Origin of the sequence: Herbidospora cretacea (genome assembly GCF_001570605.1) — a bacterium.
Taxonomy (GTDB): Bacteria; Actinomycetota; Actinomycetes; order Streptosporangiales; family Streptosporangiaceae; genus Herbidospora; species Herbidospora cretacea.
In genome coordinates this window covers 1-113,001 of the sequence record NZ_BBXG01000012.1, presented here as the reverse complement: position 1 = coordinate 113,001, position 113,001 = coordinate 1, and the positions used below count along the sequence as shown (strand labels likewise).

Genomic DNA, 113,001 nt, shown 5'->3' with positions numbered 1-113,001 from the left:
GCCGAAGCGGTCCATCAGGGCGGCGGCGAAGGGCGCGGTCAGTCCGTAGAACATGAGGTTGACCGAGACGGCGAAGCCGATGGTGCCGCGCGACCAGCCGAACTCCTCCTGCAAAGGCGTGATCAGGACGCCGGGCGTGGCCCGGAACCCGGCCGCGCCGATGATGGCGATCAGGGCGACGCCGCCCACGATCCAGGCCCGGTGCACGCGTGCGGGCCGGGTCACCCCCCGAGTGATGGTCATGCCGGACATCCTGCCGACCAGCCCTGATACCCCACCAGTGGCCGGTAAGCCAATATGTGAAAGAATCGGGCCATGCCCCATCGGATGGCCATGCTGGTGCTCGACGACTTCGCGACCATGGACGTCGGCATCCCCGGCCAGTTCTTCCACATCGCCGAGGACGCCGACCGGCGCGCGCTCTACGACGTGCGGACCTGCACGCCCGGCGGGCTCCCGGTCCGCTGCGCGGCCGGATATTCGATCGTGCCCGACCACGACCTGTCCCTGCTGGAGTGGGCCGACACGGTGGTCGTCCCGGGCGTGCACGGCGGTGCGCCGTTCGAGGGGTCCCTCGATCCGGACGTCGCGGCGGCCCTGCGGGCCTTCCGGGGCCGGATCGTGTCGATCTGCACGGGCGCGTTCGTGCTGGCCGCCGCCGGGCTCCTCGACGGCCGCCCGGCGACCACCCACTGGCGCAACGCCGCCAGGTTCCGGCGGCTCCACCCCCGCGTGCTGCTCAACCCCGACGTGCTGTTCGTCGACGACGGCGACATCCTCACCTCGGCGGGCGTCGCGGCCGGCACCGACCTGGCGCTCCACATCATCCGGTCGGACTTCGGCACCGAGGTCGCCAACAAGGTGGCCCGCCGCTGCGTGACCGCGCCGTTCCGGGAGGGCGGCCAGGCCCAGTTCATCGAACGGCCGCTGCCGCCCGCCCAGGGCGCCTCGACCGAGTCGACCCGCGCGTGGATGCTGTCGCGGCTGGCCGAGCCGCTCGACCTCAACGCGCTGGCCGCGCACGCCCGGATGAGCGTGCGGACCTTCACCCGGCGCTTCCGCGAGGAGACCGGCCTGTCCCCCGCCCGCTGGCTGAACCGCCAGCGCGTCGAGCACGCCCGCCAGCTCCTGGAGACGACCGGCCTGCCGGTCGACCAGGTGGCCCGGCAGGCCGGGTTCGGCACCGCCGTGTCCCTGCGCCAGCACCTGCACGCCGCGGTCGGCGTCTCCCCCATCGCCTACCGGCAGACCTTCCGGCCTCAGGCCGCCCTGCGGAGCACCACCAGCGCGACGTCGTCCTCGTGATCGGGGCGCATCATCGCGTCGATCACCCGGTCGCAGTAGTCCTCAAGCGTGCCGTCGACGGCCCTCGACAGTTCCTGGAGCCGGGCCATGCCCTCCTGGAGGGTCAGGTCGCGCCGCTCCACCAGGCCGTCGGTGACCAGCACCAGCGTGTCGCCCGGGCCGAGCGTGAACCGCGCCTCGCCGGGCCGGTGGAGGCGGGCGCCGAGCAGTGGTCCGGGCATGCTCAGATATTCGGTACGTCCCCTCGATATCAGCAGCGGCGGCAGGTGCCCCGCGTTGCACATCACGATCTCGCCGGTGGCCGGGTCGAGCAGCAGCAGCGCCACCGTGGCCAGCTCGCGCGGCAGGAACCGCAGCATCAGGATGTTGACCTGCCGCAGGATCTCGTCGAGCGGATGGCCCTCGCTGGCGTAGGCGCGCACGGCGTGCCGGATCTCGGCCATCACGGTGGCGGCGTGCAGCGAGTGGCCCATCACGTCGCCGATGGCCACCAGCAGCCTGTCGCCGAGCTCGATGACCTCGTAGAAGTCGCCGCCGATCTCGGCCTTCGCGCTGGCCGGGACGTACCGGGCGGCCAGCTCCACGCCCTCGACCAGGGGCAGCGACCGGGGCAGCAGCGCGCGCTGGAGGGTCAGCGCGATCCGCCGCTCCTCGTCGATCAGCCGCAGCGCCTCGACGGCCAGCGCCACCCCCATCGAGAGCTGGCGCAGCACGTTGGCGTCGTCGTCGCCGAACGCCAGCGCCGCCTCCACCAGCACCCCGACCGGCGGGCGTCCCTGCACCCGGGCCAGCGCGACCGTCAGCTCCTTCCCGGCCACCGACGGCGCCACCACCCTGATCCAGTCGGCCCCGGGTGTGGTGCGGATCGTCGGCCCGCGCGGCACCGCGCCGGGATCCAGCAGCGGCACGTCCCCCGTGACCATCCCGTCGGGATCGCAGAGGGCGTAGCGGCTCCCCGACTCGGTCGGCGCGAACACGGTCGCCGGCCCGCCGAACATGCGGGACGCGCCGTCGGCCGCCGCCCGCAGCAGCCCGTCGAGGTCACCGGCCATGTTGATGGCCAGCGTGGTGTCCGACAGCCCGGCCAGCCGCCCGGCGAGCCGCTCGGCCCGGCGCCGGGCGCGGGCGTACCGCAGGGTCGCGTGGACCGTCGCCAGCAGCACCTCGGGCTCGACCGGCTCGATGAGGTAGGCGTCGGCGCCCCGCTCCAGGCCCTGGGTCCGGTCGCCCACCCCGACCGCCGACGCGGTCAGGTGGATCACCGGCAAGGACGCGCTGACCGGGTCGGCCTTGATCCGCTCACAGACCTCGAAGCCGTCCATGTCGGGCATGCGCACGTCGAGCAGCACCAGGTCGGGCAGCTCCTCCTTGACCCGGATCAGCGCCTCGGCGCCCGTGGCCGCCTCGACGACCGCGTAGCCCGAGTGCTGGAGCCAGCTGGAGATGACGTAGCGGTTGGCGCTGATGTCGTCGACGACGAGGATTCGTTCAGGCATCACGTTTTCCGATCTCGCCGACCGCCCGGAGCAGCTCCCCGCGGGTCAGGCGGGACTTGTCCAGCGCCACGCCGTCGATCCCGCCCGTGTCGGCCGAACTGACCACGATGACGGGGATGGCGGCGGTCTCGGGGTCGGCGCGCAGTTCCCCGATGACCTCCTCGCCGGTCACGCCCGGCATGCGCAGGTCGAGCAGGAGCAGGTCGGGGTGGACCCGCCGGACGGCGTCGAGGGCGGCGTAGCCGTCGGCGGCGTCCTCGATCTCGTCGGCGACGCCGTGCAGGAGACCCCGCATCATGGTCCGGAACGCGGGGTCGTCGTCGGCGATGACCACCCGGCCCAGGTGGATGCGGTCGAGGCGCGGGAGGCGCACCTCGAAGACCGTGCCCTCCCCCACCACGCTCCGCACCGACATCTCGCCGCCGAGGATGGCGACCAGGCTCCGGGCGTAGGGCAGGCCCAGCCCGGTTCCCGCCACCGACGTCTGCATGGGGCCTCTGACCTGGTGGAACTCCTCGAAGATCCGTTCCAGTTCGTCGGCGGGGATGCCGATGCCGGTGTCGGCGACCCGCAGCACCACGTGGTCGCCGTCGGCGTGGGCGCTGACCCTCACCTCGCCGCGCTCGGTGAACTTCAGGCCGTTGGTGAGCAGGTTGCGCAGCACGTGGGTGAGCATCACCTCGTCGGTCTGCAGGATCTCCACGTCGTCGGGGTCCTCGACGACGAGCGCGACGCCCTCGCGGGCCATCGGCCGCAGCGTCTCCCTGAGTCTGCGCAGCAGGCTCCGCAGCGAGACGTCGACGACCTCGGGTTCGAGGCGGCCCGACTCGGCCTTGGCCAGGTCGAGCAGCTCGTTGACGAGGTTGAGCAGGTCGCGGCCCGACTCGCGGATCAGTTCGGCCTGGTGGCGCTTGTCGTCGTCGAGCGGCTCGCCGAGGTCCAGCAGCATGCGGGCCAGGCCCAGGATCGAGCTGGCCGGGGCGCGCAGCTCGTGGCTGACGTTGGCCAGGAACCGGGTCTTGGCCTCGCTGGCCTCACGCAGCCGGGCCGACTTGTCCTCCAGCTCTGCGTAGAGGGCCACGACCCCCTGGTTGGTCCGTTCGAGCTCCTCGGAGAGCTGGGTGTAGAGGGCCATCACGCCCCGGTTGGTCTCCTCCAGCTCGTCGCGCTGGGCCTGGACGTCCTCCAGCGCGGCCATCAGGTCCTGGTTCTGGGCGCGCAGCTCGTCGAGCGGGCTCGTCCTGGCCAGACCGGCCAGGTGGGCGCGCAGGTCGCGGAGCCACTGGCCGGTGTAGCGCCCAGGGGGCAGCCCTTTGCTCAGGATGACGTCCTCCCCCTCGCGTGTGAGCGCGTCGACCAGCCGGGCGGCCGCCGCGAAGCCCGGGGCGGCGGGGTTGATCGGCCCGTAGCCGCGCACCCGCACCCGTAGTGAGCCGTCGATCGTGAAGGCGATCCGCGCCCCGCCCGCCTGGGTGAGCACCTCCCGGCCGACCTCGCTGAGCGCGGTCGCCAGGCGCACCTGGTCCTGCTGCTCCAGCCCCACCGCGCCGGCCACCGCGCGGGTGTGCTGCCGCAGCGTGAACACGTCGCCCTCACCCAGGACCTCCATCGACAGGAGCTCATCCGAGGTCATGACGGCATCCTGGCGACCAGCACCCCGGCGTCGTCACGACGGACCCCGAGGTCGCGCAGCAGGGCGCCGGCGATCACCAGCGACCTGCGCATGTACAGGCCCGGGTAGTCGCCGAACGTCCATCGCTGACGCAGGCCGTCGGAGTGCATGACGATCAGTGCCCCGGGGGCGAGGGGATAGTCGTACTGCCGGATGGACGCCGCCCGGTGCCCGGCGATGCCCGGGAGCGAGACCAGCCCCCGGTGGTCGCCCCGATCGACGACGGTCGCCGCGATGTTGCCGAGCCCGGCGAAGGTGAGCGTGGTCCCGTCGGCCTGGGCGACGGCCAGGGCCACGCCCCGGGTGTGGGAGATCTCGCTGTGGACCTGCTTGACCAGCTGCGCGGGCGGCCCGGCGGGGGCGTCCTCGAAGGCCCGGATCGCCGCCTGCGCCGCCGATGCGGCCAGCGGGCCGTGCCCGAGCCCGTCGCAGACCATCAGCGTGATCTTCCCTCCGTCGGTACGGCAGGCGTAGCCGTCACCGCCCACGCTCTCCCCCGGCATCGGCCGGGTGAGCCCGGCGATGTCGAGGGCGTCGGAGGGCCCGATCCGGACGGCGAAGACCGTGCCGAGCCCCGGCCGCGAGTAGACGTCGGACCAGTCGGAGAGGCGGCGGATCGCCCCCAGGCCGATGCCCAGGCCGCCCCGGCTCGACAGCCCCTCGACGGGCGGCGGCTCGAAGCCCGGCCCCGAGTCGATGGCCACGATCTCGACGTGCCCCTCGCCCCGGCGGACCGCGACCCGGCCGCTGCCCGCGTGACGCTGCACGTTGGCGGCCAGCTCGGCCGCGACGATGGCGACCTCCGCGAGCCGGGCCTCGGGCAGCCCGGCCGCCCGGCCCCGGTCGACCGCCGCACGGCGGACCGCCCCCACCGCGCTCTCCTCGGTGACGTCGAACCAGCTCTCGGTCAGCGGGCCCACTTGACCACCGTCACGGTGGTTCCGTCGCCGGGGGCGGTGTCGATCGTGAACTCGTCGACCAGCCGCCGGGCCCCGCCGAGCCCGAGGCCCATGCCGGAGCCGCTGGTGTATCCGTCGGTCAGCGCGAGCTGGAGGTCGGCGATGCCCGGCCCCTTGTCGTGGAAGATCGCCTTCACGCCCTTGCGCAGCCCGTTGAACACCTCTTCGACGACCGCGCCGCCGCCCCCGCCGTAGGTGAGGGTGTTGCGGGCCAGTTCGCTGGCCGCGGTGACGAGCTTGGTCTGGTCGACCAGCGACAGCTTCGCCGACACGGCCGCCGCGCGCACCGCCTGGCGCACCCGCACCACGTCGGCGTCGCCCGCGATCGCGAGTTCCTGGGCGCTCATGTCGCCGCGCCGCCGAGGCTCAGCAGGCGCATCCCGCGCTCCACGTTGAGGGCCGTCTTGATCCCGTCGAGCGACAGGCCCAGCTCGACGAGGGTGATCGCGACCGCCGGGCGCATGCCCACGACCACCGTCTCGGCGTCGAGGATCCGCGACAGCGCCGCGACGGTCGCCAGCATCCGGCCGGTGAACGAGTCGACGATGTCGAGCGCGGTGATGTCGATCACCACGCCGCGCGCGCCGGTCTCGACGATCCGGTCGGCCAGGTCCTCCTGAAGGGCGATGACCATGTCGTCGCGGAGGTCGACCTGGATGGAGACCAGCAGCATCGAGCCGATCTTCAGGATGGGCAGGCGCTCCATCAGAGGCCGCGCTTGGACATCTCGGCGGCGACGTCGACCCCGATGCGGCCCAGGGCCAGCATCAGGGCGTCGGCGAGCGTGGCCTTGGTCGCGATGTCGCCGAACTCGATGCCGAGGGCGACGATCGTCTGCGCGATCTGCGGGCGGATGCCGGAGATGATGCACTCGGCGCCCATCAGCCGGGCCGCCACGATCGTCTTCAGCAGGTGCTGCGCGACCTGGGTGTCGACCGCCGGCACGCCGGTGATGTCGATGATCGCGTACTCGCTGCCGGTGTCGACCAGCGTCTGCAGCAGCTTCTCCATGACGACCTGGGCGCGGGCCGAGTCGAGCGTGCCGACCAGCGGCAGGGCGACGACGCCCGGCCAGAGCTTGACCACCGGCGTGGCCAGTTCCAGGAGCTGCTCGGCCTGCTGGGCGATCACCTCCTCGCGCGCCCGCGCGTAGGTCTCGAAGGTGAACAGGCCGAGGTCGTCGATCACGTCGGAGAACGGCTGGAACTCCGCCCCCGCGCCCACGACCTCCCGCACCGCCCGCTTCAGCGTGAAGACGTTGATCGCCGTCTCACTCGGGCTGAACCCCTGCAGGGCCCGGGCCCGGGACAGGTCGACCAGCAGCGCCCGCACCTCGCCGTAGGCCGGCGACTTGGTGTCGCCCCCCTGGGAGGAGCCAACGGCCGACAGCACGGCGTCGAGGAGGTCACGGAGCTCCTTGTCGAGCTCGACCTCCGAGATCCGCCCACGCAGGGACGCCGCCACGTCGGCACGCCAACGGCGGACGAGGTCGTCCTCCGCCGCACGGCACCTCTCGATCAGGTCACCGAAGGGTTCCGAGGTCATATGCCCTCCAAGTCGTACTGGATTCGCATTATTCGCGACCCCCACCCTAGAGAAGTCGCCGGGACTGCGACATGTTTCTGAATAGAGGCTCTCCTGTGGTAGGTCTTATGCGGTTACGAACAGAGGGAGATCATGGACAACCTCCGGGTTCACGTGGCCTCGTCCGGGGCCTACGCCGTGATCACCGTGGCCGGGGACGTCGACGCCACCACCACCGGGCAGCTGCACGAGGCGGTCGTCCGGGCCAGGGAGATCTCGGCCCACCTGGTGTTCGACCTGGCCGAGATGACTTTCATGGACAGCGCCGGCATCCGGGTGCTTCTCGACGCCTTCCACCATACGCAGACCGAAGGTGGCAGCATCGCACTGAGCGGGCCCCGGCCGTCGCCACGGAAGGTGATGGAACTGGTCGGCCTCGCCGACCACATTCCTATCTACGACTCGCCCGCTGAGGCTGTCGCCGGCGGCCCGGCCTGATCCTGGCGTTCTGCTCGGCCTCGCGGGCCTTCCGCCGGCGCCTGCCGACCAGCCAGCCGGCCCCCAGCACGGCCAGCCCCAGCGGGGTCCTGGCCAGCCATCGCGTGAAGATGAGTTGCACGATTCGCTTCATGCCGGATGTCTCTGCCCTGGATAACCGCAGGTAGACCTGCCGCCTGGAAGGCCCGCCGATACGCCGAGGGCGAGGTCTTCATCGCGCGGGCGAAGTGGTGGCGGAAGGTCACCGGGCTGTCGAAGCCGCAGACCGTGGCGACCTCCTCGACCGGGGTCGCGGTCCCCTCCAGGAGCGGGAGACTGGCGGCGATCCGCTGCGCGATGACCCATTTGAGCGGACTCATACCCGACTTCCGGGCGAAGTGGCGGAGGAACGACCGTTCCGACATGGCCGCCCGGCGGGCCATCTCACGCACCGTGATCGGTGTGGCCAGCCGCGTCAACGCCCATTCCATCGCCCGGCCGACGGCGTCCTCCTCGGTGGGGGTGACCGGCGTCTCGATGAACTGGGCCTGACCGCCCGCCCGGTGGGGCGCGATCACGAGGCGGCGGGCGACGGTGTTGGCGACCGTGGGCCCGTGGTCGCTCCTGACCACGTGGAGCAGCAGGTCGAGCCCCGCCGCGCTGCCCGCGCTGGTCAGGACGTCGCCGTGGTCGACGTACAGGACGTCGGGGGTGACGGTCACCTCCGGGAAGCGGGCGGCGAGCAGAGGGGCGTACCGCCAGTGGGTGGTCGCGGTCCGGCCGTCGAGCAGCCCGGTGGCGGCCACCGCGAAGGCCCCCGAGCAGATCGAGACGATCCGCGCGCCGTTGGCGTGCGCGCTTCTCATGGCCTCGACCACAGCCGGCGAGACCGGGCTCCGGACGTCGCGGACGCCCGGGATGACGATCGTGTCCGCCTCGGCGAAGGCGTCGAGACCGCGGGACGGGGTCATGGTGAACCCGCCGACCACGTCGAGCGGCCCGGCGGCCTCGGCGCAGACGGTCAGGTCGTACCACTCGACGCCGTCGGGCCGCGCGACCCGGAAGATCTCGACGACACAGCCGAGCTCGAACGGGGCCATGCCCTCGAAGGCCAGGGCGGCGACACGGTGCGGCATGGCGGAATCTTAGCGGAACAGGTCGTTTCCGCCACTCCTGCTGCCTTTCGCCTTGGGCCAGGCTGGGGGCATGTCAGCGATCCTGCGGCACCCCGCCGCCACCCCCGCCACCGCCCTCGCCCACTTCACGGCCCGTCTGGCCGTCGAGACCGACGTGTCCGACGTCGCCCGCGACCTCGCCGCCGGCGTCCCCGGGGTCGTCGTCGTCGACGTGCGGAGCCGGGAGAGCTGGGACCAGGGGCACGTGCCCGGCGCCGTCCACATCCCCGTCAGCGAGATCGACGGCACGACGCTGCCGTTCGACGTCGTCGTGGTCGTGTACTGCTGGGGGCCCGGGTGCAACGGGGCCCACCAGGGAGGGGCGGCTTTCGCCCGGCTCGGGTACCGGGTCAAGGAGATGATCGGCGGGTTCGAGTACTGGGCCCGGGAGGGGCTGCCTGTCGAACTCGGCGACGGGACGCTGGCGCGGCGGGAGGTGGACGCGTTGACCGGGCCTACGTGTCTGGTTCCTGGGGCCTGACCTGCTCGTCAGCGTTGCCCAGGGTTCGGTGAGGGGCGCATGGGGGTCGTGGCGTCTCCGGCGGCTCTTGGCCAGGTCTGATGGTGACCATCGTCGGGGTCCTGCGGTTGGCGCTCGCGGAGCAGTGCTGCGATGTCGGTCTTGGAGGCTTTCCACGGGCTCTCGCTCGGGGTGGTGGCCGGTGGGACCCGCGGGAGTGCGGCACCGGCCCCGCGGGGCTCTTCGGGCCTTCCGGTCTGCGGGGTGGGGGCCCAGCGGCGGTGCCCCTCGCGGGTTTGCCGGGCCGGCGTCCGCTGGGCACGGGTGGAGCATGCGGGTCGGGACTTGGGATGGGCCCGGCTTGAGGGCGACCGGGAGTCCCGGTGGCGAGGTTTCCCCGTCACGGGCACCCCTCTTCGTCCGATAGACTTCTCTCACACCTTCGGGGCTATAGCGCAGCTGGTAGCGCACCTCCATGGCATGGAGGGGGTCTGGGGTTCGAGTCCCCATAGCTCCACTGGTGAATGGATGGCCCGTGGTTGTCGCCCCTTTGGGGCGCCTGCCACGGGCCATTCACCATTTCTGCCACACGGGGGGACGACCCCCCGAACCCCCCGATACGAGAGGGCTTTCGCCCCCTCGCGCTCCCCCTGGCCGCTCTGCGGCCCTGCGTCGCTGTCGCTCCGGTCCTGGCGAAGGGCTCCGCCCCTCGCGCACCCTGGTAAGGCCTCGCTATCGCTCGGGATGCTCTCGCTTCGCTCGACTCTTCATGTGGGTGGGACGACGGGATACGAGGCTCTGTGAACGAGCAGGGACGCGAGTGTGCCATGGCCGTTCCGCTGGGCTATCTCAACTGCGGTGAGTCCTTCACGTGTGATCGCGGTGATGTCCGCACCGGCATCGAGGAGCGCACCGGCCGAGCCCTCGTATCCATAAGCCGAGGCGAAATGAAGCGGCGTCCAGCCAGCGGAGTCACGGGCGTGACGTCTGCGCCCAGTTCAAGGAGCACGAGAAGCATGTCTGGTAGCTCTCGGCCTGCTACGACGTTGTGAAGCAGCGACGGGACATCGAGGGTGGCCCCAAATTCGGCCAGGATTCGAAGAACGCCAATCCGACCGAAGCGGACGGCGAGTTCCACGAGAGGTGTCCCGTCGTCCACGACATTGGGATCAGCGCCGCTGAGAAGCATGGCGCGGAGCCCCGCCGTGTCGCCGTCGAAGACGACCCACCCCAGAGATTCGTCATCCACCGGATAAGTATCGCCGCCGGGCCCTTGAGGCCTCAGCGTTGGGCGGCACGAGGGACATGATAAGAGCGCGGGTGTCGCGAGCCGGTCACGGTCGTCATCGACGAGACTTTCGCTGTGGTGGATGGTGCAGGGGTCGGTGCGGGCTAGCCGAGGCCGCCGCAGAGCCACGACCAGGGATTGCGGTAGGAATCGATGAACTCGACAATGAACGGGCTCTGGCCGGCGTCGGGATCCCCGAAGTAAAGGGAGATCATCACGTCGTGCTGGGCCCCTGCGATTTTGGCCTTGCCGTAGTAGTCGCGGATTTCCTGCGGCGGCAAAGATGTCACCAGCGTGATCCTCACCCGATATTCACAATAGTCCCCGCTTCCCCCCCACATTTGGGGGCCGGAAGTCACGTCATGCCTGCGGTGTAACTCGCGTGTATCCGGTGGATTCGGGTAGCTGATCGCCCGTTGGTACAAGGCGTCGAGACGGGCGTCGTCGTGCCAGACAGGGATCATGATCAAGAAGAATAAGCCGGCCAGTGGCACCAGGGCGGCCGTCAGGCACCCCCACCTTCGTTTCATGATGGTGAACCGTAATGCTTCCGATCAAGGTCGGCGGCGGTTACCGCCGAACGTGAACTGGTCGTGCGCATGCGACCGGCAAGGAGCGATCGTAAGCGTTCGAGGCTCTTCGATCTCGGTGGCGTCGCGGCGTTGGTCGTCAGGTGATGCCTGCTGCCGATTTCACCAGGTGGGTGCAGGCCCTGCTCTCCCTTCGAGAGCGCCCCGGCAAATGACCCTTGGTGCATGCTGTGTCAGTCCGGTGAAGTGTGTCGGCTGTGTAGGTGTCGCGGGACAAGCGCGAGTTGCTGTCCTGACGTTCCAGCCCCGGTTGTGGCGGGGTGATGTCGATCGAAGAGGGCTGCCGGGTTCGAGTAAACGAGCGCTAGCTCCACTGGTGAATGAATGGCCCGTGGTTGTCGCCCCTTTGGGGCGCCTGCCACGGGCCATTCACCATTTCTGCCACACGGGGGGACAACCCCCCGAACCCCCGATACGAGAGGGATTCGCCCCCTCGCGCTCCTCCTGGCCGCTTCGCGTCTGGCAGGACCGGCTTTCTTGGAGATGGCAGGCGCTTCTGATCGCCTGTGGCGGCGTACAGCATCGAGCTCTTCTTTTCCGAGGCCGGTCCACTGGGGCGCGCGGAGCCGAACAGGGAGCCACCTCACGTGGACCAGGACTTCTTGCTGAGAACCATGTTCATCGTTTCGGCTCCCGCGGTGATCACGGGCTTGAGTCGGGACGCGGGCGACGGGATCGCGTCCACTCATGATCGAGACGAACTGTTAGCAAAAGATGTGATCGGAGGCACGATCTCTGTCGTGTGAATCTTCGGGTGAGCTCCCCCTTTCCACATTGGGTAATTCGACGTACTCCGTCGGTTACGGCACCGCTGTACTCCTGGCGTGACAACCGTCGCACTCACCAGGAAGGGAAAATCGTGACAATCAAGAACGGTCTCCGGGCGCTGGCCATGGGAGCTCTGCTCGCCCTCCCCCTCGCGGCCGTCAGCGCCACGCCCGCGATGGCCGCAACCAATGTGGTGGCGTCCGGCGGGCAGTTGTTCGTCAGCGCGGGGTTCGCCGGCGACGACATCTCCATCAACGTCGAAGACGGTTTCCTCGTCGTCAGGAACTTTAACGACGCCATTTTCGCGGGCAGCGTCACCTGTACGAACGTCGACCCCCGCACGGTCCGGTGCGCCGGCGCGGGCATCACCAAGATGCTGGTGCGCACCAACCCGGGGGCCGACACGGTGCGGAACAACACCGCTCTCCCGACCCAGGCCTTCCTCGGGCCGGACGGCGATCTCTACTACGGCGGCTCGGCCCGGGACCTCGTCTCGGGTGAGGGCGGCAACGACCTCATGGACGGCAACGGGGGCAACGACGTCCTGATGGGTGACGAGGGCGGATTCGACCAGGTCTTCGGCGGTCCGGGGACCGATTTGTGCACGGCCGAGCAGGAGACCACCTGCGAGGGCGACGCGTAACACCGAAGGTTCCCCAGGCTGCAGGCCGATCTCGTCGCAGCCCCGGTGTCCGCGCGACCCGACCTGCAGCGGGACGTGTTTCGGCCCGGGTCAGACGCCGTCATTCATGAGGCATCTCGATCCGGCTGATCGAGTTCGAATAGCTGAGCGTCAGCTCCACGGGTAATGGGAGGCCCGTGGTTGGGCTCCTTCGGAGCACCTTCCACGGGCCATTTCCCGTTTGCCGACACGGGAGGGACCACCCTCGAACCCCGGTACAAGAGACTTTCGCCCCCTCGCGCTCCCTGAAGGGCCGCTTCTCGCCCGACCCAGCTGACGGGGTTGAGTGGGGAGCGGTTTCTTGGTGATGCACTGAGATCAATACCTGGATGGCGGCTTGGATTTTGAGATAGAGCATCGAGCTGTTGCTGGGTCATTCGTTCGTGGACTTCATCCTCCTGTAAATCCCTGAGGAATGCGGCATGCGATGGGGCGTTGTTTGTCTCGGAGCGCAAGGTGTAGTGCCGTAGACTCCGGCGGTGAACGCCGACGACGTCTGGCCGTTGTGCGTCCTTGCCGGTAGGAGAGCGCATGCAGGACCCTTCGGACACGACCGAACTCGCTGAGTCCGAGAAAAACGGTCAGAGCGATGCGACCGGATTACCTGTTTCGCACGGTCCGACATCCGATTCGGACATCGATTCATCGACGGTCTTGGCGGAGGTCCTCCCGGGGATTGCCGTGCTCTTCGGTGATGTCCCCGTGGAACTCAAACCCGGCCTGATCGACTTCGGGCTCGTGCCGGTCGCCGACCGTGAACAGATCTCCGCACTTCTCGCCTCGATCGGCAACGCGGCGACCGTGGTCGGTCACTTCGGCACCGCGATTGCCGGCGCGCAGGGAATTTACAAGCTCAGTGACACGACGATGGCCCTGCTGAAGGCGGGCGGAACGCTCGCCGTCAAGGACGGCGCGAACCTCGGAGCGGTGATGGCCTCGGGGCGCATCGTCGGTCAGGCCCGCCTCATTCCCATCGCTTCTATGAGCGCGGTGCAGACCCTGTCCGCGATCGGACCGGCGCTGGCCATGGTCGCCCTTCAGATGCAGTTGAATGAGATCACAGGCCTCGTCCGGACCAATATCGCGCTGACGACCCAGGTGCTCACGGATATCCGCCACGGGCAGTGGGCCGAGCTGACGGCGCTGGTCGCCACCGTTGACGATGTGGTCGACCAGGCGGGAGCTGTCGAGTCGGTCCCGACGTCCCTATGGGATACCGTCGCGGGCAAGAAGGCGGACCTGCGCAAGCAGATCGACCTCTACCGCCTGAACGTCGGGGGACACATCCGGCAGATCCACGGGCTCGGCTCGCGTGGGCGCCGTGAGTATCTTGAGACGAACGCCGAGGCGATCGTCTTCGACAGCAACGCGCTTCTGTTGTCCATCAAGGCCTGGATCGGTTATCAGGCGCTCCACGCCGCGCGGGCGAGGGCAGCCGGAACCGAGGACGCCGGGGAGGCTCGGCTCGTCGAGGACATCGCGCGCCGCACCGGCAAGGAGCTCGAATCCATTCGAGCCGAGACGGCGAGCCTCGTCGACTCGCTGACGCGCGAGTTACGCATCATCGTCGAGCTTCCCGGCCGCGCCACTTTGCCACTGCCGGGAAAGCGGAAGGACGCGAATTCGGCTCGGCAGACCTCTGCGCTCGTCCTCGCGGCGATCGAGCCCCTTGCCGACGCGCTCAATCCACCGGCCCCTCCGCTCGAGGCTCCGGACGTCGTCTGCGCATCCGACTCGCTGGCTCTGGAACCGTACCTGCGCATTCTGCAGTGGTTTCTCGAGGACGGTGAGACCCTGCGTGTCCTGGGTTTCCCCGATGAGCCCGATGCTCCCGACACCATTTCGGCGATCTTCGGCGGAGTGAAAGGGATATGGGCGACGGCGGCCAAGACATTGGTCGCCGTCACAGATCGCCGCATCATAACGGGCCAGACGAACGCCTTTCTCGAGCAGGGCGAGATCAGTCAGGTCATCCCGATCGACCGGGTGCGATACGTCCGGGTCGCGACCTCACCGGACAGCAGCACCCGCGCGGCGATCGACCTCATCACCCGCGACGAGAACATCCAATGGCTCTTCTCTACTGACATCGACAGCGCTCGAATCGACGCGTTCGCCGCCGTGCTCGCCGAGTCGATGGCGATCCCGGATGTCGAACGTCATGAGCTGCTACGACGGGGACACGCTCTCACCGATGCGGGAAACGGCGAGGATTCTTCAGACGCGGCTGAAATCGTCGCCACGGCCTGAAATCCGGTCAGGCCCAAACTGGCCTGTCACAAACGGCGGGGCGTGAGTGCCAGACGCACACAGGTCGGGGGACGCTGAACGTGTTCGCGGTGACGTTCCACGATGGCGCTGCGCCCCTGGCTTATGAGGGAAGCCATGATGGCCACCATGGCAGTACGCAATCACCCGGAGTGCCCTTGGTGGCCATGTCGTAAACGATCATGGCCACAGGGCCGGCGAAAGAGCTGTGAACGGTGAGAGCGAGGAGAATGGCGGTCGGCCATAAACGTCCGGCCAGTTTTGGCAGTCGGGTGGGCACGTGGAACGACTGCGCGGCAAGCGCCGACGCCACCGAGACGATCGGAAAGATCACGAATCGGCTCAGGGACCAAACGGCGTCGGCGAAGCTCTGACCGGCGTTCAGGTCTCCCCGGCAGTAATACTCCGCCCGCCCGACCAGGTAGATGTCAAGCAAGGTCCCGAACGTCGCGCACGCAATGGCGATGATCGCGGAGATTCCGCATCCGAATGTCCAGTGGTGGAGTGCCTGTGGCGCTCTCCGCTCCGTCACGGAGCCATCGAAGCAGACCTCTGTGCAGGGGATACGCCACCTTTGCTCGTATTCGGTGCAAAGCGCCTCCCTGCCATCGACGCGAGCGATCAGGCCGTCAAGACCTCGCCTTGCGGCTCCACGGTTGTCCTTGGCCACGAACGTCAGACGAGCCGACTCCAATCCGCTCAACGATCCTGGAGATCAGTAGGGCGGAGGACCCAGGACTTGCGGGCCGATTTGTCGCTGGAATCCCACAAGCCGCTGACGTCCATCAACCGAGAAGGCTGATGGGAAGCCGGACCGATGATGACGCGACAACGGCCTGTTGCCGCTCCCGATCGAGGTGAGGCGGCCACTGGAAAAGCGGTGTCGGCCGTTTGGCCGTCAGTTGTCGCGTAACCCGCCAAAGGACACCGGCCGTCCATGGAGAGGTCGCATCCTCTACCTCTGGAGCAACACCGTGTCCCACCTGTCCCGCCCCATGGCCGTCTTGGCCTGTGCCGCCCTGCTCGCTCCCCTGGCCGCCGTCGCTCCGGCCACGGCCGCCGCGCGGCCCAAGCCGGTCCCGGCGGCCGCGATCACCGTGAAGATCAAGAAGGTCGTCGACGGTGACACCGTCGACATCATCCACAAGGGCCGGACGCTGCGGGTGGAACTGCTGGAGATCGACGCTCCCGAGCGTCCCGCCTGCTGGTCCAAGGCGGCGGCCGCTCGGACGGCGGCGCTGCTGGTCGTCGGCAAGGGCGCTTATGTCCTGCGGGACAAGGCCGCCAAGGACGCCCAGGGCCGCCATCTGTTCTACGTGTGGAACGCGGCGGGGACGTTCGTCAACCGGAGCCTGGTGCGGGGCGGATACGCCAAGGCGGTGCTGGTCAAGCCCAACGACAAGTACATCAAGGCCATGCGCGCCGATCAGGCCAAGGCGAAGGCCGAGCGGCTGCGTGTCTGGTCGGGCACGTGCGACTCCGGGACCACCGCCCCCAAGCCGTCGCCGACCCCCTCGCCCACGCCCACGCGCGGCAGCACGCCCAAGCCCGACCCGACGTCCTCGTCGACCCCCTCGCCGACGCCTTCGGGCGGCGGCGGCACCGACCCGCGGTTCGACACGTGCGCCAAGGCCAACGCCGCCGGGTACGGCCCCTACTACAAGGGCACCGACCCCGAGTACGCGTGGTACCAGGACCGCGACAACGACGGTGTCGTCTGCGAACGCTGAGCACGGGTTAGGGACGGCTTGTGCCGCTCGCTCTGGCGCCGGTCTCGGCGGCCCCTCGGAGCGGCGGCGTCGCGCGGGTGAAGCGGGCGGCCAGAGCGCGCAGGTGGTCGACCAGTTCCGGGGGTTCGGACACGTCGAAGTCGACATCGAGCAGGCCCAGGTGGACCGCCAGCGTGTGAACGGTGTCCGCGCCCGTGTCCAGCACGCACGTGTGCTCGTCGATCGCCTCGACGACCCCGACGGCCGGGTTGATCCGTTCGGTCACCACGTCAGCGGGGGCGTGGACGACCACGCGGGCGCGGTGGCGCCACGCCGCGGCGGAGACGCCTCGGGCCACGTAGGCGGCGGCGCCGCCCTCGGGTGGGTCGCGGGGCGGGAAGCGGGGGCCGGTGGGGGTGCGCGGGGTGATGCGGTCGGCCCGGAAGGTGCGCCAGTCGTCGCGGTCGACGTCCCAGGCGACGAGGTACCAGCGGCGGCCCCACGACACGATTCGACAGGGTTCGACGGCGCGCGGCGCGCTCGATCCGTCGTGGGCGCGGTAGTCGAACCTCAGCCGCTCGCGGTTGCGGCAGGCGGTGGCGAGGGTGGACAGCACGGCGGCGTCGACGGTCGGGCCGGGGCGGTCGGCGGGCACGGGTTCGGTGGAGGAACGCAGCGCGTCGACGCGGTGCCGCAGGCGGGACGGGAGCACCTGTTCCAGTTTGGTGAGGGCGCGGGCGGAGGTCTCCTCGATGCCGGCGATCGAGCCGCCGACGGCGGTGCGCAGCCCGACTGCGACGGCGACGGCCTCCTCGTCGTCGAGGAGCAGGGGAGGCATGGCGGTGCCCGCGCCGAGGCGGTAGCCGCCGTCGGTGCCCCGGCTCGCGTGGACGGGATAGCCGAGGTCACGCAGGCGCCGAGGTTTCCAGCATGGACGCCACATTGCCACCACTTCCGGACAGAGGCTGACCGGAAGCCCCCGTAGCGTGGGGGTCATGAGCGAAGAGATCACCCCCTTCCTGATCGACGTCCCTCAGGCCGAGCTCGACGATCTCCACCGCCGGCTGGACGCCACCCGCTGGCCGGACCAGATCCCCGGCACCGGCTGGGACTACGGGGTGCCGGTGGCGTACACGAAGAAGCTGGCCGGCCACTGGCGGCACGGCTACGACTGGCGCGCGTGGGAGGCGAGGCTGAACGCCCACCCGCAGTTCACCACCGAGATCGACGGGCAGAACATCCACTTCTTCCACGTCCGCTCCCCGCATGAGGACGCGCTGCCGCTGCTGCTGACCCACGGCTGGCCGGGTTCCGTCGTGGAGTTCCTGGACGTGATCGGGCCGCTCACCGACCCCCCGGCCGGTGAGCAGGCCTTCCACCTGGTGATCCCGTCGCTGCCGGGGTTCGGGTTCTCCGGCCCGACCCGGGAGCGGGGCTGGAACCGGTTCCGCACGGCGAGGGCGTGGGCCGAGCTGATGCGGCGGCTGGGCTACGACCGCTACGGCACGGGCGGCAACGACGCCGGGTCGATGGTCGCGCCGGAGCAGGGCCGGATCGACCCCGGCCACGTGGTCGGCGTGCACGTCACGCAGATCTACTCGTTCCCGTCGGGCGACCCGGCGGAGTTCGAGCGGATCACCCCGGAGGACCAGGAGGCGCTCAAGGTCCTCTCGTGGTTCCGCGACAACAAGATGTCGTTCAACATCCTGCACTCGCAGCAGCCGCAGACCCTCTCCTACGCCATCACCGACTCCCCCGCCGGTCTGCTCGGCTGGCACGCCCAGCTCATGGGAGAGGATCTCGACCCCGACTTCGTCCTCACCAACGTCATGCTCTACTGGCTGACCGGCACCGCCACCTCGGCCACCCGCTTCTACTACGAGGACGCCCGAGCCGAGGCCCCGGCCGGGCCGACCACGGCGCCGATCGGGGTGGCGATGTTCAAGGGCGACTTCGTGTCGATGCGCACCTTCGCCGAGCGCGACCACAAGGACATCCGGTCGTGGCACTCCTACGAGGAGCCCGCCGGTCACTACGCGGCGCACCTGGCGCCGGACCTGCTCGTCCAGGATCTCCGGGGTTTCTTCCGGGGGCTCCGCTAGTTCTGGATCTCCAGGGGGCCCTCGTCGAAGACGGTGATGTCGGTGACGATCGGGATGGGGTGGGGCCAGTCGACGTTGACCACGAAGGTCACGCCCAGGTTGGCGTCCCAGGGCGGGCCGTGGGGGGCGATGTTGGAGACCGTCACGTTGGCGGAGCCGATGAACCGCTGATGGTTGGCGTCGGCGAAGCCGCCGTGGGCGTCGGGGTCGGACTCGGGGATGTACTCGCTGGCGGCGACGTGCACGATCGAGTTGGCGTTGATCGCCCCCCAGTTGAAGTTGAGCGGGACCCGTCCCTTGAGCGGCCCCCAGTACTTGCGGACGTGCTGCGGCATGGTCTGTTCCCTCCGTCGGCGCTGTGGCACCAAGACTCGCGGGAACCCGCCTTCTTCACATGAGCAGGCCCCTACTCATGTGTGAGGCGGTCGAGCCACTCCTCCAGCAGACCCCGCTCGCCCTCGCTCAGGGCGGTCTGCTCGGGCAGCGCGGCGCGCAGGGCGCGGGCGGCGCCGGCCGGTCCGGCCTCCTGGGTCGCCGGTTCGCGGGTGGTGACGGCGGTGAGCATCGCCTCGCGGAGGGTGGTCAGCAGGGCCGGATCGCGCCGGTCCTCGGGCAGGGACAGCCAGGTCAGCACGGCCCCGCGCGCGGTGGCGTGGATGATCGCGGCGGCGAGGTGCTCGTCCACGCGGAGCCAGCCGGCGGCGGCCAGGCGGCGGATGCGGCCCATCAGGACCTCCATGCCCGCCGTGAACGCCGGGGAGGCCGGCCTGGCGGGGTCGGCGTACATCAGCACGTACAGCGCGGGGTTGGCCAGGCCGAACTCGACGGCCAGGTCCCAGCCCGCTTCCAGGTCGTCGACGGGGCCGTGCGGGCCGGGGTCGAGGTTCTTGCCCGCCAGGAAGGTGGCGAAGCCGTGCTCGGCGACCGCCTCGAGCAGGCCTTCCTTGTCGCCGAAGAGGCGGTAGATGGCCGGCGGCTGGAGACCGGCCGCCACGGCGACGGCGCGCGTGGTGACCGCGTCGCGGCCCTCGCGCGTCAGCAGCTCGATCGTGGCCTCGATGACGCGCCGGCGGGTCTGCTCCTGGTCGCGAGGTGACATGTATCGACGTTACCAGTCCTCTGGTTCCACCGATAATTTCCAGTGTTAACATCAATCTGTTTCCACTGGAATCACATGGAGGAACCATGATCATCGTCACCGGAGCGACCGGTCTGCTCGGACGCCGGATCGTCGAGCGGCTGCTGACCCGCGTCCCGGCGAGCCACCTCGGGGTCAGCGTCCGCGACCCCAAGAAGGCGCGGGACCTCGCCGACCAGGGGGTCCGGGTGCGGCAGGGCGACTTCACCGACCCCGGCGGGCTCGCCCACGCCTTCGAGGGCGCCACCCAGGTGCTCGTCGTCTCCGTCGACGCGATGGGCGAACCGGCCGTGCGGCAGCACCGGGCCGCCATCGACGGGGCCGTGGCGGCGGGGGCCCGCCGGGTCCTCTACACCAGCCACATGGGGGCCGGCGCGTCGTCCCGCTTCCAGGCCTGCCGCGACCACGCCGCGACCGAAGACGCGCTGCGCGCCTGCGGGGTGCCGTTCACCTCACTGCGCAACGGGTTCTACGCCAGTAGCGCGGTGCGGTTCCTCGATCCGGTCCTGGCCACCGGCGGGGAGATCGCCCTGCCCGCCGACGGGCCGGTGAGCTGGACCGCCCACGACGACCTCGCCGAGGCGGCCGCCGCGATCCTGGCCGACGAGGGCCGCTTCGAGGGGCCCACCCCGCCGCTCACCGCGACCGAGGCGCTCACCCTCGGCGACGTCGCCGAGCTCGCCACCCGGGTCGCCGGCCGCGCCGTCACCAGGACCGCCGCCTCCGACGAGGAGTTCCGGGCGGGGCTGGTCGGCCATGGCGTCCCCGCCGAGACGGCGGCCCAGTTGCTGGGCGTCTTCGCCGCGAGCAGGGCCGGCGAGTTCGCCGCCGTCGACCCCGCCCTGACCGCCCTTCTCGGCCGCCCACCCGTCTCCATGGAGACGGTTCTGCGGGAGCACCTGCCCTGACCTGCGGCCCTATTCATGTTGACGAGGTTTGACGCCTTTGGCACCATGATGGCCGCCGACTACGTCGGCATCTCGGAGACCAGGAGACCAGACATGGTGGCTGACGACGACATCTCCGGCTGAGACCGGAAAGCCATGAGCCGCAGGCAGGCGTACGCCGCCGTGGCCATGTCGTCGTTCCACCCTTTCCCCGTCTCCGCCGGGCGTCTTCCGCACGCCCTCCTCACCCATGAGGTCTCTCGCCATGTCCGACGCGTTCGTCGTCTGCTCCAACCTGTCCTTCTCCTGGCCCGACGACACCCCGGTGTTCCAGGAGCTCTCGTTCACCGTCCCGGCCGGCCGGACCGGCCTGGTGGCCCCCAACGGCGCGGGCAAGAGCACCCTGCTCAGGCTGATCGCCGGCGCGCTCCGACCCTCCACCGGCTCCGTCACGGTGGAGGGGGTGCTCGGCTACCTGCCCCAGACGCTGCCCCTCGCCCGCGACCTGACCGTGGCGGAGGTCCTCGGGATCGCCGAGGTCGTCAGGGCGCTGGACGCCATCGAGTCCGGTGACGCGAGCGAGGAGCACTTCACCACGATCGGAACCGACTGGGACATCGAGGAGCGCACCCGCGCCCAGCTCGACCGGCTGGGCCTGGGCGAGGTCACCCTCGACCGGCCGCTGCGCACCCTCAGCGGCGGTCAGGTCGTCTCGCTCGGCCTGGCCGCCGAGCTGCTGAAACGGCCCGACGTCCTGCTGCTCGACGAACCGACCAACAACCTCGACCTCGACGCCCGCCACCGGCTCTACGAGGCGCTCGACGACTGGACCGGCTGCCTGCTGCTGGTCAGCCACGACCGGGCGCTGCTCGACCGCATGGACCGGATCGCCGAACTCGACCGGGGCGAGGTCCGGTTCCACGGCGGGAACTTCACCGCGTACGAGGAGGCCGTGCGCGCCGCGCGGGAGGTCGCCGAGAAGAACGTCCGCAACGCCGAACAGGAGGTCAAGCGGGAGAAGCGCGAGCTGCAGCAGGCCCGCGAGCGGGCCGAGCGCCGGGCCGGCAACGCCGCCCGCAACCTCAAGAGCGCCGGCCTGCCGAAGATCTTCGCCGGGACGATGAAGCGCAACGCCCAGGAGTCGGCGGGGAGGGCCCACGAGACCCACACCGCCCGGGTCGGTCAGGCCAAGGCCCGGCTGGACGAGGCGGGCCGCGCCCTGCGCGACGAGCAGAGGATCACCCTGGAGCTGCCCGGCACCCACGTCCCGGCCGGGCGCACGGTGTTCCTCGGCACGGGGATGCGGGTCAGCTACGGCGACCGCGCGCTCTTCGCCGGGGAGGGCGCCGACCTGACGATCCGGGGCCCCGAGCGGATCGCCCTCACCGGCCCCAACGGCGCCGGCAAGTCCACCCTGCTGCGGGTGATCGGCGGCGAGCTGGAACCGGACGGCGGCGAGATCAGAAGGGCCGACGGCCGGGTCGCCTACCTGTCGCAACGGCTCGACCTGCTGGACCTGGACCAGACCGTGGCCGACAACCTGGCCGCGTACGCGCCCGGGATGCCCCAGGCGCAGCGGATGAACCTGCTCGCCCGCTTCCTGTTCCGCGGCTCCCGCATCCATCTCCCGGTCGGCGCGCTGTCGGGCGGCGAGCGCCTGCGCGCCACCCTGGCCTGCGTCCTGTACGCCGAACCCGCGCCCCAGCTCCTGCTGCTGGACGAACCCACCAACAACCTCGACCTGGTCAGCGTCGCCCAATTGGAGAGCGCGCTCAGCGCCTATGAAGGCGCGTTCGTGGTGGTCAGCCACGACGAACGGTTCCTCACCGAGATCGGGGTGGACCGCAGGCTGCGGCTCTCCGACGGCGTGCTGCACGAGTCCGCGTCGTAGCGCGCACGTCACATGTCCCTCTCAGCTCTGCTCGCGAACGATCTCATCCGCGCATTCGGCGGTCGACGGGTCCTCGACGGCGTCTCCCTCACCGCCGCCCCCGGGCACCGGATCGGCCTGATCGGCGAGAACGGCGCCGGGAAGTCCACCCTGCTCCGGCTGCTCGCCGGGGTGGACGAACCCGACGCCGGGACCGTCGTCCGGCCCCCGGACCTCGGTTTCCTGCGCCAGGAGATGCCCTTCGACGCCGCGTCGACCGTCGCCGACGTGCTCGACGACGCCCTGCGCGAGGCCCGCGCGGACCTCGCCGAACTCGACCGGCTCACCCGGGCGCTCGCCGACACCCCGGAGGACTCCCCCGGGCATGCCGACCTGCTCGCCGAGTACGGCGAGCGGCTCGACCACGCCCAGGAGCACGCGGCCTGGGACGCCGACCGGCGGGCCGGGATCGTCCTGGCCGGGCTCGGCCTCGGGACGGTGCGGCACGACCGCGCGCTCGGGACGCTGTCCGGCGGCCAGCGCAGCCGCCTCGCCCTGGCCGCGCTGCTGGTGAGGCGGCCCGCGGCGCTGCTGCTCGACGAGCCCACCAATCACCTCGACGACACGGCGGCGGCCTTCGTCGAGGAGCAGCTGCGCGGCCTGCCCGGGGTCGTCGTGGTGGCCAGCCACGACCGGGCGTTCCTCGACGCCGTCTGCACCGACCTGATCGACCTCGACCCGGCGGTGGACGGCCCCGTCCGGTACGGCGGGAACTACACCGCCTACCAGGCGGGGAAGCGGGCGGAGCGGCGGCGCTGGGAGCGGCGCTTCGCCGAGGAGCAGCAGGAACTCGCCGATCTGCGCCGCTCGGCCTCGGTGACCGCCCACCAGGTCGCGCCGGGCCGCCTCAGGAGCGACAACGAGAAGATGGGCTACGGCCACACCAGCGGCCGGGTGCAGAACCAGATCTCGCGGCGGGCGCGCGACGCCGCCCGGCGGCTGGCGGAACTGGAGCGCGACCAGGTGCCCGAACCGCCGGAACCGCTGCGGTTCCGGGCCGCCGCGCTCGCCTCCGCGTCCACCGGCGGGATCGCGCTGTCGCTGCGGGACGTCCGCGTGCCCGGCAGGCTCACGCTCGACCGCCTCGACGTGCGGGCCGCCGACCGGCTGCTGGTCACCGGCCCGAACGGCGCGGGGAAGTCGACCCTCCTGGCCGTGCTGGCCGGGCGGCTGGACGCCTCCGGCGACATCCGGCGGCGTCCGGGGCTGACGGTCGGGCTGCTGGCCCAGGACACCGTGTTCGACCGGCCGGACCGCACCGCGCGGCAGGTCTACGAAGGGGCGCTCGGACCGGAGCGCGCGGCGGCCGTCCCGTTGGGTTCCCTCGGCCTGCTCGGCCCGCCGGACCTGGGCAGACGGGTCGGGGAGCTGTCGGTCGGGCAGCGCAGGCGGCTGGCCCTGGCGCTGCTGGTGGCCGACCCGCCCGAGGTGCTGCTGCTCGACGAACCCACCAACCACCTGTCGCCCCGGCTCTGCGACGAGTTGGAGGAGGCCTTGGGCGCCGGCCCCGGCGCGATCGTGGTCGCCAGCCACGACCGGTGGCTCCGCTCCCGGTGGACGGGCCGCGAGGTCCGGCTGTGAGCGCACTGAGCGTCCCTCAGCGTGATCACAGCGGTCACGGCACGGAGGGCTATCCGCAGGAGGGTGTCCTCGGCATCCCGGCGGGCGCCATGTATCTCGGGGTGCCGGCGCTGCTCGCCGTCCTCGGCGGGATCCTGTCACTCGGTCTGACCAGCCGCCTGCCGATCTTCCTCGCGTGGATGGTCGCGCTGCCGGTCGCCGGGTGGTCGTACTACCGGCGCACCCGGGGGGCCGGTTGACGCCCCTGGTGCGAGAGGGCTTTCGCCCCCTCGCGCTCCCCCGTCAGACCCGGGGGCGGGAGCGTTGCGCTGAGGTCACGCGTACAGGAAGTAGTAGCGGTAGCGGCCCTCCCACTCGCACGAGTAGTCGTTCCACCAGTCCTGGTTGACGCCCTGGGTTCCGACGCGCTCGCAGTCCGAGTGTTCCCTGAAGACGCCGGCCAGCCGGTCGGCGTGCGCCGGGGCGGCGCCGATCGTGAGCGTCGTTCCGAGAACCACGGCGGCCGAGACGAGAACAGCGCGTGCCTTTCGCATTCGTCCTCCTGTGCCTGTGGAGATCATGACTGGCGGACATTATCACCAACTGCGGGCAAGGAAAATTGTCACGTGGTCAGGTGGTTGAAAGTTTCATTCTCGGACGCAGCCGGATGCAGGTGTTCGCCGTAATTCACCGTCAGTAAAACCGGCATCACTTTCCGGCGGCTGTCCAATTCTCGCCACGGCGGCCCCCGAAAGGCCTCCCAGGCGCGTATCCGGCCGCCTGTGCGGGCCATGCATGCTCTGTGCTCCTTCGCGCCCTGTGTGGTGCCGAAAGCCCGATTCGGACCCCTTTTCCTGTTCGGTTAAATGGATGTAAACAACCCTTTGACCTTCGCGACTTACGTGTCATATCGTCGCCCCGCCCATACCGATGTGAGCCGCGACACTGGCGCAGAACGTTGTTCTCGCAGGGCGACCGGCCGGGGAAGCGGCGATCATCCGACCGACCGGAGTCGCACAATGCAAGCTCGAATCCGTATGGCCACGGTTGTCGGCACGGTGATGACCGTGCTGGCCGCCGTCGGCGTGTCCATGGCCGTCGCGCCACCGGCTCACGCCGCGGTGATCAGTGACATCGCCTACGCGTCCGCACAACCGGCCGGCAGCAGGGGGCACCTGCTGGACCTCCATCTGCCGTCCACCGGCATGACGCCCCGGCCGCTGATCATCTGGCACAGCGGCTCGGCCTGGACCAGCGACGACAGCAAGGCCGGCGCCGCCGAGATCGCGGCCGTCTTCAACCCGCTGGGCTTCGCGGTGGCCGGGGTCAACGTCCGCAACAGCTCCCAGGCGATCTTCCCGGCCCAGGTGCACGACATCAAGGCGGCCATCCGCTGGCTGCGCGCCAACGCCGCCACCTACCAGCTCGACCCGAACCGCTTCGCGATGGCGGGCGACTCGTCGGGCGCCTGGCTGACCCAGATGGCCGTCTTCTCCGGCGGCGTCGCGGCCCTGGAGGGCACCGTCGGCACGACCGGCGTCTCCAGCGCCGTCCACACCGGGCTCGCCTTCTACTCGCCGACCGACTTCCTGCAGATGAACTCGCAGAACCTGCCCACCGGGGGGCTCGACCACAACTCGCCCGCCTCCCCGGAGTCCCTGCTGGTCGGCTGCCCGATCCAGACCTGCCCGACGGCGGTGGCCGCGGCCAACCCGATGACCTACGTCGACTCCGGCGACCCGCCGCTGCTGTTCCTGCACGGCCAGGCCGACTTCCTGGTGCCGCACGGCCAGAGCGTCCTGCTCTACAACCGGATCAAGGCGCAGTGCGGCAACGCCACGTTCGTCTCGGTCCCGGCGGCCGACCACATGATGGTCCAGATCATGGACCCCGCCCAGTACGGCAACGAGACCGTGAAGACCACCGCCAACTGCGGCGAGACCGTCAGCACCGGCACGCTGCACCCCAGCTGGGCCAACTTCACGACCTGGATCCGCAGCGGGCTCAAGCTCGGCAACGCCTGCGAGGTCACCTACGCCACCGGCACCTGGACCGGCGCCTTCAACGGCACCGCGACCATCAGGAACACCGGCACGACCCCGATCCAGAACTGGACCCTCCAGTGGACGTGGGGCGGCAACCAGCAGATCACCAGCGCCTGGAACGCCACGGTGACCCAGACCGGCGCCGCGGTGACCGCCCGTGACGCCGGCCACAACTCCTACATCGGCCCGGGGTCCAGCCAGAGCTTCGGCTTCTCGGCGACCGCCACCGGGTCGAACGCCATTCCGGCCCAGTTCAAGCTGAACAACATCGTCTGCACGCGAGTGCCGTAGGGCGCCCGCCGGGCCCGCGCCGAATGGCGTGGGCCCGGCATCCTTTTACTTTCGAAAAAAGCCGAGAGCAAGGAAGCGTTTCCCTTAACTCGACACGTTCCGTTGAATGTCGATCACGGAATGTCGCGTACCGAACTTATTGCTTACCGGACAGTACGCCCCTATTGTTTGCCCCGGGCGGCTCGCCAGCCTATTTACCGTTGTTTCGTTGACCCGCCGGTATCCCTCGATATCCCGGGGTCCGAAATTTATCGGATGAGCCGCTTTTTCACTGTCCTGAAGCCTGTTGAGTTAGGGGACGTGTGCGTACATCCAACATGTTCGTCAGGAGTCTCGGTGTTTACGTTCCGGAAAGTGTGAGCGTCGAGCACGCGGTCCGAGAGGGCTGGTACCCGGCCGAGGAGGCCGAGAAATTCCGGCAGATCGGCGCGGCGGTCGCGGGCGACATGCCCGCGCCCGAGATGGCGCGGCTCGCGGTCCTGGACGCCTACGACCGCTGGAAGGAGTCGTCCCCGCGCGACCTCGACCTGCTGCTCTACCCGTCGGTGTGGCACCAGGGCCCGAACGGCTGGCAGCCGCAGCACTACCTGCAGCAGCACCTCATGGGCGGCGCCGTGCCGGCGTTCGAGATCCGGAGCGGCTGCGTCGGGATGATCAGCTCGCTGGAGCTGGCGGCGAGCTACTTGCAGGCCGTTCCCGAGCGGCAGACGGCGATGGTCGTCTCCTCCGACAACCACGGCACCCCGCTGGTGGACCGCTGGCGGATGACCCCCGGCGCGCTGATCGGCGACGCCGCCGCCGCGCTCCTGCTCGGCAAGGACTTCGGCATGGCCGAACTCCTGTCGGTGAACGCGACGGTGATCCCCGAGGCCGACGCCGTCAACGACGGCGGCTACCCGCTGTTCCCCCCGGACGCCACCGTCGGCGTGGGGCTGAGCTTCGGCGACCGGCACGAGGAGTTCCGCCAGAAGCTGCTCAAGAAGCAGGGCACCGGGATCCACCTGACGATCCAGAAGACGATGATGCAGCAGGTCGAGAAGACCCTCGACGAGGCCGGCATCGCCCTGTCCGACATCACGAAGGTGGCGCTGCCGCACGGCCGCCGCGAGGACCTCGACGGCCAGATGTCCTGGCTCGGCATCGACGAGGACCAGACGACCTGGGACTACGGCAGGCGCGTGGGCCACTGCGGCGCGGTCGACCAGTTCATCGCCTTCGAGCACCTGCTCGCCACCGGCGGCCTGGTGGAGGGCGACCACCTGCTCATGGTCGGCTTCGGCTCCGGCACGTCCTGCGCCGCGGCGGTCTTCCGGGTCCTGTCCACCTCTCCCGTCACGACTGGGGCACGCGCATGACCGAGCTCACCCAGAAGCTGGTCGACTTCATCCAGGAGAACCTCGTCCAGGACGGCGACGACATCACCGTCGACGAGACGACCCCGCTGCTCACGTCGGGTCTGCTCGACTCGCTGCGGACGGCCCGGCTGCTGAACTTCCTCCGCAAGGACGTCGGCGTCCCGGTCCCGGCCGCCAAGCTCGAATCCGAGAACTTCCAGGACGTCACGACCATCGTGGCGCTGGTCAGAGAACTCGAATCCGTCTGATGCGCTACGCGGACACGTACATCAGCGGCGTGGGGGCCTTCGTCCCCCGGACGGTCGTCAGCGTCGAGAAGGCCGTGGCCAAGGGCTGGTACCCGGCCGAGGAGGCCGACCTGCACAACCTCGCCGGGGCGGTGGTGGCCGGTGACCTGCCGGCTCCCGAGATGGCCCTGCACGCCGCGCGCAGCGCGCTCAAGCGCAGCGGCCAAGCCCCCGGGGACCTCGACCTCCTCCTGTACGCCTCCACCTGGCACCAGGGACCCGACGGCTGGCCCCCGCACTCCTACCTGCAGCGTCACCTGGTGGGCGGGGACGTGCTGGCCACCGAGATCCGGCAGGGCTGCAACGGCGTCTTCATCGGCCTGGAGCTCGCGGCCGGCCACCTGGACGCCGCGCCCGGCCGCCGGGCCGCCCTGCTGGTCGCCGCCGACAACTACGGCACCCCGCTGATGGACCGGTGGCGGATGGGCCCCGGCTACATCGGCGGCGACGCCGCCAGCGCGCTCGTGCTCTCCAAGGAGACCGGCTTCGCGCGCCTGACGTCGGTCTGCACGACGACGGTGACCGAGGCGGAGGAGCTCCACCGGGGCAGCGAGCCGCTGTTCCCGCCGGGTGTCACGGTCGGGCGCAAGATGAGCTTCGCGGCCAGGAACGAGCAGTTCCGGCAGCAGGTCACGTCCAAGGGCGAGGCCACCGCGGCGCTGTTCAAGATCCAGCGGGCGCTGATGGAGGTCGTCGAGCGCGCGCTCGACGAGAGCGGGATCGACGCCGCCGACCTCACCCGGGTGGCGTTCATGAACTACTCCGAGGAGATCGTCGAGCAGCGCTGCATGGCCATGCTCGACCTGCCCATGTCCCGTTCCACCTGGGACTACGGCCGCACCATCGGCCACTGCGGGGCCAGCGACCAGGTGCTCTCGCTCGACCACCTGCTCACCACCGGGGAGCTGGGCCCCGGCGACCACATGCTGATGCTGGGCACCGGGCCGGGAGTGACCGTCTCCTGCGCCGTGATCCAAATGATCGACAGGCCTCAATGGGTCTGAACCGAAGGGAACGAACGCAGATGGCCGAACCAGTCGCCGTGATCGGGATCGGATGCCGCCTGCCCGGGGACGTCCACTCGCCGGACGAGTTCTGGGACCTGCTGAACGCCGGCCGGAACACCACCCGGCCGCTGCCCGCCGAGCGCTGGCGCCGGGACGAGAACCGCAGCCCCGAATACGCCGCCGCGCTGCGCGACGCCGTGCGGCACGGCAGCTTCCTGGACGACATCGAGGGCTTCGACGCGGAGTTCTTCGGCGTCTCCCCCCGCGAGGCCGAACTGATGGACCCCCAGCAGCGGATCCTGATGGAGACCGCCTGGGAGGCCCTGGAGCACGCCGGCCTGCCGCCGCACTCGCTGGCCGGCACCGACGCCGGGGTGTTCGTCGGCATCTGCACCGGCGACTACGGCGCCCGCCTCCTGGAGGACCTGCCCCAGATCGAGGCCTGGACCGGCATCGGCGCCGCGACCTGCGCCGTCGCCAACCGCATCTCCTACTCCCTGGACCTGCGCGGCCCCAGCATGGCGATCGACACCGCCTGCTCGGCGTCGCTGGTCGCGCTCCACCTGGCCGCCCAGAGCCTGCGCCTCGGCGAGAACGACGTCGCCCTCGCGGGCGGGGTGAACCTGCTGGTCACCCCCGGCCAGACCCTCACGCTCGGCACCGCCGGGGCGCTGGCCCCCGACGGCCGGTCGAAGTCGTTCGACGCGTCGGCCGACGGCTACGGCCGCGGCGAGGGCGTCGGCGTGGTCGTGCTCAAGCGCCTGTCGGACGCGCAGCGCGACGGCGACCGGATCCTCGCGCTCGTCATCGGCAGCGCCGTCAACCAGGACGGCCACACCCAGGGCATCATGGCGCCGTGCGGCGAGGCCCAGGCCCACGTGATGACCCGGGCGTGCCGGCAGGCGGGCGTCGACCCGTCGACCGTCGACTACATCGAGGCCCACGGCACCGGCACCCGCCTCGGCGACCCGCTGGAGGCCGGGGCCCTCTCCTCCGTGTACGGGATCGGGCGCTCCCCCGCCGACCCGTGCCTCATCGGCTCGGTCAAGTCGAACATCGGTCACCTCGAAGGCGCCGCCGGCATCTCCGGCGTGATCAAGGCCGTGCTCGCCCTCCACCGGGACGCGATCCCGCCGAGCGTGCTGACCAGCCTGAACCCCGCCATCGAATGGGAGACCTCGGGCCTGCGGGTGGTGACCGAACGTACCGAATGGCCCGAACGCGACCACCCCCGCCGCGCGGGCGTCTCCAGCTTCGGGTACGGCGGCACGGTCGCCCACATCGTGCTGGAGCAGGCCCCGCCGGCCCCCGAGACGTCCCGGCCCGGGACGGCCGGGGAGCTCTTCCCGCTGTCGGCCGCCTCGGAGCAGGCGCTCCGGCAGTACGCCGGGAAGCTCGCCGACGCCCTCGGCGACGGCCTCGACCCGGCCTCGGCCGGGCACACCCTCGCCCTGCGGCGCACCCATCTGCCCCGCCGCGCCGTCGTGATCGGATCGGACGCGGGCGAGCTGGTGGCGGGCCTGCGCAGGCTCGCCGACGACGTGCCCGGCGAGGCGATCCTCACCGGTGACGTGCTGCCCGACCTGGGCCCCGGGCCGGTCTGGGTGTTCTCCGGGCAGGGCTGCCAATGGCGCGGGATGGGGCGGGAGCTGCTCGCCGTGCCGGAGTTCGCCTCCCTCGTCGACGAGGTCGAGCCGATCTTCCAGGAGGAGATCGGCTTCTCCCCCCGGCAGGTCCTGACCGACGGCGATCTCGACAGCATCGACCGCGTCCAGACCATGATCTTCGTGATGCAGCTCGGCCTCGCGCGGCTCTGGAACTCCTACGGCGTCACGCCGAAGGCCGTCATCGGCCACTCCGTCGGCGAGATCGCGGCGGCGGTGACCGCGGGCGCGATGAGCGTCGCCGACGGCGCACGGCTGATCTGCCGCCGCTCCGTGCTGCTGCGCCAGGCGGAGGGCAAGGGGGCCATGGTCATGGTCGACCTGTCCTTCGAGGAGGCGGCCGACCGGCTGGCCGGCCGCACCGACCTGGTCGCCGCGATCTCGTCGGCGCCCGGCTCCACGGTGCTGTCCGGCGACGTCGCCGCCGTCGAGGAGGTCGTCGACGACTGGCCGGGCGAGGGCATCGTGGCCCGCCGGGTGGCCTCGGACGTCGCCTTCCACAGCCCTCAGATGGAACCCTTGGCGGTCGAGCTGGCCGCCCGGACCGCCGGCCTCACCTTCGGCGCGCCGCGGATCCCGATGTACTCGACCGCGCTGCCCGACCCCCGCTCGACCTCCGTCCTGGACGGCGCGTACTGGGCCGCCAACCTGCGCGACCCGGTGCGGCTGGCCGCGGCGACGACCGCCGCCGCGCAGGACGGCCACCGCGTGTTCCTGGAGATCGGCTCCCACCCCGTGGTCGCCCACTCGGTGACCGAGACGCTGTCGGAGGCCGGTTTCGAGGACGTCTTCGTCGGCACGTCGCTCCGCCGCAACCAGCCCGAACTGGCGACCTTCCTGGTCGCAGTGGGCACGGCGCACTGTCACGGCGTCGACGTCGACTGGAGCCGCCTCCAGCCGTCCGGCGACCTGGCCGACCTGCCGCCGTACGCGTGGCAGCACCGCCGCCACTGGCGCGAGTCGTACCTGGAGAACGACAACCGGGGCCACGACGTCGGCTCCTTCACCCTGCTCGGCGCCGGCACCAGCCTCGCGGGCAGCAGGACGCGGGTCTGGCGGACCAGCGTCGAGGACGCCAACCGCCCCTACCCGGGCAGCCACACCCTCAACGGCATCGAGATCGTCCCGGCCGCCGTGCTGGTCAACACCTTCCTGCACGCCGCCGAGGACGAGGACGTCACCCTCACCGACGTCGAGATGATGCACCCCCTGATGACGGCCGAACGCCGCCAGATCCAGGTCGTGCACGAACCCCCGGTCGTCCGGCTCGCCGCCCGCACCCCCGCCGCACCGGACGAGCCCGAACCGGCCTGGCTGGTGCACGTCACCGCGAACGTGGCCGCCCCCGGGCAGGCCAAACCCGACGTCCTCCCCGCCGCCGACGGCCTCGTGGAGATCGATCCCGGCTACGTCCACCAGCGCCTGGCCGCCGTCGGCGTCCCGTCGACGGGCTTCGACTGGACGATCGGCACCCTGCTGGCCGGCGACGGCGCCCTGCGCGCCACGGTCCGCACCGGCGACGCGTCGAGCTGGGCCCCCGCTCTGGACGCGGTCATGTCCGTCGCCCCGTGCGTCTTCCCCGGAGACCCGGTGCTGCGCATGGTCGTCCACATCGACGAGATGGTCCTGACCGGCGCCCCGCCCACCACAGTGATCATCGACGCGGCCGTGGACCCCGCCGCCGACGACACCGCCCGGGCCACCCTGGCCGATGTCGACGGCCGGGTCGTCGGCCACCTCACGGGCCTGCGCTACCCGGTCATCGACGCCCCCCTCCAGGCGGAGGACGACCTCGCGGGCCCGGCGGAGTCCTTCACCGGCCTGTCCCCCGAGGACCTGCGCGAACGCGTCCTGCCGGAGATCCGCGCGGAGATCGCGGCCGTCATGAGACTGGCCCCGGACGACCTGTCGATCCGGCGCCCCCTGGTCGAACAGGGCCTCGACTCGGTCATGACCGTCATGGTCCGCCGACGCCTGGAGAAACGCTTCGGCTGCCGCCTCCCGGCGACCCTGCTGTGGCAGCAGCCCACCATCTCCGCCATCGCCGACCGCCTGGTCGAACTCCTCCTCACAGCGACCCCGGCCGCCAAACCGGAACCCACCCCCGACCCCATGCCCGCCTTCGGCGGCTGACCCCTCGCACGAGCGGCCCGAGGAGCAGACCTCCTCGGGCCGTTCCTTTCTGCCGGAATCCTCAGCTGGCCGGCCGCGTCAGCGATCGGCTGAGTTCCAGCAGGTCGGCCAGCCGGAGGACCCGGCCATCGCCTCCCGGCAAGGGGACGTGGAGCGGGTCCGTCCATCGGGCCGGGATCGCGGACTGGCCGTGGACGGCTCCGGCCAGGGCGCCGGTGACGGCGGCGAGGGTGTCGGTGTCACCGCCCAGGTCGATCGCGGCGCGGACGGCCTCCTCGTAGCCGCCGGTGGTGCGCAACGCCCACAGCGCCGAGCCGAGACAGGGCCAGACCGCGCCGTTGAACTCCGTCGCCTCGGCCGGATGCCACGTGGGAGAGGTGACCCTGGCGTATCGCTCGCGATGGTCGGCGTGGACGGCGGCGAGAGTGTGCGGGAGTTCCTTCAGCGGGTCCGCGCCGGTCAGGGCGGCGCGCAGCAGGTCGTGGAAGATCGCGGTGCCCTCGCCGGCCGCCGGGTCGCCGTGGGTGAGGGCCGAGATGCGACGGGCCGCGTCCATCGTGGCGTGGCGGCCCTGCGGGGCGAAGTAGACCGCCGCCGTGGTCGCCCGCATGAGGGAACCGTTGCCCGCCGCATGATGAGTCGATCGGTAATGGGCCTCGGCGGCCTGGTTCCAGGGCAGCCCTCGGGTCAGGACGTCTTCGGTCTGCAAGCCGATGTCCTTCGGGTCGTCGGCCGCCCAGCGCTGGAAGCGGGCGAAGACGTCCTGCGGGTCGAGGCCGCCCCGCTCCAGCAGCGACTCGGCGACGTGGACGGCCATCTGGGTGTCGTCGGTCGCCTCGCCGGGATCCCAGCCGCCGCCTCCGCGCATCTCGTTCTCGACCCCGGAGACGGGAAAGCGAGCGGAGAACGCACCCGCCGGGCCGAACTCGAACGGCGCTCCGAGGGCGTCGCCCACCGCCGAACCGACGACCGCTCCGGCGACACGCTCCCTGCTGTCCATTCCCGCACGTTATCCGGCAGTTCTGCACGGCACCTCCCCACCATTCCGGGAACCGCCGACCGTCGCGACAAATCGAATAAGGCGTGAGGTTTCTCGTCGCGCAGCTCTTCCGGTTCGCGTGGGCTGAGGTCAGGGCGTGCGCTTTCGCGGGGGCGCTGTTCGGGGGGCTCGCCGTTTCCGCCGTCGCGCCGTTGCCGGTGCCGCGTTATGACGCGCTGCTCGTGTACGCGGTCACGCTCACCGTCGTCTTCCGGGTGCTGCGCTGGGAGACGGAGACGGGAACCATCGCCGGGTTTCACCTGGTGGGGCTCGTCTTCGAGATCGTCAAGGTGCGGCTCGGGTCGTGGAGTTACCCCGAAGAGGCCTACACCAAGGTTCTCGGCGTCCCCCTCTACAGCGGGTTCCTCTACGCCGCCGTGGGCGGCTATGTGTGCGCCGCCTGGCGGATTCTCGCGTTGCGGGTGGTGAATTACCGGGCGGTGCCGCTGACCTTCGTCGCGGTGGCCGTCTACGTCAATTTCGTCACCCATCATTGGTGGGTCGATCTCCGGGTTCCGCTGGCGATTCTGCTGGTGATCGTCACCTGGGGAACCACGGTCCACTTCACCGTCGGTGTGCACCGCCATCGGATGCCGTTGAGCCTGGGATTCTTTCTCACCGGGTTCTTTCTCTGGCTGGCGGAGAACATCGCCACCTATTTCGGGGCCTGGGTCTATCCCCACCAGCGGGAGGCGTGGCGGCTCGTCCACGCCGACAAGATCGGGGCCTGGGCGCTGCTGGTCAGCGTCACCTTCGTCATCGTCGCCGCCGTGAAGGGGCGTCAGCGCCTGGTGTAGTGGAGTTCCACGCGATTCTTCGTGTAGCTGGACAGCGGCCCGCTCGCCAGGACGCGGATCACCTTGCCGTCCATGTCCACCTGCACGAACTCGTGTTTCTTCCCGGACGTCCGCCCGATGATCAGATGGCTGGAGTCCCACCAGCCGAACACGCCGTGGTAGCTCGTGGGAACGCGGCCGACCTCCTCGCCCGTCTTGACGGACCAGATGCAGATGCCGCCGTCGGGACAGCCGGTGAGGAAGCGATCCCCCGATGGGGAGAAGGTGTTCTCCTCCCCGGCCAGCGGGCCCTTGCCGGTGAGGGTGCGCCGCAGTTTCCCGTCCGGAGAAAGGAAGCGGATGCTCTTCTTGTCGTAGGCGACGATCTGTTTCGCGTCGGGGGTCCAGATGAAACGGGCGTCCTTATACGACTTGGGCATCGCCACATATCGGGTTCCGCCGCTGCCGGCGTCGATCGTCAGGTAGCCCTTCACTTCGGCTTTCGTCTCGCCTTTCCGTACGAAGGCCAGCTGGACGACCTTCCGGCTGTCCGGCGACCAGCTGAAATAGCCGCCGGCGAGTTTGCCGCAGAGACCGGACACCGGGATGTGGCGGGTGGCTCCGGTCCGGCGATTGATCAGGTCGAAACTCGAGCAGCCCTTTCCGTCCACGAAAGCGCTGGCGGCCATCGCGCGTCTGCCGTCCGGGGAGACCGCGACCCGCCAATGGCGGGGTTTCCGCTGGAACGAGTTGCTCCCGTTCCCCCGCAGGTATGCCTTCGCGGTCTTCTTGTACTGGTGGTAAGAGGTGACCACGAGACGGTCGGACGGCTTCTCGTACACGGTGACGCCGGTGTCCGGGAGGACGAGGGTCAGCGCCAGCGCTAAGTTGATCAACACGCCGGGAGGATAGAAGGCGCGCCTCTTCCGGGTGAAGCACGGGCCGGTAACGGGCCTACCGCCGGGTGAACTCCAGTTCCAGGCCGTCGGCGTCGTAGCTCTTCTTCGGCACGTCCGCGAGGACCCGGGTCACCTTTCCCTTCAGGGTCATCACGACGAACTCCTTCACCTTGTCGCCGCGCACCCGCGACACGATCAGGTGGTCGTCGTCCCACCAGTCGTGCACGGTCATGCCGCCCTTGGGCACCGGGACGACCCCGGCCGCCTTGCCCGTCTTGACCGACCAGAGGCAGACGTCGAAATCAGGGCAGGCGGTGACGAACCGGTCGCCCTTCGGTGAGAACGTGTGTTCCGCAGCCAGGAGGGGGCCCTTGCCCTTGAGGGTGCGCTTGAGTTTTCCGTCCGGGGAGACGAAGCGGATGGTCTTGCCGTCGGAGGCGAGGAGCTGTTTCCCGTCGGGGGCCCACATGTAGCGGAAGTCGTTCCACGACTTCGGCATCTTCACGAAAGTGGCCTTGGCGGTGTCGGCGTCGATCGTCAGGAAACCCGACCGCTGCCCCTCCTCGATGAAAACGAGCTGGGCGATCTTCTCGCTGTCGGACGACCAGCCGAACCAGCCGCCGTGATACGGCGCGCAGATGCCCGGGAAGTCGAGTGAGCGGATGGAGCCGACCTGGTGGCCGTAGATCTGGAAGGTCTCGCAGTCCCGCTCGTCCAGCAGGTTGTTGACGGCCATCACGCGCATGCCGTCAGGGGAGACCGCGACCCGCCACTTGTCGGCCTGCTCCTTGAACGTGTCGGTCCCGGGGGCGCGGAGGAAGGCGTTCGGGCGCTTCTTGCCCCGGTAGTACGAGGTCACGACCTTGAGGTCCGACGACCGTTCGTAGACGGTCACCTCGGTTCCGGGGAGGTGGATCTCGGTGACCTTCCCGATGGGGAACGGGACCGCCGCCATCGCGATCACCAGCGCGCTGATCAACACGTCCGGAGACTAGAAGCACCGCCGTGATCAGGTGAAGCACGGAACGGTAACTAGCGCAGCCGGGCCTTCAGCGCGGCCACGTCTTCGGCGTCCATGCCCGCCCCCAGGAGGTACTTCTCGGCGTCGCCCGCCCAGGTCTCAGGTGTTGTGACAGCCCTCCCACGCCAGATGGGGCACGATGGGTCCTTTCAGGTAGAAGGGCATTGGTGAACATAAACCGACATTTACCTGACTTGCAGCATTGACCTTCCCGACACGCCCAGTCAACGCCGTTGTCGCAGGTCGGCCGCATGAAATGTCAATTTAACGCGGATATATCTTGACTTGTGAGCGCCGAGGGCCTATCACTTGGTGGGCAGAAGTCGGCGATCTCCCTTATGGCGGCATGATGACAACTGAATCCGGTCCGGCTCAGAGTCGCGACGAATACCGGGCCATGCAGGCCGAGGCGTTCAACCGCATCGGATCCCGGTACGACGACGCGTTCCCCCACAAGGAGGGGCAGATAGCCGCCGGGGAGTGGCTGATCAAGCAGCTCCAACCAGGGGCCCGCGTCCTCGACGTCGGGTGCGGCACCGGAGAGCCGACCGCCAAGCAGTTCGCCGACGCGGGCTGCGAGGTCACCGGGATCGACATCTCGCCCGTCATGCTCGACCTGGCCCGCAAGAACGTGCCCGAGGGGACCTTCCTGGAGCGGGACGTCGTCGGCATCGACTCCTCGCTCGGCCGGTTCGACGCCGTGGTGGCCTTCTTCTCGCTGCTCATGCTGCCCCGGGCCGACATCGCCACGGCGCTCCAGCGGATCCACGACGTGATCGTGCCCGGCGGGCTGCTGGCGCTCAGCATGGTCGAGATCGACCTCGACGACGTGCCGTTCCAGTTCCTCGGCGCGCCCGTGCGGGTCACCGGCTATCTCCGCGAGGACCTGCGGGCGCTCGTCGAGGAGACCGGGTTCACCGTGGTCGTCGAGACCGACATCTCCTACGCCCCGGCCACCACGCAGGCGCCGCCGGAGATCCAGCTGTTCCTCAACTGCCGGCGTAACCAGTTCTGAAGTGATCGACACCGAGGGTCTGGCTTTTCTCGGTGACACGGCCCGGGCGATCGGCGACTGCCTCGATCCGGAGCAGGTCGCGCGCCTGCTCTGCGAGGCGGCGGTGCCCCGGCTGGCCGACGCCGCCTCCGTCTACCTCGACGGCGGGGCCGTGCACCGGCTCGACCCGCGGGGGCGGCTGCCCTCGCGCTGGTCGGGCGATCTCGCGGCCACGGTCCCCGAGCTGGTGGGCGGGCGGCTGCTGACCGTGCCGCTGCGGGCCTACGGCGAGGCCGTGGGGTGCGCGGTGCTCGCCCGGGACCGTGAACGCGACGAGTTCGACCAGGACGACGTCCTGATCGCCGGGCAGCTCGCGGTGCCGGCGGCGCTGACGATCTTCCACGGACGGCTCCATCGCCAGCAACTGGAGACGCTGGAGATCCTGCAACGCGGGATCCGGCCCGGGCAGCCTCCCTCTCTGCCCGGTCTGGAGATCGCGTTCCGCTACCAGCCCGCCGCCGCGCGGGTCGGCGGCGACTGGTTCGACGTGATCCCGCTGCCGGGGTCCCGGGTGGCGCTGGTCGTCGGCGACGTCATGGGCCACGGCCTGGACGCGGCAGCGATCATGGGTCAGTTGCGCATAGCCGTACAGACACTGGCTTCTCTGGATCTCCCGGCCGAGCAGGTGCTCCAGTCGCTCGACGAGATGGCTCAGCGGCTGGCCGCCCAGACGATCACCACCTGCGTCTACTGTGTGTACGACCCCGTCCTGCGCCGCTGCACGATCGCCAGCGCCGGCCACCTGCCCCCGATCCTGGTGAGCGCCGACGGCAAGGCAGAGGTGCTGGCGCCGCCCGCGGGCACCCCGATCGGGCTCGGCCGCAACGCCTTCGAGACGGTCGAGATCGCGGCCGACGACGACAGCATGCTCGTCCTCTACACCGACGGCCTGGTCGAGGAGCGCGGCGAGGACATCGGCGTCGGCGTCGAACGCCTGCGGCGCGGCCTGTCCGGGGTGCGGCCGATCGAGGAGGTCTGCGACGGCGTGGTCCCGGACGCGCCCATGCGCGACGACGTGACGATGCTGGCGATCCGCTTCACCGGCATCCCCAGCGAGAACGTCGCCCAGTGGCTGCTGGAGCCGCTCGCCCAGGCCCCCTCCCGGGCGCGGACGCTGGTCCGGCGCACGCTCGCGGCGTGGGGCCTGCACACCATGATCCACACGGCCGAGCTGCTCGTCTCCGAGCTGGTCACCAACGCGGTGCGGGTGACGCCCCGCCCGATCACGGTACGGCTGCTGCGCACCGACAGCCTGCTCTGCGAGGTCAGCGACGACGACCACCGCCTGCCGCGCCTGCGCGAGCCCGGCGGCCACGACGAGGACGGGCGCGGCCTGTTCCTGGTGAACCACCTTGCCGAAAGGTGGGGCACGAGCCGGGTGGCGGGAGGTAAGACGGTCTGGTTCAGCCTGCCGGTGAAAGCGGCCGAAAGAGGGGGTTCGTGAAGCGCCTGGCGAAGCTCGTCCACGACGACAACCTGGATCTCTACGCGCTGGCACTGGTCGCGCTGGTGTTCACCGCGCTGGGGGTGGTCGGCCTGGCGGAGACCTCGGCGCTGATCTCGGCCACGCTGGCGCTCCTGGCGTTCCTGGCGTTCTCGCAGATCAAGTCACGCCGCCAGGTCGCCGGGGTGGTCGCCGAGCGCGGCGTCCTACGCGAGGACTTCCCGCCCGACCTGGCCGCCCGCCGGGCGCGGGCCCGCGACTACCTGTTCATCGGGCGGTCGATGGCCCGGACGTCCAACACGATGCGCGGCGAACTCCGCGAGATGCTGGAGAGGGGGGCGCGCATCCGGGTGATGATGGTCGACCCCGAGAGCGAACCGGCCATCGCGGCGGCGGCCCTGTACAGCTTCAGCGGCTCCGACCCCGCGCTGCTGGCCGGGCGCATCCGGGGCGTCCTGGCCGAACTCGACCATCTGCGCTCGCTGACCGGCGGGAACCTGGAGATCCGGCTGACCGGGTTCGTCCCCGCGATGGGCCTCCAGATCGTGGACGGCGCGTACATCTGCGCGCAGCGCTTCGAATACCACCCACCGGCCGAGAGCGGCCCGATCCTCGCGCTGGAGCCGCGCGACGGTGTCTGGTTCCACCGCTTCGCCGCCGAGGCCGAACGCATGTGGGCCGACGGCACCCCGTGGCCCGGCCAGTCGGCGCTCGGGAACTAGTGCTGATTCCCCATGCGGTCTGAGTACGGGAGCCCTGCCCTCCCCTGCCCCGACAGAAGATCCTTTGGGGCATGAAATGGTGGATTTTCCTGGTTTCTCTGACGTTCGCGATATTCGCCGCCTGGCTGACCTTCCGCACCGGCGTGGCCCCCAGCACCGTCCTGGCCGTCGGGATCGGCGCGATCAGCCTGATCTGGCTCCTGATCCTGCTGACCGTGCCGTGGAACCTGTACTTCTCGGCCCGCCGGGTCGTCCACGAAACCCAGCTGTCGCGGGAGCGCGGCATCGAGGTGCCGCAGGCCCGGGAGGACGAGGCCCGGGGCATCGCGAAGCGGATGCTGCGCCTGGCGGTGCTCGGCCATGTGGTCTCGGCGGCGGTGATCGCGGTGATCACGTACTTCTCGGGTGAGTACGTCGGCTACTACTTCGCCGGCTTCTACCTGCTGGCCACCCTGTTCCGGCCGACGGGGGCCTACCTGACGCACCTGAAGGAGCGTGTGGGCACCCTCATGGAGGAGTTGCACTACCCGCGACAGGACGTGGCCACCCTGCGCACCGACGTGAAGAACCTGACCGACGCCAGGACGGCCATCGAGGAGTCGCTCGCGGAGCTGACCGAGGACCTCCGGCGGGCCCGCGACGAACTGGCGGCGGCCCGGTCGGCGCTGGAGGACGCCGACCACGACCTGAACCGCCGGATCACCCTGATGACCAGGAAGTTCGACGAGACGGTCGACGGCCTGAGCGACAACCAGGAGCTCATCACCGGTCTGAAGGCGTTCCTCCGGCTGGTGCGGACCGCCTAACCGCCGCTCCGCCGGCGCACGATCTCCGCGATCCAGACGGGCGCGAACGGCGACGTGCACCCCGGCGGGGTCGGATAGTCCTTCAGCACTTCGAGGCGCTCCCCGATGTCGACGGCGCGGGCCCGGTGTTCGGCGTGGTCGATGCCGATCTGCGCCAGGCAGTGGTTCATCGACCACTGGAGACGGTCGGGAGCGCCCTTCATCTCGGCCTCGATGACGTCGAGCAGCGCCGGCAGGTCGAGGACCTCGGGCTTCTTCGTCACCTTCTCGGTGGTGAGCGCCCAGCCGGCGCTCGCGACCACCGGATCGGGGTCGGCCGTCCAGGCCCGGCGCAGGTCGTCGGCGTGGGGGCTCTTCTTCACCACGTAGTTCACGAACCAGTCGTGGACCTTGGGCGCGCGGGTCTGGCGCACCATGGCGTCGAGCTCGCCGACCCCGAACGCCTTCGGGCGGCAGACCAGCGTCGCGAGGAGTCTCGCGGCGGTGTCGCCGGTGGCCCAGAGGTCGCGGGCGAGGTCGTGCCGGGTCTTCAGCCGCTTGGCGACGGCGCGTAGTTTGCCGAGGTTCACGCCGTGGTCGTCGCCGTGGCGTTCGTTGACCTCGCGCGTTCTCGGATCTTCGAGTGCGGCCAGCTCGGCCAGGATCTCGGCGACCATCCCCGAAGGATAGTCACCGCACGGCGGGCATCGCGCGCAGCTCCCGTCCCTGCAGCGACCCCAGCAGCCACCCCTTCTCGTACGGCACCACGTTGGCCGGGGCCGGGTCGATGCCGGACAGCCGCCGTTCGATGCGGCCCTGTGGGCTCAGCACCAGGATCGAGCCGGAAGGCGGGTTCTCCTCGTCGGCCAGGAGGCTCGCGGGCAGCCGGGCCGCCAGTCGCCGGGTCCAGGTTCCCGGCAGGATCCGGTCGTCGAGGAGGGGGACGCGGTCGTACACGGGGAGCAGGAGGGTCCCGCCGGGCAACCCGGTGAGGCCGTCGCCGATGCCGGGGACGTGGTCGAGGAAGGTCGTGAGCGTCCCGTCGGTCAGGGAGTACCTCCTCACCCGGTAGCGGGTCGACTCGACCACCAGCAGGGACCTCTGGTCTTCGGTCACCACGACGCCGTTGGGGAAGTACAGGTCCCGGGCCAGGGTCGTGGTCGTCCGCGAGGTGGGGTCGTAGCGGAGGAGCCTTCCTCGGGGGCGGCCCTCCAGGAAGTCGTACACGGAGAAGGCGGAGCCCTCCAGGGTCGAGTTGTTCAGCCGGCTGTTGGAGTCGGTGAAGTAGACCGTCCCGTCGTCGGCCACAGCCAGGTCGTTGGCGAAGCGGATCCTCTCGCCGTCGGCGGTGTCGGTGAGCAGGGTCACGGTGCCGTCGGGGGCGACGGACTGCAGGCCCACGCCGTGGTTGGCTATCAGCAGATCGCCGTGCGCGTCGAAGGCCAGGCCCAGTGGCCGCCCGCCCGCCTGGGCGAACAGCTCGGGCTCGGGGGCCAGGCGGACGACGCGCCCGTCGATGAGTCCGGTGTAGACGCGTCCGGACGCGTCGACGGCCATGTCCTCCGGGCCGGGCAGCGCGCCGATCGGGGTGACCCCGGCGGCGGGGACGTCCTCGGCCACGGGGGCAGGCGGGCCCGGGTCCCAGGCGAAGGGGTCGACGGGCGGGCGGAGGAGCACGAGGAAGGCGGCGACCAGCAGCGCCGCCACGGCGGCCACGGCGAGGGCCGGTCTCTTGAGACGTTTCACGCCGCCGAGTCTGCGGCCGTGCTCACGATCCCAGAAGCGTGGCTGTACGCACCCATGGTGCGGCTGGCCTCACCCGTTCAGGTAGCGGAGCACCGCCAGGACCCGACGGTGGTCGTCGGGATGGGCGGGCAGGGTGAGCTTGGCGAAGATGCCCGAGCAGTGCTTCTCGACGGTCCGTTCGGCGATGCCGAGGCGGGTCGCGATGGCCTGGTTGGTGCGGCCCTCCGCCATCAGCGACAGCACGCTCCGCTCGCGTTCGCTGAGGCCGTGGAGGGGGTCGTCGCGCCGGTCGCGGCGGCCGACGAGCTGGTCGATGACGACGGGATCGAACGCCGCCCCGCCGCCGCCGACCTGCCGGACCGCCGCGGCCAGCTCGGCCAGGTCGGCCACCCGGTCCTTGAGCAGGTAGCCGACGCCCCGCGCGCCGCCGTCGAGCAGTTCGATCGTGTAGGTGAGGCGGACGTACTGGGAGAGCACCAGCACCCCCGTACCGGGATGGAGCCTGCGGATCTCCCCCGCCGCCCGCAGCCCCTCGTCGGTCCGGGTCGGCGGGAGCCGGATGTCCACGACGGCGACGGCGGGGCGGTGCTCGTCCACGGCCCTGAGCAGCGCGGCGGCGTCCTCGACCGCTGCGACGACGGTGAACCCGGCCTCGGCGAGCAGCCGGACCAGCCCTTCACGCAGCAGCGCGCTGTCCTCGGCGATGACTATCCGCACGGCAGCACCGCCTTCACGACGGTTCCGCGCTCCCCGGTGACGCTGAGGGTCCCGCCGCAGACGGCGACGCGGTCGGACAGCCCGCGCAGCCCGCTGCCCCGCGACGCGTCCGCGCCGCCGGTCCCGTCGTCGCGGATCTCGACGGACAGCACCCCGTCACCCGTCACCACCTCGACGACCGCCTCCCCGGCCCGCGCGTGTTTCGTCACGTTGGCCAGCGCCTCGGCGACGACGTAGTAGGCCACCGTCTCGACCTGCGGCGACAGCTCCCCGACGACCACGGTCACCCGGACCGGCACCGGCGACAGCGCCGCCAGCTCCCTGACCGCGCCGTCGAGCCCGCGTTCGGTGAGCACCGGCGGATGGATGCCCTGCGTCAGCGCCCGCAGGTCGCCGAGCACCGCGAGCAGGGCGCCGCGCGCCTCCCTGATCAGCGGTACGGGGTCCCGCGAGGCCTCCGCCAGCGACAACGTCATCGGGATCGACAGCAGCCGCTGCTGCACCCCGTCGTGGAGGTCCCGCTCGATCCGCCGCCGCTCGGCCTCGGTCGCCTCGCCGACCTGCCGGACGCGGTCCCGCAACTCGGCGGCGAGCCGTTCGTTCGACAGCGCCAGCCCCGCCGCGGCGCACGCCGCCTCGATCAGCTCGGGCTCCTCCAGCAGGACGGGGTCGTGGACGAGCACCGCCAGCCGCTCCCCCGCCCGGTCGACCCGCGTGGCCCCGGTATCCGGCACGTCGATCGCCCGTCCGTCGAGGCCGACGTAGCGGCCGGACACCCAGTAGCCCACCCGCAGACCGGGATCCCGGAGCAGCGCCGCCAGCTCGGCCTCGATCCCCCCGGCCGGGACGTCCCCCAGCCGGACCACGAGGTCCGTGATCCGGCGGCGGGGCAGCCCGGCCAGATAGCCGAGCGGCACGAGGCCGAGGGCGGCCTGCGTCAGGTCGGCCGCCAGCGGATCGGCCGCGACCGGCTTCAACCCCAGCACCACCACGACCGCGACCAGCCCCGACAGCGTGACCGGGTTGAACACCCGCCGCCGCGCCGCCGCGCTCCCCCGCCACCGGAGCACCTGCGCCGCGATCACCGCCGTCCCGCCCGTCGCCAGCCCGGCGAGCGGCGACGCCACCGCGAGGGGCAGCGCCGCGTAGACGACGCCGACGCCCACCCGCTGCGCCGCGCTCTCCGCGCGCCCGGTCGGAAAGGTGATCAGCCAGTGCCCCAGCACCGCGGCCCAGGCGCTGGAGGCCACCGGGACGGCCGGCCCCAGCTTGGCGAACAGCCACAGCACGCCGGCACAGGCCAGCAGCGGCCCGGCGCGATAGCGGGGCTGGACGCGCCACCCGACGACCCCGGCGACGAGATATCCGGCCCCGACGAGCAGGGCCGACTCTAATCCACCCACGCCCAGAGTCTAGAAGTCGTCAGCCCGGCCTGACGTGGATCGCCTCCCGTGGACAGCACTCCGCGACCTCCCGCGCCAGGTCGACCTCGCCCGGTTCGGCGAGCTCGCCCGCGCGCGCGACCGCGAGCCGGTCGGGCCCGAGGGTGAACAGCTCGGGCGCGGTCGCCGAACAGAGCCCCGTGCCGTAGCAGAGGGCCCGGTCGACCTCCACCCGCCAGGCCGTCACAGGACGACCGGCAGGGCGCGGTAGTCGTTGAGCGCCCAGACCTCGTGCCGGCGGATCTCGTCCCGGGGGATCGCCAGCCGCAGGCCGGGGAACCGCCCGATCAGCGTGGCCAGGGCCATCTCACTGATCAGCCGGGCCGCGGCGGCGCCGAGACAGTTGTGGATGCCGTGGCCGAGCCCGAGGTGGCGCGCTCCGGTGCGGCCGAGGTCGAGCCGGTGGGGGTCGGGGAAGACCTCGGGGTCGCGGTTGGCCGAGGCGACCATGACCATGACCGGCTCCCCGGCCGCGATCTCCTGGCCGCCCACCCGCACGTCCTCGGTGGGGAACCGCCAGGGCACCGACGCGACCGGCGACTCGTAGCGGAGCAGTTCCTCGATGCCCGGTCCGGCCAGCACGCCCGGGTCGTCGGCGACCGTCTTGAGCTGGTCGGGATGGTCGAGGAGGGCGAGCATCGCGTTGGTGATGAACATCTTGGTCGTCCCGACCCCCGCGATGATCATGATGATGACCAGCGCGTCGAGCTCGTCCTGGGTGATCCGGCCCTCCTCGTCGGCGGCCCGGATGAAGGCCGAGGTGAGGTCGTCGCCGGGCTGGGCCCGCTTGAGGGCGACGAGTTCGCGCCCGTAGGCGATGATGCGCTCCCGCGCGCCGGGGATGCGCGGGAAGTCCGCCGGGTCGGTCGAGATGAGCAGGTCGACGTCGCGGGCGAGCTGCTCCCGCCGTTCCAGCGTGAACCCGAGCCGCGTCGAGATCACCTCCGACGGGATCAGCGCGGCGAACTCGGCGACCAGATCGCGCTCCTGCCCCGGCGCCCAGCCGTCGACGGTCATCTCGATGACGCGGCGGATGTCCTCCCGCCATCGGTCGACGTTGCGAGGGGTGAACGCGGCCATGGCGCAGCGGCGCACTTTCGTGTGCTGCGGCGGGTCGAGCCCGGGAATGGTCTGCGCCAGCACGGTGCCCGCGCTGATGGACAGCCCGGACGCCTGGAATTCGGGACTGCCGCGCCATTCGGCCGTGCTGAACCGGGTGTCGCCGAGGATCGCCAACGCGTCGTCATACCTGGTCACGACCCACATGGGGACGTTCCCCACCGGAAAGACATAGGGGTGGACGGGTGAATTCACCCGCAGCCAGTCGAGTGCCGTATAGGGATCGCGGAAATAGTCAGGGCCGAATAACTCGAACGGAACGACCGTATTCGCCATGCGCGGATTTCCTCCCGCAGAATGAGATCGCCCGCATCGTACCTTCGCGTTTTCCGCGCGAACAGCGGCCTTTTCAGCCGCCGCGGGCGGCACCGCGCAGCAGCAGGGTGGTCACCACGCTGCACACCCCGGTCAGCGCGATCGCGCCCCCGACGGGGAGGACCTCCGCGGCCACCCCGAAGACCAGGGGCCCGACCCCCTGGATGGACATGGTGGCCGTGGTGAGCAGCGCGAACCCCTGCCCCTGCAACTCGGCGGGCACCGCCACCAGAAAACGCCGCTGCAGCCCGAGCAGATACGCCGACCCCGTCCCGGTGACCACGTAGACGGCGGCGACCCCGGCGTAGGGCAGGTCCACCACCAGCGCGATCGTCGGCGCGCCCATGACCAGCAGCAGCGGCACGACGAGCCGCTCCCGGGCAGCCGGCCCGAACGCCCGCCCGACCACCACGTCGCCGACGAGCATCCCGGCCGACGTCGCCGCCAGCAGGAACCCGGTCTGCGCCGGCCCGAAGCCCCGGTACGCGGCGTACGGGATGACCAGACTCCCCGCCGCCGCCAGGTAGGCGGCGGGCAGGCACTGCACCATGATCAGCTTGACCACCCCGGGCGCGGCCACGAGCGCCGCGTTGCCCCGCAGCGTCCCGCGCACGATCGACCCGCCCGAACGGGCCACCTCGGTACGCGCCAGGAACACCCGGCTGATCACCATCGCGAGCAGGTGCGCCCCGGCGGTGACCAGCATGGTCCGCTCCACACCCAGCCCCGCGACCAGCGCCCCACCGGCCGCCATCCCCACCAGCTGCGCCGACACCGCCACGATGTAGTTCAGCGACCGCCCGAGCACGTAGACGTCACCCGAGAGGACCCCCGCCATCACCCGGCCGGCCGCCCCGGTGATGACCGGCGTCAGAGCGGCGACGGCCGCGACGAGGAGCAGACTCACCCCGACCGGCAGACGCCCGAACGCCAGCAGCAGCCCGACCGCACACTGCAGCGCGTAGCCGGAGGTGATCAGGGTCCGCGGCGAGAACCGGTCGGCCATCGCCGCGAGGAACAGCCCGCCCGCCGCCTGCGGCAGGAACCCGATCGTGAACGCCAGCGCCGTCAGCAGCGGGGAGCCGGTCTGGTCGTACACGAGCACGGCCAGCGCGACCGACCGCAGCGTGTCCGACATGACCCCGAGCAGCCGCGCCGCGAACAGGGCCCGGAACTGACCGACCGCGAAGACCTGGCCGTAGGTGGCCTTGGCCGTGAACATGTCGGTCATGAAGGGGGCGCTCCCATGGGAGAAAGGTGGCGACATGTGTCACCCTGGGCGGCTGCGCCCGCATCGTACCTTTCGCCTTTTCACCCCGACCACGCGTTTTCCCCGGTGACGGAGAATTGGAAACACCCGAACTCGACCGCCCTGACGTGCACGACGGCGGCCTCCCTCAGCAGCTCCCGCGCGACACTTTCGGGATCCCCTTCAGCCGGAACCAACCGCCCCCCGAGGATGTGACCGCGCTCGTCATAGGCCCTCAGCACCCGCGCCACCCCTCTGTGCGCCGCCGGCCAGCCGCCGCTCCCGGGGCCGGAGCAGGGCTCGGCGTGCACGAAGACCGGCCCCTCCTCGTCGTAGGGCCCGGGGTCGCGGGCCCAGCGCCTGAGTGGCGCGTAGGTGAGCAGCGCGACGCGTTCGCCGGGCCGCGCCTTGGTCAGGCAGCAGCGCAGAGGGCTGCCGCCCTCTGCGTCGACGCCGAACCGGGGAGCGTGGCCCGCGTCGTCGGTGCCGAGCAGCGCTGTGACGGTCGCCGGAGGAATCGGCTCGATGGTGATGTCCATGGCGTCATCGTGGCGGCGTACAGGAAGAGGACCCTGGCGGCGATCGGACGGCGCATGCCCATCGGGACCGGCTACGTGACCGGCCCGGAATGAGACAGCCGTTCTTCCCGAGGTCGCCAACCCGGCCGGAAAAGGCGAGGGCCCCGCACATCAGTGCAGAGCCCGACCAGCCGATTCACCCTTAACAGTGGGCCAGCTCGGTCATCGCGTTCTTGGTGTCACTAGCGATCTTGATCCCTCGGCCGAGCTCCTTGATGACCGCCTCCAACAGGCCGACTGCTTCGATCGTCGCGGCGTCCACTTGGGCGCCGGAGCGGATTCGGGCGTTAATCGCGAGGGACGCCATTATGGGTCGATGGGTGAAACATTCACTGATGAGGGCCAGGAAATTGTCGCCCTCGGACGATCGGAGCTGCTCGGCCTCACGCGCGGAGACGCTCGCGTACACCCAGACGCTGCCGGCCATCAACACGCCTTCGAGGCATTCGAAGACGTAGAGGTTTCCGGCCTGCCGGATGAGCCCGAGAGTGGGCATGTCGTAGCGGTCGAAGACCTCTATGGATTCTGTGCTGGGAGTCGGCAGCCACGGTCGCTCGCCGATCCCCAACTGGATCAGGTCGCTCACAGTTGGCCTTCCTTCCAGTCGGGAGGCTCGAAGCATCCCTCGAACCTCTCCATGTCATCCTGAGTCCACGTGCCCTGCAAGTCCAGGGGCATTACCGAAACGTGGAAAGGGTTGGCGCGGGTAGGGGTGGCCCACACCCTGAATCCGGCCGCCCGCAGGTCAGCCACCTTCGCATGCCTCGCACCCTCTCCCGGCATCGCTCCTACATGCCTAGGCCGCCGACGTTGGATCATGAGTGCGACTTTGTCCACGTCCAGACGTCCTCTGATCAGCGAAAGTTCTTGCGGGTCCTCGCCGATACTAGGACGACACTTGAACGGTTTGCCGTCGATCGGACTATGGATCGTGCCGTACTGGCAGACCCACTCCTCGTCTCCGAGGTCGTCGCTGTCCATGCGGTCACCTTGAGGGGTTGGCTTCGCGTAACCCCCGCGACTCTAATCACGCATGTCATTCTCCTGCACCATTACCGACCAGTATCCAGGCCACTCAGACATCAAATAGCGACAATCCGCCTCACATCACCATGAAGGGTGACTATTGAGGAAACGCACTATCAGAAGAAATGGTTCACCTTTTGGAGCTAAAAGTCCAATTAGTAACCAGATCGTGATCACGAGCACAATCAGGAAAGATGATCAGTCCCGATTTCTCGAACGTATATATTCATTTCGTATCATCACATACCGGTCATCCACATTGTCCAGATGCGGCATATCTACTCGGCAGACACCCAGCTCAACAGGTTCCGCAGCTTGGTGAGATGCCACCGACCTTGTGGAAGCCTGCAACGCCATTTCTGGGACGCCCGGTCAGTGGCAGTGCGAGCCGTGGTTCCCGCCCGGCGACGCCCCCAGGTCGTCGTCGTGGCCCGCGTCGAGCCGGGGCCACTGGGCCGTCGGGCGGCCGTTCTGCTTGAACTGGCTGCCCCGGGCGTCCCAGTGCTGCGGCCAGCCCTCCGGCGAGTCCTCCCAGAACTCCTGCCGCCCGTGAACGGTCAGGTCGAGCAGGCCGTAGGAGGGCGCCATCACCTCGTTGCCCCGCCCGGTCGTCCAGTAGGTCTCGTAGACCTTGCCGCCGTCGCGGAGGTAGGCGGCCAGGACGCCGAAGTGCCGCCCCGCGACCAGCCGGTCGACGGACTCCTCCGGGACCGAGAACCAGGGGACGGTCCAGCCCATGAAGTCGCGGTAGCGCGAGCTCTCCTCCCAGGGGCCCTGGCAGAAGGTCGCGTAGGCGACGTCGCGCGAGTGCAGGTAGGAGAGCTGGCCGATGTGGGACGTGGAGAAGGTGCACCCCTCGCACTGCTCGGCGGCGGGCTTGCCGGTGTGCCACATCTGGAAGTAGGCGATCAGCTGCGACCGGCCGCCGAAGACGTCGATCAGCGGCACCGGGCCGTCGGCGCCGATGAGCGGGGTCTGCGCGTCGACCTCGACCATCGGCAGCCGGCGGCGTTCGGCGGCCAGTGCGTCTCCGGCCCTGGTGTGGGCCTTCTCCTTGACCCGGAGTTCGTCGATCCTCGCCTGCCAGGCCTGCCGGTCGGCCACGGGCGGCAGGGACTGCTCACTTGTTCGAGTTTCGGTCATGCGACCTGTCTAGCAACATTCACGCGGCCCCGTCGACCGTCAGCTCCGGCCAGAACTCGCGGTAGCGGCCGGAGTGGAAGACGAGCGGCTCCCCCTCGGTCCGGTGGTAGCGCTCCACCGCCCCGACGAAGATGTGGTGGTCGCCGCCGTCGTGGACGCGCTCCGTCCGGCAGACGAAACTCGCCAGCGTCCCCGCGAGGATCGGCAGCGGCGCGGGCACCAGGTCAACCCCGGCGAACTTGTCGGCCGACGGCGTGGCGAAGCGCCGGGACAGGTGGTCCTGGTCGGCGGCCAGGATGTTGACGGCGAACCGCCCGGCCCGCAGGAAGAGCGGCGCGCTGGGCGCGCGGTTCGACAGGCACCAGAGGGCCAGCGGCGGGTCGAGCGAGACCGAGGTGAAGGAGTTGACCGTGACCCCGGCCCGCTCCCCGCCGGCGGTCGCCGTGGTGATCACCGCGACGCCTGTCGCGAACTGCCCGAAGGCCTCACGCAGCGGTCTCATGACGCGACCCGGCCCAGGTAGGCCTCGGCCCGCTCGGCGTCCATGAACCATTCGGCGTAGTCGGCCGGGTCGTTGAAGCCGTTGACGAACCGGTGGGCGATCTCGGGGTGCTGCCCGGCCGCGCCCAGGAGCGCGAAGTGGTGGGGTTCGGCCGGGGCCAGCAGGGCGTTGGTCCAGTCGGTGACGTGGCGGGCCTGCGTCCAGAAGCGGTCGAAGGTCTCCCGCATCCAGGCGGCGTCGAACGGCTGCGCCCCCCGCTCGACGATGGCCCGCAGGTAGGTCGCGGCGCACTTGGCGGCGTTGTTGCTGCCCTGCCCGGTGATCGGGTCGTTGAGCACCACGACGTCGGCCACGCCCAGCACCGGCGCCCCGGAGGGCAGCACCGCGACGGGACGGCGGACCGTGGGGGCGAACCGTCCGGTGAGCACCGCGTTGGCGTCGGTGAGCTCGATGCCGGCGCAGCGCTCGGCCTCCCACGGGAAGAAGGTCTCCAGGATCTGGCGGCTGCGCGCCAGATGGTCGGCAGGGTTTTGTACGTCGCCCCAGCAGTCCATCGGACCGCCGGGCACCCCCTCGAACACCATGATCTCGCAGGGCCCGGTGTGGGTGAGGGCGGGGAAGACGAAGTACTCCCCCACCCCCGGCAGCAGGTTGAAGCAGACCGCCGAGTGGCCGGGCCGGGGGGCGAGCCCGTTGACATAGGTCACCGCCAGCGCGCGCTGCGGGGTCGTGTACGGAGAACGCGCCGCGTCCCGCTCGAAGAGCGAGGCGATCGGCCCCTTCCCCGCGGCGACGAGCACCAGGTCGTACCGCGCGGCGTAGCTTTCCAGGTCCTCGGGCGTGGCGTCGTGGATGACGAGCTTGCCGCCGAGCCGTTCGAACTCGCCCAGCCAGACGGGCATCTTCACCCGCTGGTCGACCGAGCGGGCCGGCACGTCCAGCCGCGCCGCCCAGTCGAGCGCCTTGCCGCCCTCCGGGCTCGGCACGGTGAGCGCGATGCCCTCGATGGGCGGGCAGACGTCCGTCCACAGGTCGAGCCCGAGCTCGTGCTCGTGGGCCTGGGCGTTGCCGAACATGGCCTGGCCCGACATCACCCGCCCGTCGCGGATGTCCTCAGGAGTGCGGTTGGAGATCACGGTGACGTCGTAGCCGTGCTTGAGCAGCCCGATGGCCAGGTGAAGCCCGGCCTGACCGGCGCCGACGACGAGGATTTCACGCATGGTGGTGGGTCCCTTCGGTGTCAGGAGTGGAGATTGCGATCGGCGCCTGACAAGAACGGTACGGTCGGCCCGCCCGCCCGGGCCATCCGCTGAGCGCGGATCTCATCCACCTGACGCGGACCCCCGGCGCAGCGTCTCCGACGGCGGCAGCCCGTACCGTTCGCGGTACAGGGCGGCGAACCGCCCCTGGTGCAGGAACCCCCACCGGGCGGCCACCGTCGTCACCGTCACCCTGGCCGGATCGGCCGCGCCGAGCTCGTCGTGCACCCGCGCCAGCCGCACCTGCCGCAGGTAGCCCATCGGGCTGAGCCGGAAGTGCGCCCGGAACCCCTCCTGGAGGGACCGGCTGCTGACCGCCACGGCGTTGGCGATGTCAGAGGTGGTGAGCGGCAGGTGCGCGTGCTCCTCGATGAACTCCATCGCCCGCCGCACGACCTTCGGCACCGCCGCCGGCCTGGGCGTCCGCAACCGCTCCAGATAGTTGGACGGCTGCATCGTCAGCAGCAGCGTGATCAGCGCGTTCTCCAGATGGGCGATGGCCAGCGGATGCCCGGTCAGCCCGTCGTCGCGCTCGGCCTCCCGGACGAGCAGATCGGCCATGTCCCGCCAGGACCGCGTCCACCCCGTCGTCAGATCCACCCCGAGGTCGAAGACGACCGGCTCGCCGAGCCGCTCGCCGAGCATCTGCTCCAGCGACCGCTCGACGGACGCGCGCTCGAACTTGACCACCAGCTGGGGACACCCGGCGGCCCACCGCATGTCGAGATGGCGCGTCGGCGAGGGCAGCGCGGCGAGGAGCGGGTCGGAGACGATCTCGACGTCCCCCGCGCGGATGAGACTCCGCCCCGCGAGCGGGATCATGACCAGGAAGAACGTGTCGAGATCCCCGGGCTCGATGTGGACGTCGGCCCCGTAGTCGAGGTAACTGACCCGGACCGACCCGAGCTGGACGGAATTGAACCGGGCCGACAGCAGGTCCACGTCACCGGTCAGGTCGAGCCGGTGTGGACAGAACACCTTGGCGACCTCGCCGCGGACCTCGTCGAGGTCGGAACTGGCGAAGACGGCACGATTGCTCAGCAGCACACCTGATGATCGGCTCTCCGGCCCCGAACGTTCCACGGAAAAGTACACACAGCAGCACCCATTCGAGAATGCCTCCGACCTTCACGTCAGCAATTGACGGACATTAGGAATACCAATATCCCACTAAGATCACGTCCCATGCTTTCCAATACTTTATGGCGCATTATCAGAATTGGCGTGGTAGGTCTTGTTCTCGTCGCGGTAGCCGCAGGCCTGGTGGTCGGCGACGACTGGCTCTGGGTGGCCGTCAACTGGTCACCGCCGCTCTTCATGGACTTCTACGCCCCCGACGGCTTCGACCTCCTCACGACATTCGCCCTGGTCGCGGCGGGCGTCCTGAAAGCCGCGCTCCTGTGGCTGATCCTGCGCACCCCGAAAACAGGCCCCTTGGACCGCAGGGAAAAGGCGCTGCGCTTCCTTCTGTACGTGGCGGTCGCGGAGGCCCTCGTGCTCTGGTATCCCGCCTCGCTGCTCCCCGACGAGGTCTACCTGTCCTTCGGGCTGGCGCTGTGGACCGCGATCGACGTCCTCTACCTGCTCGTCATCCGCTGGCGCTCCACAGCGCTGCGCGCTGCGGCCGGCGTGATCTCCGCCGCCCTGCTCGCCGCCATGGCGGGCGACCTCCTGGACGAACTCGACCTCCTCGAACTCCACCTCAGCGCCCCCGTCCAGATGGCCCTGGTGGTGAGCGGTGCGGCCGGCATCCTCCTCACGGTCACCGGCCAGCGCCGCGACGGCCGCTGGAGCCCCGGCACCCTGATCGCCGGATATCTGGCGCTGGCCGTCTACCTCATGGTGATCCCGCTCCAGTACTTCGACGCGGCGTCCGAGAACCTGGTGATCCTGGTCCTGTGGGACGCGCTCGCGCTCGTCCACACCGTCTGGCTCGCCGCCACCGCCCGCGAGATGCCCACAGAGGAGCGCGGGCCCACCCCCTCGCCCCCACTGCGCCCAGCGGTCCGCGCCGCCGTGGCCTCGGTGGCCCTGCTGCCGGTCATCGTCGTGATCCACCCAGAACACACCCCGCACTTCACCTACAGCGGCTGGGAGTCGGACTGCTACGACCGCCCGAACTTCGGCGACCTGAAACCCGCCGAACGCGACGCCACGTTCCTCTGCCTGGCCCGGAGCGTGGACGACGGCTTCGCCCCCATGTTCCCGGAGACCGCCTCCGACCAGGAGATCCTCGCGTACGGACAGTCGCTGTGCCGGGCCGAGGACCGAGAGGAGCAGGAGTCGATCCTGGAACGAGCCGGCAGCGAACGCGCCTCTTGGGGCGTCGATCCGTGGGACCTCGTCTACATCTGCCCCGAGATCATCGGCGCCACCCGCCCCGAACTCCTCCGCTCTACGGAGGAGACGAAAGCCGCCCACAGGGCCTACGTCGCCGAACAGAACGCGAGATGCCGCGACCCCTGGCCCCGGACCAGGGGCGTCGTCCAGGCCACCGCCAACTACTCCCTGTTCGCCGACGGCGACTACGGCTACTTCGTGCACGACCCCGACGACTCCGGAGACTCGGCCGAACGGGCGACGGACGCCATCTACGACGACGGCACCCAGATCGGCGTCCACGGCAGCGCGGTCCTCGTCGGCCACCTGGAGGACGTCATCGACCTGTGCCTCACCGTCAAGGCCTTCCGCACCGCCCCGCCGAAGCGGCTCGCAGGCTGGCACCAGGTCACCGAGGTCCCCGTCATCAGCCGCACCGGCCGCCTCACCGTCCCGGAACGAGGCGAACACGGCGACGCGGGCGCCGACGCCCCCATGCCGAATCTGGCGATCGCGGGCAAGGGCCGTTACCGGGTCCGCGTGTACGTGCGCCTCACCGAAGCAGACGAGGAACACCTGGTCGTCGTGTTCCCGGGCGCATCGAGAAAGCGCCTCAAACTGAAGCACTGAGCGAAAAGGCCGCCAACCATTCGATTCGTGTACTTATGCGCACCATTGACGCGGGCCCGCCGTAGCGTTCTCGCGAACGCATCGGAAGCCACTGACCGCTCAATGACGCCACCCACGTATCACTCAGGTATGGCCCATGGCAGCCGGCCCGAAATGGCGCCGCCCACGAGTCATGATGTCCGCTCACTCGATCACCGCGCCGTGGGCGGCAGAACCACGACGGACGCTGGGCATCTTCCCGTCTTGTTGGGGTGAAGATCAGAACAGGGAGAGGCTGGGGATGAGCCGTCGCGCGGCTTCGATCAGCCGTTCGGTCGTGGCCACGGCAGCCTCGGCCTCGGCCGGCTCGACGTCATCGCCGGGATGGGTCGGATATTCGATCTCGTTACGTCGGCGGCGCAGCGCACCGAAGTCCCTGAAGACGCCACCGAACTGGGCTCGGAGCACTTCCTCCACCACATAGTGCCCACCCGTGGTGGTGGGCCGGAGGCCCTGGTGCACGAGCACCGCCGTACAGGCGTGCCGAGCCGCGTCATAGGAGAGGATGAAGGCGCTGCCGGGATCGTCCGCGATCCCCTGCGCGGTGCGCACCGTGACCTGGGCACGTTCGACCCACGCGGTGCCATCGGCGGCCGACCCGGTGACCTTCTGCAGCCGCCCCTCCGCCAGCAGGCGCTCCACCTGCGCCTCGCCCTGGCTCCAGCGCATCAGCCCTCCCCTTCGGGGAGGTGCTTGACCCAGGCGACCGGCGACTCTTTGATCTGCTGGACAAGAGGATCCGAAGACCGCGTCCAACGCTCACGGTTGAGCAGGACGGGATTGACCGGGATCCCCAGCTCTCCCTCCACCCGCTCGGCGGCCTCATACACATCAGCTCGGGGCAGCGAGCCCACGACCAGGACGTCGACGTCATTCGGCGGCGGACCCACCTCGCCGAGATACCTGCTCGCCCAGGAGCCGAAGATCGCCACCGCCTCCGTCCCAGCAAGCCCGGCGAACTCCCGCTCGACAAGAAGATGAGGACCGAAGGCCAACGTCAGCAGCTCGGTGAGTGGTCGCGCATAACGCCCAGGCACCCTGGCCCGGATCACATGAGCTCTGCCGACACTGCGCCCGTCCAGCAGGCCGGCCTCCAGCAGGCGATTGACTTCCCGCTGCATCGTGGTCAGTGGAACCCCGATCCGCTCGGCAAGCTCGGTGATCGTGAACTCGCGATCAGGCTGAAGATAGAGCAGGGTGAGCAGATCCGCTTGATGCCGCGACCGGAAGATCGGCAGCAACGGAGGACTCTTGCTACGCATAGATGAAAGATATCACCCACCTATGCGTAGCATCGGACAATCCTTGATCGCGGCGGCCACATGCCCGCCGCAGGTAATGCGAGCACGGCAAGTGGCCCAGCTACGGATGACGACTATTTGCTCAATGATTTCTCTGGATGCCGAAGCATGGTCGATGGGCTCAAAGCCAATAACGAGCGAAGCGAGATCGATCCGAGCGAAGCGAGGCCTTCCCAGGGAGCACGAGGGGCGGAGCCCTTCGTCGAACCCGGAGCGAAGCGACGCGGGGACGCGAAGCGGCCAGGGGGAGCGCGAGGGGGCGAAGCCCTCTCGTATCGGGGGGTTCGGGGGGTCGTCCCCCCGTGCGCACGAACGAGAGAGGCCCGTGGCCGATGCCCCGAAGGGGCAACAACCACGGGCCATCCCGAGCGAGTGGAGCTATGGGGATTCGAACCCCAGACCCCTTCCATGCCATCGAAGCCGGTGAGTCGATCTAGGTCGCGGCGAGTCGGACGGACAGCCTCTCACCTGCGTCAACGCTCTGATGGAGTCGCAGCGGGTCTGCGGGAGTCAGATGGTGTTGGCTCCCCGAATTGGCTCCTCCACAAGCGAGAGAAGCCTTTCCAGCAACCAGATCAAATCGACGACACCGTCGCTGGACGGAGTCAGGTGCCCCGAGGACGCTTTGCGTCTAACGCCGTCCCAACTGCGTGGTGTCAACGACACCACCCGGCACACGTGGACCTCGGCGACGAGTGGCCTCCGAGGTAAGAAAGACATTCCCGAAAGTAAGCCTTACGTGGCCGTCACCATGCGACGCGATGACAGCCAGCGAAAAATGTCAGTGCCGACATGCATCATCGAGAGATGGACAAAAAGACATCCAACGAAGATCGAGCACTTCACCCAAAGACTTTCGTCGAGCTTGCAATGGATCATCAACGTGATTACGCCGCCTACTACGTTGCAACGCACCGCAGAAGGCGCACCATTTCATGGATACTCGCAACGATATTTGCATCCTATGCACTATCGATGGTGATCCATCTTCCGCCGTCCGAGACAAGTCCAGCATGGATTCAAGTCGCTATATTCGCCGTCTCGACAGTTCTACTCCCGCTCAGCCTGGCCGCTAACGCAGCAGAAAAGGCCAAAGAATGGACTGCTAATTTTACACTATGGCTCGCAGCATGGATCTTCCCCACGATAAATACGGCATCACTATTGATCGACATACCAACAGGGCCAGCTAGCTTGCATCAAATTTCCGGAGTGCTGGCGAGCATCTCAATGATCGCCGTTCTCGCAATCGGTCTGCGAATTCCAGAAAGCCCCTTCCTGGACTGGGATACCGTATTCGAGGACTATATATCGAATGTCGGTACTGCGACAGGCGGGGCATCGGCAGAAGCGATTCTTGCCAACTACCGCGACGCAGAGTTCATGGCTGCAGCATGGCTGCGTAGGTTTGGGTATCGAGATGCGAAAGCTGTTCCACCTGGTCCTGACGGAGGTGTTGATGCACGCGCAAATCGAGCCATTGCCCAGGTAAAATTTTGGCGTGACAAGCGTGTAGGGATTGGTGATGTCCAACGTCTATCAGGAACTGCCAAACCTGGGCAGGCAGCCTATTTTTTTGCCGCCTTCGGCTACACAAAGAAAGCAGAAGAGTGGGCACGCGACCCCGAAACCAATGTGGCCCTGTTTCTAATTAGATCCGATGCAAGCCTAGTTGCAAAGAACTACCTCGCAAGGCGAGCAATCTGGAAGTCCCGCACTATGCTACCGAGCGCATTCAGAGAACCAGGTTCCTTAAGAAGCAAGATCGTCATTTCTACCGTCTCCCTGGTCGGCCTGATCTTCTTCACTTCCCTCCTCGCTTATCTATCCATTACGCAAGCCTCATTCGGAGCACTAATTTTCGCCATCGTCATGTTATTGATTTACATCTACCTATTCTTCGCCACCTTACATCGCGATATAGCTCGGCTCAGATCAGCTATTAGCCGATGGCGCACAGGAGAGGGCTGGCCAAAATGGCGAGAGATCATCCAGGTTGACCTCATCGAATATCCCGATGCCAACCTTCCTCCAGACCAGTTCTATGGTTACGACGATGCAAAACTCCGCGCCTTCTGCATTTTAGCTGACACTGTTTTGATCTTCAGAAGAACTAGTTCGGTCTTGAAAAGACGCATTCGACTGTAGTATCGCACGCCCCGACAGAGGTGGAACTTACTTTTAGCAGCACTCACTTCATGTCGAGACGGACGCGCACTCGCCTTCGGCAGTTAACTTCCGCTATGGCGCGAGCTAAAGAAGCGACCAGAGGCCGTATTTTAACAGGCCTTAGAACAGCTACCACCGACGCCATTTTTCCGACCTTCAGAAACCAACGAAGGTTAGCCACCAAAATGCCCGCTGGTTTGGACCTCACTCCAAGGTGCTTTGCCACTCCCCCTACGCACCAGCAGTGCCTTCCGCTGCGCTCAGAGAAGCTTTGAGCCCAGGTCATTGGCCGGGGTTTTTATCCGTAGATTCTTCTAGCTGCAATTCACGCTTCCGTTGCTCATCCTTCAGCTCTTCCATGTTCTGAGCAAATCGTTTGAGCACTAATGCTTCATCCTCCTCGTCGTATTCGCTAATCCGGAGCTCTACAGCTTTTAGATGTCGCTTCATCGCGTCAGCCGTCTGCTGTTGAGTCGTTCTGCGTTCACGGAACTTGAAGAATCCCGCAGCAGCTGCAGCGACACTGACGAGTCCACTTGAGATAGCAGTGATGAGGCGCACTACAGGTTGATCACCACCACCTACCGCTATGCCTGCCAGGCTCGTAGAGACTACGGAGCCAAGGATCACTATCCACTGCAGGATATTGGCATAACGCTGGTTACGTCGCGCATGGCGACTCAGCTCATCGATATCACTGGAAGCGATTAGGCGATAAATGCGAAGGGCTGAGATCGGATTAGCCTCCTCCCTCGCAGCCAAGTGGAGTTGTTCTGTCTCAAGCGTTCGAAGCGTGTGTACATTTTCGGATACTTCAGGACGGAGCTTTATAAGGTATCCAGCAGCCAAAAATGTTGAGATAGCTGCCGCAGCAAACCCTATAAGGGTAAAGGGCGTTCGATAGTTGGTCCAGATCCCAATAAACATGGCGCTGCCAAGGAACGCAGCCGCCACCAGACTTGCGATAAGCCATATCGCCTGAAGAAGTCTCGTGGTTCGAAGATTGCGCAGTGTCGACTGTTGTTGAACGATCTTACGTTCTGATTCACGCCGCTCAGCGTCGAGATCTCCTACTGTATTATTGCCAGAGCGAGCCGGCACGACATCACTCATATGCCCCCTCTTTCATTACCTCACGCGCACAGGTCCCTACATCGCTGCACTCACGAGTGCATCGCTAAAGAACCTTGGATCGTAACGCGTGCGATCACATTGTTACCTTCCGCATGAGTTGAGGTGGCTCTGCGCGAGAACATCACCCGAGTTCCTGCGCAAGGTGCGACGTGGCAGGCCGTTCGAGCGAAGCGAGGCCCTGCCAGGGAGCGCAAGGGTCGGGGCCCTTCGCCCGGGAGCAAGGCGACCCAGGGCGAAGCGATGCGAGAGGCGCGCAAGCGCACCAAGGGGAACGCGAGGGGCGCAGCCATCTCTTATCGGGGGTTCGGGCGTCGGTCCCTCCTATGGCCAAACGCGAATGGCCCGTGATAGTCGCTGGCTCGCGCGACTCACTGCGACCCCTGCGCTCTTCCCCTGCCAGCAACTTGGACTACGGCCACACAGCCCTCTTCTTTGATCTTGAGAGCTTTCGCACTGCGACATCAATGGGTTCCTGAACAGGCAAGCAGGTTGGCAACAGAACGGACAGGTCGGCATTTATCGACTGAGTCGGGATCGAATGGACCTCTTTCGCCCTGCCCGGCATGACCGTTACAGGAGTATCATCATTGATCATGTGACTGTGGCGTGAATTACGTGGGGCAGAGTTCACACCACTACTACATTTGCTTACAGGGAATCGAGATGGAAGTCAGGGGATCGGCCGTGCAACTGGACCTCAATCAGAAATGGACTCTCGCTGAGCCTATCGGCAAGGGAGGTTTTGGCCAGGTCTACGCCGCCAAGGCAACCTCGGGTCAGAGCGCGGCTGCAAAATTCATCCCCAAGGCATCAGGCGCACAGCGGGAGCTTTTGTTCGTGCAGCTCGACGGCATCCGTAACGTGGTGCCGGTGATCGACAGCGGCGACACACCCAATGCCTGGGTGATCATTATGCCGCGAGCGGAGAAGTCTCTGCGCCAATACCTAGATGAAACTGACGGCCCACTCAGCCTCGCTGAGAGTGTCGCTATTCTGTCGGATATTGCCGAGACGCTCGTCGACCTGGACGGCAAGGTGGTCCATCGCGATCTCAAGCCGGAGAATGTGTTGCTCCTGGATGGGCGGTGGTGTCTGGCGGACTTTGGGATTTCCCGTTATGCCGAGGCAACTACTGCTCTGGACACCCGGAAATACGCTATGTCGCCGCCTTACTCAGCCCCTGAACGATGGCGAAACGAACGAGCTACGATCGCAACTGACGTCTACTCATTGGGCATCATCGCCTACGAGTTGGTGTCTGGTGCGTGGCCCTTTAACGGTCCAGACATGCACGATTTTCGCGATCAGCACCTTCATGCAGATCCCCGACACTTGACCTCCCATCCGGCATCCCTAAGTGCACTAGTTGAAGAGTGTCTATATAAAGCCGCTGAAGCGCGCCCTCGGCCAAGTAATGTCCTGGCACGTCTCGCCGGAATCTCAGCGAAAGAACCTGCTGGCGGTCTCGCAAGGTTGCAGGAGGCAAACCGTGCCGAGGTTATGCGCCGTAGCGAATCAGAGCGGCAACTGTCGCAGGGTCGCACCGAAAGCGAACGGCGAAACGCACTCACCGAAGCAGCCTCCAAGAGCCTGGCTAGAATCTCCGACACCCTGAAAGAGGCGATCATCCGGGCCGCTCCATCTGCAACTGTTCGGGCCGGACATGGCGACGGATGGTCGATTACCCTGAATCAGGCCAATCTTGCGATGTCCACTATCACCAATACGGAAGCCGCGCCATGGGGATCGTGGACGCCGCCCGCTTTCGACGTTATCGCGCACGCCGCCATCGGAATCCGTCTCCCGTCGAATCGCCATGAATACGATGGCCGGAGTCATTCTCTCTGGTATTGCGACGCCCAGAATGAAGGCCAGTACCAATGGTCCGAAACAGCCTTCATGTATTCGCCTCTCATGGCGAAGCGAGGTCGCCTTGACCCCTTCATGCTAGAGCCAGGAGAAGAGTCGGCAAAAGCACTCTGGAGCGGTATGGCCGAATGGCAAGCCGCTTGGCCGTTCACACCTTTGATCGTTGGCGAACTCGATGAATTCATCGACAGATGGGCTAGCTGGTTCGCAGATGCAGCGGAGGGGCGACTAAGCCACCCCAGCCACATGCCAGAGCGAGAGCCTCAGGGAAGTTGGAGACGAAAGTAGGCGGAACTCAAACACGCAAGCCAGCCCGCGCCGTTGGCGCGGGTTTTGGTCGTAATGCCCCGATATTTTCGGTTTCCTACTCCGTGATCCGTGACGGCATGTCTTCCGGACGGGCGACGTAGGTCCCCTTCGCCGGCAAGGTGACCACCAGTCCTCGATCGCGAAGGTCCTCGACTGCGCGTCGCGCGGTCCCTAGTGCGACGCCATAGTCTGCGGCGAGATCCCTCTCTCCGGGAAGCCGCGAACCCGGCGCGAGTTCGCCAGCCTCGATCCGTGCAGCAATATGGTCAGCCACCCGCGCGTAGACGTACGTGGCGGGCCCGGGTGCATCGGGGTCATACGGCGGCACAGCACTCATACTGATCACCCTAGAACGCCCCTGAGCTGCATAGACGTGCATGACGCGGCATACCGCTATACACCGCTGTATATGCCGGTCTATGCTCTGCGGCGGGCGGTGACGAGCCCTTGGAAGGTCCGCACTTCCACCTGATCAGGCCCGTCGGCTTCTGGCGTCACCCAAGGTCGGCGGGCCGCCCGGCATGGTGACGCATGACCCCTGACCAGCTCAGAGAGCACTACCCGGAGTGGACGATCTGGGAGCTGGGAGGCATCTGGTACGCGACGGGTGCTTGCCCGGCTCAGTTCTGCAAGTGCCGCCGCACTCTGCACAGCCCCACGCTCGCCCGCCTCGCCCAAGTCCTTGCGGAAGCCCTTCAACCAGCGAGCGGGAGCAGGTGATCTCGATGAAGCTCCAACAACCCGGCGACGCTTCGACGATGCCCGTTCCCTACATCACCGCCTATTCAGGCGAGACCGACCCGTCTCCGCTGGTCTTCACCAAGAACCACCTTGGCGCGCTGCGGCTTGCCTACGAGCATGCGCGTGACGACGACAGGCGTCTCGGAGTGCTTCGCGCTCGCGCCGGTCAATCTCGTGAAGGTCGGCCCATCTGGGGATCACCGAACGTGCGCCGCCAATGGGAGTGCATGGAGAACCTTCTGTGCCAGGTCTGTGGCTGCCCTGCCACGGACGACAGATCGGGAAGGGTCCCGTGGCTCGTCACCGACGGGAATTTCCGCCGTACAGGGATCGACGGCGGCCAGACCGCCACGCCGCCGACCTGTCTTGACTGCATGCCTCTGGCGCTCTCCCTCTGCCCTCACCTTCGTGACACGCCGGCGGTCTACATGGTGGGCAAGGCCAACCCGGTGAGCGTTCTAGCTCACGTCTACACGCCCGCAGGAGACGGTTACGCGGCTTTCACCGGCGAACACAACGTTGAGCTTCCCCTGTCGGGGAGCGATCTTCTGTCGTACGCCGTCGCTCACCGACTCGTGATGTCCATGAGCGAGATCACGCCTATCTGGCGGGTCGCATAGTCCTCCGGCGGGGCCGCTTCGAGGTCACCGCTCAGGCAGCCCCGCCGGAGCACTACCTCATCAATGATCATTCGTGATCTTGAGCGCAGTGATGATCGTCTGCGCGGCCGTCTCGACATCCATCAGGTGTGTCTCAACGCAGAGATGGAACGTGTGCCCGTCGTCGTGGGTCTGGAGATCGGCAAGGGTCTCGTCCCACGCCCGCAAGCGTTCAGGGGTGTCCACGTCCCCCCGCTGACGGGAACGCTGTTCGCAGACCTCCCGGGAAACATTCAGCCGCACCCGGAACCACGTCTCCGGATCGCTCGCGCTGAGGGCCCGCACGTCCGGGATGTTCCCCATGTGGACAACGGGCGTCTCCCCACCCGTGAGCATGGCCGTGACGTCGGCCTGGTCGACGGCGTAAACGTTGCCGTATCGCCGAGTCTCGACGGCTAATCGCCCCTCCCGGCGCAACGCGTCGAGCTGCTCGCGGCTCACGGGCTGATACCCGACCGACCGGCCACCACCGATCTTGAGTTTCCTCAGGTACGTGAACCGCCCGTCGATCTGAGATAGGGCCGCCGTGATCGTGTCCTTGCCACTGGTCGGGGGCCCGTACAGGATGATCGCCCGCAGCGTCATGGGAGCAGCCGGCGCAACGTCTCGCGCGTACGGTCGGCGGTGGCTATCGCCATCCCATAGCGGTTGTCCACCGTGACATGAACCCCGGGCGGGCTGTTCTCCGTGTCGATGGAGTTGGCGTAGTCATCCCAGTTCTGAAGCTTCCAGGTGTCGCGCGGCGCGGACCGGAACTCCATGTACTCACGCATGGAATCCACGTCGCACCGCACCCAGATAACGGCAACCTCGACGCCCTTGGCCGCGCACCGGTTCTCCAGCCTCTTCAACCAAGCCTCTTGCTTGAGTTCGGAGATGAACGGCGCGGAGAGAACCGTGGAGACCCCACAGTCGAGATTGTCGTAAGCGGTCTCCATCAGACACCGATACTCCAACGGCCGGACCTCACTTAAATAAAGCTCTGAGTGCCGGTCGTTCGGATCGCCACCTAGAGAAACCAGAAGCCGTTCAGCGATTCCCCGCGTCATGGAGTCCTTGTCCAGGAACGCCCATCCGGTGATATCGCTGAGAAAGCGCGCGAACTCCGTCTTCCCCGATCCGGCATACCCGCCGACCAGGGTGAGCGTCTTCTTCTGCGAAGCCCCGATGACGAACCGCGACCCCCAGGCGTCGAGAACCCGCGCTTCGAGCACGGCCCGCATGGTCCCGTCGCCCTCGCTCACCCCGCTCGCGATGCGCTCCAGAGCTTCGGTTATGGCCCGCGCGGCCTCCTTCTGAAAGGCCGGCTCCGACACGATCCCCGGCACGTTCAGCACCGGCACGGAGCCGGACACGTCGCCAGGCTTGGCCCGGAACCCCAACGTGAACTCGTCGCTCTGATAGAGCAGCGAGTATGCGCGCCGGTAGTGGACGTGCGGGTAACTCTCCCCGCGCTCGTGCTTCCCGATGGTCTGGAAGTTGGCCGCGAGGTTCCAACTGTGCTGCTCACCGATGTTGCGCAACTGCTCGCCAGCCGCTTCGAGCGTGAGCCCGGCAGCCTCGCGATGTTCCCGCAGCTTGGACGGCTGCCACCCAGCATGCTTGACCTGCATCCGCCGGTTCCTCCTGTAGGTCACCGCTACTCGGGATGATCGGAAGTGCAGCCGCGATACTACGGCCCGACATAGGCCCGAGCCAGAGGAACGCCCAACTCGTCTAGTTCGCGTATAAAGCCACTAGACGACAAGGCTAAGAACCGGGCTAGGGATTAGTGATGGGGGTTTTCACGGGATTTCGGTGAACTTGAGGCACGCCAGAAACAAGGACTGGCGAACCTCAGGAGGTGATCCGAGAAATGACCTACGACCCCAGAGAATTCCAGGCCCGCGAATTCGTCTCCGGATTGCGCCGGCTGGCGTATTTCCTCGAAAGGAATCGCGCACTCCCCTCCCCGCTCAACGTCGACATGATCGTCTTCCCGCGAGGCGAGACCGACGAAGCACGCTGCGCGGAGGTCACCCGGATCGGTGCCGCCCTCCGGAGCGAGGTCCACCACGACCACCACGGAAGCGGACACTGCCGGACCACCAAGAGTTTCGGCGGAGTCAGCTACACGGCCGTGGCCATCTCGACCAGAGCCCGCGCCCGACACGAAGCCCTCATGTCCTACGACGGCTCGATCCACCCCACCGACGCGGACGCGTGGTGACGAGCCCGATGCGAATCCCCGGAACACGCGGCCACCGATGCCGCTGCGGAGGAGTCGCCGATCTCGGCTCCATCGTCTGCCGCAAGTGCCTCGCCCGCTACCGCTGGCGCCGCCGCAAGGCCCCCTACCCCGGAGAGGAGGACCTCCCGTGTTCCTGATCATCGCGTTCGGTGGCGCGGTCGGCCTCGTGACCGCCGTCGTGGCCGTGCTGTGCATGTCCGCCGAGATCCGCCGCGACGACCGCACCCGCGTCAGCATCCACCACGCCCCCGACTCCGCTCCCTGCGCCATGACGCGACGGGTCTCGGGACTGGTCGTCCTCGACCCGTCGCCGACAGCCCTGAGGAGGAGGTGAATCCTCTTGGTGGTCTCCGTCTCCCTGGTCCTGCTGCTTGGTGTCGCCCTGCTGATCGCGCTCCGCTACACCCGGCTCCGGCTCTGGCACGCGGCGGTGAGCGTGGCGTTCGGCTTCTGTCTCGGCAAGTCCGTGGCAACGCCCGAGTTCCAGAACGTCATGAGCACGCTCGCCAGAGTCTTCAGGCTCCTCATCGGCTGAACGTCCACATCGTCAACGCTCCCGGGGCCACGCGCCCCGGGAGGAAAGGGGGTGGTCATCACGTCGACCACACGGCCCATCCGACAGCCCGACCTTCAGGAGGTCCGCGACCACCACGCCTACCTCATCCGGCTCGCCGACCAACCGTCCGCGCGCCCCTTCGTCTCCGCTCTCCTCACCACTCCCCACGGGTCGGCCCTCGCCAGCGTCCTCATCGCTGTTCCCGACCTGTGCGACGAGATCGAGGGACTGCGCGAGGCATTGACCGCGATCCGGCTCGACCACGACAACCTGACCGCTGCCGTCCGCGCCACCCTCGCCGCCCACCGCGAGGGCGAAGACAATCCGCTCTACTACGTGCGGGACGAACTGTCGGCTCAGCGTGGCGAGATTCCATGAGGGCCCGTCACCTGTCCCGTTCCCAGGTACGCCGCATGCGCCGGTACGGCGTCGAGCCGATGTTGATGATCGACGCGAACATGCAGTTCGGGCCTCTCGCCGTCACGGTCATCGTCTCGTGGCTGTGGCGACGACGGTCTGAACTGGGCCCACTGCTGATCTCCGGACTGACCGTGCTCACGGGTGCCATCGTGCACGTCACCCGCCCGGAATGGGCTCAACCGATCATCGTCAGTACCGGCGTTGCCGTCGCCCTGGTCGCCATGCTCGGAGGTACGGCGCTTCGTCTACGCGTCAGCGAACGCGTGTACGCGGCGCTCACCGTCGCATGCGCCGGGAGCTGGATCGCGTTCGCCGCCGCGCACGGCCCATTCAATCCGCCGATGCCCGCGCTCCTGGCGGCGGGAACGCTGGTTCTGGCGTTGCCATGGTGGGTCCATCGTCGCCGACGTACCCGGGTGCGCGTTGAACGCACGTTGGCCGCGTGGCCGGAGATCTCCCACGCCATCGGCCTGACCGGTTCCCGGGTGCAATCGGCGTTCGTCGACCTGTGGGGCTACCGCGCCCGCATCGGCCTCGCCCGTGGTCAGACCGTGGAACACGCTATGGGCCGCATCCCCGAGATCGAGTCAGCGCTGGGAACCCGCCGTGGTGCCGTGCGTGTCCAGCCGATTCCCGAGCGAGCCAACCGGATGGAAATCCGGGTGATCGAGACCGACCCGCACGCCGACGCCATCGGCTGGACCGGCCCGTCCGTCACCTCGATCACCGACCCGATCGAACTGGGCGTCTTCGAAGACGGCACCCCGGTACGGGTGTCGTTCCTTCGTCGGCACGGGCTGTTCGGTGGCGTCTCCGGATCGGGCAAGAGCGGCGGACAGAACGTCCTACTCGGCAACCTCACCGCGTGTACCGACGCGATCGTGTGGGGCGTCGACCTCAAACGCGGCATGGAGCTGCTCCCGTGGGCATCCTGCCTCGACCGCATCGCCACCACTCCGCGGGAAGCCGAAGCACTGTTCCGCGATGCCGTCGCCGTCCTCGACGGCCGCGCCGAGATGCTCGCCATGCAGGGGCTACGGGTCTGGGAACCCACCCCCGATGCGCCAGCGCTCGTCATCGTCACCGACGAGTACGCCGAACTGTCCGACGAAGCGCCCATAGCGCTGGCGCACGCCGATTCAATCGCCCGACGTGGCCGCGCCCCCGCCGTGCAACTCGTCATCGCCACCCAACGCCCATCACAGAAGACCATGGGCAACAGCGCTGTGCGCTCCCAGATGGACATCAGAGTCAGCTACCGCGTCCGCGAACGCCGTGACGTCGATCTGATCCTGGGACAGGGCATGTACAAGGCCGGCTGGCACGCCGACAAGCTCGACGCCCCCGGCAAGTTCCTCATCAGCTCACCCGAGCACGACATCCCTCGCCGCGCACGCGGCTACCTCCTCGAAGACGACACCGTCCAACGCGCCGCACTACGTCACGCCGACCGACGCCCCACCCTCGATGAGGTATCGCGCCAGGCGCTCGACAACGTCCACCCCGACGAGCCACGCGAACAGCCCAACCGCAAGAGCGCCCACGACGCCGACGCGGCTCTACTGGCCGCCCTGAACGACGCTCCCGACGAGGGAATCGGATTGGCGGATCTGCTGTCAGCGACCGGCATGAGCCGCGCCACGCTCTACCGCCGTCTCGCCCAACTCGAAGACGAGGGACGCGCCCGACAGACCAGACGCGGACGCTGGCGCGCGACCGACAGTCATCACAACCCGTAATCGTCTCAACGTCTCAATGTCTCATCGTCTCGCGCGCGTCTGCACATAGGCGTGAGACAAGCGCTGAGACGAACCGGTGAGACAAGCACACACCGTAACCAAGAGAGGTGATCGCCACACGACAACCAGACACCCCCGGGCGACGATCCCGGGGAAGGGAGGTGATCCATCATCCAGGCGTACACGGTCGAACAGGTCGCCGAGATCCTCAACATCGGACGCGACAAGGTCTACGCGCTTCTCCGTACGAGGCAACTCAACAGCATCAAGATCGGGAAGCTCCGCCGCATCACCGACCAGCACCTTGCCGACTTCGTGGCCTCACTCGAAGAGATCCCATAGGAGAGTAGAGCGGTATAGAGCAGTATGCAGCGTCCTGACGCTGTGCTACGTTGCGCTACAGACCCACAGCACGCCGACCGGAGAAGAGTCCGAAGGGGCCGACGCCAGACACCTTCGGACAACTCCGCCGGCAAGTACGCACCCCAACCCGTCCCATCACCAACCGCGAGAGGAGCCCCCGTGTCGAGCGACCGAACCACGCTGCCGGCCGTGCGGGTCAGCACCGCGCTCAAAGCGAGGCTTGCCCGCTACGCCGAGTCGCAGGAACGCGACGCGTCATGGGTGATCCGGAAGGCGATCGAGGAGTACCTCACCCGTCACGAGGAGGAATGACATGTCCAAGATCATGATCGGGAAATACGAAGGGACCATCTACGAAGAAGGCACCGGCTACACCGGAGCGATCTCCCTCGGGTTCTCCGCCGACGGAAAGCGAATCCGGATCAAGCGCAAGGCCAGGACCAAGACCGAGGTCAAAGACAAGCTGATCGCGGCGGTCAAGGACCTGGAGAGCGGCGTGAGGAGCCCGGAGAACTACACCGTCCGCAACGCGGTTGAGGACTGGTTCGCCACCGGTCTCAAGAAGCAGAGCGAGAGCACGATCAGCAAGCTGAAGACCCTCGCCGGCAAGCACGTCCTTCCCCAGATCGGCAAGGCACGGATCAGCAAGCTACGGGCCGACGACGTAGACAAGTGGCTCGAAGGACTGACCGGCACCCTCGCGACGGGAACGCTGGTCGCCGTTCACTCGATCCTGAAGCGAGCCATTCGGCACGCCCAAGCGCGTGATCTCGCGTCCCGCAACGTCGCGGAACTCGTGATCACTCCCAAGGGCAGGACCGGACGCCCGAGCAAAGCGCTGACACTGCCTCAGGCGTCGGCCCTGTTATCGGCGGCGAAGACGTCGCCGCTTCACGCCTACGTAGTCGTCAGCCTGACCACGGGAATCCGTACCGAAGAAGCCCGCGCTCTCCGCTGGGATCACGTGGTGACCTGGGTCCCGCAACTCAAAGCCTGGCGACCGGTGCTTGAGGCCGGTTTCGACCACAAGCGGTTCGCCATCTACGTGTGGCGGGCCGATCGCGTCGGCGGTGACACGAAGACGCGCCGGTCACGGCGTTCGCTGGAACTGCCCAACGAGGCGGTCTCCGCTCTCCGGGAGCACCGCACCCGCCAAGCCGCTCTACAGCTCAAAGCCGGGACGCGCTGGCAAGACACCGGCCTGGTCTTCTGCACCGGCACAGGAACGGCGCTGGACGCCCACAACGTCCGCCGCTCGTTCCGCGCCATCGTCAAGAAAGCGAACCTCGAAGGTGACTGGGTTCCCCGCGAACTCCGTCACTCGTTCGTCTCGATCATGAGTGACAACGACGTACCGATCGAGACCATCGCCGATCTCGTCGGCCACGCCGGCGCACGCGTCACCGAACAGGTCTACCGCCACCAGTTGAAGCCCGTGATCACTGCGGGAGCCGGAACGATGAACAAGGTTCTCGGCAAGAAGTCCAAGTCCGCCTGAGGTGGCTCCCCGTTTGGCTCCCCGCGACCCCGAAGATCGAAAAAGGGGCTCCGGATACTCTCCGAAACCCCTGCTGACCTGCTTCGATTCTGTGGAGCTATGGGGATTCGAACCCCAGACCCCTTCCATGCCATGGAAGTGCGCTACCAGCTGCGCTATAGCCCCGCCGCACTCGCTCACCGCGAAGTGCTCCGCCAGCATAGCGGATTCCGGAACGACCGGTGAACGCGATCTCCCCGCCGGCAAATCCCCTCGCCCCCACCCCGGTCCGGCCCCTACCGTTGATCCCGGTGCCAGCATGTCAGGGGCGCACCGGCATCGCCGGACCGCGTTCCCCGTATCGCGCCGCACCTCCTTCTGGCGGTCATATGACCAAGGGTTCGATTCCCTGTGGTGACCTCCGGCGGGCCGTGTTCATGCGGTGTGCGGGCCCTGCGGGCTCCCGTCTGCGGACGGGTGCGCCCCCGCCTGACCTCCGCGCGGCCCCCGGAGGCCGTCCTGACCAAGTACCGAAAAGGGGTGTTGAAAATGGCGAAGATCACAGTGATGGAGTGGCAGCGCGTGTTGTCGTTCCGTGACGGCAGGTTCGAGCGGGTGCTGGAGCCGGGCCGTCACCGGTACAGCCCTCGACGGACGTCCCACGTCACGGTCGACGTCAGGCCCCAGCTGGTGCAGGTCCCCGGTCAGGAGGTCCTGACGCGCGACGGCGTCTCGATCCGGGTGTCGGCGACGGCGTCGTGGCGGGTGGCCGATCCGGTCGCGTACACGAACGGTGTGTCGAACCCCGTCCAGGTCCTCTACGCCTCCCTGCAGGAGGCGATCCGGGTCATGGTGTCGGGGCTCGATCTGGCCACGCTGCTGGCCGACCGGCCGTCGCCGGACATCGGGCCGGTACGCGCGGAGCTCACCCCCCTGGGCGTCGAGGTCTCCGATTTCCGGACGCGTGACCTGATGCTCCCCGGGGAGCTGCGGCGGGCCGCCATGGACGCGGTCGTGGCGCGTGAGCGGGGCAAGGCGGTGCTGGAGGAGGCCCGGGCGGAGGCGGCGGCGCTGCGTTCGCTGGCGAACACGGCGCGGCTGCTGGAGGAGCACCCGGCGCTGCTGCAACTGCGCACGCTGCAGGTGGCGGCGGAGCGGTCGACGACGCTGGTCATCGATCCCCGCACCCCGACGACACCCTGACCTACGGGAGTCCGAGCAGGCGCCGCCACCACGCCCGTGGCGGCGGCGCCGCGACGGGCGTTCCCGGCGGTGCGGGTGAGTGGGCGGCGCGCCAGTCGGCGATCGCGGCCTCCTCGTCGATGAGGGGGACGATCACGGGCGGGCCCGCCATCGGGTGGCGTACCGCCTCCTTGATCCGCTCGTTCATGTCCTCGACGAGGGCGCGGGCCTTGGCCTCGGTGGGGGCGGCGACGGCGGCGGCGCGGACCTTCTCGGCCTCGCGTCGCAGGCCCAGGCCGCCGGGGAGCGGGAACTCGAGGCCCTCCTCGTCGAGTTTGCGCTTGACCCAGCCCATCTCGTCGTCGCGGCGGCGCGGCAGGGGCTTCCCGGCGCCCGGCAGGTCGTCGAACTCGCCGCGCGCGGCGGCCTCGCGGATCTGCCGGTCGATCCAGGTCTCGAAGTTCATCCCGACGGGTTTGCGCTCGGTCACGCCGACCTCCCGGACATCAGGTTATCCGCCCGATTCGTGTCACGTCCCGGTCGGGTGATACGTCTGGAGGGTCATGACCGCACTGTCGTTCAGCGAGCACCGGAAGATCCTGCTCGGGGTGGCCTACCGCATCCTGGGCAGCGTCACCGACGCCGAAGACGTCGTCCAGGAGACGTGGCTGCGCTGGTCGCAGCTTCCCGAGGGGTACGCCGACGACGAGCGCGCCTATCTCGTGCGCATCGCCACGAACCTGGCGCTCGACCGGCTCCGCCAGGCCAAGAGCCGCCGGGAATCCTATGTCGGGCCGTGGCTGCCGGAGCTGGTCAGCACGCCCGACGTCGCCGAGGAGGCGGAGCTCGCCGACACGGTGGAGCTGGCGCTCCTGGTGGTGCTGGAGACCCTCTCGCCGCTGGAGAGGGCGGTGTTCGTGCTGAGGGAGGCGTTCGGCTACAGCCACGCCGAGATCGGCGCGATCCTGGGCCGGGACGAACCGGCGATCCGCCAGCTCGCCAAGCGCGCCCGCGACCACGTCAGGGAGCGCCGTCCGCGCTTCGACGTCGACCGGGGCGAGCGCCGCGCGATCACCGAGCGGTTCGTCAGCGCCGCCGCCGGGGGCGACCTCGACGGCCTGACCGCCCTGCTGGCCAAGGACGTCACGCTGGTCGGCGACGGCGGCGGCAAGGCCAGGGCGCCGCGCAACGTCCTGGCGGGGGCGGCGAACGTGGCGAGGTTCCTGCTCGCGATCGCCTCGGAGCGCGGCGTGAGCCGTTTCCTGAACGACCTCTCGGCCGACCTCCCCGCCGACCTCACGATCGAGATCGGCGACGTCAACGGCGGCCCGGCGGTGGTCGTCCAGGCCGACGGGCGGGTGGTGGCGGTGCTCTCGCTGGTGGTGGCCGACGGGCTGGTGGAGACCGTCTATGTCGTGGCCAATCCGGAGAAGATGTCACATCTGTGAGCCGTGACCCGTCCACGGGTGCATGACGCAGATCACCATCATCGGCGGCGGGCTCGCCGGGCTCACGGCCGCCATCGCCTGCGCGGAGGAGGGCGCGGGCGTCGTCCTCCACGAGGCCCACCAGACCCTCGGCGGCCGGGCCCGCTCGACCGCGGCGCCCTACGTCGCCAACGACGGCACCCACGTCCTCTACTCCGACGGCGCGCCGTTCCGCTGGCTCGACCGGCGCGGCCTGGCCGGGCCCCACCGGAGGCTGGGCCAGAGGGAGTTCCGGAAGTTCCGGGTCCTGTACGGCTCCCGCCTGCGCTCCAGCCCTCCGCGTCCCCTGGTCGGAGCTCTCCTGAGACGGCGTTACGAGGCCCCCGTACACGAGAGCTTCGCCGCCTGGGGCCACCGCCACCTGGGCGAGGAGGCGACCCAGGCGGTGGCCGGCCTGCTGGGTGTGGTCACCTACGAGGCCGATCCCGGCCGTCTGTCGGCCAGGTTCGTCTGGGACCGCTTCCGGCGGGTCTCCCGCCCCGCCTTCCCCGCGCCCCGCTACGTCGTCGGCGGCTGGGGCCGCATGATCGACCGCATGGCCGCGCGGGCCCGCGACCTCGGCGTGGCGATCGAGACCGGATCGAGGGTCACCGGCCTCCCCGAGGGCCCGGTGATCGTCGCCACCAGCCTGGACGCCGCCCGCTCCCTCCTCGGGGATCCCGCCCTGACCTGGGAGAGCGGCCGGGCGGCCCTGCTCGACCTGGGCGTGGACCGGCACCCGGACGACGCCTTCCTGGTCGCCGATCTCGACGAGGGCGGATTCTTGGAACGGTACTCCTCCCCCGATCCGTCGCTGGCCCCGGCCGGAAAGAGCCTGATTCAGATGCAGATGCCCCTGCGTCCCGGAGAGGGCAGGATCGCGGCGATCGCCCGGTTGGAAAGACTCGCCGATCTGGGTCTCCCCGGCTGGCGCGAGCGGGTCGCCTGGCGCAGGGAGGCCCTGGCCAACGGCCGCACCGGCGCCCTTGACCTGCCAGGACAGACCTGGCGGGACCGTCCGGCCATCGACCGGGGAGACGGGGTGTGGCTGGCCGGGGACGCCGTCGCGGCCCCCGGTCTGCTGGGCGAGGTGGCGGTCAACAGCGCCCTGGAAGCGGCCCGCCAGGCGGTCAGATCAACAAGGAAGGCGCGACTGGTGACGTAAAGGATGGGGGGCAGATTGGCCCGATCCACCTCCCATGGCCTAGGCTTGTTAAGTGGTCGCCCGAGGCGAGGTCAGGTCGCCTCGGGCGGCCACCCTTGTGTCCGGGGCCGGGCAGGCCCCCAGACCCCGCCGAGACCCCGCTAACCGCGCGACACGCGGGTCGTCATCGCCAGTTCCTCGCCGTCGAAGGCGAGGTCGACCGCGACGGCGTTGAGCTCCCCGGTGCTGGTCAGATGGGTTCCGCCACACGGGATCGAGGCCTCGGCCCCCGGCAGCAGGCAGCGCCAGGTGCGGCGGGCGGTCAGATCCTCGTCGGGACAGTCGACCCAGACGGGCGCGTCGGCCGCGATCCACTCCTTGAGCCGCTCCCGCACCTGCGAGGTCACCGCCGGCAGGTCGAGCCCGGCCGCGTCGAACCCCTTGCGCCGCAGCGACTTCCCGAGCCGGTAGACGTCGCGGCTCCCGTGGTTGAGGATCCGCGACGAGGTGATCGCGAGCTGGTCGAAGTCGGGGTGTCCCAGGCTGTCGAGCCGGGCCTCCTTGCGCCACAACGGCGCCAGCGCCTCGTTGAGCGCCAGCGCCGTCAGGTGACACGCGGTGTGGCCGGCCGAGAAGCCGTGCCGCCGGTCGGGGTCGACCCACAGTTCGACCTGGCCCTCGATGGGCTCCTCCATGATGTGGACGACCAGCCACGTCCAGCCCTCGGCCCCCCGCTTCACCGGGATCTCGTCGCCGATGTGGAGCGCGCCGCCGTCAGTCGCACCGGTCAGGCAGTCGACCACCCGGGCCCCGGCGAGCAGGCCGGTGTCGGCGGGCTGGTCGGGCCAGGCGTGGTCGAGTGGGTGGAACGGCGTCCGGGCCACGATCACTCCGTGGCCGCCCCCCAGCGGCACCCGCGCGACCACTTCCGACGACCCGGTCAGCCCGCCCCTGGGATACGTGACCTGGGTCGATGCGCGAAGGTCCATAATCTTCATTATCGGGCACGCCGTCGAGAAGCCGATCGCCGCCCGCGTACCACCCCGTGACGGCCTGCCCCGCGACCACCACGAAGAGCAGCGCGAACGGCAGCGTCCAGCCGCCGGAGAGCTGGTAGAGCAGGCCCACGACGAACGGCCCGGCCCCGGCGATGAGATATCCGGCGCTCTGCCCGAAGGCCGACAGCGCGGCGGTGGCCTCGGCGGTCCGGGTCCGCAGCCCCAGCAGCGCCAGGGCCAGCGGGAACGACCCCATGGCCAGCGACAGCACGATCGTCCACAGCACGATCGCCTGGCCGGTCATCAGACCGGCGAAGCCGACGGCGTAGATCGCGACGAACGCGAGCACGAGGGGCCGCTGGGAGCGCATCCGGGCCGCCAGCGCGGGCACCACGAGCGAGACCGGGATGCCGACCGCGGCGAAGATCGCCATGATGGTCCCGGTCTGCTCGCCGGTGAACCCGTGGTCCAGCAGGAACTGGGGGAACCAGCCGAAGATGACGTACGCGATCAGGCTCTGCGACCCGAAATACCCGGCCATGGCCAGGGCGAGCCGGTTCCTGATCAGGTCACCGGGCTTGATCCCGGCCGCCGCCCCGCGCTCGGGCTCGGTGCGCAGCAGCGCGAGCCACGGGATGACCGCCACGGCCGCCAGCGCCGCCCAGACCCCCAGGGCGATGTGCCAGTTGCCGTCGGCGGCCTTCTGGATCGGCACGGTCGCGGCGGCCGAGATCATCGTGCCGAAGGCGAGGCCGACGGAGTAGAGCGTGGTCAGCGGCCCGGGGCGGCCCGGGAAGTGGCGCTTGATCAGCGTCGGGATCAGCACGTTGCCGATCGCGCCGCCCGACAGGGCGACCGCGCTGGCCAGCAGGAACACCGGGATGCCGTCCACCATCGACCGCACCAGCAGGCCCACGCCGGTGAGCACCAGCGCGATCACCAGCAGCCGGTGTTCCCCGGCCCTTCGGGACAGGGCCGGGGTCACCGCGCCGAAGGCCGCGAAGCAGAGGACCGGCAGCGTGGTGAGCACCCCCGCGGTCACCGCGGACATGCCGAGAGAGTCCCTGACCTGGTCCAGTACAGGGCCGACACTGCTGACCGCGGTGCGCAGGTTCAGCGCGGCCAGCACGATCCCCAAGGCGACCAGCCAGGCGATCGATCCGGTACGGCTACGGCGGGCGGCGATCGCTGCCATGCCTGACTCAGTCCCCCACTCATCGAATCATCCTATGATTCGACAAAGTTTAGGACCATTTTGTCTAGTTAGGCAAACTGGGCGTAACAAAGCGGGCGGCCCGAAGGCCGCCCGCCAAGGTCAGACGACGGGCGGGGTGAGCGGGGGGCCGTCGTCGTGCCGGGGGTTGCCGTGGGCGCCGGGCATCCCGGGGGTGGCTCCGGGAGCGGGCAGGCCGGTGTCGCCCGGGAGGGTGCCGCCGGGCTCGTGCCGGTCGCCGACCGAGCCGCGCCAGCCGCCGGTCTCGCCGCCGCGCGACTCGATGAACTCCTTGAACCTGCCGAGGTCGCCCTTGACGCGCATGCGGACGATCTGCAGCGCGTCGCCCATGGTCTCGGTGAACCCCTCGGGGTCGTACTCCATCCGCAGGGTGACCCGGCACGAACCGGCGCCCAGCGTCTCGAAGGTCACCGTCCCGGACTGGCGGGGACGCTCCAGCGAGCGCCACTCGATCCGGTGGTCGGGGTTCTGCTCGGTGATCTCGGCGTCGAACTCGCGCCGGACCCCGGCGATCTCCACGACCCAGTGGGTCCGCCGGTCGTCGAGCTGCTTGACCGACTCGACGCCTTCCATGAACTCGGGGAAGGACTCGAACTGGGTCCACTGGTTGTAGGCGGCCCGGATCGGCACATCCACGTCGACCGTGTTCTCGATGGTGCTCACTGCCGTTCCTCCTGAATTGTGGGGGAACGGTCACACCTGCCCGCGTCCGCGCGTCCTGAACAACCAGACGAGCCCGACTATCGGCAGCACGAGCGGGATGAACAGATAGCCGCTCCCGTAACCCGACCAGACGGTCGCGTGCGGGAAGGCCTGCGCATCGACGACCGACAGGGTCCCGACGACCAGCACCCCGGCCAGTTCGATCAGGCATGCGACCAGCGCCAGGCGCGCGTTCCCCCTGGCCAGCGCCACCGTCAGCACGATGTAGACGACCGCTGCGAAGGCCGAGAGCGCGTAGGCCAGCGGCGCCTCGGAGAACCTCGTGGCGATCTGCACCCCGGCCCGCGCCGAGGCTGCCAGGGCGAAGACGCCGTAGACGGCGACGAGCAGCCGGCCGGGACCGGAGTTGACCCCGGTTCTCACGCCATGTTCCAGATCTGGAGCAGCCGCCCGGTCATCACCCCGGCGGTGAAGGCGCCCACGGCGATCACGGCGGGCCCCCAGCGGGTGCGCTCGGCGCGGCCCCACCACAGCGCGGCGGGCGGGATGACGATCGTGCCGAGGAGATAGCCGACGAAGGTGGCCTGCTCGGTCACCTCACCGGCCCGGGGAAGAGCGATGGCGGCCTGCACGACGAGGGCCACCTCGACCAGGACCAGCCCGGCCAGGATGACGACCCCCATGGGCCGGTTCCGGATCGCCGTGACGAGGGAGACGACGGCCAGCAGCAGGGCGGCGCCGATCACCCATCCGGAGAAGGCGGAGAACATGCCCAGCAGGGTACCGGTGGGCCAGGTCAGTCCGTGTTCCACGTCCGGCGGGCCCGGCCGTGGCCGGGCCCGCCGGTGTGCTGTGCGTTGCGGGCAGGACCCCTCGTCAGCCCTCCGCGGTCTCCCGCAGCAGCAGGTCCACCACGTCGGTGGCCTGCCCCTCCTTCGTGTACGCCATGCGCTGCCGCGCCGCCGACCCGCCCAGCCGCACGGCCTGGTGGGCCAGATCGGAGATCGTCTCCCAGTCGCCCAGCGCCTCAAGAGTGGGGCGCAGCTCGTCCAGCAGCGTGCCGACCAGCGCCGACGCCGGGCCGGGCTTGCCGGTGAGCGGCGAGATGAGGTCGCCGCTCAGACCCGAGCGGGCCGCCCGCCAGGTCGCGGCCCGCATCATCGCGGGCCGCTGGTCGAACCGGGGCGGCGCGCCGGCCTCCACGGCGTCGGTCTCCCGGACGACCAGCGCCCGGAACAGCCCGGCCAGCAGCACCATGTCGTCGACCCGGGGCACCGAGTCGCACACCCGCAGCTCCATCGTCGGCACGTGCGCCGACAGGCGGATGTCGAAGTAGACCATCCCCCGGTCGTCGATCACGCCCGAGGTGACCAGGTCGGCCACCGCCTGGTCGTATTCGGCCGCCGACCCGAACGGCCCGAGCGGCCCGGCGGTCGGCCAGCGCTGCCAGGCCAGGGCCCGGCTGCTGGCGTAGCCGCTGTCGGTCTCGAACCAGTAGGGCGAACTCGCGGAAAGGGCGAGGAGGGCGGGCAGCCAGGGCTGCACCCGCTGCGCCACCAGCACGGCCAGGTCGCGGTCGCTGATCTCGACGTGGCACTGGCCGCCGCAGATGAACTGCTCGCGGGCGATGAACTGGTAGGTGTCGAGGAGGTATTCGTAGCGTTCGTCCGGGGTGAGCTCGAAACCGTCGTCGCCGTGCAGCGGGGCGGTGCCAGAGCCGATGATGCCGAGACCGTGGGATTCCGCGTTGGCGATCAGCTGCCGCCGCAGGTCGACCAGGTTCGCGCGGAGGGCGGCGAGGTCGGGGGTAGGGGTGCTGTTGGTCTCGACGACGGCCCGCTGGAGTTCGGCCGCGAAGTTGCTGTCGGGGAGCCCGTCGAGGACGACATGGGCCTGAGGGGTCAGCCGGCGGCTGACGAGGTCGACGACGTGGAATTCCTCTTCCACGCCCAGCGCCACCAAGCGAGTCATAAGGTCTGATCTACCCATCATCCGGAGAATGAGCACGAACTAGGTCAAGCTCTCTAGCCAGGCCTGATGCAGGCCCGCGTACCGTCCCGACGCGGCGATCAGCTCGCCGGGCGGGCCGTCTTCCACCACCCGGCCGTCGTCGATCACGAGAACGCGGTCGGCGATCTCGACGGTCGACAGCCGGTGGGCGATGATCAGGGCGGTCCGGCCGGTCAGCACGGTCCGCAGGGCCCGCTGCACGAGCCGTTCGCTGGGCACGTCGAGGCTGGAGGTGGCCTCGTCGAGGATGAGCACGGCCGGGTCGGCCAGGAACACCCGGGCGAACGCGACGAGCTGCCGCTGCCCGGCCGACATGCGGGCGCCCCGTTTGCCCGCCTCGCCGTCGAGCGAGGCGACGAACCCCCGCACCCCGACCGCCGCCGCTGCCGCCTCGACCTCGGCGGTCGTCGCCGACGGCCGCCCGAACCTGATGTTGTCGGCCACGCTGCCGCCGAACAGGTAGTTCTCCTGGGTGACCATGACCACCGCCCGCCGCAGCGAAGCCTCGCCGAGGTCGCGCAGGTCGACGCCGTCGAGGGTGATCCGGCCGGTGACCGGGTCGTAGAACCGGGCGATCAGCTTGGCCAGGGTGGTCTTCCCGGCCCCGGTCGCCCCGACCACCGCGACGATCTGGCCTGCCGGGATGACCAGGTCGAGCCGGTGGAGCACCGGCACGTCGGGGTGGTAGTGGAAGCGCACGTCCTGGAACCGGACCTCTCCCCTGGCCGCCGGCAGGGCGACCGGGACGAGCGGCTCGGCCACCCCGGGGCGTTCTTCCAGCACGCCCGACAGTTTCTCCAGCGCGGCGCCCGCGGACTGCAACGTGTTGTAAAAATTGGAAATCTCCTGCATCGGCTCGTAGAACTGCCGCAGATACAGCAGGAACGCGGCCAGCACCCCGACCGTGACCTCGCCCTGGACGGCCAGCCAGCCGCCGTACAGCAGGACCGCCGCGACGGTGAGGTTGCCGAGCAGCTTCACGCCGGGCTGGAACACCGCGATCAGCCGCATGCCGGCCAGGTTCGCGGCGCGGTAGCGCTCGTCGAGCTCCTCGAAGATCTCTTGGTTGCGCGGCTCGCGGCGGAAGGTCTGCGCCGCCCGGATCCCGGTCATCGACTCCACGAAGTGGACGATCACCGCCGCGACCGCCTCCCGGCTGCGGCGGTAGGTCGTCAGGGAGGCGCGCCGGAACCACCGCGTCATCAGGAACAGCGCCGGGAACGGCGCCAGCGCCACCAGGCCGAGGTGCACGTCGAGGATCAGCAGCATCGCGGCCGTGCCGAACAGCGTCAGCACGGCGGTGATCAGCCCGTCGAAGCCGCCTTCGAGCAGTTCGGCGATGGCCTCCACGTCGGAGGTCAGCCGCGAGATCACCCGCCCCGAGGTGTACTTCTCGTGGAAGGCCGGGGAGAGCCGCTGGAAGTGCTCGAACAGCCGGCGGCGCAGCTCCAGCAGCGTCTCCTGGCCGATCTGGCCGGAGAACCGCAGGAAGGCCTGCCGGGTCAGCGCCTGGGTGACCGCCGCGCCGAGGATGGCCGCCACGATCATCGACAGGGTCCGCGTCCCGGCGGGGACGCCGGTGTCGATGCCGATCTTGACGAGATAGGGGATCGACAGGCCCGCCGCGTTCGACACCACGATCAGCGCGACGAGCAGCCCGATCGCCCTGCGGTGGGGCCGCAGCAGGTCGCCCAGCAGCCGCCGTGACCGGGCCCGGAGCAGCACGTTGGCCTCGTCGTCGAGGTCGTCGCGGTTCTCCGCCGCGACGCCGCGCCAATCGGTCAACTGAGCACCTCCTCCGCGGCCAGAAGCGCCCGGTACCCCGGCACCCCGGCCAGTAACTCCCGGTGAGTGCCGACATGGGTGATCGTGCCGCCGTCGAGGAGGGCGACCCGGTCGGCGAGCAGCACGGTGGAGGCCCGGTGGGCGACCACGATGCCGGTCGCGTCGGCCAGCACGCCGCGCAGCGCGTCCTCCACCAGCGCCTCGGTCTCGACGTCGAGCGCCGACAGCGTGTCGTCGAGCACCAGGACACGCGGCCTGCCGAGCACCGCGCGGGCCAGCGCGAGCCGCTGCCGCTGCCCGCCCGACAGAGACATGCCCTGCTCCCCGATCCGGGTGTCGAGCCCCCAGGGCAGGTCGTAGGCGAACGTGGCCTGCGCGATCTCCAGGGCCTCCCGCACGTCGGCGTCGGTGGCGTCGCGGTGACCGAGCGTCACGTTCTCCCGCACGCTCATCGAGAAGAGCGTGGCCTCCTCGAAGGCGGTCGCCACGGTCGACCGCAGCGACGGCAGCGTCAGGTCGCGCACGTCGTGGCCGTCGATGCTCACCCGCCCCGAGGTGACGTCGAGGAGCCGGGGCACGAGCGACGTGAGGGTGGTCTTGCCCGAGCCGGTCGCCCCCACGACGGCGACGGTCTCGCCGGGCCGCACCTCCAGCCACAGGTCCTGGAGCACCGGCCGGTCGGCGCCCGGGAACCGGAACCCGGCCCCCTCGAACCGCAGATGCCCGCGCGGCCGGTCGAGCACGAGCGTCCCGCCGACGATCGACGGCTCGGTGTCGAGCACTTCGAGGACCCGGTCGGCGGCGGTGATCGCCTCCTGTCCCATCGCCAGGATGAACCCGAGCGAGGACACCGGCCAGACGAGCTGCAGGACGAAGGTCGTGAACGCCACCAGCGCGCCCAGCGTCAGCGCTCCCTGCCCGACCGCCGTCGCGCCCAGCAGCAGCACCAGCGCGAGGGTGACGCTCGGCACGATCTCCAGGAACGTGAAGAACCGCGACGACAGCCGGACCTTCTCCAGCGCGGTGTCCCTGACGACGACCGCGAGGCCGTCGTACCGGGAGAAGACGTGGCCGCCCCGGCCGAACGCCTTGATGGTCCGGATCCCGAGCGCCGACTCCTCGACGTGGGTGGCCAGGTCGCCCTGGCGGTCCTGGAGGGCGCGGGAGATCACCCGGTAGCGCTTCTCGAACCGGGCCGACACCACGATGATCGGCACGGCGGCCAGCGCCACCAGCAGGCCGAGCGGCCAGTAGAGGCGCAGGAGCAGGATCGTCACCACGACGAGCTGGATGACGTTCATGACCAGGAACAGCGCGCCGAACCCGAAGAAGCGGCGGATCGTGCCGAGGTCGGTGGTGGCCCGGGAGAGGAGCTGCCCCGACTGCCACTCGTCGTGGAAGCTCATCGGCAGCCGCTGGAGATGGGCGTAGATGTCGTCGCGGAGGGCGGTCTCGACGCCGAACACCGCGATGCCCTGCAGCCAGCGGCGCAGGCAGATCATGACCGCCTCGACCACGCCCAGCGCGAGGGCGAGCAGGCCGAGGGGGGTCAGTGCGGCGAGGTCACCGGCGGCGATCGGGCCGTCGATGATCTCCTTGCCGATCAGGGGGATCGCGAGCCCGGCGGCGATGCCGACCACGGCGGCGATCCAGCTGAGGACGATGACGGAGGTGAAGGGCCGGAGATAGGACTTGAGTCGCCAGAGGGACAACAAAGCCATGTCCCAACTGTTGCCGACTCAGCCCGTTTCCAGGGGGTGACTATCGCGTGGCGTCGTCCTGGAACTCCGGTTTGTCGTCGCTGCTGACGGGCTCGGGGAGGGTGCCGGCGTTGTGCTCCACCAGCCGCCAGCCCTTGCGCCCCTCCTTGAGCACCGACCACGAGCAGTTGCCGAGCCCGCCGAGGGTGTGCCAGAGCTCCCTCGGCAGCCCGAGCACGCCGAGCATGCCCAGGCGCAGCGCGGCGCCGTGGGAGGCGACCACGAGCAGCCCGTCGTCGTCGATCTCCTCGGCCCACCGCAGGATCGCGGCCGACGCGCGGGCGGCGACCTCGACCTCGGTCTCGCCGCCCGGCGGCTCGAAGGCGGCGTATTCGGCCGGCCAGCGGGCCTTCATCACGTCACCGGTCAGGCCCTCCCACTCACCGCCGCCGCGCTCGCGCAGCTCCTTGTCGACGGTGACGGGCAGGCCGGTCAGCCGCCCGAGCGCCAGAGCGGTCTCGTGGGCCCGGCTCAGATCGCTCGACACGATCTTCGTGGGCCGGAGGGCGGCCAGCAGCGACGCGGCCCTGGCCGCCTGGGCGATCCCGGTCTCGTCGAGCGGGATGTCGGTGTGGCCCTGGAACCGGTGTTCGGCGTTCCAGGCGGTCTGGCCGTGCCGGAGGCAGACGATCCGCCGGCTCACTCCTCACCCCGCGACCGTTGGGCGGCCGCCTGGGCGACGCTCTCGGGGAGCTCGATGGGCGGGCAGTCCTTCCAGAGCCGCCCCAGCCCGTAGAAGTTGTGCTCCTCTTCGTGCTGGACGTGGACCACGATGTCGACGAAGTCGAGCAGGACCCAGCGGCCCTCCCGCTCGCCCTCGCGGCGGACGGGCTTGGCCCCGGCCTCGACGCGCAGGCGGTCTTCGATCTCGTCGACGATGGCGCGGACCTGGCGGTCGTTGGAGGCGGAGCAGACGACGAAGGCGTCGGTGATCACCAGCCGGTCGCTCACGTCGTAGGCGACGATGTCGTCGGCGAGCTTGTCGGCCGCGGCCTCGGCGGCGACCGATACGAGCTGGATCGAGCGTTCAGATGCGGTCACGATGCGGTTTGTTCCTCCATGACGGGGATTGAGATCCCAGAGTGCCCACCCGTCGGCGTGCTCTTCAAGCCTATTGCCGCCCTATCGGTAAAGACCCCGCTTGCCGATGTACTGGACGATGCCGTCGGGAACCAGGTACCAGATCGGCTGCCCCGCCCCCACCCGGTCACGGCACTCCGACGACGAGATCGACAGCGCCGGGACCTCGATCAGGCTGACCTTCCCGCTCGGCAGCCCCGGGTCCTGGAGGGTGTGACCGGGGCGGGTGCAGCCGACGAAATGGGCGATCGTGAACAGCTCCTCGACGTCCCGCCAGCCCAGGATCTGGGCCAGCGCGTCGGCGCCGGTGATGAAGTAGAGCTCGGTCTCCGGGCCGTAGGCCTCGGCGATGTCACGCAGCGTGTCGATCGTGTAGGTCGGCCCCGGCCGGTCGACGTCGACCCGGCTGACCGAGAAGCGCGGGTTCGACGCGGTCGCTATCACCGTCATCAGATAGCGGTCCTCGGGGGCCGACACCGTCCGTTCGGCCTTCTGCCACGGCCGGCCCGTCGGGACGAACACCACCTCGTCGAGGTCGAAGTGGTGCGCGACCTCGCTGGCGGCCACCAGGTGGCCGTGGTGGATGGGGTCGAACGTGCCGCCCATGATCCCAAGCCGCCTGGTCGCGGCTCCGTTTCTCATACGACGGACGATAACGTTGACGCGCGGCGGCCCAAGCACCGACGTAGCATGCCGAGCATGACCACTCCCGATCGCAGCCGTACACCGCTGCCCGGCATCAGCTCCCGCGCTTACGAACACCCCGCCGACCGGTCCGCTCTGGTGGCGATGCGGTCGCTGACCGGGTTCGACTCGGTGCTCAAGCGCACCTCCGGGCTGTTCTCAGAGCGCCGCCTGCGCCTGATGTTCCTCGCCTCGGCCGTCCGCACGTCGGAGACCCAGTTCCGGGCCCTCTACGACATGGGCCGCGACAGCGCCTACATCCTCGACCTGGCCAGGATCCCCGAGGTCTACGTCCAGCAGGACCCCAAGGTCTACGCGATGGCGATCGGCTTCGACGAGCCGTTCATCGTGGTCTCGACCGGCTGTCTCGACCTGCTCGACGACGAGGAGCTGCGCTTCGTCATCGGCCACGAGACCGCCCACATCCTGTCGGGCCACGCGGTCTACGGCACGATGCTCCAGATCCTCACCCGCCTGGCCACCCGCGTCGCCTGGATCCCGCTCGGCTACATCGGCCTGCGCGTGATCGTCGCCGCCCTCGAAGAGTGGGCCCGCAAGGCCGAGATGTCCGCCGACCGGGGCGGTCTGCTCGCCGGTCAGGACCCCGACGCCGCGCTCCGCGCCCTGATGAAGCTGGCCGGCGGCTCCCGCCTCCACGAGATGAACATCGAGGCCTTCCTCGACCAGGCCCGCGAGTACGACACCGCCGGTGACGTCCGCGACGGCCTGCTCAAGGTGCTGAACCTGCTCGGCACCACCCACCCGTTCGCCGTCACCCGGGTCGCCGAGCTCGACCGCTGGCGCCGCAGCGGCGAATACGACCACATCCTCACCGGCGACTACGCCCGCCGCACCGACGACCACAACGCCAAGCTGTCCGACGAGGTCAAGGCCGCCGCGGCGTCCTACCGCGAGTCGTGGTCGCAGTCGCAGGACCCGTTCATCGGCGTGCTGCGCGACGTCGCCGAGGGCGCGGTCAACGCCGGCGAGCGGATCTTCAACCGGTTCTCCCGGAGGGAGAACTGAAGGCAGGGTTCGCGCCGCGAGAACTGATCGCGGGCTAGAAGACCGACCCGACGATCCGGACCGCCGCGGCGCAGATGGCGACGAAGCCGCCGAGCACCGCCAGCGCGCGCAGACCCTCCCTGCGCAGCTCCGGCAGCTCGGCGCCGACCTTCTCGACCTCACGGCCGATGATCGCGCCGCAGACCACGCTGAAGACGAGCCCCGCGACCGTGACGGGCACGGCCTGGTCCCACCAGTCGGGGGCCAGGCGGCCTCCCGCGGTCGCCCACATCGCCCCGAACGCCAGCGCCCCGGCGGGCAGCCCCGGCCAGGCGACCCCGGCGATCAGCGCCCCGGAGAACGACACCGGGAACAGCCCGATCCGCAGGGCCTTGTTCATCCGCCCCGGCCGCCGTCTGCGCGTCAGCCAGTGCCCCACCCAGAGGGTCCGCGCCAGCACGACGAACACCCCGGTCACCCCGAACGTGGCGGCCGGGTAGACCACACACCCGATCACGCAGGGCACCGCCACGGCCGCCAGCACCAGCAGCGAGTTGCCGCCGGTGGGCATCGCCTCCGGCGGCTTGACCGCCCGCCTGCGCCGCGTCTGCACAGCGGCCTCCGCGCCCAGCCGCGAGTCGGCCTCCTGCTCCTTGCCGCGCTCCTTGCCGCGACGCGCCTCCACCGACACGGCGGCGGCCTCCCGGGTCCGGCGGCCGGACCCGGCGGACTCGGCGGCGTTCCCCCGGCGCGCCCCGTCGGCGTCGCCAGAGCTGGAGTCCCTGCTCCGCCGCCCGGTGTCGGCCGAGGCCGCTTCCCGGCTGTCGGCATCCTTCCCCCGACGCCCGCCATCAGCCGAGCCGCTACCACCCGGATCCCGCGCCCGGCGGCCCCCGTCCGTCGACCCGGAGCCGGTGTCCCGGCCGCCAGCGTCAGCCGGACCCGACCCACCGGCCCGCCGCCCGCCCTCAGCCGAGGCCGAGCCCGTGCCACCGGCATCCCGCGCCCGACGCCCGCCCTCAGCCGAACCAGAGCCGGTGCCACCGGCATCCCGCGTCCAACGCCCGCCCTCGGCGGCAACCGCGCCAGAACCGCTCGAATCCCGCGATCGACGCCCACCATCAGCCGGGCCGCCACCGGCATCCCGGATCCGACGCCCGCCGTCAGCCGCACCCGAGCCACCGGCATCTCGCGTCCTGCGACCGCCATCGGCGGAAGCGGAGCCAGGGCCGCCGGCATCCCGCGACCTACGGCCGCTCTCGCCCGGGATCGAGGCCGCGTCCCGGTCGCCGGCCTCGCGGGCGCGGCGGCCTCCGTCGGTGTCGCGGCCGGCCGACTCCTTGGCCGGTCTGTCCTTGGCGCCGTCCGGACCGGTGCCGCCACGTGGGCGACGGGAGGTCTCGCCGAGGCGGCGGCCGCGGGCCGGGCCGTCGGCCTCGGCTTCCTTCTCCCGTACGTCGTGCTCCTCCGCCGCCCGGGCCAGGCGGGTCATCCGGTCGGCGAGGATGGCGGCGGTGGGGCGTTTGGCCGGGTCGCGGTTGAGGGCGGCCCTGATCTGCGGCAGCAGGGCGGGCGGCACGTCCTTGAGGTCGGCCTTGCCGTGGAGGATGGCGTACATCTGCGACTCGGCCGAGCCGGCGCCGAAGGTCGGGCGGCCGGTCGCGGCGAAGGCCACGGTCGCCGCCCAGGCGTGGAGGTCGGCCGGTTCGCCGACCTGCTCGCCCGCGAAGAGTTCGGGCGCGGCGTACCCGGGCGTGCCGAGGAAGGTCCCGGTCTGGGTCATCCGGGTCGCGTCGAGGACCTGGGCGATGCCGAAGTCGATCAGCACCGGCCCCTCGTCGCCCATGAGGACGTTGGCCGGTTTCAGGTCACGATGGACGATCCCGGCCGCGTGGATGATCGCCAGAGCGGTCGCCAGGCCGCGCGCGAGGTGGATCAGCTCGACCTCGGCCAGCGGCCCGTCGCGCTTCACCGCGCTGAGCAGGGTGTCGCCCGCGATGTGCTCCATGACCAGGTAAGGCCGGTCGCCGGAGAGATCGGCGTCGAGGACCCGCGCCACGTAGGGGCTCTCCACCCGGCGCAGCGCGCGCACCTCGCGGTCGAGCCTTAATCGGGCGTCGGCGTCGCCCTCGATGGGCTCACGGAGCATCTTCAGAGCGACCTGTTCGCCCCGTTTCGTGGCCGCGAGATAGACCTCGCCCATGCCACCACGGCCCAGGCGCTCCAGGAGCGCGTATGGGCCGACCCGCCCCAGACGTCCACCCATAGGTCTGGTCACCCTAGTGGAGCGCCACGACATTTCCCCGGAGGCACGCCGGTCATCGCCGGAAGACGTACCGATCCAGCGATATCCGGCCGGGTCCGGCCACGGCCAGCATGACGGCCACCGCACCCAGAGCCGTGACGAGCTCGAACGAGCCGTCCTTCACGTGGACGAACAGGAACGCGCCCGACATCACCGCGAACAGCATGGCCCCCGCCACAGCCGTCAGCAGCCCGAGAACGAGCAGGACCCCGCCGCCGAGTTCGGCGACCGTGGCGAACCAGGCCGACATGCGCGGCGCGGGCACCCCCGCCTGGGTCATCGCCTGCGTGGTGGCGTCGATGCCGCCGCGCGCCTTGGCGTAGCCGTGCTGGATGAACGTGGTCCCGAGCGCGATCCGGCCGAAGAGGGCGGCGGCGTCGTACAGGGCGGGCCTCACCGGAGCAGGTGGTCGAGACGGGCGCCGTGCTCGCGGAGCTCGGCCGGACGGGGCGCGGAGAGCCGCCAGCGAACCAGCCCATGCCGCTCCATCGCGAGGAGCAGCCGGTCGGCCCCCGCGACGACGGCCACGATGAAGCTCAGCGTGACGAGAAGATCCATGGAACCAATGTCTCACCGACGGTCACTCAGAGTGACTGAAGTCATCGCCAAGTCATTCTCAAGAGCCTTAAGAGACCGTTTGACCATGAGCGAACCCGTTACCGTCGTCGTGGCCGGCGAGACCTACCTGTACTCCGAGGGGGTCCGCTGGGCCCTGGCCGACGCCCCCGGGATCAAGCTGCTGGCGCTGGCCGACGACGGGCCGGGCGCGCTGAGGTCGGCCGTCAAGCTCGGTCCCGACGTCCTGCTGATCGACCTGACCCTGCTGCACGAGGTCGACTACATCGCCCGGCGCTGCCCCGACGTGAAGATCATCGTGGTCAGCCAGCACGCCGACGAGCTCAGCCTGATGGCGGCCATGCGCGCGGGGGCGCGCGGTTACGTCATGACGAGCGCCCATCCCGCTGAACTGGCCGCCGCGATCCGCGCCGTGGGCGTCGGCCACCTGGTGTTCGCCTGCGAGGTGGCTGCCGGGCTGCGTGCGAAACTGACCACCCGTTCGACCCGGACGACCTTCCCCGAGCTGACCCAGCGGGAACACGAGGTGCTGGAGCACCTGGCCGACGGCCGGAGCAACGCCGAGATCGCCAAGGAGATGTGCCTGGCGCCGAAGACGGTCCGCAACCACGTCAGCAACGTGCTGACGAAGCTGGAGGCCGAGAGCCGGTTCGACGCCGCCCTGCGGGCCCGCGACGCCGGCCTCGGCACCAGGATCCTGGTGAGGGCCTAACCCCTGACGTGGCCCTCGCCCACATAGATGAACTTGGTCGAGGTCAGCTCGGGCAGGCCCATCGGCCCCCGGGCGTGGAGCTTCTGGGTGGAGATGCCGATCTCGGCGCCGAAGCCGAACTCGCCGCCGTCGGTGAACCGGGTCGAGGCGTTGACCGCGACCGCCGCCGAGTCGACCAGCGCGACGAACCGCTTGGCGGCCGTCTGCGAGTCGGTCACGATCGCGTCGGTGTGGCCCGAGCCGTAGCGGGTGATGTGGGCGACGGCGGCCTCCAGCGACGGGACCACGACTGCGGCGATGTCGTAGGAGAGGTACTCGGTGCTGAGCTCCTCCTCCGTCACCGGGACGACGGAGGGGCCGCCGATGGCCGCGACCGCCGGGTCGCCGTGGACGGTCACGCCCGCCTCGGCCAGCGCCGCGATCGCCTTGGGCACGAACTCGGCCGCGATCCCCTCGTGGACGAGCAGCGTCTCGGCCGAGTTGCAGACCGACACCCGCTGGGCCTTGGCGTTGACCAGGATCTTCAGCGCGCGGTCCTGGTCGGCGGCGGCGTCGACGTACACGTGGCAGACGCCCACGCCCGTCTCGATGACCGGCACCGACGACTCCTCGACCACGCTGTTGATCAGCGACGCGCCGCCGCGCGGGATCAGCACGTCGACCAGCCCGCGCGCCCGCATGAGCTCCTTGACCGACTCGCGGGTCAGGCCCGGCACGAGCTGGACCGCCCCGGAGGGTACCTCGGTCGGCTCCAGCGCCTCCTGCATGATCTTCACCAGCGCGACGTTCGAGGAGTAGGCGCTGGAGGACCCCCGCAGCAGCACCCCGTTGCCGCTCTTCAGGCACAGCGCGGCGGCGTCGACGGTCACGTTGGGGCGGCCCTCGTAGATGATCCCCACGACCCCGAGCGGGACCCGGACCTGCCGCAGCTCCAGGCCGTTGGGCAGCGTGGAGCCCCGGACGACCTCGCCCACCGGGTCGGGCAGCTCGGCGATCTCCCGCACCGCGTCGGCGATCTGGCTGATACGGCCTGTGTCGAGGCGCAGCCGGTCGATCATCGCCTCGGACGTGCCGTCCTGGCGGGCCTTGGCGACGTCGGCGGCGTTGGCCTCGACGATCTCCTCGGCTCGGGCGACCAGGGCGTCGGCGATGGCGCGCAGCGCGGCGTCCTTGGCCGCGCGCGGCAGCGGGGCGAGGAGCCGGGCGGCTTCCTTCGCCGCGGTGGCCACCTGCAGAAACTCACTCATGGTCGCTCCTAGAGGATGACGATGTCGTCACGGTGGATCAGTTCACGCTCGTATTCGGGGCCGAGGGAGCTGGCCAGCTCCCGCGTCGACCGGCCGAGCAGCTCGGGGATCTCGCCGGAGTCGAAGTTGACCAGCCCGCGCCCGACCAGTTCGCCGGTGGGCCCGCACAGGTCGACCGGGTCACCGGCGGCGAACTCGCCCTCGACCTTGAGGACACCGGCGGGCAGCAGCGACATCCGCCGTCCGGCCACCGCCCTCACCGCACCCTCGTCGAGGTGGAGGCGGCCCCGGCCGGTGGCGGCGTGGGCGAGCCAGAGCAGGCGGGTGCCGGGGTGGCGGCCGCCCGGGTGGAACACGGTGCCCACGTCGTCGCCCGCGAGGGCGTGGGCGGCGTGGGCGGCGGCGGTCAGCACGACGGGGATCCCGGCGCCGGTGGCGATCTTGGCGGCCTGGACCTTGGTGATCATGCCGCCGGTGCCCACCCGGCCCGAGGTGCCGAGCTCGACGCCTTCGAGGTCCTCCGGGCCGCTCACCTCGGTGATGCGGTTGGCTCCCCCGGGCCTTCTGGGGTCGCCGTCGTAGAGGGCGTCGACGTCGGAGAGCAGGACCATCGCGTCGGCGTGGGTCAGGTGGGCGACCAGGGCGGCGAGGCGGTCGTTGTCGCCGAAGCGGATCTCGTCGGTGGCCACGGTGTCGTTCTCGTTGACGACCGGGACGATGCCCAGCTCCAGCAGCCGCGCCAGGGTGCGCTGGGCGTTGCGGTGGTGGGACCGCCGCATCATGTCGTCGGCGGTGAGGAGGACCTGGCCGACGCGCAGGCCGTACCGGGCGAAGGAGCTCGTGTACCGGGCCACCAGCACGCCCTGGCCGACCGAGGCGGCGGCCTGCTGGGTGGCCAGGTCCTTCGGCCGGGCCTTGAGCCCCAGTGGGCCCAGCCCGGCCGCGATGGCGCCGGAGGAGACGAGCACGATCTGGGCGCCGGCCGAGCGGCGGGCCGCCAGGACGTCGACCAGCGCGTCGACGCGGTCGACGTCGATCATGCCCTGTGGGGTCGTCAGCGACGACGAGCCCACTTTGACGACGATCCGCCCGGCTGCGCCGATGCGCTCCCTGACCACTTTTCCCCCTAGATGCGGTTGTCGGTGCCCCGGGGGCCGGCGACCCTGGCGCCCATCGAGGGCTGCCAGTCGAAGATGTAGCCGTTCTCCATCGACCCGATGACGACCTCGGCCCCGGCGGTCGCACCGGCCTTGATCAGGGCGTCTTCGACCCCCAGCCGCTCCAGCCGGTCGGCCAGGTAGCCCACGGCCTCGTCGTTGCTGAAGTCGGTCTGCCGGATCCACCGCTCGGGCTTCTCACCGGTGATCTGGAACATGCCGTCGTTGACCCGGCGGATCGAGAACCCGGTCTCGCCGAGCTGCTTGGGCCGCAGGACCAGCCGCGTCGGCTCCTCGACCGGCCGCTCGGCGCGGGCCTGCTCGACCATCTCGGCCATGGCGTAGGAGAACGGGCGGAGCCCCTCGTGGGCGGCGGCCGAGACCTCGAAGACGCGCAGCCCGCGCTCCTCCAGGGTCGGCTTGACGATGTCGGCCAGCTCGCGCCCGTCGGGCACGTCGACCTTGTTCAGGACCACCATGCGGGGCCGGTCCTGGAGCGAGCCGTAGGCGGCCAGCTCGGCCTCGATCACCTCGAAGTCGGTCAGCGGGTCGCGGCCGGGCTCCATGGTCGCGCAGTCGAGGACGTGCACGATCGTCGAACACCGCTCGACGTGGCGCAGGAACTCGTGGCCCAGGCCCTTGCCCTCGGACGCCCCCGGGATCAGCCCCGGCACGTCGGCGACCGTGTAGATCACCTCGCCCGCCGTCACCACCCCGAGGTTGGGGATCAGCGTCGTGAAGGGGTAGTTGGCGATCTTCGGCCGGGCCGCCGACAGCGCCGCGATCAGCGACGACTTGCCCGCGTTGGGGAACCCGACGAGCGCCACGTCGGCGACCGTCTTCAGCTCCAGCACGATGTCACCCTCGTCGCCCGGCTCGCCGAGCAGCGCGAACCCGGGGGCCTTGCGCTTGGTGTTGGCCAGCGCCGCGTTGCCCAGGCCGCCGAACCCGCCCTGCGCGGCGACGTAGCGGGTGCCGACGCCGACCAGGTCGACCAGCACCTCACCGGTCTTGGCGTCCTTGACGACGGTGCCGTTGGGCACGACCAGGACCAGGTCCTCGCCGGTCGCGCCGTCACGGTTGGAGCCCGCGCCCTGCTTGCCGTTGCCCGCCTTGCGGTGGGGCCGGTGATGGTATTCCAGCAGGGTCGAGGTGTTCGGGTCGACCTCCAGGATCACGTCACCGCCCCGCCCGCCGTTGCCCCCGTCGGGGCCGCCGAGGGGCTTGAACTTCTCGCGGTGGACGGACGCGCAGCCGTTGCCGCCATCCCCCGCCTTGATGTGCAGGAGGACGTTGTCCACGAAATCCGCCACAGCGGTCAAATCCCTTCGATGAAAAACACGACAAGGCGGATCGGATGAAACCGACCCGCCTCGTCCTATTCCGGTAACTGCGGATCTACTCCGCGACCGGGATGATGCTCACCGCGCGGCGACCGCGCTTACGGCCGAACTGCACGTGACCGGCGGACAGCGCGAACAGCGTGTCGTCGCCGCCACGGCCGACGTTGTCGCCCGGGTGGAAGTGCGTGCCACGCTGGCGGACGATGATCTCGCCGGCGTTCACGAGCTGGCCACCGAAGCGCTTGACGCCGAGCCGCTGGGCGTTGGAGTCACGGCCGTTCCTGGTGGACGAGGCGCCCTTCTTGTGTGCCATGAGTCCCTACTTCCCAGAGTCGATGCCGGTGACCTTCACCTGGGTGTACCGCTGGCGGTGACCCTGGCGCTTCTTGTAACCGGTCTTGTTCTTGTACTTGAGGATGCGGATCTTGGGACCCTTGACCTCACCGAGAATCTCGGCGGTCACCGCAAAACGGGCCAGGGCGGCGGCGTCATGCGTGACATCGCCGTCGTTGACGACGAGGAGCGCCGGCAGCGTCAGCGAGGAACCGACCTCACCCGCGACCGTGTCGACCTCGATGACGTCTCCGACGGAGACCTTCTGCTGCCTGCCGCCGCAACGAACGATCGCGTACACCGCGGAACCCTTCTTGTCTACTGGATGCTGCGCCCCGACATCCGATCGCTTACAGGTAAACCGGCGAACCAGGGGGGCGCGCGAAGCCAAGCGCGCCACCAGGCGCGCCGATTGACTAGGGTACCGGGTTACGGCCCCGAGGTCGAACCGAGCGGCCCGCCGGAGATCAACTAATCCGCTGACCTTGACCTTCGTGACCGGCGCCGCGAGCGGGGCTGGTCGTCGACGGTGTCGGTCACCGATTCGCGGGAGTCGTGGGCCGCGACGGCGTTGCCGCCGGTCTCGGACTTCTCCAGCTTGTCGGCCACGGCCTTCTCGATGGCCATCTTGCCCTGCGTGCCGCGCGGCTCGGGCTTGCCCTCGACCGGTTCGGTCGAGACGATCACCCCGCGCCCGTGACAGCAGTCGCACGGCGTCGAGAACGCCTCCAGCAGCCCCTGGCCGACCCGCTTGCGGGTCATCTGCACCAGGCCCAGCGAGGTGACCTCGGCCACCTGGTGCTTGGTCCGGTCGCGCGCCAGGCACTCCAGCAGGCGGCGCAGCACCAGATCGCGGTTGCTCTCCAGCACCATGTCGATGAAGTCGATCACGATGATGCCGCCGACGTCGCGCAGCCGGAGCTGGCGGACGATCTCCTCGGCGGCCTCCAGGTTGTTCCTGGTGACCGTCTCCTCCAGGTTGCCGCCCTGGCCGGTGAACTTGCCGGTGTTGACGTCGACGACGGTCATCGCCTCGGTCCGGTCGATCACCAGCGAACCGCCCGAGGGCAGCCAGACCTTGCGCTCCATCGCCTTGGCGATCTGCTCGTCGACCCGGTAGGCGGCGAAGACGTCGACGTCCTCGTCCCACTTGGCGACGCGGTCGGCCAGGTGGGGGGCGACGTAGTCGACGTACTCCTCGACCGTCCGGGCGACCTCGTCGCCCTGCACGACCAGGTTGGCGAAGTCCTCGTTGAAGACGTCGCGGACCACCCGGACCGTCATGTCGGGCTCGGCCGACAGCAGCTCGGGCGGGCTCGCGCCCTTGGCCTTGCGCTGGATGCTCTCCCACTGCGCCGCCAGGCGCGAGACGTCGCGGGCCAGCTCCTCCTCCGAGGCCCCCTCGGCGGCGGTCCGCACGATCACGCCCGCGTTCTCGGGCATCACCTTGCGCAGGATCTGCTTGAGGCGGGTGCGCTCCTTGTCGGGGAGCTTGCGCGAGATGCCGGTCATCGAGCCGTCGGGCACGTAGACCAGGTAGCGGCCGGGGAGGCTGATCTGGGAGGTGAGGCGGGCGCCCTTGTGACCCATGGGGTCCTTGGTGACCTGCACCAGCACCGACTGGCCCGACTTCAGCGCGGCCTCGATGCGGCGCGGCTGGCCCTCCAGCCCGGCGGTGTCGAAGTTGACCTCACCGGCGTAGAGCACGGCGTTGCGGCCCTTGCCGATGTCGACGAACGCCGCCTCCATCGAGGGCAGCACGTTCTGCACCTTGCCGAGGTAGACGTTGCCGACGTAGGACTGGCTGGCCTCGCGGTCGACGTAGTGCTCGACGAGCACGCCGTCTTCCAGCACGGCGATCTGGGTGCGGCCGCCGTGCCGGCGGACGACCATCATGCGCTCGACCGACTCGCGGCGGGCCAGGAACTCCGACTCGGTGATGATCGGCGGACGGCGGCGGCCCAGCTCACGGCCTTCACGCCGGCGCTGCTTCTTGGCCTCCAGCCGCGTGGAGCCGCGGAAGCCCTGCACCTCGTCGACCGACGACGTGGTGGTGCGCCCGGCGCGGGGCGCCCGGATGCGCACGACCGTGTTGGGCGGGTCGTCGGGGACGACCGCGTCGTCCTCGCCACCACGGCGGCGACGGCGGCGGCGACGGCGCGAACCGCCCTCACCGGACTCGTCGTCCTGGTCGGAGTCGTCCTCGGCCTCCTCGGCGGCGGCCTGGGGCTCCTCCTCGGACTCCTGATCCTCGCTCTCCTCACGGCCACGGCCGCGCCCACGTCCGCCACGGCGGCGCCGGCGGCGGCGGGAACCCTCACCGGACTCCTCGTCGCCGTCGTCGTCGGACTCCTCCTCGGACTCCTCGGCGACGACCGGCTGCTCGGGCTCGGGCTGCGGCTCCGGCTGCGGCGCGGGCTGGGGGCGCGCGGGGATCGCGGCGGCGGCGTCGGGCGCCTGGAACAGCGGCTGGAAGATGGCGGCGGGCCGCTGGAAGGTGTACTGCGGCTGCTCGGCGGCGTGGAACCCGAACGGGTCGGCCAGCCGCGACGGCTGCTGGGCGCCCTCGTCGAGGTCCTCGAGGTCCTCACCGGCCGGCTCGTCGTCGAGCGGCTCCTCGGTGGGCAGCGAGATCAGCATCGCGGCCGCGACCTGCGCCTCGGCCGCGTTGAGCGCGCTGGATCGTTCCGTGGGAACCTCTTCGTCCCTCTTGCGGGTCCGGCGCCGTCTCGTCGGCTTCTCGTCCTCGTCGGAGACCGCCTCCGGCGTCTCCTCGATCTTCTTTCTGGTACGGCTCCGCCGGGCGGGCTTGACCGTCTCGGCGTCGGGCGCGGCTTCGGCAGAAGCCGCCTCGGTCTCCGGGGCGGCCTCGGCGGCCACGGGCTCCTCGACAGGGGCCTCGGGCGCGGCGGCCTCCTTGGCGGCGGCCCGGCTGCGCGTGGCGCGGCGGCGGGTGGGGCGCGCCTCCACCGGCTCGGCCTCGGCCGGCTGGGTCTGGGCGGTCTGGGTCTGGGCCTCGGCGGGCTGGGCCTCGGCTGCGGGCGCGCCGGTGGCGCTCTCGCCGGTCTCGGCGCTCGCGGCGGTCTCGCCGGTCTCGGCCGGGGCCTCGGGCTCGGCGGACCTGGTCCGGCGCCGGGTGCGCTTGGGCTTCTCGGCGGGCTCGGCGGCCTCCTGGGCGGCCTCGGGGGAACCGGCGCCTCCACCGGTGCCGAGCACGGCTCCGGCCGAGCCGTTGGCGGCCGAAGGGGCGGCCGGGGCGGGCGCGCCGAGGGCCTCCGCCGCGGAGGCCTGGATGGCCGGGGCCGGAGGGATGTCGTCAGGCTCGGGCGGCGGTCCCGCCGGGCGGCTGGCCGACCGTCTGCGGGCAGGCTTCGCCGTTGTCACCGAGGTCGTCGTGTCTGCAGTTGTCGTATCGCCGACAATGGGCTCGTTGTCGAGCATGCGGGCGCTCTCCCGTCAGCCCCCGGGCGCGTTTCCGCGCCGCGCGGGGGCTCTTCTCGTCTCTCGCGGTCCGCCCGGCCACCTTCCGGGGCCATGGCGGCAAGTCCTATTGGTCTCCACCAACCCGGTCGGCTTCGAGCGGGTCGGCGGGCTCACCGGTCGACGCGTCGAGTGGCCCCTGCGCCAGCCTGGTCACCGAAGGCGGTGACGGCGGCGCGAAGTCGGCCACGAGACGCAGACCCATGAGCACGTCGTCGGGTCGGACGGCCGGAGTTTCGTGCCGAACAACCATGCGAAGTATGACACACGACTGATTCGGCCCTCCCTCCACGTGATCGTCCTGGTCAGCGGTCAGCGACGCGACGGCTCCCCGCGCGTCGAATTTCCGCATGCCCTTCTTGGTCAGGCGCTCGACCGCCACCTCGGTGGCGGCCATGAACTCCTTGACCGCTCCCTCGGCCGCACCGGGATCCGCTCCCGGCAGGCGCACCTCCCAGACCGAACACTCCAGCCGGTCGGCCAGGCCGCCGACGCGCGCCTCGACCACGTCGAGGACGTCGAGGCCCGGCGGCAGCGAGGCGTCGAGAGCGGCGCGGAACGCCTGCGGCTCGCAGGGGCGCGTCACCGCGATCTCGAGGTATTCGGCCTCACTGGCCACCCCGGTGGGGGCGGCACCCGCGTAGGAGATCTTCGGGTGGGGACTGAACCCGGCGCTGAAGGCCACCGGGATGTCAGCCCGCCGGACCGCCCGTTCGACGGCTCGGGAGATGTCGCGGTGGCTCGTGAAGCGCAGCCGTCCCCGTTTGGCGTAGCGCACACGCAGGCGCTGCGTCACCGGAGCCGGCGGGGGTCCATCGGGAGCGTTCTTCAGCGGTCCGTGTTCCTTCCAGTCTCGTGCGTTTCACCTCGGGAAAGCCGTTCCCCGGGGCTCCTTCCTCAGGATACGACCGTGAGCGGGAGCAGTTTGCGGCCCGTGGGGCCGATCTGGATCTCCGTGCCCATGGTCGGGCAGACGCCGCAGTCGTAGCAGGGCGTCCAGCGGCAGTCCTCGACCTCGACGTCGTTGACGGCGTCCTGCCAGTCCTGCCAGAGCCATTCGCGGTCGAGGCCGGCGTCGAGGTGGTCCCACGGGAGCACCTCGTGCTCCTCGCGTTCGCGGATGGTGTACCAGTCGACGTCGACCGGTTCCCCGTCGAGCGCCTCGGCGGCGCAGGCCATCCACCGGTCGTAGGAGAAGTGCTCGCTCCAGCCGTCGAAACGGCCGCCGTCTTCCCAGACCGCCCGGATGATCTTGCCGACGCGGCGGTCCCCCCGGGACAGCAGGCCCTCCACGATCGACGGTTTGCCGTCGTGGTAGCGCATGCCGATCGCCTTGCCGTACTGCTTGTCGTTGCGCAGGTTGTTGCGGAGTTCCCTGAGCCGCCGGTCGACGGTCTCGTGGTCGCACTGGGCGGCCCACTGGAACGGGGTGTGCGGCTTGGGCACGAACCCGCCGATCGACACCGTGCAGCGGACGTCCCGCGACCCGGTGGCCTCCCGGCCGGCCTTGATGACCTTCTTGGCCAGGTCGGCGATGCCGAGGACGTCGATGTCCTCCTCGGTCGGCAGCCCGCACATGAAGTAGAGCTTCACCTGCCGCCACCCCTGGCTGTAGGCCGTGGTGACGGTGCGGATCAGGTCTTCCTCGCTGACCATCTTGTTGATGACCTTGCGCATCCGCTCGGAGCCGCCTTCGGGGGCGAAGGTGAGCCCCGACCGACGGCCGTTGCGGGAGAACTCGTTGGCGAGATCGATGTTGAACGCGTCGACCCGGGTCGACGGCAGCGAGAGCGACACGTTGGTGCCCTCGTAGCGGTCGGCCAGGCCCTTGGCGACGTCGCCGATCTCCGAGTGGTCGGCGCTCGACAGCGACAGCAGGCCGACCTCGCTGAAGCCGGACTCCTTGACGCCGTTGTCGACCATCGCGCCGATCGTGGTGATCGACCGCTCGCGCACCGGACGGGTGATCATGCCCGCCTGGCAGAACCGGCAGCCGCGGGTGCAGCCCCGGAAGATCTCCACGCTGAACCGCTCGTGGACGGTCTCGGCCAGCGGGACCAGCGGCTTCTTCGGGTAGGGCCACTCGTCGAGGTCCATCACGGTGTGCTTGAACACCCGCGAGGGAACCCCGGAACGGTTGGGCACGACCCGCTTGATCCGCCCGTCGGGCAGGTATTCGACGTCGTAGAAGCGGGGCACGTAGACCCCGCCGGTCTCGGCCAGGCGCAGCAGCACGCCGTCGCGCCCGCCGGGCTCGCCCTCGGCCTTCCACTCGCGGATCACCTCGGAGATCGCGATGGCGATCTGCTCGCCGTCGCCGAGTACGGCGGCGTCGATGAACTCCGAGATCGGCTCCGGGTTGAACGCCGAATGCCCGCCGGCCAGCACGATCGGGTCGTCGTCGCCCCGGTCGGCCGAGCTGAACGGGATGCCGGCCAGGTCGAGCGCGGTCAGCAGGTTGGTGTAGCCGAGCTCCGTCGAGAACGAGACGCCCAGCACGTCGAACGCGCGCACCGGCCGGTGGGCGTCGACGGTGAACTGCGGGACGCCCTCGGCCCGCATCAGCGCCTCCAGGTCGGGCCAGACCGCGTAGGTCCGCTCGGCCAGGGTGTCGGGGAGCTCGTTGAGGATCTCGTAGAGGATCTGGACGCCCTGGTTGGGCAGGCCGACCTCGTAGGCGTCGGGATACATCAGCGCCCAGCGAACCGTGGCCTCGTCCCAGTCCTTGACCGTCGAGTTGAGCTCACCCCCGACGTACTGGATCGGCTTCTGCACTTTGGGCAGCAAGGCTTCCAGGCGGGGAAACAGCGACTCGACAGACATGTGACCCAGGGTATAGGAGCTAGAAGGCACGCCAGGTACGGTTGTCGCCCGCCCGGAGCGAGGCCAGCCGGAAGCGCAGGACGCCAAGGGCGTCTGGATCGAGGTGGGCGTTCCTGAGCAGCGCCGTCAGGGTCTGGAGCTCCCGGGTGTCCCGGAGCACCGGATAACCCGCCCAATTCCGGATGTCGTAGCCGTAGGCCTCGACGAAACCGTCCCGCTGCGCCTCGGTCAGGCCGAACCGGACCCCGGCCATCGTCGGGGCCAGGTCGATCTCCCGAGGCCCGGCGCTCACCGAGTCCCAGTCGCACAGCAGGTAGCCCCCAGGTGCGCGGAGCAGGTTTCCCCGGTGGGCGTCACCGTGAACCAGTCCGTACGGCAGGGAGAACTCCAGCCGCTCGTAGTAGGCGTCGGAGAGCGCCGAGCACCGTTCGGTCAGCCACTCGCGCTCTTCGGGATCGATCGCGCGGGCATCCGCGATGGCGCGCCTGATGGTCCCGAACGGGTCGTAGGTCGGCAGGTCGAACGGCACCGGCGGCAGCGCGTGCAGCCGCCGGAGCAGCAGTCCGAGCGGGACGGGGCCGGGAGGCGGGCCGTCCTGCTCCTCGTAGTGCCAGAACGTCACCAACTGGCCGTCGACCGCGATGGGCTGACGGACCTCGGCGGGCCGGGTGGCCGGGAACCCCTGCGCGGCCAGCCACCGGGTGACCTTGATCGAGGTGACCAGGCGGTCGTACTTGCCGGGGGTGGTGGCGGTCGCCATGCGTACCACCAGACCCTCTTCCGGAAGGTGGTAGACGACACTGGCGAAGCTGCGCAGGAGCCGGGCGCCGGTGGAGCTCAGGCCGGCCTCGCGGCAGGCCTCGACTATGGCCGCCGGGATGCCGGCGACGAGGGGGACGGTCACGGGGAGAGCCTCCGCTGGTCGGATGCCGCCAGGGTGTGGGTGAGGCCGACGGAGCAGAAACCCTCGATCTGCCGCGCCATCCGGTCGGACACCAGCGACCTGCTGGCCGCGAGGGTGGCCCCGAGGCTGTCGATGCGGCGGTCCGGGGGCAGTTCGAGCAGGGGGGCCACGGCCTGCTCGGCGCCCTCCTGGTCGTCCTCCATGACGCAGGCGATCGCCAGGTGGGCGCGGGCCATGGCCTCACACCCGTAGGAGCGGTTCTCCCGCTCGTCGGCCGAGTAGAGCGCGATCGACTCCCCCGCCTCCTGGATGGCCCGGGGGGCGTCGCCCAGGTGGAGGTGGGTGACCGCCGCGTAGTAGTGCTGTTTGGCGGGGCGGAAGGCGAACTCCCCGCCGATCTCGTCGTGGAGCTCGTCGCGGCCGCCCCGGGCACGGGCCTCCTCGGCCCGGCGCAGCGACTCGCGGGCGTCGGCGGTCCGGCCCAGCATCGCCGCCGAACGGGCCCGGAGCATGTGGAGCCTAGCCCCGCCCGAGCCCTCGTCGAGGTGGGTGAGCGCGTCCCCGGCGTACCGGAAACTGTCCTCGTAGCGCCGGTCCCACAGGGCCACCGAGGCCTGCATCCCGCGCGACCACCCCATGAGCGACTTGTGCCCGGCGATGCGGCCGTAGGTCCACGCCGCGCGGGCGAGGGTGTCGGCGGGCAGCCGGCGGCCCATGTCCATGCTGGCGTTGGCCATCAGGCCGCACAGGGCGCCGGTCAGGAAGTAGAGGTCCTGCGCCTGCCCGGGGTGGATGCGCCGGTCGAGGGCCTTCCTGGTCTGCTCCTGCAACACCCGCATCTCGACGAACAGCGGGAGCGGCGACTCCCACACGTACCGCCGCCCCACCCAGACCACCTGGGTGCGGAGCCGTTCCAGCGCGCCCGCGCCGAGCTCGCTGTTCTCGACCTCCTCGGCGTGCTCGCTGGCCTCCCGCGCGGCGTCCTCCACCGGGTCGGCCGCGCCGGCCGCGGGGTGCGCGCGGCGGGCCTCCTCCGGCGTGTAGTCGCGGGCGAAGCCGAGCTGCACCGGACCGGTCTCGAACAGGCGGCACAGCAGGTCGGTGTACTCGCGGTCGGGCCGCGCCCCGGCCTCCCATTCCCGCCAGGAACGCTCGGACAGGCCGCGCCGCTTGACGCCGGCCCGGTCGCACATGTCGTGGAACCGCTCGATCGCCTCCTCGACGGTCCAGCCGTTGGCCAGGCGCGTGCACTTCAGGCGCGAGGTCTGCGGCGAACCGGCGTGGATCTCCTCGGCGATCTGGTGGATGATCGCCGTCGAGGGAGGCTGCCCGAGGGCTGCGAGGGTGCGGTCACGGATCGCCGAGGCGAACTGGATCGCTGAACGGTCGGCGCCGCGGGCGGAGTAGGTCATGCTCTCTCCAGGTGGGGACGATTCCACGCTAGCGTCGCGATAATCACGAATCGGTCACCGCGCGGCCTGCGAGCCGCTCTCACGGCTCGTCCGGAAAGGGCCGACCTCACCACCGTTACGGACCTGAGCCATGAACAACTGCCCGCACAGGCTGCCGGGTGTGTCGGCGAACCACACCATCGGTGGGTTCCCGGCCGCCGCGGCGGCCCACCGGCCGTTGCCGTAAACGATCCGGTATTCGGGAAAGGCCTTGCGGAGCAGGTCCAACGCGCGCATACGCTCACGCGCCTCGTCGTCCGGTGTCACGCTTCCTCCGTCTGCGGAGTCACCGCCTATTCAAGGTTCGTTCCCAGAATGTTCGCCGAGCAATGGGCGCACCAGTGAGAGCCCGCCGCACCTTCCTGCGGACGACTCTCAGGTACGGCGGCCGCTGTGGATGGCCTGCAGCATCCCCACGCTGATCATGTTGGCCAACGTGGCGGTACCGCCGTAGGAGACGAACGGGAGCGGCAGTCCCGTGATCGGCATGATGCCGATCGTCATCCCGACATTGATGAACGTCTGGAACGCGAACCAGCAGACGATCGCCGCCGCGACCAGCGCGCCGAACCGGTCGTCGCACTGCCGCGCGATCGTGATGCCCCGGACGAGCACCACCCCGAGCAGGACGACCACCGTGAGCGCCCCGAGGAAGCCGAACTCCTCGCCCGCGACGGTGAAGATGAAGTCGGTGTGCTGCTCGGGCACGAACCGGCCGGTGGTCTGCCCGCCCTCGAACAGCCCCTTGCCGTAGACCTCGCCCGAGCCGATCGCGATCAGCGACTGGGTGGCGTTGTAGCCGACGCCGCGCGGGTCGCTGGCCGGGTTCATGAACGCGGTGAACCGGGCCACCTGGTAGGGCTGCAGCAGCCCCGCGAACCACACGAACCCCGCCGCCACCACGGCGATGACCAGCACCAGGGCGATCCACCGCTTGCGGATGCCCGCGAAGATCAGCACGCTCGCGGTGATCACCGTCAGCACCATCGTGGTGCCGAGGTCGGGCTGGAGCATGACCAGCCCCATCGTCAGCCCGGCCGCCAGCAGGGCCAGCGTCACGTCGAGCGGCCTCGGCCGGTCGGTGCCCTCGGCGGGCTCCGACACCAGCATGGCCAGCAGCAGGATCAGCGCCGGTTTGGCCAGCTCGGAGGGCTGGAGTCCGAAGCCGCCGCCGAGCATGATCCACGAATGGGAGCCGTTGACGGTCGACCCGACCGGCGTGATCACCAGGGCCAGCAGGGCGAACGCGGCGGCGTAGGCGACCGGGGCGTAGGCCCGCAGCCGCCGGTAGTCGACCATCGCGACCAGGCCGCACAGGACCGCGCCGACACACAGGATGAGCAGGTGCTTCTTGAGCATGCCGGTCGGCTCGACCGCCGCCCAGGTGCGCGTGGACGACCACACCAGCAGGGTGCCGATCGTGCACAGCGCGGCCACGGCGACGAGCAGGACGCCGTCCATCCGCCAGACGACGGCGTCGGTGCCGATGGCCCGGCTGGCCAGCGACCGCTTGCGGATGCGGGTGATCGGGGCGGACATCAGCGCTTCACCGTCCCGTCGGGGCCGATCACCGGCAGGCGCTCGGCCGGATGGCCGGCGGGCAGGGCGGGCGGCTGCCCGGTCAGGCCGTAGATGCCCTCGTAGATCTGCCGCACGGCCGGGGCGGCGGCCGAACCGCCCATGCCGCCCTGGGAGACCATGACGACGACCACGAAGCGCGGGTTCTTGGTGGGCGCGAACGAGGCGAACCAGGAGGTGTCCTGCTTGCCGTAGACCTCGGCCGTACCGGTCTTGCCGCCGATGCGGACCTTGTCCATCGGGAAGCCGCCGAAGGCGCCCGCGGCCGTACCGTCGGAGGCGACCTCGCTCAGGGCGTTCCTGATGTAGTCGCGGGTCTTCTTGTCGATCGGCAGCTTGCCGATCACCGGCGGTTCGATGACCTTGGCCGAGGTGCCGTCGGGGCGGATCAGCGCCCAGCCGATGCGCGGGCTGCGCACCTTCCCGTCGCCGACCAGCGCCGCGTAGGCGTTGGCGAGTTGGAGCGGCGTGACCAGCACGTCGCCCTGGCCGATCGAGAAGTTGGCGGCGTCACCGGGACGCCACTGGAAGCCCTCCAGGCAGTTCTCGTAGGCGAGCTGCTTGAGGAACGCGGCGCGGGCGGCGTCCTTGACCTCGGGGTAGCCGGTCTTCGACCGGGTGCAGTTTGTCTTGCGGGTGGCCGCCCACAGCTCCTTCTTCCAGAACCGGTCGGGGATCCGGCCCGGCGACTCGCCGACCAGGTCGATGCCGGTGAGCTTGCCGAAACCGTAGGCGCGGGCCATCGCGGCCATCGGGTCCTTGGCGTTCGACTTGGGCTGCATGCCGCCGTCGCGCTGCCACATCTCGTACGCCGCCCGGTAGAAGATCGTGTCGCACGACTTCACCAGCGCGGTGTGCAGGTTCATCGGGCCCAGGCCGATGCCGCGGAAGTTGTTGAACGGCCGCGCGCCGACCATGTAGGAACCCGGGCAGTCGTAGATGCCGTTGATCGGGTAGCCGTCGGCGACCATCGCCGACACCGAGCTGACCTTGAACGTCGAACCCGGCGCGAAGGTGCCCTTGATCGCCCGGGAGACCAGCGGCTTGCCCGCCTTCTCCGACAGCAGCGTCTGGTATTCCTTCTCGGAGATGCCGCCGGTCCAGACCTTCGGGTCGTAAGTGGGCACGCTGCCCATCGCCACGACCCGGTTCTCGCGCACGTCGAGCACGACCCCGGCCGCGCCGTCGGCCTGGGGCGCCTTCTTCATCGCGTCGGCCAGCGCCTTCTCGACGATCGACTGCACCTTGGCGTCGATGCTGGTGATCAGGGTGTCCCCGGCCACCGGCGGGACCTGCTGCTCGACCCCGATCGCCTTGCCCATCCGGTCGACCTGGACCCGGCGCAGACCGGGCGTGCCCCGCAGCTGGTGGTCGTAGACGGCTTCGAGACCGTCGCGGCCCACCAGGTCGACACCCGAGAAGCTGGTCTTCAGTCCCTGCCGCTTCTCCAGCTCCTCCTGGGTGACCGGCTGAAGATAGCCGAGCACCTGGGACGCGTCGGACCCGCCCGGGAAGTCGCGCAGGGCCTGGATCTCGGCGGTCACCCCGGGGAACTCCTCCTGACGCTCCAGGATGGTCAGCGCCTCGCGCTGGGTCACCCGGTCGTCGACCGGGATCGGCTGGTAGGGCGACCCCGTCCAGCACGGACGGCTCACGCCCGGCCCGCACGAGCGCAGGCGCTCCCGCAGCTTGGCCACCGGAGTGCCGAGCACGGCCGACAGCTTCTCCAGCACTTCCTGGCCCGCGTGCGGCATGCGCTCCATCTGGGTGCGGTCGACCGACACCACGAGCCGGGTCAGGTTCCGCACCAGCGGCCGCCCGGCCGAGTCGAGGATCTGGCCCCGGAGCGCGGGCACCATGACGGCGCGGGTCCGCGTCTCGGTCGCGTCCGCCACGAACTCCTTGCCCCGCACGATCTGCACCTGGTAGAGGCGCACGCCGAGGACGATCAGCAGCGCCAGCACCGTCAGGTGAAGGACCACGAACCGGGCCCGCATCCGATTCACGCCCGCCTCCAACCCGGCACCGCGGCCGCCGTCGCCTTCTCGGGCCGGGGCCCGTACACCTTCAGCACCGCCCACACCACGACGGGCGCGGCCAGCAGATTGACGAACGCGGCCATCGGCCACGCCACCTCGAACGTCCGCAAGTCGACCCCCGGATCACCCAGCAGCCCGGCCACCGCCAGCGCGAGCGCCGGCCCTCCGGCCGCGCAGACCGCGACGGTGAGCAGCGGCCGCCGCTCGGCCCATCGCCCGGCCGCGAAGCCGACCAGGCACAGGACCAGCGCGTGCTGGCCCAGCGCGTGGTCGACGGGCGGCAGCAGATCGGCGCCCAGACCGGCGAAGAACCCGATGGTCGCCCCTGCGACCGGTCCCCGGATCGCGGCCAGCGCGATCACCACGAGCAGCACGAAGTCGGGCACGACCGACACGGGCAGCCGGTTGACCACGGTCACCTGCAGCACGAGGGCGGTGAGCACGAGCAGCGTGGTGATCAGGATCCGGGGCATCGAGATCACGCCGCCTCGTCGCCCGGTATGGACGTCTGGCCGTCGCGCCCCTGCTCTGTCGCCGGGGTGTTCTCCGGCGCGTCGTTCCCCGGCGCGGTGTCACCGGGAGCCGGGCTCTGACTGGGCCTCGCCACCTGCGGCGGGGCCTGCTGACCGGGCAGAGCGGGCACGGCGGGCTTCGGCTTCGCGGCGGGCTTGGCGGCGGGCTTGGCGGCGGGTTTGGGCGCGGGCGGCAGGAGCGCGTCGCGCGGATCGCGCTTCGGCCCCTCGACCACCACGCCGACCACGTCGACCGAGCTCAGGTCGGCGAACGGCTTGGCGTAGGCGGTCCGGGTGAGCTCACCCGGCGTCGCCTCGACCTTCTCGATCGTGCCGATCGGCACCCCGGCCACATAGGGCACGCCCTGCTGGGAGCCGAAGCTGACCAGCCGGGTGCCGACCGGCAGCGGCGCGGTCGAGTCGAGCAGCCGGAACATGATCCGCCGCCCCGAACCGCCGTTGGCGCCGAGGCCGCTGGCGACCCCGAGCTCACCGGTTCCCTCCAGCCGCGCCCCGGCCGACGAGGCCGGGTCGCACAGCAGCACCACGGTCGCGGTCGAGGCGGTCGCGCTGACGACCCGGCCGACGAGCCCCTCACCGTTGAGCACGGTCATGTCGGGCTTGATCCCGTCGGCGGTGCCGGCGTCGATCTCCACGGCGTCCTCGAACCCGGGCGCGGCGCGGCGCGCCACGACCTGGGCCGGGACCACCTTGTAGCCGCCCAGCCCGGACAGGCCGAGCATCGCCTGCAGTTCGGCCGACCGGCGCTTGTCGATGCGCTGGGACGACAGTTCGCCCTGCAGTTTCGCGTTCTGCGTCTTCAGGTTGTTGATCTGTGCCCGCGAGCCCTGCGCGCCGGCGACCGCGCCGACGAAGCCGCCGATCGGCTCGGTGACCGTGCTGACCCCGCGTTCGACCGCGCCGAACGCCGAGGTGACGATCGTGCGCATCGGCCCGAACACGGGCGTGTTCTCGCTCCGGTGGTCCACCGTGATCAGGACCAGTGCCGCGGCCAGGAGCAGGCCGAGGAACAGGCGGGAGCGGCGGCTGTCTTTCATGTTCTTCAGTTCCTCGCCTCGGGCACGAGCACCTGCTGCAGTGCGTCGAAGTCCTCCACGCAGCGGCCGGAGCCGAGCGCGACCGAGTCGAGCGCGTTGTCTACCAGGTGGACGGGCATGCCGGTTTCCTCACGCAGCAGGGCGTCCATGCCCTTGAGCAGGCCGCCGCCGCCGGTCAGGGCGAGGCCGCGGTCCATGAGGTCGCCGGAGAGCTCGGGCGGGCACTTGTCGAGGGTCGACTTCACCGCGTCGACGATCGAGCTGACCTGCTCGGCGATCGCCTCGCGGATCTCCCTCGACGACACGACCACGGTCTTCGGCAGGCCGCTGACCAGGTCACGGCCGCGGATCTCGGCCTGCGGTTCCTCGGCCGACGCGCACGCCGAGCCGATGGCGATCTTCACTTCCTCGGCGGTGCGCTCGCCCAGCATGAGCGAGTGCTCCTTCTTGGCGTACGTGATGATCGCCTGGTCGAGCTCGTCGCCGCCGACCCTTATCGACTGGCTGGTGACGATGCCGCCCATCGAGATGATCGCCACCTCGGTGGTGCCGCCGCCGATGTCGACGACCATGTTGCCGGTCGGCTCGTGGACGGGCAGGCCCGCCCCGATCGCCGCCGCCATCGGTTCCTCGACGATGTAGACGCGCCGGGCGCCGGCTTGGTAGCCGGCCTCCTTGACGGCGCGCTGCTCGACGCCGGTGATGCCCGAGGGCACCGCGACGATGATGCGCGGCTTGGCGAAGTGTCGCCGTTTGTGCACGCGCTGGATGAAGTAACGGAGCATCCGCTCGGTGACGTCGAAATCAGCGATCACACCGTCTTTGAGCGGTCGAACCGCGACGATGTTGCCAGGTGTGCGCCCGATCATCCGTTTCGCCTCGATGCCGACCGCGACGATGCGGCCGGTCGAGGTGTTGATGGCAACGACGGACGGCTCGTTGAGCACGATGCCGCGCCCCCGCACGTAGACCAGGGTGTTGGCGGTGCCGAGATCGACCGCCATGTCGCGGCCCAGGAAAGCAAAGTGGCTGCCCATAGGGAAGGAGGCCTTCCTTCAGGTGGTTAGCGGGAGTAACGCATCGCACTCGAATCGTAACGGGTCGTACCCATCGCCGAGCACACCGACCCCACCCCAATTGCATAAATCCGCTGGTCACGGGCCTTCAGGCGGCGAAAACGCAAGAAAGCCCCGGCGTGGCCGGGGCTTTCGGGAGGGTTCTCTAGAACCGGTCGGGGAAGAAGATCTTGATCTCCCGCGCGGCGGACTCGGGAGAGTCGGAGCCGTGGACCACGTTCTCGCCAATCTCCAGCGCGTGGTCGCCGCGGATGGTGCCGGGGGCCGACTTCACCGGGTCGGTCAGCCCGGCCAGGGCGCGGAAGGCCTCGACGGCGCGCGGGCCCTCGACGACCAGGGCGACCAGCGGGGCCGAGGTGATGAAGTCGACGAGCTCGCCGAAGAACGGCCGCTCGGAGTGCTCCGCGTAGTGCGTCTTGGCGGTCTCGGCGTCGAGCTGGCGCAGCTCCATGGCCGCGATGGTCAGGCCCTTGCGCTCGATGCGGGCGACGACGTCGCCGATGAGGCCGCGGCGGACACCGTCCGGCTTGATGAGGACGAGCGTGCGCTCGGACACGGGATCACTCCTTTGTGAAGGCTTCGTGGGAATCCGAGGGAAGCTTACCGGTCGGATTCGTCACCCTCGGCAATCGCTTCCGGCGACGGTGTCGGCGCGGGAACGACCACCTTGGGCTCCTCGGCGGCGGCCGGCCGGTTGCCCCGGCGGGCCGACAAGGCCGACAACCCGAGCACGAGCACCACGCCGAACCCGCCGACCAGTGCCCACACGTGCAGGGCCTCGACGAACCCGTCGACCATGCCCTGGTAGGTCGCCATCCCCGAGGGGGCCGCCGACCGGAGCCAGGTCACCTGGATGCCCGTGCCGAGCAGGAATCCGGCCAGCATGGCCGGGAAGAGCAGGGTGAGGCCGAACAGCGCCGCCACGGGCCCGGCCAGGCGCAGCGCGCTCACCAGCGCCACCGCCGCGCCGGCGGCCATCAGGGTGAACGGCACCACCAGCAGCAGCCCGTCGACCGCGGGCACCAGCACCCGGATCGCGCACAGGCCCACGACCAGCACGACCAGCCCGGCCCCCACGAGCTTGGCGCTCTTCTCCTCGGGCGCCCGTCCGGCGACCACGGCCGCCCCGAGCGCGCCGATCACCGCCACCAGGAGCGGCCAGGCCATCGCGTCGAGCCCGGGACCCCCGAGCCACGGCATCTCCACATAGGTCACCTGGGCCGCCGTCGGCAGCACGACCAGGCCGACCGCCACACAGGTGAACCCGAGGGTGCGCGCCCCCGGCGTGGCCGCCGACACCGCGAGCCCCAGCATCGCCACCAGCGCCAGCCCGGCCACCGCCACGACCAGCCCCGACGGCCAGTCATAGGTGGTGCCGACCGCCAGCACCGCGATCCCCGCCGACGGGACGGCCGCCATCAGCAGCCGGGAACGCTCCGCCGACCCGGGCGGCGTGGAGATCAGCAACCGGTCGGTTGAGGCGGCCGTGGTCTCCCACGCCAGCCGCCAGAGCACCAGATAGACGGCCGCCAGCGTCAGCGCGACGCCCGTCAGCAGCGGGAACGGCTGGAGCGTGACAGCCCACGAGCGCACGTTGTCGATCGGCCAGAGCGCCAGCGCCTGCGCCGTCACCAGCGAGACCGCCAGCATGCCCGCCCACAGCGCGAGCAGCCCGCGCCGGGCCCGCCGCTCACCGGCCGCGACGAGCGTCGCCGGGATCAGCAGCCCGGCCCCGACGCCGTGCATCACCCGGAGCACGCCCACCAGAGCCGGCCCGTCGGCATAGCCCCCGCCCGCGTCGGCGGCGGCCAGCATCGCCAGCCCCAGCACCAGGACGGGCGCCGCCTTGAACCGCCGCACCGCGACCGCCGCCAGCGGGACGGTCAGCAGCATCACCGGCAGCGCCAGACCATGGGCCCGCATCATGTCGATCTGGGAGACACCGGGCGGCAGCAGCGCCGCGACCTGCGAAATCGTATTGGGAATCGACACGATGGCCAGCGGCAAAGCCACGGCGATCAGCATGCCGACGACGGTGTCGGTCACCACGGGCCGCCGGGCCAGACGCACGGCGTCGATCGCGAGCGCCCGGACCCGCTGGGGCACGGCTGGCTGAAATGGGGGGACGGCCATGGCGACCGACTTTAGCGCTTCGTCGCCCCTTCGACACGGCGAGCGACGAGAATCGCGGTCACCCACAGGGCCGCGAAGATCGCCCCCAGGAAGAACATGGTCGGCACCATGAACCCCGAGGCGATCGCGAGCACCTGGACGACGCTGCCCAGCACGTACCCGAAAGGCTTCTTGAGCAGCCCGGCGGCGATGACGCAGAGGACGGCGAGCCCGCAGCCGACCGCGACGGCAATCGGCGGATCGACCTTGCCGATCGTGATGGCGACCGGGGTCATCAGCGCGACGACGATCGCCTCCATGCCGAGCACCGAGGCGCCCAGCCGCCGCATTCCGGGGGTCACTTCGAAGTTCATCATCCGGCCTTCAGCAGAATTCGGGCATCACCTGCGGTTACTACCGAACCGGTGATGAGCACACCGGAACCATACTCGTCGCCCTCGTCGGCCAGCCCGATGGCCACGTCGATGGCGTCGTCGAGCCGGTCGGACTCGTGCACCCGGTCGGGCCCGAACACGCCCCGCGCCCGCTCGGCCAGCTCCTCGGCCTCCATGGAGCGCGGCGAGGAGTTCCGGGTGACCACGACCTCCTCGACGACGGGCTCCAGCAGCTCCAGCATCGTCTCGACGTCCTTGTCGGCCATGACGGCCAGCACCGCGATCAACCGGGTGAACCCGAACGACTCGCCCATCGCGTCGATCGTCGCCTCCATGCCCCCGGGATTGTGCGAGGCGTCGACGAGCACGGTGGGCCCGCGCCGCACCACCTCCAGCCGCCCAGGGCTGATCACCTGGCCGAACGCCTGGCGGATCAGCTCCGCGCCCAGCGGCTCGGCCGCCGTGGACAGCGCCTCGACCGCCGCCAGCGCGGTGGCCGCGTTGCCGGCCTGGTGACCGCCGTAGAGCGGCAGGAACACCTCCTCATAGGTGGCGTTCAGCCCGCGCAGGTGGAGCAGCTGCCCGCCCATGGCCAGCTCGCGCCCGAGCACCCCGAACTCGATGCCCTCCCGCGCCACCGTGGCCCCGGCCTCGGCCGCCCGCCGGACGATCACCTCGGCCGCCGCGAGCTGCTGCTGGGCCAGCACGACGAGAGAGCCGGGCTTGATGATCCCCGCCTTCTCCCCCGCGATCGTCTCGACGTCGTTGCCGAGATATTCGGTGTGGTCGAGCGAGATGGGGGTGATCACGGCGACCGTGCCGTCGGCGACGTTCGTCGCGTCCCACGTGCCGCCCATGCCCGTCTCCACGACCGCGACGTCGACCGGCGCGTCGGCGAAGGCGGCGAACGCCATCGCGGTGAGCACCTCGAAGAAGCTCAGCCGCCCGAACTTCTCGTCGACGATCGCGAAGTAGGGCTCCAGCTCCTTGTAGACCTCGACGAACCGCTCCTCGGAGATCGGCTCCCCGTCGATCGAGATCCGGTCGCGCATGCTGGCGAACTCGGGCGAGGTGTACCGCCCCACCCGCAGGTTCCGCTCCTTGAGCAGCGCCTCCACCATCCGCGCCGTGCTCGACTTTCCGTTGGTGCCGGCGATGTGAATGATGGGGTAGGCCGTCTGCGGATTCCCCAGCAGATCGACGAGCCCCGCCATCCGGTCGAGCGTCGGATCGATGTCCCATTCGACACCGCGAGCACGAATCGCGGCCTCAACAGCGTGGATCGTCACCCGCCCAGCCTAACGGCGTTCCCTAAGCTGTCGGGAATGAGCTCCGACGAGGCGTTCTTCGCCGAATGGACCACCCGCAGACCCGGATCCAGGCGCGACCTGCCCCGGGCCCGCCGCCTGGCGCAGGCCCTGGGAGCCGTCTCCCCCGCGCCGGTGCTGACCGTGGTCGGGAGCAAGGGCAAAGGCACGACGGCGACCTACGCGTCGGCGTACCTCGCCTCGACGGGAGCCCGCGTGGTCACCGTCACGAGCCCTGGACTGCGCAGCAACCGCGACCGCATCCGCGTCGACGGCGTCTCTATTTCGGACGAGGAGCTGGCGGCCCTGGGAGCCCGCGTGAGCTCGGTAACCCTCCCCGCCTCCGACGGCTACCTCTCCCCCGCGGGCCTGTTCACCATCGCCGGAATCCTCCACGCCCAGGACGTGGCGGCGGACTTCGTCGTCCTGGAGGCGGGCATGGGCGGCGCCTCCGACGAGGTGTCCCTGTTCCCCGCGGAGGTGGTGGCCGTCACCGAGATCTTCGCCGAACACCTCGGCATCCTCGGGGACACGGTCGCCGAGATAGCCAGGGAGAAAGCCGGAGTCATCACCGAGGCGACGCGGTCGGTGGTGACCCTCCCCCAATCCCCTGAGGTCCGGGCGGAGCTCTCCGCCCGCGCGGGCACCCGCCTCCACCAGATCACCCCCCAGGCGACACCGTGGACCACGAACGCCCTCCTGGGCCGATCCGCAGCGGCCCACCTGACGAGCGCCGAGCCTCAAGAACAGACCCTTCGTTCGGTACGCCTACCCGCCCGCTTCTCCCACCACGACATCGGCCGCACCCGCCTCATCATCGACTCCCCGATCACCGGAGCCGGCGTGGCGATGTCCGTGCAACGAGCCCTGGTGGAATGGGGCTCCATCGACCGCGTCCTGCTCTGCCTACCGGACCACAAGGACTTGAGCGGAGCCATCACCGAACTGGGGGACCTGCCCGTCACCTTCGTCCAACTCCCCGAAACCCACCTGAACTTCACCCGCGAACTCCCACCGTCCTGGGACGTGACGACCATCGACAAGGTCGACGCACGCTTCATCGAGTCCGCCGGCGACCGAGTCCTGGCCCTCGGCACCATCTACTTCACCGGCCATCTCCTCGACAACCTCAACATCCCCACCGATCGCCTCTTCGAGGCCTGACAACCCAAGATCCGGCATGTGATGTGGCCAGATAACAGAAAAGGTCCAGCCGTCACGGTCGGATCTTTCCTTATTGAAGGTCTCAGGCACCTGTTCATCAGGGTGATCCGGCAGGTCAGCCTGACAAGTGATGCGAACCCGCCCGGAGGCCACGAAAGCCCGGCCACAATGGTCCGGCCTCAGCAGTCGTACTCCAACCCGACCAGGCGCTCTGGCTCGCCTCCCTACCGAGGGTGGACCTGTTCTCCACGATTCCCGTTGTCTGACTAGGGCGTGAGCTGGAGCCAGAAACGCAGAAAGCCCGACCGCGATGGCCGGGCTTAAAAAATCAACCCCATGGAACCTCGAACCCCTGGCGCATTAGCCGGGCTTCAGCAGTTGTCCTCCACCCGCCAAGGCACATGGCCACGCACCCTCGCCACCCTGTTCAGCACCGACCACCCCCGTCGATCCCGTTTTTCAGCATGAGATAGGGCTAGAAACACAGAAAGCCCGGCCGCACTGGCCGGGCTTCACCATCCAACCCCGTAAACGCCAACCGCCGGCAGCCAGGGCCAGGCCGCCCGGTTAAAGCTATGAAACGTCGAAAGCCCCGGCTGCAGCGGTCGGGCTTCACCATCCAACCCGTGAAACGCCGAACGCCGGGCTTCCAGGTCAACGCTTGGGAACGTCGAAAGCCCGGCCGCATCGGCCGGGCATCAAGAACTGACCCGTGAAACGTCGAAGGCCCCGACCATCATGGTCGGGGCCCTCGGTATTCAAAGATTGTCCGGCGGTGTCCTACTCTCCCACACCGTCCCCGGTGCAGTACCATCGGCGCTGGAGGGCTTAACTTCCGGGTTCGGAATGTAACCG

Annotated in this window: 110 protein-coding genes, 2 tRNA genes, 1 rRNA gene and 3 pseudogenes (1 of these 116 only partly in view); 40 read left to right on the top strand and 76 right to left on the bottom strand. The window is 69.6% G+C overall.

Annotated elements, in window-relative coordinates; genetic code table 11:
- Positions 1 to 252, bottom strand: the 5' portion of a protein-coding gene (locus tag AW270_RS23610; protein WP_082801781.1) for an MFS transporter. It extends 1,032 nt beyond the left edge of the window; only the first 252 of its 1,284 coding nucleotides appear in the window; its start codon is at positions 250 to 252; its stop codon lies beyond the left edge, outside the window.
- A gap of 63 nt (positions 253 to 315) precedes the next feature.
- Here AW270_RS23610 and AW270_RS23605 point away from each other — a divergent pair, with 63 nt between their 5' ends.
- Positions 316 to 1,305, top strand: coding sequence for a GlxA family transcriptional regulator (locus tag AW270_RS23605; protein ID WP_061297412.1), 990 nt, complete (start codon positions 316 to 318; stop codon positions 1,303 to 1,305).
- Here AW270_RS23605 and AW270_RS23600 read toward each other — a convergent pair.
- Genes AW270_RS23600 through AW270_RS23575 form a run of 6 tightly spaced genes read right to left on the bottom strand, consistent with a single transcriptional unit; the run spans position 1,260 to position 6,977 of the window.
- Positions 1,260 to 2,801, bottom strand: coding sequence for a SpoIIE family protein phosphatase (locus AW270_RS23600; RefSeq protein ID WP_061297409.1), 1,542 nt, complete (start codon positions 2,799 to 2,801; stop codon positions 1,260 to 1,262). The two genes, AW270_RS23605 and AW270_RS23600, sit on opposite strands and share 46 nt — an antisense overlap.
- Complete coding sequence (locus AW270_RS23595; RefSeq protein ID WP_061297407.1) at positions 2,794 to 4,434, bottom strand: ATP-binding protein; 1,641 nt, start codon at positions 4,432 to 4,434, stop codon at positions 2,794 to 2,796. The genes AW270_RS23600 and AW270_RS23595 overlap by 8 nt, the downstream gene beginning before the upstream one ends.
- On the bottom strand, positions 4,431 to 5,393 hold the full coding sequence (locus AW270_RS23590) for an ATP-binding protein (RefSeq protein ID WP_061297405.1): 963 nt from the start codon (positions 5,391 to 5,393) through the stop codon (positions 4,431 to 4,433). The genes AW270_RS23595 and AW270_RS23590 overlap by 4 nt, the downstream gene beginning before the upstream one ends.
- A complete protein-coding gene (locus AW270_RS23585) occupies positions 5,381 to 5,779 on the bottom strand; it encodes an ATP-binding protein (RefSeq protein ID WP_061297402.1) in 399 nt (132 codons plus the stop codon). Before AW270_RS23585 ends, AW270_RS23590 begins: the two co-directional genes overlap by 13 nt.
- Positions 5,776 to 6,138, bottom strand: a complete 363-nt coding sequence (locus AW270_RS23580) for an STAS domain-containing protein (protein WP_061297399.1) — start codon at positions 6,136 to 6,138, stop codon at positions 5,776 to 5,778. Before AW270_RS23580 ends, AW270_RS23585 begins: the two co-directional genes overlap by 4 nt.
- Positions 6,138 to 6,977 (bottom strand): STAS domain-containing protein, encoded by an 840-nt coding sequence (locus tag AW270_RS23575; protein WP_061297397.1) that lies wholly within the window; start codon positions 6,975 to 6,977, stop codon positions 6,138 to 6,140. The genes AW270_RS23580 and AW270_RS23575 overlap by 1 nt, the downstream gene beginning before the upstream one ends.
- A gap of 132 nt (positions 6,978 to 7,109) precedes the next feature.
- Between AW270_RS23575 and AW270_RS23570 the strand changes: the two genes are divergently transcribed.
- A complete protein-coding gene (locus tag AW270_RS23570) occupies positions 7,110 to 7,454 on the top strand; it encodes an STAS domain-containing protein (RefSeq protein WP_061297395.1) in 345 nt (114 codons plus the stop codon).
- Here the strand turns inward: AW270_RS23570 and AW270_RS42170 are convergent.
- Together AW270_RS42170 and AW270_RS23565 are read right to left on the bottom strand one after the other, a co-directional pair.
- On the bottom strand, positions 7,408 to 7,587 hold the full coding sequence (locus AW270_RS42170; protein WP_369409000.1) for a DUF6203 family protein: 180 nt from the start codon (positions 7,585 to 7,587) through the stop codon (positions 7,408 to 7,410). The genes AW270_RS23570 and AW270_RS42170 overlap by 47 nt on opposite strands.
- 64 nt (positions 7,588 to 7,651) lie before the next feature.
- Positions 7,652 to 8,569 (bottom strand): annotated as a pseudogene (locus AW270_RS23565) (helix-turn-helix domain-containing protein); the annotation flags it as partial.
- Between the two features lie 70 nt (positions 8,570 to 8,639).
- On the opposite strand from AW270_RS23565, the gene AW270_RS23560 reads away from it, so the two are divergent.
- Together AW270_RS23560 and AW270_RS23555 are read left to right on the top strand one after the other, a co-directional pair.
- Positions 8,640 to 9,089, top strand: a complete 450-nt coding sequence (locus tag AW270_RS23560; protein WP_061297393.1) for a rhodanese-like domain-containing protein — start codon at positions 8,640 to 8,642, stop codon at positions 9,087 to 9,089.
- A gap of 423 nt (positions 9,090 to 9,512) precedes the next feature.
- A tRNA-Ala gene (locus AW270_RS23555) sits at positions 9,513 to 9,585 on the top strand.
- Between the two features lie 250 nt (positions 9,586 to 9,835).
- On the opposite strand, the pseudogene AW270_RS42165 reads toward AW270_RS23555, so the two are convergent.
- Positions 9,836 to 9,991: pseudogene (locus tag AW270_RS42165) on the bottom strand (hypothetical protein); the annotation flags it as partial.
- A 469-nt stretch (positions 9,992 to 10,460) separates the two neighbouring features.
- Entirely contained in the window at positions 10,461 to 10,820 is a 360-nt protein-coding gene (locus AW270_RS23550; RefSeq protein ID WP_157522464.1) for a hypothetical protein, read from the bottom strand.
- A 985-nt stretch (positions 10,821 to 11,805) separates the two neighbouring features.
- On the opposite strand from AW270_RS23550, the gene AW270_RS41855 reads away from it, so the two are divergent.
- Positions 11,806 to 12,357, top strand: coding sequence for a hypothetical protein (locus tag AW270_RS41855; protein WP_061297387.1), 552 nt, complete (start codon positions 11,806 to 11,808; stop codon positions 12,355 to 12,357).
- Positions 12,358 to 12,927: 570 nt separating this feature from the next.
- Positions 12,928 to 14,646 carry a hypothetical protein gene (locus AW270_RS23535; RefSeq protein ID WP_061297384.1) on the top strand — a complete coding sequence of 573 codons (1,719 nt, stop codon included), beginning with the start codon at positions 12,928 to 12,930 and terminating at the stop codon, positions 14,644 to 14,646.
- Between the two features lie 121 nt (positions 14,647 to 14,767).
- Here AW270_RS23535 and AW270_RS23530 read toward each other — a convergent pair whose 3' ends face one another.
- A complete protein-coding gene (locus AW270_RS23530) occupies positions 14,768 to 15,334 on the bottom strand; it encodes a hypothetical protein (RefSeq protein WP_157522461.1) in 567 nt (188 codons plus the stop codon).
- A 304-nt stretch (positions 15,335 to 15,638) separates the two neighbouring features.
- Here AW270_RS23530 and AW270_RS23525 point away from each other — a divergent pair, with 304 nt between their 5' ends.
- The gene (locus tag AW270_RS23525; RefSeq protein ID WP_061297380.1) at positions 15,639 to 16,394 is read left to right on the top strand and encodes a thermonuclease family protein; all 756 of its coding nucleotides are present in this window, start codon (positions 15,639 to 15,641) and stop codon (positions 16,392 to 16,394) included.
- Between the two features lie 7 nt (positions 16,395 to 16,401).
- Here the strand turns inward: AW270_RS23525 and AW270_RS23520 are convergent.
- Positions 16,402 to 17,289: pseudogene (locus AW270_RS23520) on the bottom strand (helix-turn-helix transcriptional regulator); the annotation flags it as partial.
- Between the two features lie 79 nt (positions 17,290 to 17,368).
- Here AW270_RS23520 and AW270_RS23515 point away from each other — a divergent pair.
- Complete coding sequence (locus AW270_RS23515) at positions 17,369 to 18,475, top strand: epoxide hydrolase family protein (RefSeq protein WP_061297615.1); 1,107 nt, start codon at positions 17,369 to 17,371, stop codon at positions 18,473 to 18,475.
- On the opposite strand, the gene AW270_RS23510 is transcribed toward AW270_RS23515, so the two are convergent.
- The gene (locus tag AW270_RS23510) at positions 18,472 to 18,810 is read right to left on the bottom strand and encodes a hypothetical protein (protein ID WP_061297378.1); all 339 of its coding nucleotides are present in this window, start codon (positions 18,808 to 18,810) and stop codon (positions 18,472 to 18,474) included. The two genes, AW270_RS23515 and AW270_RS23510, sit on opposite strands and share 4 nt — an antisense overlap.
- 71 nt (positions 18,811 to 18,881) lie before the next feature.
- Positions 18,882 to 19,574, bottom strand: coding sequence for a TetR/AcrR family transcriptional regulator (locus AW270_RS23505; protein ID WP_061297376.1), 693 nt, complete (start codon positions 19,572 to 19,574; stop codon positions 18,882 to 18,884).
- An 86-nt stretch (positions 19,575 to 19,660) separates the two neighbouring features.
- Here AW270_RS23505 and AW270_RS23500 point away from each other — a divergent pair, with 86 nt between their 5' ends.
- The 4 genes from AW270_RS23500 to AW270_RS38965 all read left to right on the top strand — a co-directional run bounded on the left by AW270_RS23500 (position 19,661) and on the right by AW270_RS38965 (position 24,250).
- Positions 19,661 to 20,521 carry an NmrA family NAD(P)-binding protein gene (locus tag AW270_RS23500; protein WP_061297373.1) on the top strand — a complete coding sequence of 287 codons (861 nt, stop codon included), beginning with the start codon at positions 19,661 to 19,663 and terminating at the stop codon, positions 20,519 to 20,521.
- Positions 20,522 to 20,765: 244 nt separating this feature from the next.
- Positions 20,766 to 22,391: a ribosomal protection-like ABC-F family protein gene (gene abc-f, locus AW270_RS23495; RefSeq protein ID WP_061297370.1), complete on the top strand. Its 1,626-nt coding sequence runs from the start codon at positions 20,766 to 20,768 to the stop codon at positions 22,389 to 22,391.
- A 12-nt stretch (positions 22,392 to 22,403) separates the two neighbouring features.
- Positions 22,404 to 24,011 (top strand): ABC-F family ATP-binding cassette domain-containing protein, encoded by a 1,608-nt coding sequence (locus tag AW270_RS23490; RefSeq protein ID WP_061297367.1) that lies wholly within the window; start codon positions 22,404 to 22,406, stop codon positions 24,009 to 24,011.
- On the top strand, positions 24,008 to 24,250 hold the full coding sequence (locus AW270_RS38965; RefSeq protein WP_157522458.1) for a hypothetical protein: 243 nt from the start codon (positions 24,008 to 24,010) through the stop codon (positions 24,248 to 24,250). Before AW270_RS23490 ends, AW270_RS38965 begins: the two co-directional genes overlap by 4 nt.
- A 75-nt stretch (positions 24,251 to 24,325) precedes the next feature.
- Here AW270_RS38965 and AW270_RS23485 read toward each other — a convergent pair whose 3' ends face one another.
- Complete coding sequence (locus AW270_RS23485; RefSeq protein ID WP_061297364.1) at positions 24,326 to 24,544, bottom strand: hypothetical protein; 219 nt, start codon at positions 24,542 to 24,544, stop codon at positions 24,326 to 24,328.
- A gap of 483 nt (positions 24,545 to 25,027) precedes the next feature.
- Between AW270_RS23485 and AW270_RS23480 the strand changes: the two genes are divergently transcribed.
- From AW270_RS23480 to AW270_RS23460, 5 genes are all read left to right on the top strand, one after another.
- Positions 25,028 to 26,326 carry a cellulose binding domain-containing protein gene (locus tag AW270_RS23480; protein WP_061297362.1) on the top strand — a complete coding sequence of 433 codons (1,299 nt, stop codon included), beginning with the start codon at positions 25,028 to 25,030 and terminating at the stop codon, positions 26,324 to 26,326.
- Positions 26,327 to 26,682: 356 nt separating this feature from the next.
- Positions 26,683 to 27,681 carry a ketoacyl-ACP synthase III family protein gene (locus AW270_RS23475; protein ID WP_245674822.1) on the top strand — a complete coding sequence of 333 codons (999 nt, stop codon included), beginning with the start codon at positions 26,683 to 26,685 and terminating at the stop codon, positions 27,679 to 27,681.
- On the top strand, positions 27,678 to 27,929 hold the full coding sequence (locus AW270_RS23470) for an acyl carrier protein (protein WP_061297357.1): 252 nt from the start codon (positions 27,678 to 27,680) through the stop codon (positions 27,927 to 27,929). Before AW270_RS23475 ends, AW270_RS23470 begins: the two co-directional genes overlap by 4 nt.
- Positions 27,929 to 28,972 carry a ketoacyl-ACP synthase III family protein gene (locus AW270_RS23465; RefSeq protein ID WP_061297356.1) on the top strand — a complete coding sequence of 348 codons (1,044 nt, stop codon included), beginning with the start codon at positions 27,929 to 27,931 and terminating at the stop codon, positions 28,970 to 28,972. Before AW270_RS23470 ends, AW270_RS23465 begins: the two co-directional genes overlap by 1 nt.
- Positions 28,973 to 28,992: 20 nt before the next feature.
- Positions 28,993 to 32,772: a type I polyketide synthase gene (locus tag AW270_RS23460; protein ID WP_061297353.1), complete on the top strand. Its 3,780-nt coding sequence runs from the start codon at positions 28,993 to 28,995 to the stop codon at positions 32,770 to 32,772.
- A 61-nt stretch (positions 32,773 to 32,833) separates the two neighbouring features.
- Here AW270_RS23460 and AW270_RS23455 read toward each other — a convergent pair whose 3' ends face one another.
- Positions 32,834 to 33,772 (bottom strand): ADP-ribosylglycohydrolase family protein, encoded by a 939-nt coding sequence (locus AW270_RS23455; RefSeq protein WP_061297350.1) that lies wholly within the window; start codon positions 33,770 to 33,772, stop codon positions 32,834 to 32,836.
- Positions 33,773 to 33,855: 83 nt separating this feature from the next.
- Between AW270_RS23455 and AW270_RS23450 the strand changes: the two genes are divergently transcribed.
- Positions 33,856 to 34,608: a DUF817 domain-containing protein gene (locus AW270_RS23450; RefSeq protein ID WP_061297348.1), complete on the top strand. Its 753-nt coding sequence runs from the start codon at positions 33,856 to 33,858 to the stop codon at positions 34,606 to 34,608.
- Here AW270_RS23450 and AW270_RS23445 read toward each other — a convergent pair.
- Positions 34,593 to 35,486 carry a WD40 repeat domain-containing protein gene (locus AW270_RS23445; RefSeq protein ID WP_061297346.1) on the bottom strand — a complete coding sequence of 298 codons (894 nt, stop codon included), beginning with the start codon at positions 35,484 to 35,486 and terminating at the stop codon, positions 34,593 to 34,595. The genes AW270_RS23450 and AW270_RS23445 overlap by 16 nt on opposite strands.
- A 55-nt stretch (positions 35,487 to 35,541) precedes the next feature.
- Positions 35,542 to 36,468: a WD40 repeat domain-containing protein gene (locus AW270_RS23440; RefSeq protein WP_157522455.1), complete on the bottom strand. Its 927-nt coding sequence runs from the start codon at positions 36,466 to 36,468 to the stop codon at positions 35,542 to 35,544.
- Positions 36,469 to 36,853: 385 nt separating this feature from the next.
- Between AW270_RS23440 and AW270_RS23435 the strand changes: the two genes are divergently transcribed.
- The 4 genes from AW270_RS23435 (at position 36,854) to AW270_RS23420 (ending at position 40,533) form a co-directional block, all read left to right on the top strand.
- Entirely contained in the window at positions 36,854 to 37,522 is a 669-nt protein-coding gene (locus tag AW270_RS23435; protein ID WP_218009316.1) for a class I SAM-dependent methyltransferase, read from the top strand.
- A 1-nt stretch (position 37,523) separates the two neighbouring features.
- Entirely contained in the window at positions 37,524 to 39,005 is a 1,482-nt protein-coding gene (locus tag AW270_RS23430; protein ID WP_061297342.1) for an ATP-binding SpoIIE family protein phosphatase, read from the top strand.
- On the top strand, positions 39,002 to 39,727 hold the full coding sequence (locus AW270_RS23425) for a hypothetical protein (protein ID WP_061297339.1): 726 nt from the start codon (positions 39,002 to 39,004) through the stop codon (positions 39,725 to 39,727). The genes AW270_RS23430 and AW270_RS23425 overlap by 4 nt, the downstream gene beginning before the upstream one ends.
- A gap of 71 nt (positions 39,728 to 39,798) precedes the next feature.
- Positions 39,799 to 40,533 (top strand): hypothetical protein, encoded by a 735-nt coding sequence (locus tag AW270_RS23420; protein ID WP_061297336.1) that lies wholly within the window; start codon positions 39,799 to 39,801, stop codon positions 40,531 to 40,533.
- Here AW270_RS23420 and AW270_RS23415 read toward each other — a convergent pair.
- From AW270_RS23415 to AW270_RS23350, 14 genes are all read right to left on the bottom strand, one after another.
- Complete coding sequence (locus tag AW270_RS23415) at positions 40,530 to 41,189, bottom strand: DNA alkylation repair protein (RefSeq protein ID WP_061297334.1); 660 nt, start codon at positions 41,187 to 41,189, stop codon at positions 40,530 to 40,532. The genes AW270_RS23420 and AW270_RS23415 overlap by 4 nt on opposite strands.
- A gap of 13 nt (positions 41,190 to 41,202) precedes the next feature.
- Positions 41,203 to 42,258, bottom strand: a complete 1,056-nt coding sequence (locus tag AW270_RS23410; RefSeq protein WP_157522452.1) for an SMP-30/gluconolactonase/LRE family protein — start codon at positions 42,256 to 42,258, stop codon at positions 41,203 to 41,205.
- A gap of 69 nt (positions 42,259 to 42,327) precedes the next feature.
- Positions 42,328 to 42,975 (bottom strand): response regulator transcription factor, encoded by a 648-nt coding sequence (locus AW270_RS23405; RefSeq protein ID WP_061297329.1) that lies wholly within the window; start codon positions 42,973 to 42,975, stop codon positions 42,328 to 42,330.
- The gene (locus AW270_RS23400) at positions 42,966 to 44,378 is read right to left on the bottom strand and encodes a sensor histidine kinase (RefSeq protein ID WP_061297327.1); all 1,413 of its coding nucleotides are present in this window, start codon (positions 44,376 to 44,378) and stop codon (positions 42,966 to 42,968) included. Before AW270_RS23400 ends, AW270_RS23405 begins: the two co-directional genes overlap by 10 nt.
- 19 nt (positions 44,379 to 44,397) lie before the next feature.
- Positions 44,398 to 44,604 (bottom strand): ferredoxin, encoded by a 207-nt coding sequence (locus AW270_RS23395; protein WP_061297325.1) that lies wholly within the window; start codon positions 44,602 to 44,604, stop codon positions 44,398 to 44,400.
- Positions 44,601 to 45,674: a cytochrome P450 gene (locus AW270_RS23390; RefSeq protein WP_169807360.1), complete on the bottom strand. Its 1,074-nt coding sequence runs from the start codon at positions 45,672 to 45,674 to the stop codon at positions 44,601 to 44,603. Before AW270_RS23390 ends, AW270_RS23395 begins: the two co-directional genes overlap by 4 nt.
- A gap of 211 nt (positions 45,675 to 45,885) precedes the next feature.
- A complete protein-coding gene (locus AW270_RS23385; RefSeq protein ID WP_061297321.1) occupies positions 45,886 to 47,082 on the bottom strand; it encodes an MFS transporter in 1,197 nt (398 codons plus the stop codon).
- A gap of 80 nt (positions 47,083 to 47,162) precedes the next feature.
- On the bottom strand, positions 47,163 to 47,639 hold the full coding sequence (locus AW270_RS23380) for a DUF1203 domain-containing protein (RefSeq protein ID WP_061297318.1): 477 nt from the start codon (positions 47,637 to 47,639) through the stop codon (positions 47,163 to 47,165).
- Positions 47,640 to 47,820: 181 nt separating this feature from the next.
- Positions 47,821 to 48,264, bottom strand: coding sequence for a hypothetical protein (locus AW270_RS23375; RefSeq protein ID WP_061297315.1), 444 nt, complete (start codon positions 48,262 to 48,264; stop codon positions 47,821 to 47,823).
- Positions 48,261 to 48,659: a hypothetical protein gene (locus tag AW270_RS23370; RefSeq protein WP_061297313.1), complete on the bottom strand. Its 399-nt coding sequence runs from the start codon at positions 48,657 to 48,659 to the stop codon at positions 48,261 to 48,263. Before AW270_RS23370 ends, AW270_RS23375 begins: the two co-directional genes overlap by 4 nt.
- Before the next feature lie 417 nt (positions 48,660 to 49,076).
- Positions 49,077 to 49,847, bottom strand: coding sequence for a DUF899 family protein (locus AW270_RS23365; protein ID WP_061297310.1), 771 nt, complete (start codon positions 49,845 to 49,847; stop codon positions 49,077 to 49,079).
- 19 nt (positions 49,848 to 49,866) lie between these two features.
- Positions 49,867 to 50,349 carry a flavin reductase family protein gene (locus tag AW270_RS23360; RefSeq protein WP_061297308.1) on the bottom strand — a complete coding sequence of 161 codons (483 nt, stop codon included), beginning with the start codon at positions 50,347 to 50,349 and terminating at the stop codon, positions 49,867 to 49,869.
- Positions 50,346 to 51,569, bottom strand: a complete 1,224-nt coding sequence (locus tag AW270_RS23355) for a styrene monooxygenase/indole monooxygenase family protein (RefSeq protein WP_061297306.1) — start codon at positions 51,567 to 51,569, stop codon at positions 50,346 to 50,348. Before AW270_RS23355 ends, AW270_RS23360 begins: the two co-directional genes overlap by 4 nt.
- A 102-nt stretch (positions 51,570 to 51,671) precedes the next feature.
- Positions 51,672 to 52,655 (bottom strand): AraC family transcriptional regulator, encoded by a 984-nt coding sequence (locus AW270_RS23350; RefSeq protein ID WP_061297304.1) that lies wholly within the window; start codon positions 52,653 to 52,655, stop codon positions 51,672 to 51,674.
- A gap of 177 nt (positions 52,656 to 52,832) precedes the next feature.
- Between AW270_RS23350 and AW270_RS23345 the strand changes: the two genes are divergently transcribed.
- On the top strand, positions 52,833 to 54,557 hold the full coding sequence (locus tag AW270_RS23345; RefSeq protein WP_157522449.1) for a hypothetical protein: 1,725 nt from the start codon (positions 52,833 to 52,835) through the stop codon (positions 54,555 to 54,557).
- Between the two features lie 258 nt (positions 54,558 to 54,815).
- Here the strand turns inward: AW270_RS23345 and AW270_RS23340 are convergent, their stop codons facing one another.
- Both AW270_RS23340 and AW270_RS23335 read right to left on the bottom strand, forming a co-directional pair.
- On the bottom strand, positions 54,816 to 55,265 hold the full coding sequence (locus AW270_RS23340) for a hypothetical protein (protein WP_061297297.1): 450 nt from the start codon (positions 55,263 to 55,265) through the stop codon (positions 54,816 to 54,818).
- Positions 55,265 to 55,858, bottom strand: coding sequence for an ArsR family transcriptional regulator (locus AW270_RS23335; RefSeq protein ID WP_063819306.1), 594 nt, complete (start codon positions 55,856 to 55,858; stop codon positions 55,265 to 55,267). The genes AW270_RS23340 and AW270_RS23335 overlap by 1 nt, the downstream gene beginning before the upstream one ends.
- A gap of 846 nt (positions 55,859 to 56,704) precedes the next feature.
- Here AW270_RS23335 and AW270_RS37950 point away from each other — a divergent pair.
- The gene (locus AW270_RS37950; protein WP_169807359.1) at positions 56,705 to 58,045 is read left to right on the top strand and encodes a restriction endonuclease; all 1,341 of its coding nucleotides are present in this window, start codon (positions 56,705 to 56,707) and stop codon (positions 58,043 to 58,045) included.
- A 303-nt stretch (positions 58,046 to 58,348) separates the two neighbouring features.
- Here AW270_RS37950 and AW270_RS37945 read toward each other — a convergent pair whose 3' ends face one another.
- The gene (locus AW270_RS37945) at positions 58,349 to 59,179 is read right to left on the bottom strand and encodes a DUF4231 domain-containing protein (RefSeq protein ID WP_082801776.1); all 831 of its coding nucleotides are present in this window, start codon (positions 59,177 to 59,179) and stop codon (positions 58,349 to 58,351) included.
- A 705-nt stretch (positions 59,180 to 59,884) separates the two neighbouring features.
- Between AW270_RS37945 and AW270_RS23325 the strand changes: the two genes are divergently transcribed.
- Positions 59,885 to 61,357, top strand: a complete 1,473-nt coding sequence (locus AW270_RS23325; protein WP_061297606.1) for a serine/threonine-protein kinase — start codon at positions 59,885 to 59,887, stop codon at positions 61,355 to 61,357.
- Positions 61,358 to 61,433: 76 nt separating this feature from the next.
- On the opposite strand, the gene AW270_RS23320 is transcribed toward AW270_RS23325, so the two are convergent.
- Positions 61,434 to 61,715, bottom strand: coding sequence for a winged helix-turn-helix domain-containing protein (locus AW270_RS23320; RefSeq protein WP_061297292.1), 282 nt, complete (start codon positions 61,713 to 61,715; stop codon positions 61,434 to 61,436).
- Between the two features lie 379 nt (positions 61,716 to 62,094).
- Between AW270_RS23320 and AW270_RS38960 the strand changes: the two genes are divergently transcribed.
- The gene (locus AW270_RS38960; protein ID WP_157522443.1) at positions 62,095 to 62,739 is read left to right on the top strand and encodes a hypothetical protein; all 645 of its coding nucleotides are present in this window, start codon (positions 62,095 to 62,097) and stop codon (positions 62,737 to 62,739) included.
- A gap of 60 nt (positions 62,740 to 62,799) precedes the next feature.
- Here the strand turns inward: AW270_RS38960 and AW270_RS23310 are convergent, their stop codons facing one another.
- Together AW270_RS23310 and AW270_RS23305 are read right to left on the bottom strand one after the other, a co-directional pair.
- Positions 62,800 to 63,363, bottom strand: coding sequence for a hypothetical protein (locus AW270_RS23310; RefSeq protein WP_061297288.1), 564 nt, complete (start codon positions 63,361 to 63,363; stop codon positions 62,800 to 62,802).
- Positions 63,360 to 64,391, bottom strand: a complete 1,032-nt coding sequence (locus AW270_RS23305) for a P-loop nucleotide/nucleoside kinase family protein (protein WP_061297287.1) — start codon at positions 64,389 to 64,391, stop codon at positions 63,360 to 63,362. Before AW270_RS23305 ends, AW270_RS23310 begins: the two co-directional genes overlap by 4 nt.
- Positions 64,392 to 64,633: 242 nt before the next feature.
- Between AW270_RS23305 and AW270_RS23300 the strand changes: the two genes are divergently transcribed.
- The 8 genes from AW270_RS23300 to AW270_RS23275 all read left to right on the top strand — a co-directional run bounded on the left by AW270_RS23300 (position 64,634) and on the right by AW270_RS23275 (position 69,584).
- Positions 64,634 to 64,987: a hypothetical protein gene (locus tag AW270_RS23300; protein WP_061297284.1), complete on the top strand. Its 354-nt coding sequence runs from the start codon at positions 64,634 to 64,636 to the stop codon at positions 64,985 to 64,987.
- Between the two features lie 148 nt (positions 64,988 to 65,135).
- Positions 65,136 to 65,342: a hypothetical protein gene (locus AW270_RS23295; RefSeq protein WP_061297281.1), complete on the top strand. Its 207-nt coding sequence runs from the start codon at positions 65,136 to 65,138 to the stop codon at positions 65,340 to 65,342.
- 6 nt (positions 65,343 to 65,348) lie between these two features.
- Positions 65,349 to 65,543 (top strand): hypothetical protein, encoded by a 195-nt coding sequence (locus AW270_RS23290; RefSeq protein WP_061297278.1) that lies wholly within the window; start codon positions 65,349 to 65,351, stop codon positions 65,541 to 65,543.
- Positions 65,544 to 65,594: 51 nt separating this feature from the next.
- Complete coding sequence (locus AW270_RS23285; protein ID WP_061297276.1) at positions 65,595 to 65,942, top strand: hypothetical protein; 348 nt, start codon at positions 65,595 to 65,597, stop codon at positions 65,940 to 65,942.
- A gap of 35 nt (positions 65,943 to 65,977) precedes the next feature.
- Positions 65,978 to 67,723, top strand: coding sequence for a helix-turn-helix domain-containing protein (locus tag AW270_RS23280; protein ID WP_245674821.1), 1,746 nt, complete (start codon positions 65,978 to 65,980; stop codon positions 67,721 to 67,723).
- A 168-nt stretch (positions 67,724 to 67,891) separates the two neighbouring features.
- Entirely contained in the window at positions 67,892 to 68,065 is a 174-nt protein-coding gene (locus AW270_RS42160; protein ID WP_082801794.1) for a helix-turn-helix domain-containing protein, read from the top strand.
- Positions 68,066 to 68,245: 180 nt separating this feature from the next.
- Positions 68,246 to 68,398, top strand: a complete 153-nt coding sequence (locus AW270_RS39685; protein ID WP_169807358.1) for a CopG family ribbon-helix-helix protein — start codon at positions 68,246 to 68,248, stop codon at positions 68,396 to 68,398.
- Position 68,399: 1 nt separating this feature from the next.
- Positions 68,400 to 69,584 carry a site-specific integrase gene (locus AW270_RS23275; RefSeq protein ID WP_061297272.1) on the top strand — a complete coding sequence of 395 codons (1,185 nt, stop codon included), beginning with the start codon at positions 68,400 to 68,402 and terminating at the stop codon, positions 69,582 to 69,584.
- 92 nt (positions 69,585 to 69,676) lie between these two features.
- On the opposite strand, the gene AW270_RS23270 is transcribed toward AW270_RS23275, so the two are convergent.
- Positions 69,677 to 69,749, bottom strand: a tRNA-Ala gene (locus tag AW270_RS23270).
- Between the two features lie 363 nt (positions 69,750 to 70,112).
- On the opposite strand from AW270_RS23270, the gene AW270_RS23265 reads away from it, so the two are divergent.
- Positions 70,113 to 70,766, top strand: a complete 654-nt coding sequence (locus AW270_RS23265; protein ID WP_061297270.1) for a slipin family protein — start codon at positions 70,113 to 70,115, stop codon at positions 70,764 to 70,766.
- Between the two features lies 1 nt (position 70,767).
- Here AW270_RS23265 and AW270_RS23260 read toward each other — a convergent pair whose 3' ends face one another.
- Positions 70,768 to 71,235 (bottom strand): DnaJ family domain-containing protein, encoded by a 468-nt coding sequence (locus tag AW270_RS23260; RefSeq protein ID WP_061297268.1) that lies wholly within the window; start codon positions 71,233 to 71,235, stop codon positions 70,768 to 70,770.
- A 73-nt stretch (positions 71,236 to 71,308) separates the two neighbouring features.
- Here AW270_RS23260 and sigJ point away from each other — a divergent pair, with 73 nt between their 5' ends.
- Both sigJ and AW270_RS23250 read left to right on the top strand, forming a co-directional pair.
- Positions 71,309 to 72,193: an RNA polymerase sigma factor SigJ gene (gene sigJ / locus AW270_RS23255; RefSeq protein ID WP_061297266.1), complete on the top strand. Its 885-nt coding sequence runs from the start codon at positions 71,309 to 71,311 to the stop codon at positions 72,191 to 72,193.
- A 22-nt stretch (positions 72,194 to 72,215) separates the two neighbouring features.
- Positions 72,216 to 73,376, top strand: a complete 1,161-nt coding sequence (locus tag AW270_RS23250; protein WP_061297264.1) for a phytoene desaturase family protein — start codon at positions 72,216 to 72,218, stop codon at positions 73,374 to 73,376.
- A 140-nt stretch (positions 73,377 to 73,516) separates the two neighbouring features.
- On the opposite strand, the gene AW270_RS23245 is transcribed toward AW270_RS23250, so the two are convergent.
- The 11 genes from AW270_RS23245 to nadD form a co-directional block, all read right to left on the bottom strand.
- On the bottom strand, positions 73,517 to 74,239 hold the full coding sequence (locus AW270_RS23245) for an alanyl-tRNA editing protein (RefSeq protein WP_245674820.1): 723 nt from the start codon (positions 74,237 to 74,239) through the stop codon (positions 73,517 to 73,519).
- Positions 74,130 to 75,548: a CynX/NimT family MFS transporter gene (locus AW270_RS37935; RefSeq protein WP_245674819.1), complete on the bottom strand. Its 1,419-nt coding sequence runs from the start codon at positions 75,546 to 75,548 to the stop codon at positions 74,130 to 74,132. Before AW270_RS37935 ends, AW270_RS23245 begins: the two co-directional genes overlap by 110 nt.
- A 120-nt stretch (positions 75,549 to 75,668) precedes the next feature.
- Positions 75,669 to 76,250, bottom strand: coding sequence for an SRPBCC family protein (locus AW270_RS23235; protein ID WP_082801775.1), 582 nt, complete (start codon positions 76,248 to 76,250; stop codon positions 75,669 to 75,671).
- 30 nt (positions 76,251 to 76,280) lie between these two features.
- Positions 76,281 to 76,673, bottom strand: a complete 393-nt coding sequence (locus AW270_RS23230) for a hypothetical protein (protein ID WP_218009315.1) — start codon at positions 76,671 to 76,673, stop codon at positions 76,281 to 76,283.
- Positions 76,670 to 77,020 (bottom strand): hypothetical protein, encoded by a 351-nt coding sequence (locus AW270_RS23225; protein ID WP_061297604.1) that lies wholly within the window; start codon positions 77,018 to 77,020, stop codon positions 76,670 to 76,672. Before AW270_RS23225 ends, AW270_RS23230 begins: the two co-directional genes overlap by 4 nt.
- A gap of 106 nt (positions 77,021 to 77,126) precedes the next feature.
- A complete protein-coding gene (locus AW270_RS23220) occupies positions 77,127 to 78,221 on the bottom strand; it encodes a carboxylate-amine ligase (protein ID WP_245674818.1) in 1,095 nt (364 codons plus the stop codon).
- A gap of 39 nt (positions 78,222 to 78,260) precedes the next feature.
- Positions 78,261 to 80,045 carry an ABC transporter ATP-binding protein gene (locus AW270_RS23215; RefSeq protein ID WP_061297257.1) on the bottom strand — a complete coding sequence of 595 codons (1,785 nt, stop codon included), beginning with the start codon at positions 80,043 to 80,045 and terminating at the stop codon, positions 78,261 to 78,263.
- On the bottom strand, positions 80,042 to 81,766 hold the full coding sequence (locus tag AW270_RS23210; RefSeq protein ID WP_061297256.1) for an ABC transporter ATP-binding protein: 1,725 nt from the start codon (positions 81,764 to 81,766) through the stop codon (positions 80,042 to 80,044). The genes AW270_RS23215 and AW270_RS23210 overlap by 4 nt, the downstream gene beginning before the upstream one ends.
- Before the next feature lie 40 nt (positions 81,767 to 81,806).
- Positions 81,807 to 82,448, bottom strand: a complete 642-nt coding sequence (locus AW270_RS23205) for a histidine phosphatase family protein (protein WP_061297254.1) — start codon at positions 82,446 to 82,448, stop codon at positions 81,807 to 81,809.
- Entirely contained in the window at positions 82,445 to 82,846 is a 402-nt protein-coding gene (rsfS, locus tag AW270_RS23200) for a ribosome silencing factor (RefSeq protein WP_061297252.1), read from the bottom strand. The genes AW270_RS23205 and rsfS overlap by 4 nt, the downstream gene beginning before the upstream one ends.
- An 81-nt stretch (positions 82,847 to 82,927) precedes the next feature.
- Positions 82,928 to 83,527, bottom strand: a complete 600-nt coding sequence (gene nadD / locus AW270_RS23195; protein ID WP_082801774.1) for a nicotinate-nucleotide adenylyltransferase — start codon at positions 83,525 to 83,527, stop codon at positions 82,928 to 82,930.
- 48 nt (positions 83,528 to 83,575) lie between these two features.
- Here nadD and AW270_RS23190 point away from each other — a divergent pair, with 48 nt between their 5' ends.
- Complete coding sequence (locus AW270_RS23190) at positions 83,576 to 84,595, top strand: M48 family metallopeptidase (protein WP_082801773.1); 1,020 nt, start codon at positions 83,576 to 83,578, stop codon at positions 84,593 to 84,595.
- Between the two features lie 34 nt (positions 84,596 to 84,629).
- Here the strand turns inward: AW270_RS23190 and AW270_RS23185 are convergent, their stop codons facing one another.
- Genes AW270_RS23185 through AW270_RS38950 form a run of 3 tightly spaced genes read right to left on the bottom strand, consistent with a single transcriptional unit; the run spans position 84,630 to position 87,437 of the window.
- Positions 84,630 to 86,840, bottom strand: a complete 2,211-nt coding sequence (locus AW270_RS23185) for a serine/threonine protein kinase (RefSeq protein ID WP_061297247.1) — start codon at positions 86,838 to 86,840, stop codon at positions 84,630 to 84,632.
- Between the two features lie 52 nt (positions 86,841 to 86,892).
- Positions 86,893 to 87,276, bottom strand: a complete 384-nt coding sequence (locus AW270_RS23180; RefSeq protein ID WP_061297245.1) for a DoxX family protein — start codon at positions 87,274 to 87,276, stop codon at positions 86,893 to 86,895.
- Positions 87,273 to 87,437 (bottom strand): hypothetical protein, encoded by a 165-nt coding sequence (locus tag AW270_RS38950; RefSeq protein WP_157522437.1) that lies wholly within the window; start codon positions 87,435 to 87,437, stop codon positions 87,273 to 87,275. Before AW270_RS38950 ends, AW270_RS23180 begins: the two co-directional genes overlap by 4 nt.
- An 85-nt stretch (positions 87,438 to 87,522) precedes the next feature.
- Between AW270_RS38950 and AW270_RS23175 the strand changes: the two genes are divergently transcribed.
- Positions 87,523 to 88,167: a LuxR C-terminal-related transcriptional regulator gene (locus tag AW270_RS23175; protein WP_061297242.1), complete on the top strand. Its 645-nt coding sequence runs from the start codon at positions 87,523 to 87,525 to the stop codon at positions 88,165 to 88,167.
- On the opposite strand, the gene AW270_RS23170 is transcribed toward AW270_RS23175, so the two are convergent.
- The 20 genes from AW270_RS23170 to AW270_RS23075 form a co-directional block, all read right to left on the bottom strand.
- Positions 88,164 to 89,414, bottom strand: coding sequence for a glutamate-5-semialdehyde dehydrogenase (locus AW270_RS23170; RefSeq protein WP_061297240.1), 1,251 nt, complete (start codon positions 89,412 to 89,414; stop codon positions 88,164 to 88,166). The genes AW270_RS23175 and AW270_RS23170 overlap by 4 nt on opposite strands.
- A gap of 8 nt (positions 89,415 to 89,422) precedes the next feature.
- Positions 89,423 to 90,532, bottom strand: a complete 1,110-nt coding sequence (gene proB, locus AW270_RS23165) for a glutamate 5-kinase (protein WP_218009314.1) — start codon at positions 90,530 to 90,532, stop codon at positions 89,423 to 89,425.
- A gap of 8 nt (positions 90,533 to 90,540) precedes the next feature.
- A complete protein-coding gene (obgE, locus tag AW270_RS23160; protein WP_061297238.1) occupies positions 90,541 to 91,884 on the bottom strand; it encodes a GTPase ObgE in 1,344 nt (447 codons plus the stop codon).
- Positions 91,885 to 91,969: 85 nt separating this feature from the next.
- A complete protein-coding gene (gene rpmA, locus AW270_RS23155) occupies positions 91,970 to 92,227 on the bottom strand; it encodes a 50S ribosomal protein L27 (RefSeq protein WP_030454820.1) in 258 nt (85 codons plus the stop codon).
- Between the two features lie 6 nt (positions 92,228 to 92,233).
- Entirely contained in the window at positions 92,234 to 92,548 is a 315-nt protein-coding gene (gene rplU, locus AW270_RS23150; RefSeq protein ID WP_061297236.1) for a 50S ribosomal protein L21, read from the bottom strand.
- A gap of 170 nt (positions 92,549 to 92,718) precedes the next feature.
- On the bottom strand, positions 92,719 to 95,688 hold the full coding sequence (locus AW270_RS23145; protein ID WP_061297234.1) for an Rne/Rng family ribonuclease: 2,970 nt from the start codon (positions 95,686 to 95,688) through the stop codon (positions 92,719 to 92,721).
- A 106-nt stretch (positions 95,689 to 95,794) separates the two neighbouring features.
- The gene (locus AW270_RS23140) at positions 95,795 to 96,523 is read right to left on the bottom strand and encodes a TIGR03936 family radical SAM-associated protein (protein ID WP_061297233.1); all 729 of its coding nucleotides are present in this window, start codon (positions 96,521 to 96,523) and stop codon (positions 95,795 to 95,797) included.
- A gap of 101 nt (positions 96,524 to 96,624) precedes the next feature.
- A complete protein-coding gene (locus AW270_RS23135) occupies positions 96,625 to 98,550 on the bottom strand; it encodes a TIGR03960 family B12-binding radical SAM protein (RefSeq protein ID WP_061297232.1) in 1,926 nt (641 codons plus the stop codon).
- A 19-nt stretch (positions 98,551 to 98,569) separates the two neighbouring features.
- A complete protein-coding gene (locus AW270_RS23130) occupies positions 98,570 to 99,454 on the bottom strand; it encodes a phosphotransferase family protein (RefSeq protein ID WP_061297231.1) in 885 nt (294 codons plus the stop codon).
- Positions 99,451 to 100,866 (bottom strand): NsdA family TPR-like regulatory protein, encoded by a 1,416-nt coding sequence (locus AW270_RS23125; protein ID WP_061297230.1) that lies wholly within the window; start codon positions 100,864 to 100,866, stop codon positions 99,451 to 99,453. Before AW270_RS23125 ends, AW270_RS23130 begins: the two co-directional genes overlap by 4 nt.
- Positions 100,867 to 100,920: 54 nt before the next feature.
- Complete coding sequence (locus AW270_RS23120; RefSeq protein WP_157522434.1) at positions 100,921 to 101,172, bottom strand: hypothetical protein; 252 nt, start codon at positions 101,170 to 101,172, stop codon at positions 100,921 to 100,923.
- Positions 101,173 to 101,280: 108 nt separating this feature from the next.
- Complete coding sequence (rodA, locus tag AW270_RS23115; protein WP_061297228.1) at positions 101,281 to 102,444, bottom strand: rod shape-determining protein RodA; 1,164 nt, start codon at positions 102,442 to 102,444, stop codon at positions 101,281 to 101,283.
- Complete coding sequence (gene mrdA / locus AW270_RS23110; protein ID WP_061297227.1) at positions 102,444 to 104,480, bottom strand: penicillin-binding protein 2; 2,037 nt, start codon at positions 104,478 to 104,480, stop codon at positions 102,444 to 102,446. The genes rodA and mrdA overlap by 1 nt, the downstream gene beginning before the upstream one ends.
- 5 nt (positions 104,481 to 104,485) lie before the next feature.
- Entirely contained in the window at positions 104,486 to 104,995 is a 510-nt protein-coding gene (gene mreD / locus AW270_RS23105) for a rod shape-determining protein MreD (RefSeq protein ID WP_061297595.1), read from the bottom strand.
- 5 nt (positions 104,996 to 105,000) lie between these two features.
- On the bottom strand, positions 105,001 to 106,092 hold the full coding sequence (gene mreC, locus AW270_RS23100; RefSeq protein ID WP_063819305.1) for a rod shape-determining protein MreC: 1,092 nt from the start codon (positions 106,090 to 106,092) through the stop codon (positions 105,001 to 105,003).
- 5 nt (positions 106,093 to 106,097) lie between these two features.
- Entirely contained in the window at positions 106,098 to 107,129 is a 1,032-nt protein-coding gene (locus AW270_RS23095) for a rod shape-determining protein (RefSeq protein WP_061297226.1), read from the bottom strand.
- A gap of 184 nt (positions 107,130 to 107,313) precedes the next feature.
- Positions 107,314 to 107,724, bottom strand: a complete 411-nt coding sequence (ndk, locus tag AW270_RS23090) for a nucleoside-diphosphate kinase (RefSeq protein ID WP_061297225.1) — start codon at positions 107,722 to 107,724, stop codon at positions 107,314 to 107,316.
- A gap of 44 nt (positions 107,725 to 107,768) precedes the next feature.
- Complete coding sequence (locus AW270_RS23085; RefSeq protein WP_157522431.1) at positions 107,769 to 109,301, bottom strand: hypothetical protein; 1,533 nt, start codon at positions 109,299 to 109,301, stop codon at positions 107,769 to 107,771.
- Positions 109,302 to 109,312: 11 nt separating this feature from the next.
- Positions 109,313 to 109,654, bottom strand: coding sequence for a DUF4233 domain-containing protein (locus tag AW270_RS23080; protein WP_245674817.1), 342 nt, complete (start codon positions 109,652 to 109,654; stop codon positions 109,313 to 109,315).
- Positions 109,654 to 110,964, bottom strand: a complete 1,311-nt coding sequence (locus tag AW270_RS23075; RefSeq protein WP_061297222.1) for a bifunctional folylpolyglutamate synthase/dihydrofolate synthase — start codon at positions 110,962 to 110,964, stop codon at positions 109,654 to 109,656. The genes AW270_RS23080 and AW270_RS23075 overlap by 1 nt, the downstream gene beginning before the upstream one ends.
- A gap of 36 nt (positions 110,965 to 111,000) precedes the next feature.
- Between AW270_RS23075 and AW270_RS23070 the strand changes: the two genes are divergently transcribed.
- Positions 111,001 to 112,146, top strand: coding sequence for a folylpolyglutamate synthase/dihydrofolate synthase family protein (locus tag AW270_RS23070; protein WP_061297221.1), 1,146 nt, complete (start codon positions 111,001 to 111,003; stop codon positions 112,144 to 112,146).
- Positions 112,147 to 112,913: 767 nt separating this feature from the next.
- Here AW270_RS23070 and rrf read toward each other — a convergent pair.
- A 5S ribosomal RNA gene (gene rrf / locus AW270_RS23065) occupies positions 112,914 to 113,001 on the bottom strand; the annotation flags it as partial.

Bases quoted from the DNA above. Each gene is read 5' to 3' on its own strand.
- AW270_RS23145 (WP_061297234.1), bottom strand. From the start codon at position 95,688: ATGCTCGACAACGAGCCCATTGTCGGCGATACGACAACTGCAGACACG.
- AW270_RS23265 (WP_061297270.1), top strand. From the start codon at position 70,113: ATGGCGAAGATCACAGTGATGGAGTGGCAGCGCGTGTTGTCGTTCCGT.
- AW270_RS23190 (WP_082801773.1), top strand. From the start codon at position 83,576: ATGCCGAGCATGACCACTCCCGATCGCAGCCGTACACCGCTGCCCGGC.
- sigJ (WP_061297266.1), top strand. From the start codon at position 71,309: ATGACCGCACTGTCGTTCAGCGAGCACCGGAAGATCCTGCTCGGGGTG.
- AW270_RS38950 (WP_157522437.1), bottom strand. From the start codon at position 87,437: ATGGATCTTCTCGTCACGCTGAGCTTCATCGTGGCCGTCGTCGCGGGG.
- AW270_RS37945 (WP_082801776.1), bottom strand. From the start codon at position 59,179: ATGAGTGATGTCGTGCCGGCTCGCTCTGGCAATAATACAGTAGGAGAT.
- AW270_RS23490 (WP_061297367.1), top strand. From the start codon at position 22,404: ATGTCCCTCTCAGCTCTGCTCGCGAACGATCTCATCCGCGCATTCGGC.
- AW270_RS23135 (WP_061297232.1), bottom strand. From the start codon at position 98,550: ATGTCTGTCGAGTCGCTGTTTCCCCGCCTGGAAGCCTTGCTGCCCAAA.
- AW270_RS23515 (WP_061297615.1), top strand. From the start codon at position 17,369: ATGAGCGAAGAGATCACCCCCTTCCTGATCGACGTCCCTCAGGCCGAG.
- AW270_RS23505 (WP_061297376.1), bottom strand. From the start codon at position 19,574: ATGTCACCTCGCGACCAGGAGCAGACCCGCCGGCGCGTCATCGAGGCC.
- AW270_RS23485 (WP_061297364.1), bottom strand. From the start codon at position 24,544: ATGCGAAAGGCACGCGCTGTTCTCGTCTCGGCCGCCGTGGTTCTCGGA.
- AW270_RS23510 (WP_061297378.1), bottom strand. From the start codon at position 18,810: ATGCCGCAGCACGTCCGCAAGTACTGGGGGCCGCTCAAGGGACGGGTC.
- abc-f (WP_061297370.1), top strand. From the start codon at position 20,766: ATGTCCGACGCGTTCGTCGTCTGCTCCAACCTGTCCTTCTCCTGGCCC.
- AW270_RS23335 (WP_063819306.1), bottom strand. From the start codon at position 55,858: ATGCGTAGCAAGAGTCCTCCGTTGCTGCCGATCTTCCGGTCGCGGCAT.
- AW270_RS23415 (WP_061297334.1), bottom strand. From the start codon at position 41,189: ATGGTCGCCGAGATCCTGGCCGAGCTGGCCGCACTCGAAGATCCGAGA.
- AW270_RS37935 (WP_245674819.1), bottom strand. From the start codon at position 75,548: ATGGCAGCGATCGCCGCCCGCCGTAGCCGTACCGGATCGATCGCCTGG.
- AW270_RS37950 (WP_169807359.1), top strand. From the start codon at position 56,705: ATGGACAAAAAGACATCCAACGAAGATCGAGCACTTCACCCAAAGACT.
- AW270_RS23360 (WP_061297308.1), bottom strand. From the start codon at position 50,349: ATGAGACCGCTGCGTGAGGCCTTCGGGCAGTTCGCGACAGGCGTCGCG.
- AW270_RS23595 (WP_061297407.1), bottom strand. From the start codon at position 4,434: ATGACCTCGGATGAGCTCCTGTCGATGGAGGTCCTGGGTGAGGGCGAC.
- AW270_RS23420 (WP_061297336.1), top strand. From the start codon at position 39,799: ATGAAATGGTGGATTTTCCTGGTTTCTCTGACGTTCGCGATATTCGCC.
- rodA (WP_061297228.1), bottom strand. From the start codon at position 102,444: ATGTCCGCCCCGATCACCCGCATCCGCAAGCGGTCGCTGGCCAGCCGG.
- AW270_RS23550 (WP_157522464.1), bottom strand. From the start codon at position 10,820: ATGATCCCTGTCTGGCACGACGACGCCCGTCTCGACGCCTTGTACCAA.
- AW270_RS23500 (WP_061297373.1), top strand. From the start codon at position 19,661: ATGATCATCGTCACCGGAGCGACCGGTCTGCTCGGACGCCGGATCGTC.
- AW270_RS23605 (WP_061297412.1), top strand. From the start codon at position 316: ATGCCCCATCGGATGGCCATGCTGGTGCTCGACGACTTCGCGACCATG.
- AW270_RS23600 (WP_061297409.1), bottom strand. From the start codon at position 2,801: ATGCCTGAACGAATCCTCGTCGTCGACGACATCAGCGCCAACCGCTAC.
- AW270_RS23470 (WP_061297357.1), top strand. From the start codon at position 27,678: ATGACCGAGCTCACCCAGAAGCTGGTCGACTTCATCCAGGAGAACCTC.
- AW270_RS23095 (WP_061297226.1), bottom strand. From the start codon at position 107,129: ATGGGCAGCCACTTTGCTTTCCTGGGCCGCGACATGGCGGTCGATCTC.
- mreC (WP_063819305.1), bottom strand. From the start codon at position 106,092: ATGAAAGACAGCCGCCGCTCCCGCCTGTTCCTCGGCCTGCTCCTGGCC.
- AW270_RS23070 (WP_061297221.1), top strand. From the start codon at position 111,001: ATGAGCTCCGACGAGGCGTTCTTCGCCGAATGGACCACCCGCAGACCC.
- mreD (WP_061297595.1), bottom strand. From the start codon at position 104,995: ATGCCCCGGATCCTGATCACCACGCTGCTCGTGCTCACCGCCCTCGTG.
- AW270_RS23280 (WP_245674821.1), top strand. From the start codon at position 65,978: ATGCGCCGGTACGGCGTCGAGCCGATGTTGATGATCGACGCGAACATG.
- AW270_RS23380 (WP_061297318.1), bottom strand. From the start codon at position 47,639: ATGGACATCACCATCGAGCCGATTCCTCCGGCGACCGTCACAGCGCTG.
- AW270_RS23275 (WP_061297272.1), top strand. From the start codon at position 68,400: ATGTCCAAGATCATGATCGGGAAATACGAAGGGACCATCTACGAAGAA.
- AW270_RS23310 (WP_061297288.1), bottom strand. From the start codon at position 63,363: ATGACGCTGCGGGCGATCATCCTGTACGGGCCCCCGACCAGTGGCAAG.
- AW270_RS23085 (WP_157522431.1), bottom strand. From the start codon at position 109,301: ATGGCCGTCCCCCCATTTCAGCCAGCCGTGCCCCAGCGGGTCCGGGCG.
- AW270_RS23460 (WP_061297353.1), top strand. From the start codon at position 28,993: ATGGCCGAACCAGTCGCCGTGATCGGGATCGGATGCCGCCTGCCCGGG.
- AW270_RS23455 (WP_061297350.1), bottom strand. From the start codon at position 33,772: ATGGACAGCAGGGAGCGTGTCGCCGGAGCGGTCGTCGGTTCGGCGGTG.
- AW270_RS23570 (WP_061297395.1), top strand. From the start codon at position 7,110: ATGGACAACCTCCGGGTTCACGTGGCCTCGTCCGGGGCCTACGCCGTG.
- AW270_RS23170 (WP_061297240.1), bottom strand. From the start codon at position 89,414: ATGAGTGAGTTTCTGCAGGTGGCCACCGCGGCGAAGGAAGCCGCCCGG.
- AW270_RS23480 (WP_061297362.1), top strand. From the start codon at position 25,028: ATGGCCACGGTTGTCGGCACGGTGATGACCGTGCTGGCCGCCGTCGGC.
- AW270_RS23300 (WP_061297284.1), top strand. From the start codon at position 64,634: ATGACCTACGACCCCAGAGAATTCCAGGCCCGCGAATTCGTCTCCGGA.
- AW270_RS23355 (WP_061297306.1), bottom strand. From the start codon at position 51,569: ATGCGTGAAATCCTCGTCGTCGGCGCCGGTCAGGCCGGGCTTCACCTG.
- mrdA (WP_061297227.1), bottom strand. From the start codon at position 104,480: ATGCGGGCCCGGTTCGTGGTCCTTCACCTGACGGTGCTGGCGCTGCTG.
- AW270_RS23080 (WP_245674817.1), bottom strand. From the start codon at position 109,654: ATGAACTTCGAAGTGACCCCCGGAATGCGGCGGCTGGGCGCCTCGGTG.
- AW270_RS23320 (WP_061297292.1), bottom strand. From the start codon at position 61,715: ATGAGTGCTGTGCCGCCGTATGACCCCGATGCACCCGGGCCCGCCACG.
- AW270_RS23340 (WP_061297297.1), bottom strand. From the start codon at position 55,265: ATGCGCTGGAGCCAGGGCGAGGCGCAGGTGGAGCGCCTGCTGGCGGAG.
- AW270_RS23435 (WP_218009316.1), top strand. From the start codon at position 36,854: ATGATGACAACTGAATCCGGTCCGGCTCAGAGTCGCGACGAATACCGG.
- AW270_RS23585 (WP_061297402.1), bottom strand. From the start codon at position 5,779: ATGAGCGCCCAGGAACTCGCGATCGCGGGCGACGCCGACGTGGTGCGG.
- AW270_RS23560 (WP_061297393.1), top strand. From the start codon at position 8,640: ATGTCAGCGATCCTGCGGCACCCCGCCGCCACCCCCGCCACCGCCCTC.
- AW270_RS23185 (WP_061297247.1), bottom strand. From the start codon at position 86,840: ATGGGTGGACGTCTGGGGCGGGTCGGCCCATACGCGCTCCTGGAGCGC.
- AW270_RS23210 (WP_061297256.1), bottom strand. From the start codon at position 81,766: ATGGCTTTGTTGTCCCTCTGGCGACTCAAGTCCTATCTCCGGCCCTTC.
- AW270_RS23125 (WP_061297230.1), bottom strand. From the start codon at position 100,866: ATGACCTACTCCGCCCGCGGCGCCGACCGTTCAGCGATCCAGTTCGCC.
- AW270_RS23385 (WP_061297321.1), bottom strand. From the start codon at position 47,082: ATGACCGACATGTTCACGGCCAAGGCCACCTACGGCCAGGTCTTCGCG.
- AW270_RS23365 (WP_061297310.1), bottom strand. From the start codon at position 49,847: ATGACCGAAACTCGAACAAGTGAGCAGTCCCTGCCGCCCGTGGCCGAC.
- AW270_RS23225 (WP_061297604.1), bottom strand. From the start codon at position 77,020: ATGTTCTCCGCCTTCTCCGGATGGGTGATCGGCGCCGCCCTGCTGCTG.
- nadD (WP_082801774.1), bottom strand. From the start codon at position 83,527: ATGAGAAACGGAGCCGCGACCAGGCGGCTTGGGATCATGGGCGGCACG.
- AW270_RS23220 (WP_245674818.1), bottom strand. From the start codon at position 78,221: ATGACTCGCTTGGTGGCGCTGGGCGTGGAAGAGGAATTCCACGTCGTC.
- AW270_RS23575 (WP_061297397.1), bottom strand. From the start codon at position 6,977: ATGACCTCGGAACCCTTCGGTGACCTGATCGAGAGGTGCCGTGCGGCG.
- AW270_RS23535 (WP_061297384.1), top strand. From the start codon at position 12,928: ATGCAGGACCCTTCGGACACGACCGAACTCGCTGAGTCCGAGAAAAAC.
- rpmA (WP_030454820.1), bottom strand. From the start codon at position 92,227: ATGGCACACAAGAAGGGCGCCTCGTCCACCAGGAACGGCCGTGACTCC.
- AW270_RS42170 (WP_369409000.1), bottom strand. From the start codon at position 7,587: ATGAAGCGAATCGTGCAACTCATCTTCACGCGATGGCTGGCCAGGACC.
- AW270_RS23370 (WP_061297313.1), bottom strand. From the start codon at position 48,659: ATGGACAGCGACGACCTCGGAGACGAGGAGTGGGTCTGCCAGTACGGC.
- AW270_RS23305 (WP_061297287.1), bottom strand. From the start codon at position 64,391: ATGCAGGTCAAGCATGCTGGGTGGCAGCCGTCCAAGCTGCGGGAACAT.
- AW270_RS23580 (WP_061297399.1), bottom strand. From the start codon at position 6,138: ATGGAGCGCCTGCCCATCCTGAAGATCGGCTCGATGCTGCTGGTCTCC.
- AW270_RS23465 (WP_061297356.1), top strand. From the start codon at position 27,929: ATGCGCTACGCGGACACGTACATCAGCGGCGTGGGGGCCTTCGTCCCC.
- AW270_RS23175 (WP_061297242.1), top strand. From the start codon at position 87,523: ATGAGCGAACCCGTTACCGTCGTCGTGGCCGGCGAGACCTACCTGTAC.
- AW270_RS23250 (WP_061297264.1), top strand. From the start codon at position 72,216: ATGACGCAGATCACCATCATCGGCGGCGGGCTCGCCGGGCTCACGGCC.